Raw genomic sequence first — 114,217 nt, 5'->3', positions numbered from 1 at the left:
CGACACCGAGGGTCGCGTTTCGAGCTGGAATGCGGGCGCCCAACGCTTCAAGGGCTACACCGAATCGGAAATTCTTGGAGAACACTTCTCCCGTTTTTACACGCCGGAAGACCTTGCCGCCAGTATTCCAACCAAGGCTCTCTCGGCGGCCGGCGCGGAAGGGCGGTTTGAGGCCGAAGGTTGGCGTGTCCGTAAGGACGGTGAGCGGTTTTGGGCCCATGTGGTCATCGACGCGATCCGCGACCAGCACGGTCAACTCATAGGTTTCGCCAAGATCACGCGCGATCTCTCGGAGAGGAAAGTCGCCGAGGACGTCCTGAAAAAGAGCGAGGAGCAATTCAGTCTGCTGATACAAGGGGTCACCGACTATGCGATCTACATGCTGGACCCGGACGGTAACGTCTCGAGCTGGAATGCGGGAGCTCAGCGCATCAAGGGCTATGGGCCGGACGAGATCATCGGGCAGCACTTCTCCCGCTTCTATACCGACGAGGACCGGGCCAAAGAACTGCCACGGAAGGCTTTGGAGATCGCCGCAAACGAGGGACGCTTCGAGAAGGAGGGATGGAGACTTCGCAAGGACGGTACGTGTTTCTGGGCAAACGTCATCATCGACGCCATATACCTTGCAGACGGCACGCTCATCGGCTTCGCGAAGGTTACGCGCGACATCACGGAGAAGCGGCAGGCCCAGCAAGCTTTGGAGCAAGCCCAGCAAGAGCTCTTCCAGGCGCAGAAGATGGAAGCCGTCGGGCAGCTGACCGGTGGTGTCGCGCACGACTTCAACAATCTCCTGATGGCAATCTTGGGCAGCCTCGAAATCGCGCGGAAGCGGGCGCTCGAGGGGCAGAATGTTGTCGAGCTCATCGACAACGCGATTATCGGCGCGAAACGGGGCGCTTCCTTGACTCAGCGGCTGCTCGCCTTCTCCCGCAAGCAGGACCTCAAGCTTGAGGTGGTGGATGCGCCGGCCCTCGTTAGAGAGATGGCTGAGCTGCTCCAGCGGTCCATCGGTCCGTCCATCGAAATCAGCACGACGTTTCCGCTTTCTCTGCCCCCGGTCTGGTCGGATCCGAACCAGCTCGAAAGCGCAATCCTCAATCTTGTGGTCAACGCGCGCGACGCCATGCCGGACGGCGGAATGATCGCGATCTCAGCTCGCAAGTATGTATTGGAAGAAAAACAAGTTCCGGACCTTCGTGCCGGCGAATACGTCTGCCTTTCCGTAAAGGACGAGGGTCAAGGCATGGACGCCGAAACTCTGGACAAGGCAACGACGCCGTTCTTCACGACGAAGGGCGTCGGCAAGGGGACCGGTCTCGGGTTGCCGATGGTGCAGGGGGTGATGGCCCAGTCTGGGGGGCGCCTGATCATGCAATCGACGCCAGGGCAAGGCACCACTGCCGAGCTATGGCTTCCCGTAGCGGAAATCACTGCTAAGCCTGAGCCCGCCGCAGAGACGCCATCGCGTGCCCCGATACCGCCCCTGACCGTCATGGCAGTTGACGACGATGGCCTCGTCCTCATGAACACTGTTCTGATGCTGGAGGACCTCGGGCACACAGTGATTGAGGCCAACTCGGGAGAAGAGGCGCTCCGGCTCCTCGAACATGGGCCGCTGCCCGACATCCTGATTACCGATCATGCCATGCCTCACATGACCGGCGCGGAACTGGTCAGGCAGGCGCTCGAACGGCACCCCGCGCTTCACGTGGTTCTTGCCACCGGATATGCTGAACTGCCGGGCGGCGAGGGGGCCGGGCTGGCGCGGTTATCCAAACCCTTCAGCCAGAAGCAACTGAACGAGGTTTTGGCTGCGGTGTCCGGGCTGTTGACTAGCCGGTGAACCCCTGCGCAAGGCGTTTGATCGGCGATAAGGTCCCCGGCGCTCCAGAAAGACCGCGCCGTTGTCATGATGATCGGCCCTTCCACACCAAAAGGGGGCCCGTTCCGATCGAGATGGCCGGTGATATCCGCCGGCAGGGCATGATCACATGCTCTCCATATCAATTTCGTTCCAGTGAATTATGGCAGCGGCCGGCAGGGAATGAGCGAGCGCCGATCCCGAGATTATCGATGCCTATAAGAAGACGGGCTTTGTTCGAGCGCAGATAGCTGAGGCAATCATCAGGATTATAGCAGGCACGACCATTACGGCGGCCGCAAACATTGCCCCTTTGAGCCCAACGACCTCGACGGCCCCACCGCCGACAATCACACCAAGGCCGATCGCACTGTTGAGCACCGCTGTGTGGAGCGCTGTTGCAGGCACCATTAGTGAGCCGGAAATTCGTAAAACCCAAGTTTGCAAGCCGGTAAACAGCGCAGAAATGGCGATCCCCCAGATCACCAACAGACCAGAGATTGGAACGATACCGAGTAAGGGGCCATAGATTCCAAGTGTCATCAAGGCAAATCCCATTGCAATTAACGCGATAAGAATGAAGGGTTTTAGAAAGCGGTCTACAAATGCCGCACTTAGAAGGTTGCCCAGAAAACCCGAAGCACCGAAGGCAAACAAAAGGCCGGCTATCATGTATGGAGTGACGACCGGTATTTGACTGATGAAAGGTTCGACGAAGGTGTAAGCGCCAAAATGTGCGGCGGCAGTTAGTCCGGTGATGACATATGTGATCAACAAATCACTGCGTCGGAACACCGCCGAAAATCCTTCACCTTTGGAAGACAAACCAATGGTGATGCGAGGAAGCACAACGGCTATCAAGACGGAGCAGGCGATACACATCAGCGCAAGGCAAGCAAATGCCGTACGCCAGCCGTCATATTGGCCGATAAGATTGACGAGAGGAACGCCCATGACGCTTGCGATCGTGATTCCTCCCAAAACGATCGAGGTGGCCAGTCCCATGCGCTGTACAGGCGCGATATGTGCCGCAGTGGCTGCCACTATTGCCCAGAACACACCATGGCCCAACGCCCCGAAGGCACGAGCCCAGAGGAGAGTTGAATACTCGGAGGATAGCGCCGCCAAGCCGTTTGATGCAGCCAATATCGGCATCAAAGAGACCAACAGCGGTTTGCGAGGGACCCGCTGGATCAGCCAGCCGGACATCAATCCGCTGCCGGCTCCAATCCAGGCGTACAAAGTCACGGTCAGCGCTATTGCCGAGGGTTCCTGACCCAAGTCGGCCGATATCTGCGACAGCAGACCGATAGGCGCGAACTCGGAAGTCACCATCGCGAAGGACGCTATGCAAAGGACACCTACCGAGCACCATATCCGTAAAGTCGAGTCAGCCATTTTTACATCCGTCCTTATTCACAGTCCCGGCAGCTTGGTCCTGAAACGGCTCTGTTGCAAATTTCCATTTTGATCATAATGGCCGTTGGTTGGTACGTCGATTACCTGGCAGCCTCGCGGTTTTCGAGGCTCTGAGCGAGCAGTGCTACCGCTTCCGTCAGCGCGCTTGGTCCGATGCCGAAAGCACGTTCAACAATGCGTGCTTCTCCACGGATGTCGCCCGTTAGGTTGAAAATCGCGGCCTGTCCTTTGCGCAAAGCGCGCATGACCTCGAAACCTTTGATCGTCGCATAGGCCGTTTTCAGCGTCTTGAACCCTCTCACCGGTTTGATCAGTTGCTTCAGCTTGCCGTGATCGGCCTCAACTACGTTGTTCAGATATTTGACCTGTCGGTGCACGAGTTCTACGGGACATTTGCTTTCGGCCTTCAATTGCGCAATGGCAATGCCATAAGTCGGGGCCTTGTCGGTGTTGATGACAGTTGGCTTTTCCCAGTCCTTCAGGCCATTCAAGGCCTTCCCGAGAAAGCGTTTGGCCGCTTTGGCATTGCGGGTCGGGGACAGATAAAAATCGATCGTGTTGCCAAATTTGTCGACGGCCCGGTAAAGATACGTCCATTGTCCGCGAACTTTCACATAGGTTTCATCAACGCGCCAACTCGTTGACTGCGGCCGGCGCCAGTGCCATCGCAACCGCTTTTCAATCTCCGGAGCATATCTCTGAACCCAACGATAAATCGTGGAATGATCGACTGGCACACCCCGTTCGCCCATCATTTGCTCAAGGTCGCGGTAGCTGACCCCATAGCGGCAATACCATCACACCGCCCACAAAATCACTTCACCCTGAAAATGACGCCACTTGAAATCGCTCATCAATAGTCTCGCCGAAAATCTTCGGCCCTCTTTCGGACATAAACGGGATTTTTGCAACAGAGCCAGCGAAGCTATAGGACGCGTTGGTAGCGTCGCCTTAACTTGGGTGGGGCACAGGATGGCCACGATGGTGGCTCGTTTATTCCGCGGTCGACAGGGTGATTTCGCGCCACGTGTTCATGGCGGCGTTTCGCAGTTTGCGATGTTCAGCAGTGCTCGCCCGGTTGCGGTGAAGATGGAAGAGGTTGGCGATCGGGCCGTGGATGGAGACGAAGCGCTGGCATTGTCGTGCCGACTTGAATCGGATCATACCTCGCTCTCGCCGTCGAACAGCCAGATGCGAATTCTCCGCCCGGTTATTGAGACCCTTATGCGAACGATGCTCGACACCGGGCATGATTTCCCTTTTGGCTGCGTCGTAGGATCTGAGCTTATCGGTGATCATGACACGCGGCGTGGCGCATTGGCCCTTCAGGAGCTTTCGCATCAGCTTCAAGGCCGCCTGCTTGTTCCGGCGGATCTGGATTAGAGCATCAAGAACATAGCCATCGGCATCAACGGCCCGCCACAACCAGTATTTTCTGCCCTTGATAGCAACGCCCATTTCGTCGAGATGCCACTTGTCGGCAAAACTTCCCCTGGTCCGCCGCCGGATGGAACGGGCATATTCTCGGCCGAATTTGGCAGCCCATTCCGCGACAGTCTGGAACGAGACTTCAATGCCGCGCTCGGCCAGCAGATCTTCCACATGACGCAGGCTCAGCGGAAAACGGAAGTAGAGCCAAACCGCATGCGCTATGATCTCAGCGGGAAAACGATGACGCCTGTAGCGGTGCGTCGTAACATCGGTCAGCGGGTTCGGGCTCATGCCCGTAAATACCGCCGCAAATGTTAAGGCGACGCTACCGCTTCAGAGGTGATTTGCACCCTTATCGACGTCGATCCAGGTCTTCTGATCAAACGACTGTGCCATAGCGTGGACGGTCTGCTCGATGCGTAGGCCCTGCTTGAAATCGATCGCTGAAAATGGCTCCCCCGCGATGGCGCGGATCAATTCGTGGCACTCAATGATTTTCAGGTCATTGAAGCCCAAGCCATGACCGGGCGCCGGAATGAACTGACCGTAAGGCGCATGAGCGGGGGCTGTCAGGACCCGGCGAAAGCCTTGTTCGGTGGTGTTGCCGTCAGCCTGATAGAGTTCGAACTCGTTCATGCGTTCCTGATCGTAGAGGATCGAGCCTTTGGATCCGTAAATCTGCAGCGCGATGCGGCCTTTGCGGCCCCACGCGGCGCGGTTTGCCATGAGCACGGCGGAGATACCATTGTCGAGCCGCATCAGGATGTTGGCGCCATCGTGGTTTTCGACCGCCCTACGGCCACCATCCTTCAAGGGACGGTCGGCATAGGGCTTTGCCATGTCGGCAATGACCGAATGCACATGGCCGAAGAGATACCAGAGCAGCGACAAGGGGTGCACCGCAAAATCATCCAGTGCACCATAGCCTGCCGACCGTTCGCTCTTCCAGTAGAAGGGCGCTTCGGGATCGGCCATGAAATCCTCGTCCATCTCGGCACGGACGTGGTTGACGGCACCGATCGCGCCATCATCAATCAGCGTCTTCATGTGCCGCAGGATCGGGTTCTGAATGTAGTTGTAGCCCATGATGGCAACCCTGCCGGACGCCTCGACGGCTTTCAGCATACGTTGCGCGTCGGGAAGTGCCGGCGACATCGGCTTTTCGCACCAGACATGTTTACCGGCTTCGAGCGCTGCAATGGCCATCTCGGCATGGAACTGGTTGGGGGTGGTGACAGAGACGACATCGACATCCGGATCAGCGATGAGCCGGCGCCAATCGGCCGTTGCCTTTTCAAAGCCGAACGCGTCGGCGCGCACGGTGGCAAGCTCCGCATTGGCTTCCGCCAGATGCACCAGCCTTGGGCGGGCGACGTCGCCGAAGACTGTTTTGACTGCATTCCAGGCCAGTGCATGGCACTTGCCCATATATCCCGTACCGATCAAGCCGACGCCCAATGGTTTCATATCGATTATCCTCGCCAGCTATCCTGCAGTCCGTCAGACCGTCTTGCGCTTTTTCTGTCTGTAAACATCGACCACGACAGCGGCGACGATGATCATACCTTTGACGATCTCCTGATAGTAGGCGTCCACCCGCAGGAAGGTGAAGCCGGAGGTCATGACGCCGAGGATGACCGTGCCGATCACCGTACCGGTGATCCGCCCGACGCCGCCGGCAAGCGACGTGCCGCCGATGACGGTGGCTGCGATCGCATCGAGCTCATACATGACGCCCATGCCGGCCTGTGCCGTCTGGGCGCGGGCAGCGGTGACCACGCCGGCGAGGCCAGCCAGCATGCCGGCGATGGCATAGACCTTTATCAGATGTGCCTCGACATTGATGCCGGAGACGCGGGCAGCCTGCACGTTAGCGCCGATCGCATAGGTGAACTTGCCATAACGGGTGTAGCGCAGGGCGATATGGAAGATGAGAGCGACGACGAGGAAGACGATGACCGGCCAGATGCCCGTGCCGATGAAGTTGAACTGGTCGGTCAGGCCGGAAACCGGCTGTCCCTTGGTGTACCATTTCGACAGCCCACGCGCCGACACCATCATGCCCAAAGTGGCGATGAACGGCGGTATCTTCGTCTTTGCGATCAGCCAGCCATTAATCAGGCCGGCGAGCAAGCCGACACAGAGCCCAAGGGTGATAGGGACGATGGCCGGAAGATCGGTCAGCGCCGGGTAGAGAGCCCGCGGCCAGGTCGAAGCCTGTGCCACGCTGGCGGCAATCATCGCGGTGACGCCGACAACCGAGCCGGAGGACAGATCGATGCCGCCGGTGATGATCACCTGCGTGACGCCGACCGCAATAATGCCGATAACGGCAACCTGCAGGATCATGATCGTCAGGCGTTGGGTGTTCATCAGGAAGCTCTGGCCGATAAAGATCCAGCCAAGCACTTCATAGACTAGGGCGATGCCGATCAGCACCAGGAAGATGTTGAATTCCGGCGGGATGCGCCGCTTGCTGGCCGACGACGATGCCGCTGCGGCCGAGGCCTCGATCTTGGTGCTCATTGTTGTGTCCTCCCTGATGGTATTTCTAAAAGCGCGCCATCACTGCGCTGCAAGTTCCATGACCTTGACCTGGGTTGCTTCCGCCCGGTCGAGGAAGCCCGTGACCCGGCCTTCATGCATCACCATGACGCGGTCGCTCATTCCGAGAACCTCGGGCATTTCCGACGAGATCATGATGACGGCAACACCGTCGCGGGCGAGTTCGGTTACCAGCCGGTGGATTTCCGCCTTGGCGCCGACGTCGATGCCGCGCGTCGGCTCGTCGAGGATGAGAATGCGCGGATTGGTCAAAAGCCAGCGGCCAATCAGCGCCTTCTGCTGGTTGCCGCCCGAGAGATTCTCGATGCGCTCCTGCAGGTTCGGGGTTTTGACCCGCAGCTTGCGGGCCATCTCCTCGCATTGCGCCGAGACGGCCTTCTGATCGACGAAACCCATCTTGACGAACTTGTCCTGCAGCACCGCGATCTGCATGTTTTCAAGCACGTCTAGAATCAGCAGGCAGCCGGTATCCTTGCGGTCTTCTGTGAGGAAGGCCATGCGGTTGCGGATCGCTTCCGTCGGCGAGCCGATCTTTACGGTCTTGCCGTTGATCTCGATCGAGCCGGAACTTGCCGGCGTTACGCCGAACAGCGTTTCCGCCACATTCGAGCGGCCGGAGCCGACCAAGCCGGCAACGCCGAGGATTTCACCGGCGCGCACCTCGAAGGATACATCGTGGAAGACGTCTTTCAGACAGAGGTCTTTCACTGACAACACGACATCGCCGATCGGCACCTCTTCCTTGGGGAACATCTGGGTAATCTCGCGGCCAACCATCATCTTGATGATGTCATCACGGGTTACGTCCGTGGACGCATGCGTGCCGATATATTTGCCGTCGCGGAACACCGAGAACTCATCGGCGATCTCGAACAACTCGTTCATCTTGTGGGTGATGTAGACGATACCGATACCCTGGCTGCGCAGGTCGCGGATGATGGTGAAGAGATGAGCGACTTCGCGCTCGGTCAGTGCCGATGTCGGCTCGTCCATGATCAGCACATCGGATTCGTAGGATACCGCCTTGGCGATCTCGACCATCTGGCGATTGGCGATCGACAGGTCCCGCACTTCGGCCTCAGGATCGAGTGCAATGTTCAGTCGCTTGAAGAGGTCAGCGGTTTTCCGGTTCATTTCACCATGATCGACGAACCCGAACCGGGTGAGGGGCTCGCGACGGATCCAGATATTTTCAGCGACGGTCATGAACGGCATCAGGTTGAGCTCCTGATGGATCATCGCAATGCCGTTTTCGAGCGCATCCAGCGGCGATTTCAGTTGAATATCGACACCCTTGAATTTCACTTCGCCTTTGTCGGGCGTGTAGATGCCGGCAAGGATCTTCATCAGCGTCGATTTACCGGCGCCGTTTTCGCCCATCAGCGCATGGACGGTTCCGCGCTTCAGGCGGAATGACACATCATCGAGCGCGACGACGCCCGGGAATTCCTTGCGAACGCCTTCGACGGCGAGAAGATATTCGGCCTTGGGTACGGCGCCACTGGCACGTACGGCTGCCATCGTTGTCGGACTAACCATTGTGGTGATGCCTCCCTGTCGCCTGTCTGGCTGGGACCTGCGCCGTAAGGCAGCAAGGTTTCCTCATAGTCTTCGTTGCGGGCGCAATGCGCCAGTCATCAACGAAACGGGGCAATCCGGGGCGCGGCTGAGCACGCCCCGGTGTTCAGGCTCAGTTCTTCGCCTGATAGTCCTTGAGGTTGTCCGGAGTGACCAGTTCGAAAGGAATATAGACCTTCTTTTCGACTGTTTCGCCGCGGGCAAACTTCAGGGCAGCGTCAAGCGCACCCTTGCCTTGACCAGCAGCGTTCTGGAACACGGTCACGTCGAGATCACCCGCTGCCATGGCAGCGAGCGCGTCCTGCGTCGCGTCGACGCCGCCGATCACGACCTTGTCCATAGGACGGCCAGCGGCTTTGAGCGCCTGAATGGCGCCGATCGCCATTTCGTCGTTGTTGGCGATAACGGCGTCAAACTCCAGGCCGGCCGAAAGCCAGTTGGTCATCAGGTCGGCGCCCTGGGTACGTGACCAGTTTGCTGTCTGCTCTTCAACGATGGTGATGCCCTTGCAGGCGTCCGTTGCCAAAACGTCGTGGATGTCCTTGGTGCGCATGCGCGCCGCCTGGTTGGAAAGCTCACCCATCATGACGACGGCCTTGCCCTTGCCGCCGAGCAGCCTGCAAACTTCCTGGGTTTCGAGTGTGCCGGACTCAATTTCGTTGGATGCAACGAAAGCCTGCTTTTCCGGGAGCGTGTCGATGTTGATCGGTTCGCGGTTGACGTAAACCAGCGGAATGCCGGCATCGGCGGCAATCTTCGACATAGCGGCAGTCGCATCGGTATCGACGGGGTTGACGACGATGGCATCGACGCCGGCAGCAATGAAGTTCTGGATCTGGCTCTGCTGCTTGGCCACGTCGTTCTGCGCGTCTTCAACCTGCAGCGTGACGCCGTCGAGCGTCTTGGAATAATCCTGCATGCCGTTGCGCAGAACGGTCAGGAAGTTGTCGTCGAACAGCGCCATTGAAACGCCGACGGTTTCGGCATGCGCCGCTGTCGACATCATCACAGCCAGGGCTGCACTCATGATCATTTTCTTCATGTGTAGTTCCTCCACAAAACGGTGACCGGCGACCACCCTCCACAAGCCGGAGGCACCCCGTTCCCGGCGGCGCCCAATTCCCGTAACCCGCCTCTCCCAGGCGGGTCTTGCATCAAAACAGAATAAAAAAACCGATATACTGTTAATACGGAATATGTATTCCATTTTATGAAAACATCGTCAAGGGCGTTCCAGCTGATAATCGCGCAAAAGCATCCGATGGAACGCCCTTGAGATCATACCGTGGCCGAGAGGTAGCTCATGCTCTTGCCGACGGCGGCCTTGATGTCGGCTGACTGATGCACTTCCGGCGAGAAGGGTTCGAAGGAGAAAAGCCCGCTATAGCCGCTGTCCTGGAGTTTCCGAACCTGGCCGGCATTGTCCAGCCGGTCGGTAGCGTCGACGAGGATGCGGTGCGGATCGCGCATGTCGTCTACCGCAACACCCGGATCTGCAACGCCGGATATGTGGACCAGGCCCGTCATTTCAGGATGGATTTTTTCTTCTCCTGCGAGATGGTGATGGAACGTGTCGTGCACGACCTTGAACGTTCCTTCGCCGCCGATTGCCCGAATGCCTTCGACGGCTTCGGTTTTGGAACGCAAGGAGCACATTTCGAAACCGAGCGGTTCGACGAGGCCTGTGATCCCGGCCTTCTCGAGCATCGGCTTTAACGCAGTCAGCGCTTGCTGCAGATTGGCCTGCCGCTCGCCATCCTTTTGGCCGCTGCCGTCGTTGACCGGAACGAGAACCAGTGCGTGGGCGCCACACTCCAGTGCATAGGTGATCAGGTCCTGTGCTTCGCTCGCACGCTCGTTGGTCCATTCGTTGAACCGTTGCAGTGCATTGATCGAGATGATCGTCTGTCCGTGCTTCTCGGCCAGCGCCTTGACTGCCGCAGCAGGCGTTCCGTCGATAATGGCGTTACCGGCAAGGTCGTTGCGGATTTCGACGGCGGAAATGCCGAGCGATGTGGCGAGCGCAAAGAATTCGTCCAGTGGTAATGCCGGCGCGGTCATGTGGTTGAGGGCAAATGAAAGGGTCGTCACGGATGTTCCTCCTGCAAATGAATTCGAAAGGAAAGATGCCCAGCACGCGGAATTCATGCATCGGACACGTGGTCTTTCGGGAGGAGAGGATCATCAGCTTACGAGGGTCTAGTCAAAGTGGAAGGTGCACGCTTCTCTTGCATCCTTGAGAGAATTCATCATCGGGATGATGTAATTTTATCATTCCGGTGCGCACGCTAGATGTTTTCAGGCGTGAATATATCAAATGGAAGGAATGTCTGACCCGGAACGCCGGCAACGCCCCGGTCGATTGCGCCAACCATCAGGGCGACGAGCTCGCGCGCGAGATCGGCGACGGGTGTCGATATCGCCATGGTCACGATATCGTCGGCGAGGGCCGCACGCGATTCAGGGGTCAGTTCATTGACGACGACAAGAAGCTTTCCCGCCAGGTTTTCTTCGGCGACGGCTGAAATCGCGCCCTCCATGCCCCCGCCACAGACGTAGAATCCAACGAGGTCGGGATGGCGCTGCAGCAGGTTCAGCGTCGCCTCGTGGGTAATCTCGGCTGTTTCCAGATTGACCAGCGTATCCAGAACTTCGAACTCAGGCACGTTTTCGCGAAAATAGGACCGAAACCCGATTTCCCGCAGTTCGTGCCCGTGGAACCGATGGCTGCCGACGAAAACGGCCACCTTTCCCGGCTTTCGCGCAGCCTTGGAGATCATCCAAGCTGCAGTGCGCCCCGCTTTCCGGTTGTTGAGCCCGACATACCCTTCGCGTACACCCGTGGCGAAATCAGACAGAAGCGAGAAGACGGGAATGCCGCGTTCCTTCAGTTCCTCGACGGCCGTCGTCACGGCGGGATAATCCGGCCCTACAAGCGCGATTGCCTGATTGCGCGCCGCCATGCTTTTCAGCTTTTCCGTGATGGCCGCCGGTGTCGAACTTGCGGCGAAATCAATCTGCGGCGTCACGCGGATACCTGGGGCGGAGAGGGCTGCGTTTTCAATCTCCTTCGCCAAGGTTTGATAAAAGAACTGGTTCGGCTTCTGCAAGATGAAGCCCAGCCGGTATTGCGGCAGGTCCTCAAACACCCGCTGACGCAGCAGGCCAACGGCATGGTAGCCGATCGATTTTGCCGCCTCGTAAACCCTGCGCGCGGTCTCTTCGCGCACACGGTGGCGACCGTTCAGGACACGGTCCACCGTCGCCACGCTAACGTTGGCTGCCTTGGCGAGATCGGTAATGGTCGGTCGTCCGGTCATGTCCACTCCTGATGTATTCTTTCATTCTATCATCGCATGATTGATGTCTTTTGATAGAATATATCAAGGCTGCATTGAGCCCCGGGCAAAGTCAACCTATCCTGCTGATCAGAGAAAAGCACAACGGCATCCTGTGCCGGAATGAGGCCAGGGAGGATCAGATGGACAGGGTTGTCACAAAACGCGATTACAGTCTGCTTGGGCGCGATAGCCGGGCTGCCGTCGAAAGCGGCCTAGCTGCGGCTGAATGGTATCATACCGACATTCCCCGCAAGCAGATGAAGGAATTGATGAAGCGCGAGGATGGTCCTGCCATCCGCGATACGGCGCTCTGGCTCGGCAGCATGGTGGTCACCGGTGCGCTTGGCATCTATTTCTGGGGCTACTGGTGGTGCGTGCCGTTTTTCCTGATCTATGGCGTGATGTACGGCTCGGCATCGGATTCGCGCTGGCATGAATGCGGTCATGGCACAGCATTCAAAACGCGCTGGATGAACGACGCCGTCTACCAGATCGCCTGCTTCATGATCATGCGCAATCCCGTCACCTGGCGCTGGAGCCATACGCGGCACCACACGGATACCGTCATCGTCGGGCGCGATCCCGAAATCGCCGTCATGCGCCCGCCGGATCTGTTTCGCCTTGTGCTCAATTTCTTCGGTATTCTCGATGCCGGCTACGGCATGATGGACATGGTCCGCAATGCATTCGGCGTGATCAGCGATGCAGAAAAGACATTTATTCCCGAGCAAGAGCAACCGCGTGTGGTGACTGTCGCGCGGATCTGGTTGGCGATCTACGCCGCGACCATCGCACTCGCCATCTACATGGGATCGATCCTTCCCTTGATGCTGATCGGCCTGCCGCGCCTGTACGGCGCCTGGCATCACGTCTTGACTGGCCTTCTGCAGCATGGCGGGCTGGCGGATAATGTCACCGATCACCGGCTGAATAGCCGAAGCGTCTACATGAACCCCTTTAGCCGGTTTGTGTACTGGAACATGAATTACCACGTCGAACATCACATGTTCCCGATGATCCCGTACCACGCGCTGCCGCAGCTGCATGAGATGATCAAGCACGACCTGCCGGCGCCGAACACATCGATGCTCGAAGGGTATCGCGAGATGATCCCGGCCTTTCTTCGCCAGCTCAAGAACGAGGATTATTTTCTCAAGCGCGAACTGCCGGCAACAGCCAAGCCTTACCGCGAAGAGTTTCATGCAGACCAGATCGCCGCCGAATAGAGCGGTGCGGATATAAAATCGAAATGGAGGAGACGATGAGCAATTGGGTGGAAGTCTGCGCGACGGACGAGATCGACGAAGAGGACGTCATGCGTTTCGATCACGAGGGCAAAACATTTGCGGTCTATCGCAGCCCTGACGACAAGTTCTTTGCCACTGATGGTCTTTGCACGCATGAAAAGATCCATCTGGCCGACGGATTGGTGATGGACGACATCATCGAATGTCCCAAGCACAACGGCCGTTTCAACTACAAGACCGGCGAAGCAAAGGGTGCTCCCGTTTGCGTCAACCTGAAGATCTATCCGGTCAAGGTCGAGGCAGGCACCGTCTTCATTTCCCTTTCGTGAGAGAGCTTTCCATGTCGCACATCGTCATCATCGGTGCGGGAGAATGTGGCGCGCGCGCCGCTTTCGCCCTCCGCGAAAAGAGTTTCGACGGACAGATCACGCTGGTGGGCGCGGAAGAGCACCTGCCGTATGAACGGCCGCCTCTGTCGAAAGATGCGTTATTGCATGGCCACGAGCCAAAATTTGTGTCGGAGGCCGCCCACTATACGGAGGCGGGCATTCAGGTGCTGACCGGCGTCAGCGTCGAAAGCATAGACACGGCCGGAAAATCAGTCGGGCTTTCCAATGGCGACAAGCTGACCTACGACCGGCTGTTGCTTGCGACTGGTGCGCGGCCGCGGCCCTTTCCCGGCCTCGCCGGGGCGAGCGACCGGATCAAGACATTGCGAACCCATCACGACGCTGTCAGTATTCGTGCGGCGCTGCAGCCCGGCAAGCACCTTGCTGTCATTGGGGGTGGGTTCATCGGCCTGGAGCTCGCCGCAACCGCGCGCAAGCTTGGTGCGCAGGTAACGCTGGTCGAGGGACTTGCCCGTATTTTGACGCGCGGCGTACCGGAGCCCGTGGCGGCAATCATTGCCGAACGCCATCGGGCGGAAGGCGTTGAAATCCTCTGCGGCACCAGGATTGAAGGTCTGACGGAGGGACGCGATAATGCCAGCATTCTTCTGGAGGATGGGCGAATAATCACCGCTGACATGATTGTGGTTGGCATTGGTGCCGTTCCGAATGTCGAGCTTGCCCGCGATGCCGGACTTGCGATCGACAATGGTATTGCGGTTGACCAGCACTTGAGGACATCCGCCCCGGATATCTATGCGGCGGGAGACTGCTGCTCCTTTCCCTTGGCCTATTATGACGGCCGGCGTCTGCGACTGGAAGCGTGGCGCAACGCGCACGACCAGGGCAATCTTGCCGCAGTCAACCTGATGGGCGGCGAAGAGGCGATATCGGCGGTGCCGTGGTTCTGGTCCGATCAATACGATCTCACTCTACAGATCGCCGGGATGGCCGATGGCGCTACGCAGACGGTGCGCCGGGATATGGCAGACGGCGCCTTCATTCTGTTTCATCTGGCCGCCGATGGCCGACTGCTTGCCGCAAGCGGCATAGGGACCGGCAATGCTGTCGCCCGCGATATTCGTCTTGCCGAGATGATGATCGCGGCTGGGGTTCGTCCGGATCCGGTGGCGCTTTCAACCCCCGGAACAAAACTCAAGTCCTTGCTGGCTGCCTGAAAAGGCTGGCCAAAATAGTCTTGAAACGCTGCTGCCACGCACGGGCGTTTCCCTCAAATAACAGCAAAGCACACATCGCGGCGACAATGGCACGCCGGCTGCACCAATGGAGAGAGATCGATGAAGAACCGCCGTCCGACCGTGGCCGACCTGTTGTCGATGAAGGGCAAGCGCCAGCTGAGCATGCTGCGCGTTGAAACGCTGGATGAGGCCGAAGCTGCGGAGAGAGCAGGTGTCGATCTCGTCTCCGTGCCTCCTGAACTGCTCGGGCCCGTATTTCGCGAAGCAGCACCTTCGGTGTTTGCTTTCCCGGGCCTTGAATATGGTGACCTGATCACCGCAGACGATTACATCAGGGCAGCGTTCAAGGCGCTGCGCGCCGGCGGCGATGCCGTCTATTGCGCCGCAAGCCTGCAAACCGTCCGGCGTATGCGCGACGAGGGCATTCCCGTCTGCGGCCATGTTGGCCTGATCCCTTCCAAGGCGACCTGGACCGGCGGGTTCCGCGCTGTCGGGAAAACATCGGCGAGCGCATTGGAAATCTGGCGCCAGACAACGGCGCTCGAGGAAGCCGGCGCCTTTTGCGCCGAGATCGAGGTCGTGCCGGGGGAGGTCGCGGCGGCGATCAGTGAGCGGACTTCGATGCTGATGCTTTCCATGGGCGCCGGTACAGGGTGTGATGCACAATATCTCTTTGCCGACGATGTGCTGGGCGCCAACAAGGGCCACGTTCCCCGCCATGCAAAAACCTATCGAAATTTTGCCGCCGAATACGATCGCCTGCAACAGGAGCGGACCGCAGCCTTTTCCGAGTTCGTCACAGACGTGAAATCTGGCGCCTATCCTGCAAAGGCCCATCTGGTCGGCATCGATCCCACCGAACTGGAAGAATTCCTGAAATCGATGGCCTGAATTCCGGGCGATGACGAAATTGCAAGTTCCAACACGCGGACCTCGCTAAGAGGTGCGCCAAGAAAGCCAAACCACCGATGAAGAGCTACGTTCTGACCGTATCGTGCAAATCCACCCGTGGCATCGTCGCGGCGATCACCGGCTATCTGGCCGACGAGGGTTGTTACATCACCGACAGCTCGCAGTTTGACGACATGGAAACCGGCCTGTTCTTCATGCGCCTGACCTTCATCAGCCAGGAGGGCGCGACGCTCGACAAACTGACGACCGGTTTCGAACCGGTGAAGAACCGGTTCGGCATGGTCGCCGATATCCTTGATTCAGAGCACCGGATGAAGGTGCTGCTGATGGTGTCGCGCTTCGGTCATTGCTTGAACGACCTGCTCTACCGCTGGAAGATCGGTGCCTTGCCGATCGAGATCGTCGGTGTGGTCTCCAACCATTTCGAATACCAGAAGGTCGTGGTCAATCACGACATTCCGTTCCATCATATTCCGGTGACCAAGGCCAACAAGCCGCAGGCGGAAGCCCGGATCATGGACGTGGTCGAGCAGACCGGCACCGAGCTGATCGTACTCGCCCGCTACATGCAGATCCTGTCAGACCAGATGTGCAGCAAGATGTCTGGCAAGATCATCAACATCCACCATTCGTTCCTGCCGTCGTTCAAGGGTGCGAACCCCTACAAGCAAGCCTATGAGCGCGGCGTCAAGCTGATCGGCGCGACGGCGCATTACGTCACGGCCGATCTCGATGAAGGTCCGATCATCGAGCAGGATATTGCCCGCATCACCCATGCACAGTCGGCCGAGGATTACGTCTCGATCGGCCGTGATGTGGAAAGCCAGGTTCTGGCCCGCGCCGTGCACGCCCATATTCACCACCGCACCTTCATCAACGGTAACCGCACCGTGGTGTTTCCGGCAAGCCCGGGATCCTATGCGTCGGAGCGCATGGGCTGATGCTGGACAGGTACCGATGAAGGACGCGGGCATTTCCAAGCTTTGAATTGCGATATTCAATGAAGCCGCGACGCAGCAAGCCGCCGTTCAAGCCAGAGGCTGTAACGGGATCCGCCAAAGCCGATGGCGAAGTAGATCAAGGCGACGAAGATATAGGATTCGGTGTAAAAGCCGAGCCATACAACGCCAGAATTTTGGTGTCGAAGTAGGATTTCTTTACAGCAGTTGTCATGGTTTCATCCCCCGATGAGAGCTTGTCCGGCAATCGAGAAAAGCCGGATAGTGTAGTCTGGTTTGTCGTCGGATCAGCGGATCTGCCGCTTGTCGACGATCAGTTCTTCCCAGCCGGATTGCGGGCAAAGCTCGCGCCGGAAATCCAGGTCTGGAAATTCTGCCAAGGTGATTTCTGCGGTGGTGTAGACCGCAGATCCGACCCCAAAATGCGCGCCGATTGTTTTACTCGTCCGGTCGGACAAGGAGATGTGCAGATGTTCGCCCTTTACGTCGATCGTTCCGACGAGCGAGACGATCTCGAAATGTCCTGTGACCTCAGACCATACGCCGGTATTGGCGAAACGCAGCAGAGCCCTGGTGAGGCTGCCGACGACCGAGACGATCGAGACAGCCTTCAGCTTGTTTGCATCGACAAATTTCCGAAGCTCTTCGACAACGTCCTGACCGGGTTTGAGGCGCAGGGCATAGAAACGCGCTTGGCTGGCTGTTGCATTTTCATAGTCACTCATGGTCTGTCCTTGGTTCTGAAGACACGAATGAGTGCCTCGGAGCAGGATTGAATATTCCATATAAAAATTATAGAAATAATATACTATTTGTGCGAGACGATGCGGAAAACCCATCTGATGTCGGGACTTGGCCGAGTTGGGAGTGTGGATTTGATAGTGCCTTAAATTCTCGGACATGCCGGCTGGCGACGTCCTTATCGGCAAAGCCAAACGGCGCTGAGACCGCCGCGCCGGCAATTTTCCCGCCTTGTGCAGCCACAAAGGCACTTCGCATGGCCCTGAATTCCGTTCCTCGAACCCATGAGACAGCCCGATGACTCTTCCTCTTCACCCCGCCCAGACGCAGCTTCCAACCCTCGATTTTTCGCGTTTCCATGGGACGCCTTCGTCGGAGACCTGCGCCAGACACTGCACGACCATGGATTTTTCTATTTGACCGGGCATGGCGTCGATCCCAAGCTGATCGCCGATGTCGTCGCTGTCGCCAAGCGCTTCTTTGCCTTGCCGCTGGAGCAGAAGATCGAGATCGAAATGGTGAAGTCGCCGCATTTCCGCGGCTACAACCGGGCGGGGCTTGAGCGGACACGCGGTGAACAGGATTGGCGCGAGCAGCTCGACGTCAATACCGAGGGTAAGGCCGTTGTCATCGGCCCGGAAACGCCGGCCTGGCATCGCCTTTTCGGCCCAAACCAGTGGCCCTCGGCACTGCCGGAATTGAAGCCATTGCTGCTTGCCTATCAAACGGAGGTAACGCGCATCGGCATTGATGTTCTGAAGGCGATAGCAATTGCGCTTGGCCAGCCGGCGGACGTGTTCGCACCGATCTACGAGCCACAGCCGTCGCAGCTGTTGAAGATCATCCGCTATCCCGGTCGCGACGTGGCCGAGACCGATCAGGGCGTGGGTGCGCACAAGGACGGCGGCTTCGTCACCGTGCTGCTTCAGGATGTGACCCCGGGCCTGCGGGTTCGCACCGAGGATGGTGTGTGGATCGAGGCGCCGCCGGTTCCCGGCACCTTCATTATCAACACTGGCGAATTGCTCGAACTGGCGACAAACGGCTTCGTGCGCGCTGATGTGCACGACGTAGTCGCCCCGCCGGCGGGCGTCGAGCGTTTCTCGGTCGCCTTCTTTCTGGGCGCCCGTTACGACGCCTCGATCCCGGTCATCGATTTGCCGCAAGAATTGCGCGGATCCGAGCGCGGCATCACAGTCGATCCCCTCAACCCGATCTTCCGCGAAGTCGGCCAGAACCACCTGAAAAGCCGGCTCCGCTCACACCCCGACGTCGCCCGCGCCCATCATGCGGATCTGCTCACCCCCGAACAGCGCGAAGGCTAGGCGGGTGGTTTAAAGGTGGGCGGGCAGGGGATGTGTGGCTGCATTGCTTCTGTTCACCCCCGATCCTCTGGGAATGGCAATGCAGCAGCGTGATGGATATCGGCACCCCCACAAGCTTCGCCGCTCTGAAGGAGGGTGCGCCACAAAACCGTCGCTGCCCTGAGGGCGACATTGTGGGCGCCCGCATAAGGTGTTTGCCTGAAGGGCCCGGTTCCGTGCGCTGCAGGTGGGTCGAGTTGCCCGTTACGACCGGCTTGGCGAAAGCGGCGCGATCGCAATCCGGCCTTGCCACCACTTTGGCAACTGGACTGGGGCTCGACCCGTCAATGGCTGGCGAAATGGGCTGGCATCATAGAACTCGATGGGACCAACGCTCTGAAGCGGAGTTTAAAATACCGCTCCGGCTTGGACCGAAGAGTGTCAGATTAAAAGCCGACGGCTGGATGCCGCCTTAAACGGCTCTTACTCGGCAGCAGCCAGAAACAATTTGCTCTGTGACGATGATGCCAATGCGTGAACGCGGGCATCCGCCTTGGCGATCAACTGGTAGAATTCGTCCTGCGCCTCAACATCCAGCTGGATCACGGCATTCACTTCATCCGGCGTATCGCAGACGCAGGCAACTGCCGAGATAGGGCAGAGACCACCGGGATATCGCTTGCCGTTGCCGCTATAGGCGCGGCGCCCCCAGCGTTTGGAATATACAGTTTCCTCGCGCTCGAGGTGCAGGATTGTGCCCTTGCAAGCGGTCACGATCGCGGCTTTGCCGTAAGCGAACCAATGATAGTTCAGCCTGCGCAGAATATACTTCCCCGTAATATCTTCGCCGGAAAGTTCAGCCGGGTCTTGTATCATTCTAATCATGATCGCTTCCTTGAGTAGGAGCAATATCTGTCATGTGCGTGCGCACGGCAAGTCAAAAACGGCTGGTTTCCGAAGCACTTAGTCACAAAGTGTTTCCGTTTCTTACACTCGCGTCAGAAGAATTTACTATCCGGCGGTGCGCCAGAGAGCGCCGAAATGGGGTTGCCTCATGTGTTCAGGTGAGAAAATCGCTGAAGGATCTTGAGGTCGTGATTGCAGATCGGCCTTGGTGCCGGAAGCGCACCACTGGTTAGGCGCCAGCGAACAGTGAAAATATTTCAACATCTGGTAAGGAAGTGGACACGCGGACTGCGTCGCAGATTCGCCTGAGTGTCATTCACCGCAGAGGGTCGGTGTGGCACAGTTGCTCAAAATAAGGATAGTGAGAGGCTTATGGCCCCGTCTGACAAGAAGCTGCATTTCGGTCGCATCATCTCCGAATTACCGTCGTTGATAAAACTCTCTGTCCCGCTGGTTTTGGGACTTTCGGCAAGCTCGTTGATCGGCATCACCGATACGATCATGCTGGCGCCGCTGGGAACCGAGGTTTTGGCCATCGTCTCGCTGGTCATGGCGGTTCATATGCTGCTGACGGCGATGCTTTACGGGGTGATTTCGGTTGTCGGTGTGTCGATGGCCAGCAGCTTCGGGGCAAGGGATGCCCGCATGGTCAGTTCGGCTGTCCGGCATGGCATGATGACGGCGCTGATATGTGGCGCTCTGGCCGCGATAATCATGCTGGCGCTGATGCCGATCGTGCGGCTGATGGGTTTGCCGGAGGCGCAGGCGCGGCTTTACTGGGTGCCGATGGCGTTGTTCATGCTGCCTTTTTCGGTCTTTCTGGTGCTGAAATCGCTTCTTGACGCCACAGACAGACCTTGGCTAGCCGTCGGCTTCGCATTCCTGGGTGTGGTGATCAACATACCGCTGAACTACCTGCTGATTTACGGGCTTGGCCCGATACCGGCTCTTGGCATTCTTGGCTCGGGCATTGCCAGCGTTCTGGCCGAGACAATCGCTCTTGCCGCCGCCTATCTCTACTGGCGCCGCGCTTTGGCCATGCGTCGCTTCCGGCTCCGTTCGGTGGTGACAGGCAAAGGCGTCTGGCAGCAGTTCTTGCAGGGGCTGCCGCTCGGGATCAGCTATCTCGCCGAAGCGGGGGCTGTGGCGATGGCGACTTTCATTCTCGGCTGGTTTGGTGCCGGCGCACTCGCCGCCAACCAGATTGTCAACTCGATTGGAGCGACGCTGTATATGCTACCGCTGGGAATGGCGACCGCGGTTGCCATCCGTATCGCGCAGGCCGACGGCTCTGGACAGCCCGAACGGCTTCGGCCCATCGGAATGGCAACCTTCGGCTTTGTGGCGCTGTGGATGCTGGCGACCACGGTTGCGCTGATCTTTGCCGGCCGTTCCATTGCCGAATTGCTGAGCACGGACGCGCCCGTTGTCGCGCTGGCGTCCAGCATGTTCGTCGTGGTCGCTCTGATGCAGGTAGCAGATGGTTTGCAGTCGACCGGGCTTGGGGCTCTGCGCGGACTGAACGACACCAAGTGGCCGTCGGCCGTGTCGATTGTTTCATACTGGCTGCTGGCGCTCCCCTTAGGCTACTTTCTGGCCTTCCATACTTCCGTCGGTCCCCTGGGCGTCTGGATCGGCTTCGCCACCGGCCTTTCCATCAGCGCCATCGTGCTGCCTGCGCGATTTTTCAAGCTGGTTCGGATGCGGGAGGAGAACGCTTAGACGGCACGCCGCGAAAGGAGGTCTGTTCCCGGCACGTCCCGGCTTGGTTAAACCCCCTTCGGCTCCATCGCCCCGTCGAGGCTGCCGATCAGGGCCGAACTTGCCTGATTGAGGCCGATGACGTCCACGGGGATGTCATGCAGCTTGAACCGCTGGACCACCTTGTCGAGCGCTGCGACAGCGGTGATGTCCCAGAAGTGGGCTTCCGTCACATCGATCAGAACCGTCATGCCCACAGAATCCTGAATGTCAAACGCCTCGATGAAGATGTCTGCGGATGCAAAGAAGACCTGACCGGATACGCGATAGGACACGCGGCCTGCCTGCACATCGGTCGTTGTCTCCACCCGCAGCAGGCGGGCGACCTTGAACGTGAAGAACACCCCGCTCAGCAGCACGCCCACCGTTACGCCCAGTGCCAAATTGGAACTGAACACGGTCACTAAAACGGTCGCTACCATGACGGCACTCGACATCTTGGGATGAACGACGACCGAGCGCAGGGACGACCAGTCGAATGTATCGATCGACACCATCACCATGATGGCGACCAATGCCGCTACCGGCACCTGGGAAACCCACGGCTTGAGCAAAACCATCAACACCAGCAGGAAGGCACCGGCAAACAGGGTGGAGAGACGGCCGCGTCCGCCGTATTTCACATTGCTAACGGTCTGGCCGATCATCCCGCATCCGGCAATCCCGCCAAACAGACTGGCCGTCGCATTGGCGATACCGAGGCCTGTACACTCCCTGTTCTTTGAACTTACAGTGCCGGTGAGATCGTCGACGACGCTGGCCGTCATCATCGATTCGAGCAGGCCGACCATGGCGATGGCGATTGCTGGTCCGGCGATAATTGCCAGTGTTTCCATGGACAGAGGAACGCCCGGCCACCCAAAGATAGGAAGAGTATCCGGCAGCTTTCCTAGGTCGGCAACGGTCATCACCGGAAGCTGCAACGTGATCGAGGCAATGGTCAGCACAAGGATGCAGATCAATGGCGACGGGATCGCCGTGGTGATCCTCGGAACACCGTAGATGACTGCCAGCCCTGCAGCCAGCATGGCATAGGCAATTAAGTCTCCTCCGATAATGTGTGGAAGCTGAGCAGCAAAGATCAGGATGGCCAGCGCATTGACGAAGCCGGTGCGGACCGAATTTGAGACGAACCGCATGAGAACGCCAAGGCGCAATATCCCAAACAGGATCTGGAAAATGCCGGCCAGCAAACCTGCGGCGAACAAGTAAGGCAGCCCATGTGCGTGAACCAGCGGTGCAGCAACCAGCGCAACCGAGCCAGCGGCGGCGGAAATCATCGCGGGGCGCCCGCCGGTAAACGCAATGACGATGCCGATGACAAACGAAGCAAACAGGCCGACCTGCGGATCGACGCCTGCCACGGCGGAAAAGGCGATGACCTCGGGGATCAGCGCGAATGTCGCGACGGCTCCCGCGAGCATGTCGCGCATGGGATTGACGGACCAATCCCGGCGGATGGATGAAAATTGCATGGGGTGAGTTCTCGCAAAGCATGACCAACGCGCTTCTCAAAGCGGTTATCGAGTTGGCATGCGGTTTTTGCGTTGTCTGGCGGATCGGCGGCCAGAAGAGCCACCCGGAGTTTCACCGGGTCCGTGGTGATTGCTGGATTTATAGCTCGCATTTTTTCGGCGATGCAACACGAAATTTCCCCATCGTCGGCGTGTTGCCCGGCCAAACGTTTTTCGCAGCGCGTGGGACGATGTGGGCGAAGAATGCATTTCTTCCGCGCGCGTGGATAAACCAGGAATGAAAAGTTGATCCGATTGCGGTCCGTAGAGGAACGGAGCGCAATCGGGCTTTGGGATTGGAGCTCGCGGGCCTTTTACTCGGCCGGCTGAAGGTTTCCTATGGATGTGGCCTGGGCCGGATTTCCTTGCAACGCTCTTGCGAGCTGCTCGGTATCCAGTTCATTTTCCCAGCGGGCAACCACGATGGTTGCAACGGCATTGCCGACGAGATTGGTCAACGCCCGGCATTCGGACATGAAGCGGTCGATGCCGAGGATGAGCGCCATGCCGGCAACGGGAACGGCGGGTACGACCGAGAGTGTCGCGGCAAGCGTGATGAAGCCTGCACCGGTGATCCCGGCTGCACCCTTCGAGCTCAGCATGGCAACGAGCAACAGCAAGATCTGATCGGCGAAGGACAGCTGGATGTCGGTCGCCTGCGCGATGAACAAAGCTGCCAGCGTCATGTAGATATTCGTTCCGTCGAGATTGAAGGAATATCCCGTCGGGATGACAAGGCCGACGACCGAACGCTTGCAGCCGGCCTTTTCCATCTTGTCCATCAGGCCCGGCAGTGCTGCTTCAGAAGATGAGGTGCCGAGAACCAGTAGCAGTTCCTCCTTGATGTAGCGCAACAGGGCGACGATCGAAAATCCGTTGTAACGCGCAACCGCGCCAAGCACCACGAAAACGAAGATCAGCGCTGTGACATAGAATGTGCCAATCAGCATGGCGAGGTTGGCGATCGAGCCGACGCCGTATTTGCCGATGGTGAAGGCCATGGCGCCGAATGCACCGATCGGGGCAGCCTTCATCAGGATGGCAACAAGCTTGAACACGGGAGCCGTCAGCGCATTGAGGAAATTGACGACCGGCTCGCCTTTTTCGGCGACCATGGCAAGGGCGATGCCGAACAGTACCGAGAAGAACAGGACTTGCAGGATGTCGCCATCGGCAAAGGCGCCGACGATCGTCGTCGGAATGATGTTGCTGAGGAACCCTGTGATCGTCTGCTCATGCGCCTTTGCGGCATAAGTGGCGACGGCGGTTGGATCCAGCGACGCCGGATTGATATGCATGCCGGCACCCGGCTGCACGACATTGGCGACGATGAGGCCGATGACGAGGGCGAGCGTCGAAAACGTCAGGAAATACAGCATCGCCTTTCCGGCGACCCGGCCGACCTTCTGTAGGTCGCTCATCCCGGCAATACCCGTGGCCACCGTCAGGAAAATGACGGGCGCGATGATCATCTTCACGAGCTTGATGAAGGCATCGCCGAGCGGCTTCAACTGTGTACCGAGCTCAGGATAGAAGTGGCCAAGAAGAATGCCGGCCGCGATGGCGGCCAGCACCTGGACGTACAAATGCCGGTAGAACGGTGTTTTGACGGCTGGCTTGGGCGTAGCGTCGAATGGCACTGAAATCATGATATCCTCCTCTTCGACCCGTCCGGAACGAATTCCGGCCTCCCGGGCCTATGATTGATGGTTAAACGGGCTCGCCGTTATCCGGATACCTTCGCAAACTCCGTGCCAGTTTTGTTCGTACTGACTAAGTCTCTGATTATGTTTGCGTAATAATCTTGCATCACCACTTTGGCAGGGCGCTTCGTGCGATTATCCGCACATCTACAATTGCTTTTCGTGCGGAATTATGCACAATTCCGTCATGGACGTGTTTCCTGTCTTGGATATCAATCACCCGGTGAAGTTGGCGCGACATATGCGACGCGCCTGGCTGTTCTATGCTGTGGTTTCGGCTGTATTGGCGATCATGGCCTTGTGGTTCAGCGGCGAGGTGGCGCGCAGGTTTGCGGCAACATCGCTCGAAGTGCAGGCACGCACCGATGCCGATCTCAGCGCCGCACTGCTGCGCGCGGTTCTCGAGAAACAAAGGGCGCTTCCGCTGGTTCTCGCGCAAGATACGGCGCTTGGCGAAGCCTTGGTAACCGGCAATGGCGCAGCGCTTGATCCATTGAACCGCAAGCTCGAAGGCCTGGCCGTCGGTACCCAGGCCGCCGTCATCTACGTCATCGGCAAGGACGGGCTGGCGGTTTCTGCCAGCAACTGGCGCGAGCCGACCAGCTTCGTCGGCAATGACTACCGCTTTCGCGAATATTTTCAAAAAGCCATGAGCGAGGGCAAGGCAGAGCACTTTGCTCTCGGCAGCGTCAGCAAAAAGCCGGGTCTTTATATCTCACAACGGGTCGATAGCCCCGGCGGGCCGCTGGGTGTCGTCGTCGTCAAACTGGAGTTCGATCAGGTGGAGGCGGCTTGGGCTGCGTCGCTGAAGCCGACCTACGTCACGGATAGCCGCGGTATCGTGTTGATTACCAGCATTCCGTCCTGGCGTTTCATGACCATCGGGGAAATTCCAGCCGGTGCGCTCGTGGCGATCCGCGAGAGCCTGCAGTTCGGCGAGGCGCCGCTGCGCCCTCTTCCGTTCCAAAAGACCGGCGAGCAGGATGGAGCAAGTGTTGTCGAGGTGGTGATGCCGGGAAGCACCGGCGTCACCGAATTCCTCGATCTTCAGACGGCGGTGCCGACGACGGGCTGGATCCTGCAGCATCTGGTGCCGACGGCACCTTCCTTCGATGCGGCGATCCGCGAGGGGCGCATGCTGGCTTTGCTTGGCCTGCTTCCGGTTCTGGCTGGCGGAGCCCTGCTGCTGCGCCGCCGTCATGCCGCCTCCTTGCGCATTTCCGAAGCCCTCCAAGCCCGCGAGGAACTGGAACGGCGGGTATCGGAAAGAACGGCAGACCTAAGCCTGGCGCGGGACCGGCTGCAGGCGGAGATCACCGGCCATCATAATACCGAGCAGACATTGCAGGCGGTACAGCAGGATCTGGTTCAGGCAAACAGACTGGCAATCCTTGGCCAGGTGGCGGCGGGCGTCGCCCACGAAATCAACCAGCCGGTTGCCACCATTCGCGCCTATGCAGACAATGCGCGAGTTTTCCTCGAGCGCGGACAGGGGGCATCTGCGGCGGACAACATGGCGAACATCGCTGTACTGACAGAGCGGATCGGCGCGATTACCGACGAGTTGCGGGCACTTTCGCGCAAAGGCCGCCGTGACGCCGAACCGACGCCGCTTCGGGATGTCATCGAAGGCGCTGTACAATTGCTTCGCAGCCGTTTTGCCGGACGCATGGAGACCCTCGATATCGCTTTGCCGCCACCGGGCCTCATGGTGATGGGCATGCGCATCCGCCTGGAACAGGTGCTGATTAACCTCCTGCAAAACGCGTTCGAAGCCATTGGCGACAGGCAAGCCGATGGCCGTGTGGAGGTCCGGTTCGAGGCTTCAGGCGAGACCGTCACTGTTACCGTTTCCGACAATGGCCCGGGTATATCGCCTGAGGTTTTGCAAAGCCTGTTCATTCCTTTCAATACCAGCAAGGAAAGCGGGCTGGGGCTCGGACTGGTCATTTCAAAAGACATCGTCGCCGACTATGGCGGCCGGATCGAGGTTTCCAGCAGCGATACGGGAAGCCGTTTCACGGTCCATCTGAAGAAGGGGTGACGGTATGGCGGATGGCGGCACGATTGTTCTGATCGACGACGACAGGGATTTGCGGACGGCGACGACCCAGACGCTCCAGCTCGCTGGATTTTCCGTCTCAGCCTTCAGCAGCGCACGCGCCGCCCTTGCCGAACTCTCTGCGGATTTCACCGGTGCCGTCATCAGCGACATTCGCATGCCTGATATCGATGGGCTCGAACTGTTTGCCCGGCTGACACGCATGGATGCCGATCTCCCCGTGATCCTCGTGACGGGCCATGGCGATATTCCCATGGCCGTACAGGCCATCCAGGATGGCGCATACGATTTTATCGCCAAGCCCTTTGCCGCCGAAAGGCTGGTGCAAAGCGCCCGCCGGGCCGTGGAAAAGCGCCGGCTCGTTATGGAAAATCGCGCTCTGCGGCGGTCTGCGGAAACGGCCAGCGACAGCTTGCCGCTGATTGGCCAGACGCCGGCGATGGAAAATCTCAGGCAGACGCTGCGCTATATCGCCGACACGGATGTCGATGTGCTTGTTGCCGGAGAAACCGGCAGCGGCAAGGAGGTCGTCGCACAGCTCCTGCACAACTGGAGCCGGCGGCGGTCGGGGAATTTTGTGGCGCTGAACTGCGGGGCTCTGCCTGAAAGTGTGATCGAAAGCGAACTGTTCGGCCATGAGGCCGGTGCCTTTACAGGCGCCCAGAAGCGGCGGGTCGGGCGCATCGAACATGCGGGCGGCGGCACTCTGTTTCTCGACGAGATCGAGAGCATGCTGCCGGCGACGCAGGTCAAGATGCTCAGGGTACTCGAGACACGCCAGGTCAATCCGCTCGGCACCAACGAGGTGAGGCCGGTTGATCTGCGGGTGGTTGCCGCCGCCAAGGTCGATCTTGGCGATCCGGCTATGCGTGGTGAGTTCCGGGAAGACCTGTACTACCGGCTGAATGTCGTGACCCTCTCCATTCCGCCGCTTCGCGAGCGCCGGGAGGATATCCCTCTGCTATTTTCCCATTTCGCCGCCCGTGCCGCCGAACGTTTCAAGCGGGACATTCCCGTCCTGTCGGGACGCGTCCAGCAATATCTCGCCACCCACACTTGGCCGGGCAATGTCCGCGAGCTGTCACATTTTGCCGAGCGCGTCGTTCTTGGTGTCGAATCGGCCGGATGGTCAGCCACGCCGTCCGGCCCGGCTACAAACAGCCTGCCAGAAAAGCTTGAACTGTATGAGGGGGATATCATCCGGCAAGCTCTGGTGGCCAGCGACGGTGATGTCCGGTTGACGATCGAGGCGCTGGGTATTCCGAGGAAGACTTTTTACGACAAACTGCAACGCCACGGCATCAACCGTGCCGACTATGGCCGAAAACGCTGATGAGTGCGAGAAAGCGCCGAGCTAACGAACATGCAGAGACGAGGCGCATCACAAAAAACAAACGCTCGCGGCTTGATGCAAGCTGCGAGCGCTCTTTAGACTGCCCTGCAGGGCCGGGACTTACTCGACCCGGGCGAGTGCTGATCCGGCATTCACATAGGCGCCTTCTGCGGCCTTGATCCGCAACACGCCGGAGCGGGTCGACAGGATCTGCGTTTCCATCTTCATCGCTTCCATCACGGCGATCAGGTCGCCTTCTTTAACGGTATCGCCATCGGCACATTTCCAAGCTTGTAGTGTACCGGAAATGGGTGCCGCAACGGTGGAGGCGTCTTCCACATTTGCCGTTTTCGCCTGATCGGAATCCTGTGCTTTCAGGCCGCCGAGCCCAGCAAGCAGCGAGGCCGGAATGCCGAGCGCGTGACGTTTTCCGTCGATCTCGACATGGGTGCGGATGAGCGATGTATCAGTGCCCGGATCGGGCCGGGCTTCGGCCGTCAGGGTGTCGGCGAAATCGGTCTCGATCCAGCGCGTATGTACCTTGAACCCGTCTTTGCCGATAAAATCAGCGGCTTCCATCGCGGCGCGGTGAAACGGCAGGACCGTTGCGATGCCTTCGATCTTGAACTCCTTGAGTGCACGGCGGGCGCGCGACAGTGCCTGCTCGCGGGTGGCGCCGGTGACGATCAGCTTGGCCATCAGCGAATCGAACGTACCGGGGATGGTCGAGCCGGAGACAACGCCGCTGTCGAGCCGTACGCCGGGACCGGACGGGGCTTCGAACGTGGTAATGGTGCCGGGCGTCGGCAGGAAGCCGCGACCGGGATCTTCGGCATTGATGCGGAATTCGATCGAGTGGCCGCGCGGTACCGGTGTCTCAGTGACCAGCAGCGGCAGACCGTCGGCGATGCGGAACTGCTCGATGACGAGGTCGATGCCGGTCGTCTCTTCGGTGACCGGATGCTCGACCTGCAGGCGGGTATTGACTTCGAGGAAGGAGATCGTGCCGTCGACGCCGAGCAGGAACTCGACGGTGCCGGCGCCGGAATAGCCAGCGGCGGCGCAGATCTTTTTGGCGGCGTCATGGATCGACTGGCGCTGCGCGTCGCTGAGGAAGGGGGCGGGGGCCTCTTCGACGAGCTTCTGGTTGCGCCGCTGTAGCGAGCAATCGCGGGTACCGAGCACGACGACATTGCCGTGTTTGTCCGCGATGACCTGCGCCTCGATATGGCGCGGACGGTCGAGGAACCGTTCCAGGAAACACTCGCCGCGGCCAAAGGCCGCCTTTGCTTCACGCACGGCCGACTCATAGAATTCGGCAATGTCCTCCATATGCCAGGCGACCTTGATCCCGCGGCCACCGCCGCCGTGGGCAGCCTTGATTGCCACCGGCAGGCCATGCTGCTCGGCAAAGGCCACGACTTCCGCCGCAGTCTCGACCGGGCCGTCGCTGCCGGCAACCAGAGGGGCGCCGACGCTGGTGGCGATCCGCCGTGCCTGCACCTTGTCGCCAAGGGCTTCGATGACATGGGGATCGGGGCCGATCCAGATCAGGCCGGCATCAATGACGGCACGGGCGAATTCCGCCCGCTCGGACAAGAAGCCATATCCTGGATGCACGGCATCGGCGCCGGAGCGCTTGGCGATGCCGATCAGCTTTTCGATATCGAGATAGGTTTCCGCCGGACGGTTGCCGGAGAGCCCATAGGCTTCGTCGGCCAACTGGACGAACAGCGCATCCATGTCCGGATCGGCATAGACTGCAACAGAGGCGATGCCGTAATCGCGGCAGGCGCGGATGATGCGGACGGCGATTTCGCCACGATTGGCAATCAGCACTTTTTTCATGGGATCTATCCTCATTGTCTTTGGTCGGCCGGGCATCGCGATATCAAGCCTTTGTTGGCTTGATATCGGCGAAGGCCGTCACGGGCCGGAAGCGGATCTTTGCATTGACCGGAATCTGTCCGGCGAGATCGAGATGATATTCAGCGACGGTGCCGATCACCGGATAACCGCCGGTCAGCGGATGGTCGGCAAGGAACAGCACCGGCTGGCCGCTATGCGGCACCTGGATGGCGCCGGTCGCGGTGCCTTCGCTTGGCAGTTCCGCCTTGTCCTTGCGCTCCAGCGGCACGTCGCCGGAAAGGCGGATGCCGACGCGATTCGATTGCGGCGTCATCGTCCAGAGTTGCCCGGAAAGCGTCGCGATACCGGCTTCTGTAAACCAGTCGCTGCGCGGACCCATGATGACGTCGAGCGTCACCGTCTCGCCGGACGCTGGATGCTCGAACGCCGGTGCTTCGGTGAGAGAGACAGGTGCGACGCTCTTCGTTTCGGCTTCGATGGTCAGCACGGTACCGGCGATCACAGCATCCGGGCCGACAAAGGCGAGCGTATCGCTAGAGGCGCTGCCAAGCACCGGCTTGACGGCAAAGCCGCCCCGGATCGCCAGATAGCTGCGCATGCCCTTCGGCGCGTGACCAAGCGTGACGATATCGCCGGGCTCCAGCGAGATCGGCTGGTAGGTTTCTGCCGTCTGCTCGCGGCCAGATGCGTCACGAATGAGAATGGGACAGGGAGCGCCGGTGATTCCGAGAACAGCGCGGCCGGTGATCTCGAAGGAGAAGCCACCGAGCGTGATTTCGAGACAAGCGAAATCGATCGGGTTGCCGACGAGGCGGTTGGCGGCCTTGAGCGCGCGGAGGTCGAGCGCACCGGACGATGAGACGCCCTGACCGGTCTGGCCGAACCGGCCGAGATCCTGAAACAGCGCTGGCATGGGAGCTGCGAGAACCTTAAGCGTCAGGGCATCCGCTGCCGGAGCCGACGCCGGCTCTACGGACGTTTTGGCGGCAGCTGCGGAGATCGTGGTCTTGCTTTTCGAGATATCGGTGAAGCGCACCCGGTAACCCGGCTGGAACAATGCTGGTGGATCGCGCGACAGATCCCACATCTTTTCCGGCGTCGTGCCGATGATCTGCCAGCCTCCGGGGCTGGCCTGCGGGTAGACGCCGGAAAATGCGCCAGCCAAGGCGACGGAGCCGGCCGGTATCTTTGTGCGCGGGCTCTGGCGGCGCGGCACCTGCAGGGCGGGATCGCCACCGACGAGATAGCCGAAACCGGGCGCAAAGCCGCAGAAGGCGACGGTGAATTCGCTGTCGGTATGGCGGCGGATGACCTCCTCGACCGAGAGACCGGTCAGGCCTGCGACGTCGGCGAGATCTTCGCCGTCATAGTGCACAGTGATTTCCACACACTTGTCGGATGGTGCGATGCGGGCGGAGAGATCGCGGGTCGCGATTGCGCCTGCAAGCTTTTCAGCCGTCAGCTTTTCCGGCCGGAACCGGATCATTAGGGTGCGGGCAGCGGGCACCATGTCTTCGATGCCCTCGACTGGATCGGCTTCAAGCGAGGCAAACAGCGCCAGCGTCTCGTCGAGATCGGCGAGTTCAACAAGCAATACTGTCAGGCTGACGGGCAGAAAACGCATCGGAACCTCAGGCGTGGTAAGCGGAATCGGGGATATCTGTGATGAACATATGCCCCGGCGCATGGGTGATGGCAAACGGGACACCGGATGCCATGACGGCTGCTTGCGGAGTAACGCCGCAGGCCCAGAAAACGGGGACTTCGCCGGGCTCGATGCGTACCGGATCGCCAAATTCGGGCTTAGCGAGATCCTTGATGCCGATCTCTTCCGGTGCGCCAATATGCACAGGCGCACCGTGCACGGCCGGAAAGCGACCGGAAATCGTTGCCGCATCGGCAACGCGCGACGCCGGGATCGGCCGCATCGACACGACCATGTTGCCGTGCAGGCGTCCGGCCGGGCGGCATGGTTTGTTGGTCAGATACATCGGCACGTTGGACTTGTCGGTGATATGGCGGATCTCGATACCGGCTTCCGCCATAGGCGTCTCAAACGTGAAGCTACAGCCGATCAGAAAGCTGACGAGATCGGGATGCTCGGCCCAGGCGGTGCGCGCGTCGGCGGTTTCTTCGGCCAGCTTGCCGTCGCGCCAGATGCGGTAGAGCGGGATATCGGTGCGCAGGTCGGCGCCGGGAGCGAGCAGAGTGGAATGCGAGCCGGGATCGGAGACATCGAGAACCGGGCAGGCCTTCGGATTGCGCTGCGCATACAGCAGGAAATCAAAGGCCCAGTCGCGTGGCAGAACGATCATGTTGGCCTGGGTGAAGCCGGGGGCGACGCCGGATGTCGGCTCGATCTGGCCGGACCGGTAGCGTTCGCGGGCGAGGCGGGCCGGTTCGGCATTGACATGGCGGAGATGGTCTATCGCGATCATTGAGTTCCTCCCAGAACGCCGATTAAGCCGGCAGAAATGACTGGACGGTGATGCCGTCGGCCTCGAAGGCGCGGCGAATTTCCTGTGCGATGGCGACGGCACCTGGGCTGTCGCCATGGACGCATATCGATTGCGCATCGATCTTGATGGTGGAGCCGTCGATCGCCTCAAGCGTACCCTGGCGGGCAAGCTGCAGCATGCGGGCGGCGATCAATTGCGTGTCGTGGAGCACAGCACCCTGTTCGCGGCGGGAAACCAGCTGTCCGTCCGGCGTATAGGCACGGTCGGCGAAGGCTTCGGCGACGGTCTTGAGACCCGACGCCTGTGCAAGCGCAAGGATCGGGGCATTGGCAAGGCCCATCAGCACCAGCGAGGGATCGATCGCCTTGATGGCGTCGATCACGGCCTGTCCCTGTTTGGGGTCATGGGCGATGCGGTTGTAGAGGGCGCCATGCGGTTTGACATAGCCGACGGTTGTTCCGGCGGCAGCTGCCATGCCCTTCAAGGCGCCGATCTGGTAGATGACGTCGGCGATGAGTTCGCCGCTTGTTACGTCCATGTCGCGCCGGCCGAAGCCGACGCGATCGGGATAGGACACATGCGCCCCGATCGAAACACCCTTATCGGCGGCCGCCTTGACGGTCTTCCAGATACCGGCGGGATCGCCGGCATGGAAGCCGCAGGCGACATTGGCGCTGGAAACGATGGCAAGCATCGTTTCGTCGTCGCCCATACGCCACGCGCCGTAGCTTTCACCGAGATCGCTGTTCAGATCGATGGCAGTCATGTTCAATCTCCTCAGGTGGCTGGCGACAGCAGGGCGAAAATCGGACCGATCGACTTGTAGCCCATGTACCAGGTGAGCGCGCAAGCCAGAACGCCGAGAACCAGCAGCCAGCGCGGATAGCGGTAACCGGCCATTAGGTCGGAACGTGCCCAGGCAGCATAGATGAAGATCGACAGGCCGATCGGCAGGATGAGGCCGTTCAGTCCACCAACGAAGATCAGCATCTGCGCCGGTGGCGTTGTGATGATCACGTAGAAGAACAACGAGACGGCGATGAAGATCACGGTTGCGATGTTGCGGGCGCGCTCACTGATATCCTTCTTGAAGACAGTGATGAACGATACCGAGGTGTAGGCCGCGCCGATCACCGAAGTAATGGCGGCAAACCACAGAACCGCGCCGAAGATGCGGTAGCCGGTTTCGCCTGCAGCCGCCTGGAAGGCCTGTGCGGCCGGATTGGCACCCTTGCCGGACACGTCGATGACGACGCCGCTGGCGACCACGCCGAGAATGGCAAGGAAGAGCACATAGCGCATCAGGCCGGTGACGGCGATGCCGGTCAACGCGGCACGGTTGACGGCGCCGAGGTTCTCGATGCCGACGGTGCCCTTGTCGAGCAGACGATGTGCGCCGGAATAGGTGATGTAGCCACCGACTGTACCGCCGACGATTGTGGTGATCGTGGCAAAATTGATGGTGGAGGGAAGGAAGGTCTGGAACAGCGCATCGCCGACCGGCGGGGCGGAGACAATCGCGACATACAGCGTCAGAAGGATCATCAGGACACCGGCCACGACGATCAGGCGGTCAATGGCAACGCCTGCGCGCTTTGAGCTGAAGATGCCGATGGCGATTAGTGCGCTGATTGCGCCCCCCCATTTCGGATCGAGGCCGAGCATGGCGTTGAGTCCGAGGCCGGAGCCGCCGATATTGCCGATATTGAAGAACAGGCCGCCGACGATGACGAGAACTGCCAGCAGGTAACCGGTGCCCGGAATGGCCGCATTGGCAATGTCGGATGCACGCATTTTGGTGAGCGTCACGATCCGCCAGATGTTCAGCTGCACAACGAAATCGATGAGAATCGAGGCAAGAATCGCGAAAGCGAAGGCGGCTCCGAGCTGGCTCGTGAACGTGGCCGTCTGGGTGATGAAGCCCGGGCCGATGGCAGAGGTCGCCATCAGAAAGATTGCGGCGACGAGTGCGGCACGCCGCGATTTGGCCGACATCGGCAAAGCGCTGGCTGGTGCCTCGCGGCTGGGTGAAATAGCTGACTGTTCCATGAACCCTCTCTTTATTGTAGGCGCCCGCAAACTCCTCGGGGTTGGCCCGCATCAATTTTATTGACAGCCGCAACCTTGCCGCATTTCACAATTCTGTCAATATTGTTCAACGATTATTATTTCATCGTTCCATCATATTGTTGAAATGTTGGGCTTTTCATATTTTAACCGAAACCAAATACGTCTTCCTGATGTGCTTCTTGGGTTCTTTTCGATGTGCGGTGGGGCTGTTTTGGTAATGAGCAGAGCAAAGCCGGATTGCGGAAACCGAGGGTGGCTGTCGCCTGAAAGCCGCAAAGCATACTCCTATCCATGTGTTCGACCCAGACCCCATTTCCAAGTGAAGAAAACCACGATATCGGTCAACCATGAGGTGCTTATCGCTTCGAATGAAGGACGTGTATGACTGACCAGGACATGACATCCGCACTTGCGCCCCGCTTGGCGGAAGCGATCCGCAACAAGCTGATCGCTGGCGAACTCAAGCCCGGCCATCGCCTGTCGGAAGTAAAATTGAGCACCGATCTGCAGGTGTCCCGCAATTCGCTGCGTGAAGCATTCCGGCTTTTGACCAAGGAAGGCCTGCTGCGTCACGAGCCGAACCGCGGCGTCTTCGTTGCTATCCCCAGCATGGCTTCGATCATCGATATCTACCGCGTGCGCCGCGTCATCGAGTGCCGGGCTGTGGCGCAGGCCTATCCCAAGCATCCCGCAGTCGGCCGCATGCGCGCCGCTGTCGAAGAAGCGCGTGCAGCTTGCGCCAGGAGCGATTGGGGCACAGTCGGCAGCGCCAACATGGTCTTCCATGCGGCAATCGTCGATCTCGCCGACAGCGAACGCCTCAACGCTTTCTATCTCCAGATTGCCGCGGAACTGCGCCTGAGTTTCGGACTTCTGGACAGTCCCGAACTTCTGCACGAGCCCTATATCGAACTGAATGCCGCCATCGTCGAAAAGCTGGATGCCGGCGAGATGCAGGAAGCCGCAGCGGCGCTGGAGAGCTACCTTCTTCAGTCGGAGCGCACCGTCCTTGCCGCCTTCTCGCGCATTCCCGACAAAGGCAAAGCTTGAACCACGGCTGCCCCGAAATCGGTCACACTTGATCCAGAACGGGATTGTTTGTCTGCGTATTAACGCAGCTTGATGGTTTCGTGCGCGTCATCCCGATCCATCATGGGTGGATCCGGTAGCCTGCTGTAGCTTGGGTGCGCTGCGGCATGGATCTCTTTTTTTTGGTGCCGCCGGCGATTGCCAGCAGGACCAACAGGAGATGATCATGCGCAAAACCGTTTTGAATGCCCTCGGGCAACCCCTGTTTTACAGCGACAGTTCGACCGGGTTTTTCTCCGCAACCGGCTCCGGTCCGACGCTGCAGGGAACGGCGGGCAATGACTCCATGTGGGGCGATAGTGCCGTCAACGTCACGATGGCGGGCGGTACGGGTGATGATATCTATTACCTCTATTCGGCGATCAACCGGGCCTACGAGGCGGCGGGCCAGGGTATCGATACGATCAGCACCTGGATGAGCTACACTCTGCCGGACAATTTCGAGAACCTGACCGTCACCGGCAATCTGCGCTACGCCTTTGGAAATGCCGCCGACAATATCATCAAGGGGGCCTCCGGCCGGCAGACACTGGACGGCGGCGGCGGCAATGACGTGCTCACCGGTGGCGCTGGTGCGGACACCTTTATTTTCACCAAGGGCAATGGCAGCGACCTGATCACCGATTTTGAAGCGGCCGACATCGTCCGGCTGAATGACTATTCGCTGACATCCTTTGATCAGGTTCTCATCAATGCGACCCAGGAAGGCGCGCATCTGAGGCTCGATCTTGGGGATGGCGAAAGCCTGGTGTTTGCCAATACGAGTAAAGCCGATCTGAATGCTGGTCAGTTCGAATTGAGCCTCGACCGTTCCGCCCTGACCCAGACATTCGGTGATAATTTCAACACGCTTCAGCTGATGAACGGCACGGAAGGCGTCTGGGAGCCAAAATACTGGTGGGCGCCCGAGAAGGGGGCCACGTTATCGGGCAACGGCGAGCTTCAATGGTATGTCAATCCGCGCTATGCGCCGACATCCGGCAGCAATCCGTTTTCCATCAGCGACGGCGTCTTGACGATTACGGCGGAGAAAACGCCGGACGCAATCAGCGCGGAGGTCGAGGGATACGATTACACGTCCGGCATGCTGACGACGCATGCATCCTTTTCGCAGACCTATGGCTATTTCGAAATCCGCGCCGACATGCCGGAGAATAAAGGCGTGTGGCCGGCCTTCTGGCTGCTTCCGGAAGATGGCTCCTGGCCACCGGAACTGGATGTCGTGGAAATGCGCGGCCAGGATCCCAACACCGTGCATGTGACGGTCCACTCAAACGAAACCGGGCGGCAAACGTCGGTTTCCACCGCCGTCAGCGTCTCCGACACGCAAGGTTTTCACACCTACGGCGTCCTGTGGCAGCAAGATGAGATCGTCTGGTATATCGACAATGTCGCCGTCGCGCGCGCTGACACACCGTCAGACATGCACAAGCCGATGTATATGATCGTCAATCTTGCCGTCGGCGGCATGGCCGGGGCGCCGGCGGACGGGATTCCCGACGGTTCGGAAATGAAGATCGACTATATCCGCGCCTATACGCTGGACGACCTCGCCTGACATCAGCCTCGAAAACGCTGCAACGCAGCTGGCTTATATCATTCTTCGGGCTCGGTGCCTGCCGCTTTGAAGCGCTCTTCGAATTCACGTCTCAGGCTGCGCCTCACCTGTGCCGCGCGTTCGCGGCGCTTGGCGACGCCGGTCTTGGGGCTGTAGGTGGGGACATTGGTCGGACGCCCGTCGGCGTCGACCGCAACCATGGTGAAATAGCAGGAATTGGTGTGCCGCCGCTCGCCGGTGCGGATGGTTTCCGCCTCGACCCGGATACCGACTTCCATCGATGTGCGGCCGGCAGTATTGATCGAAGCGCGAAACGTCACGAGTTCACCGACATGGATCGGCTCGCGGAAGACCACCTGATCGACCGACAGTGTCACGGCATATTCCTGCGAAAAGCGCGAGGCACAGGAAAAGGCGACACGATCGAGGAGATTGAGCAGCGCGCCGCCATGGACCTTGCCGCTGAAATTGGCCATGTCGGGCGTCATCAGGACGACCATCTCGAGTTGGCTCGTGTCGTGACCAGTTTCCAAGATGCGCCTCCGTCGTATTTCCCGAAATTCATGCCGATTATCTACAACGAACCGGCGCTGATCAACCCAGCCGCCTTCAGACACGCGATCATGCCCGCGTCTATTTCGGCGTGTCGGCCGGTTGACGGATATGCAGGGCGATAAGCCGTTTCAGTTGCTCCGCGTCACGGGCTTCGAGCGCATCGATCATCATGTGATGCTCGCGGCCGGATTTCTCGATTCGCGCGCGGGTTCGCCATTGTGAAACGGGGGCTGACGATGTGCGCTGGCGAATTTCGGAGACCAGATCGACCAACTCTTGATTGCCCCCCAGAAGCAGCAATTCACGATGAAAGGCCAGATTGGCCTCGTAATGCTCCAGGATCGTACCCGTCAGGGTCATCTCGTCGAAGTATCTCGCAAGGCCACGCAATGTGGCGATGCTGTCGGCGGTGGCGTTGGCCACCATCATATCGGCGACGGCTGTTTCGAGAATGACGCGGATATCGCCGACTTCCTTGGCGCGCCGGTCGTCCGGCTGGTAAACGTGGTAACCCCGATTGGGCACGTGGGCGACCAATCGCTTCTGCGACAGACGGTCCAGCGCGCGGCGCACTTCCGGTCTTGTGCAGTCATACCGGCGTTCAAGGTCGATCTGCTTCAGCCAGGTGCCGGCGGGCAGCATGCCGGTCAGGATGTCTTGAAGAACAAGTTCGGTGACGTCCCGTTCTTCGGATCCGGCAGCCGTTTCACTTTGAACTTCGCTCATGAATTTTTCCTGTTGTCACGGACCGGCGCCACTTACCGGCCTGACTTTTTCTTGTAGCCGAGTTTCGGCAATTGCAACGCAGATGGCCCAATTAAAATTATTCCTTGGCGCCAGTTGCGCAATTTATTTTTGTATCCTAAATTGGTGCCAATATTGGTAACTATAAGGCAAGCAGGTCCCATACGCCATGAAAAACTCCGATTCCGTCTGGGATTTCGTCGAAGCGAAACGTGAAGCTTTCTTCACGCTGAGCGATCGTGTCTGGGATGCGCCTGAAACAAACTACGAGGAATTCCGCGCCTGCGAAGAGCATGAGCGCCTGCTGACGGAGGAGGGGTTTCGGGTCGAGCGCAATGTTGCGGGGCTTCCGACGGCGGTCATGGGCGAAGCCGGCGAGGGCGGTCCGGTGATTGCCATTCTTGGCGAGTTCGATGCTTTGCCCGGCCTCAGCCAGGAAGCCGGCGTCGCCGAGGAGCGGCCGCTGGTCTCCGGCGGCAATGGCCACGGTTGTGGCCACAACCTATTGGGTTCCGGCTCGATGATGGCGGCCGCCGCGGTCAAGGATTTTCTGGCAGCCAACGGTCTGAAAGGACGGGTGCGTTACTACGGTTGCCCCGCCGAGGAGGGCGGCTCGTCCAAGGGGTTCATGGTCCGGGCTGGGGTTTTCGATGATGTCGATATCGCCATATCCTGGCATCCGGCAGCATTCGCCGGCGTCAACAATCCGATATCGCTGGCCTGCAACGAGCTTAATTTCCACTTCAGCGGCCGCGCCTCGCATGCGTCTGCAACGCCGCATCTTGGCCGCAGCGCGCTTGATGCCGTCGAGCTGATGAATGTCGGCGTCAACTACATGCGCGAACACATGCCGTCATCGGCGCGGGTCCATTATGCCGTCACCGATGCCGGCGGCGCGGCGCCGAATGTCGTCCAGGCCCGCGCGACGGTACGCTACCTGATCCGCGCGCGGACGCTGCAGGAGTTGCTCGGCCTCGTCGAGCGCGTCAAGAAAATCGCCGACGGTGCAGCCCTGATGACCGAAACGACGGTGCGCAGCGAAATTATTAGCGGCGACGCCAATCTTGTTGGCAATACGCCGCTGGAGGAATGCATGTTCGCCAATCTCCAGCGCCTCGGTCCGCCCGCCTTCGATGCCGCAGACAACGATACCGCGTTGAAATTCCAGCAGACATTCTCGCGGGAAGACATTGCGGCGTCCTATGCGCGCTTTGGTATTAAGCCGAAAAAAGGGCAGGCGCTCTGCGATTTGATCTATCCGTTGGGTGGTGGTGATGGTTCGATCGTCGGCTCAACCGATGTCGGCACCGTCAGTTGGGTCGTCCCGACCGTCCAGATGCGTGGCGCGACCTATGCTATCGGCACGCCCGGACATTCCTGGCAACTGGTGGCGCAAGGCAAGCTGCCGGCAGCGCACAAGGGCATGGAATATGCGGCCAAAGTCATGGCAAGCACAGCACTGGACCTCATCGCGGATCCGGCTCTGATCGAAGCCGCCAAGGCGGATCACAGGGAACGCCTCGATGGGAATCCCTTTGTCAATCCCATCCCGGATGACGTTTTTCCGCCGCTGCCGGAGAGCCCCAATGGCCGGTAAGCCGACCCTTAAAGGCAAGGTGGCTTGCCGCCTATCCAGACCGGATCCATCATGACCCAGCCGGGATTTTTCGATCTGTTGAGTTTCGGTCCCGACGGCTGGGCAAAGGCGTTGATCGCCGGTGCGTGGATGACAATCCTCATTGCACTGTCCGGCTATACGATCGGCGCCGTCATCGGCACATTCGGTGCCTGGGCGAAGATTTCCGGTGGCCGGGGGCTGCGTGTCGCAGCCGACGCCTATACGACCGTCCTGCGCGGTATACCGGATCTTCTCGTCATCTATCTTCTCTACTTCGGTGGAAGCGCTGCAATCACCTCGATCGGCAGGCTGTTCGGCGCCGATGGTTTCATCAGCTTTCCCGGTTTTCTGGCAGGCGCGCTTGCGGTCGGGATCACCTCGGGGGCGCAGCACACCGAAGTCTTCCGCGGCGCCTTCAAAGCAGTCCATCGCGGTGAGATCGAGGCGGCGATTGCCTGCGGCATGTCGCGCTCGCTGCGCTTTCGCCGCATCATCGCACCGTTGACCTTGCGCCATGCCCTGCCGGGCCTCGGCAATGTCTGGCAGGTCGTGCTGAAAGAGTCAGCCCTGGTCTCCATCACCGGCGTCGTCGAGCTTTTGCGCCAGTCGCAGATCGGCGCCGGCTCGACCGGCCTGCCCTTCGATTTCTACCTGATCGCCGGCCTGATTTATCTCGCCATTTCGACCGTCTCCAGCATCGCCATGCGCCAGGCTGAGCGTCATTTCAGCCGTGGCGTGAGGAGAGGCTGATGGATTGGGAATTTACACAGGAAACGTTCATCAGTCTCGTTTCGGCCTTACCGCTGACCCTGTCGCTTGCCGCCACGGCAATCGCCATTGGTGCCATATTGGCGTTAGCCCTGGCTCTGGCGCGCACCTCCGGCGTCATCGTTCTCGAGTGGTTTGCGCGGGTCTATGTCTTCATCTTTCGCGGCACACCTCTGCTCGTCCAGATCTTCCTGATCTATTATGGCCTCAGCCAGTTTCCGGCCGTCCGCCACAGCATCTTCTGGCCGGTGCTTCGCGATGCCTACTGGTGTGCTGTGATCGCGCTTAGTCTGAACACGGCGGCCTATGCCAGCGAGATCATCCGCGGCGGATTGCTGTCGGTTCCGCATGGACAGGTCGAGGCGGCGCGCGCCTGCGGCATGCCGCGATTGATGGTCTTCCGCCGCATCGTCCTCCCGTTGGCTATCCGCCAGGCACTTCCTGGTTACGGTAACGAGATGATCTCGATGATCAAGGCGACGTCGCTGGCTTCGATCATCACGATCATGGAGGTCACCGGCGTTGCCGCCCGGATCATCTCCGAGACCTACCGCGCCATCGAAGTGTTTCTCGTGGCGGGCTTCATTTATCTGGCGATCAATTTTCTTCTGACGCGCCTCGTCCAGCTGGTCGAGTTCAAGCTCAGCCCGCATTTGCGGCAACCGGAAAACGCCGCAGACGCGGTTATTGCAGGAGATGCGCGATGAACCTTCCCATGTCTGCGGCAGATCTGCCGGCGCTGAGCGTCAAGGGTCTCCACAAGAGTTTTGGGTCAATTGAGGTCCTCAAGGGGATTTCGCTGGATGCGCGGGAGGGTGAGGTCGTTTCGATCCTCGGCTCCTCCGGCTCCGGCAAGTCGACCTTTCTGCGTTGCATCAACATGCTGGAAACGCCCGATTCCGGTAGCGTGACCGTCGGGCAAGAAACGATCCGAATGGTCCCCGCCCGCAACGGAAAGAGCAAACCTGCCGATATCGCGCAGGTGGATCGTGTCCGCTCAAAGCTCGGCATGGTGTTCCAGAGCTTCAATCTATGGACCCACAAAACCATTCTCGAAAACATCATCGAAGCCCCGGTGCACGTGCAGAAACGGCCGCGCAAGGAGTGCATTGAAGAGGCCGAAGCGCTGCTTGCAAAGGTCGGCATTGCCGACAAGCGCAATCAGTATCCGTCGCATCTCTCCGGCGGCCAGCAGCAGCGTGCGGCGATTGCCCGTGCGCTGGCCATGCGGCCGGACGTCATGCTGTTCGATGAACCGACATCGGCGCTTGATCCCGAATTGGTGGGCGAGGTGCTGCGTGTCATGCGGTCGCTCGCCGAAGAGGGGCGCACCATGCTGATCGTTACGCATGAGATGGGTTTTGCCCGCGATGTCTCCAGCCGCGTGATCTTCCTGCACAAGGGGCTGGTCGAAGAAGACGGCAGCCCGAAGGACGTTTTCGAAAATTCCAGATCCGACCGTTTCCGGCAGTTCATCAAAGGATGAGTGCTGCGACTGCTCCAACAACTGAACAAAAAAAGGGGAATGCAACAATGAAAACCATCGGATCAATCTTCAAGGCGGCCTGCTTTTCGGCACTGATGCTGGCTTCGGCTGGCGCGCATGCAGAAGAGAAGAAATGGACGCATGTAACGATTGCGACCGAAGGCGCCTTCAAGCCCTACAACTTCACCAAGCCGGACGGCACGCTTGATGGTTATGAGATCGAGCTGACAAAATATCTCTGCGCCCATATGAAGGTAGAGTGCGAGGTCGTCGTCCAGAATTTCGACGGCATGATCCCGGCGCTGAACGCCGGAAAATTCGATGCGATCATCTCCGGCATGTCGGCGACCGAAAAGCGCGAGAAAATCATCGATTTCAGCAATTCCTACGGCTCAACCGGCCAGGCCTTTGCAACCCTGAAATCAAGTCCACTGGCGGCCATGCCGTCGAAGGGCGAAGTCTTCTCGCTCGCCTCCAACGAAGCCGGTGCGCTCAGCATCCTTGAGACAATCAAGCCGCAGCTTCAGGGCAAGATCATCGGCGTGCAGATCGCTTCGACCGGCGCTTCCTTCGTCGACAAGTATCTCAAGGGCGTGGTCGAGGTTCGCGAATACAAGACCACGGAAGAGCATGATCTGGATCTGGGCGCCGGCCGCGTCGATCTCGTCATGGCGTCGATGGCGTATCTGACCACGGCATCCGAAAAGCCCGGCAACGAGGATATGACGACCGCAGGTCCACGTTTCCAGGGCGGCTTCCTCGGACGTGGCAGCTCGGTCGGCCTGCGCAAGACAGACCCGGAACTCAAGGCCATGTTCAATGCCGCGATCGATGCCGCCAAGGCCGACGGCACCATCAAGACGTTGTCGGAGAAATGGTTCGGGTTCGACGTCACGCCGCTTTAAGGCGCAGACACTCCAGCCTGGAGAACCGGGCGACATCGGTACAGGACCGGCGGGCAGCGATGCTCGCCGGTCCTGTGTCTGCTACTCGGCCATCAAGCCGTCAAAGACTTCGAGCATCGCATCCGCGATGGCCTTGCCAAGTGCTGCGCCATTCTCCTGAAGGGCGTCTTCGTTCATATCGCGGGCCGCGAGAGCAAGAGCCGCGCCTTCGGCCATGACGATTTCCTGCGCCCGCTGGATTGCCCAAAGAGCAAAATCGCTTCGGCCATTGATTTCCACGGTATCCATATCGATTTCCATTGTTGTCATCGTGTCAAGAGCCTAGCGTTTCAGCGATTGGCGATCCTCCCATAGCAGGGGAAGGCCGCATTGGAAAACACGCTTGTAATCTTTAGCGCCTGCTCCAGATTCGAGTGACTGAAATTGATGGAGGCGTCATGAAGGTTGAAGCCAAAGCGGCCCTGGTTCGCATAACCGGGCGTGTCCAGGGCGTCGGCTTCCGGTTCTGGATGCGCGGCCAGGCGCAAAGGCTTGGTCTCTCCGGCTGGGTTCGCAATGACGCCGATGGGTCGGTAGCGGCCTTGATCTGTGGGCCTACTGCGGCCGTAAACACCATGTTGGAGCGCTGTCGGATCGGTCCTCTTGGGGCATCCGTCGCCGATGTTAAGACGGAAACAGCCCTCACCGAGGGCGTACCGCCGGGATTTTGCGTCACGAAATAACTATTCGATGAATTGATGAGAAAATGATCCCATGACATTGTTTTTATTGCGATTTTCAGGATCACGCCAACGTGAAAAAAGGCCTCTTGTCCGGGTTGTCTAGCAGGTGCAGCAATATTTACTTGTCGATGACGCGCTGCAGCAATAGAAGGGGTCGTATTTTTGCGATCAGTCATAAACGGGGAACGATAAACGCAGACGTTCGATTCATGCACAACAGGAGACTTCCATGTCCATTGCAGTCAATAACTTCGACAATCTTGGCCTCGGCGCTATTTCCAGCGGCACCGTTGCATCCAGGGTCAAGGCCTATCGCGAATCTGCCGGTTACAGCATCGAAGACCTTGCCGTGACATGCGGTCTGGCGAATTCTGAGATTTCCGCCATTGAAGATGGCGGCGATGCCGATCCGGCCAAGTTGAGAAGGATTGCCGCAGCACTCCAGGTTCCCGTATCGGCTCTCCTGGAAACTGAAGTTTAAGCCAATTGCTGCTCCCCGCCGGTTGACGACGGGCCTGCGGCCAGCTTTTGACGCCGATCCCGGTGCGTTGCCTTTCAGTAACCGCCCGCACCGACGATCCCCGGCAGAAGCCGGAAAACGCTTCACCAACAGAAAACATAGCATCGATCGGCTGCCTGCCGCCAAGCGCGTAGTTCAGCCTGCGTTCATTTCTGGCAAGACAGCCACCTGATTGTCTTTTCCGCGAAATATCCTGATAAACGGGCTCAGAAGATGAGTCGGGCCTGCCGCCTGCGGGAGCAGGTGATCGGCTGCATAAAAGAGGAACAGGACAGGATTTTGACGCCGCACGCTAAGGATCGGACGCTTGAACTCCACAATGTGAGCCGCCGTTTCGGCGCAACCGTCGCGCTCGACGACGTGTCGCTGACGATTGCGTCCGGTGAAATCATCTGCCTCGTCGGTCAGTCCGGCTGCGGAAAATCGACCTTGCTACGGATGATTGCCGGGGTGGATGTTGTCGATGGCGGCCGTATCCTGCTGAATGGTCACGAGGTCTCCGGCCCCTCGCGCTTCGTCGAGCCGGAGAACCGCAAGATCGGCTTCGTGTTCCAGGACTACGCTCTGTTTCCGCATCTGACCGTCGAGCAGAACATCCTGTTCGGCCTGAAGCGCCGCCCGAAACAGGAAGCGACGGCCAGAGCGGCCGATGTCATTGCCCATATCGGCATCGCGCATCTCAAGGAGCGATACCCGCATATGCTGTCGGGTGGCGAGCAGCAGCGTGTGGCTCTTGCCCGCGCGCTGGCTCCGCAACCGGATATCCTGTTGATGGATGAGCCGTTTTCCAATCTTGACCGGGGGTTGAGGGAAAAGGTTCGTGATGAAACGCTGTCGCTGCTGAAAGGCCTCGGCACGACGGTGATCATGGTCACTCATGATCCGGAAGAGGCGCTTTCGGCTGGCGACCGGGTTGTCCTGATGAAGGCTGGCCGGATCGTTCAGTCCGGTTCGGGTTATGATCTGCATGATCGCCCGGTGTCCCCCTATGCAGCAGAGTTCTTCTGCGCCTTCAACAGGATTTCGGGCGTCTATCGCAACGGGCATGTCGACACTGCGATCGGCCGGTTTGCGCACGTGCTGGACGCCGGGGAGGGAACGCCGGCAGCGCTCTATATCCGTCCGCAGGGAATTTCGGTCTCCCCCGGTCCAGGCGATATTTCCGGGCAATTGAAAAGCCGCATGTTCCTCGGCGAGGTCGAGCAGCTTGCCATCAGCGTCGATGGGCTGGAGCAGCTGCTGCAGGTGCGCACCATGCACCGCTTGCCATCCGGGACAGCAACGGTCAGCCTGACCATTTCGCCGGATAGCTGGCTGGCCTTCCCGGCAGCGTAAGTGGCAGAGCCTATCGGAAAGGCTGTTTACGGTAAAATCACCGGCGTAAACTTGACTGCTTTCATCAATTAATGCTCGACAGCTTGGCATCGTCCATCTGGAGAGACTTATGAACACGTCAAGCGTCGCAAAATCCACCCTGTTTATGGCGTCACTGCTCCTCAGCACGAGCGCTGTCTCGGCTGCCGAACTCAATATCTACACGACCCGCGAGCCGGGCCTCATCCAGCCGTTGCTCGATTCGTTCACCGCAGCGACAGGCACCAAGGTCAACACGGTGTTCATGAAGGACGGTTTGGCTGAGCGCGTCGCCACCGAAGGCGCAAGCTCGCCGGCCGACATCCTGATGACCGTCGATGCCGGAAACCTGATCGATCTCGTCGAAAAGGGCATCACCCAGCCAGTCGAATCCACCGTTCTGACCGAGTCGATCCCCGCGCAGCTGCGTGATGCCAACAATCACTGGTTTGCGCTGTCGATGCGCGCCCGCGTCATCTATGCCGCCAAGGATCTCGACGTGACGGCCTTCAACTATGAAGACCTGGCCGATCCGAAATGGAAGGGCAAGATCTGCATTCGCTCCGGCCAGCATCCCTACAACACCGCGCTGTTTGCCGATTACATCGCCCATTACGGTGCTGAAACAACCGAAAAGTGGCTGACGGGTCTCAAGGACAATCTTGCCCGCAAGGCCGCTGGCGGCGACCGTGACGGCGCCAAGGACATTCTCGGTGGCATTTGCGATATCGCTGTCGCCAATTCCTACTATGTCGGCCTGATGCGCTCGGGCAAGGGCGGTGAAGAGCAGGTCACCTGGGGCAACTCCATGAAAGTCATCCTGCCGACGTTCAAGGACGGTGGCACCCAGGTTAATATCAGCGGCGCTGCCGTTGCCAAGAATGCACCGAACAAGGCCGAAGCCGTCAAGCTTCTGGAATATCTCGTCTCAGACGAAGCCCAGAAGATCTTTGCGGAGGCCAACTTCGAATATCCGGTTAAGGCCGGTGCTGCGGTTGATCCGATCATCGCTTCGTTCGGCGAACTGAAGATCGATTCCAAGCCGTTGACGGAAATCGTCAGCCATCGCAAGCAGGCAAGCGAACTGGTCGACAAAGTCGGCTTCGACAACTAAAAGCGCAAAAAAGCGCCCGCGTTATCGCGGGCGCTTTTTCTTGCCGCCACAGAGATGGATTTCCGCCGATGATCAGCGCCGTGCGAAGCTGGCCCAAAGGCCGCGCCGGAGCCCGCTGGTTGCTTGGCGCCGGCATCATCACCTGTCTGGTGATGCTGCCGGTCATTGCGTTGTTCCTGCAGGCGATCCAGGGTTCGTCCGGGCTCTGGTCGCATCTTGTCTCGACTGTATTGCCAACAGCCCTGGTGGATACTGCCATTCTCCTCGTTGGCGTCGGTGTGATCACTGCCATTCTCGGAACATCCACGGCCTGGCTGGTCACGGCCTATGCCTTTCCCGGCCGCCGTATCCTCGAATGGGCACTGCTACTGCCGCTCGCGGTTCCTACCTACATCATAGCCTACGCCTATCTCGACATCTTGCACCCGATCGGATCCGTGCAGGGAGCAATGCGCTGGCTGCTCGGTTATTCCAGCCCGCGGGAATTCCGCCTGCCGGATGTGCGCTCGATGACAGGCTGCATCCTGCTTCTGGGCTTCGTGCTCTATCCGTATGTCTATATCCCGACGCGGGCGATGTTCCTGACGCAGTCGGCCAATCTGATTGATGCATCGCGCACGCTCGGCATTTCGCGCCGCGCCGTCTTCTGGCATGTCGCGCTGCCGCTGGCCCGCCCGGCGGTCGCTGTTGGTGTCAGCCTCGCTCTGATGGAAACTCTCAACGACATCGGTGCGTCCGAATTCCTCGGCGTGCGGACACTGACCGTCTCCATCTACACCACCTGGATTACCCGCACCGACCTGCCGGGGGCCTCGCAGATCGCGCTGTCGTTGCTGATGGTCGTAGTGGCGCTGGTGGCTTTCGAGAAATGGGCAAGGGGCAAGCAGCGCTACTCGACTGGCGCGCAGCGCAGCCGCGCCTTCGAACCGCGCCGGGTATCGACTGCAAAAGGACTGGTACTGTTTAGCGCCGGGCTCCTGCCGATCCTCATCGGCTTTGGTGCACCCGCAATCTATCTTGTCAACGAAGCGTGGAAGCGGATCGAATTTGCCGGCATTTCGCCGCGCTTCCTCGGCGAAGCCTTCAACACCATCGTTCTTGCCTCAGCTGCGACGATCATCACGGTTCTGTTTGGCCTGCTCATCGCCTATGCCAGCCGGTTGCGGCCGGGGGCAACGACCGCGTGGCTGCAGCGGCTTTCGACGCTCGGCTATGCAGCGCCGGGCACCGTCGTTGCCATTGGCGTTCTGATCGTGCTCGCCACATTCGATGGTTTCATCGATCGCACGGCGATCGCCTGGCTTGGCGTATCGACGGGGCTGTTGTTCATCGGCTCGGGTGCTGCACTGCTTTATGCCTATACCGTCAGGTTCCTCGCCATCTCCGCCGGCGGTATCGATGCGGGGCTGGCGCGTATCCCCGTGTCCTTCGATCACGCCTCCCGCGTCCTTGGTCAATCGGCGGCTGGCACCTTTCGCCATGTCCACCTGCCGCTGTCGAAGGCGGCGATCACGGCTGCCGGTCTGCTGGTCTTCGTGGATTGCGTCAAGGAGCTGCCCGCCACGTTGTTATTGCGGCCGCTCAATGTCGAGACATTCGCGACGCATCTCTATGGCGAAGCCGCGAGGGGCACCTATGAGGAGGCGTCCATCGCGGCTTTGGCCATCGTCGTCATCGGAATACTGCCGGTCATTCTGCTATCGCGGATGGGGCAGTCCCGCCAGTAACGGCCCGCAGGCTTACATGACGTGGCCGACGCTTGTTCCGGTCAAGATCATCACCAGCATCCAGATCGCCATGGCAACCATCATGACGTTTTCCGTCAGCGAGACAAAGCCGAGCGGCACATTGCTGTCGCCGCCGACGCAGGCGCATTTCAGCTCGCGCTTGTCGATATAGACGGCCTTGAACACCGAAACCGCACCGATCGTACCGATGAACAGCGCAACGGGGATGGAGATCCAGTTGAGCGCGCCGGCGATCATCAGGATACCGGCGCCGGCTTCCGCGAAGGGATAGATATAGCTGTAGGGCACCCAACGCTTGGCGAGCAGGTCATAATTGAGAAACATCGTCGAAAACCCTTCGATGTTCTGCAGCTTGAGGATCGCCAGCACGGCCATGCTGAAGGCAATGAACCATTCAACGGAGCGGGCCGTGAAGACGGTTCCATAGACGGCATAGCTGGTCGCCAGCGCCATCAGGGCGGTGACGGCGAAAACGGCGATAACCGGCCGGTACGTCACGGCCTTCGGGTCGCGCACGGTCTTGCCCAGATGCCCGCGCAATTCGTCATAGCCGCCGATCCGGGCTCCGTTGATAAAGGTCTGCGGCGTCGTCTGGACGCCATGTTCGGTCTTGAATGCGTCCGTCTGTTCGCGCGTCGTCAGCCAGCGGTCGTCTACTACAAAGCCCTGCCGCTCCAGAAGATCCTTGGCCTTCAGGCCGTAGGGGCAGGTGTGCTTGTCCATTACCATCCGGTAGAGGGTGGCGGTTTTTGCTGTCTTGCCGGTCATAGTGCAATCTTTCATTTCGCTTGGTTTCATCGATTGCAGAAACTATAACATCCGTACCATGGTACGGAGTCAAGCGATGAAAGAGACAACGATTGCAGGGTTGGCGCGCGAGGGCGGGGTCGGCGTCGAAACGGTGCGTTATTATCAGCGGCGCGGTCTGCTCGGCACGCCGCAACGCACCGGAGGCGTGGGGCTGGCCGGTGGCATCCGGCGCTACGGCGAAGACGATATTCGCCGGCTGCGGTTTATCCGGACAGCCCAGACGGCAGGTTTCACGCTCGATCAGATCAGCGAATTGCTGGCACTGGACGCCAGCGAGGACCGGCATCGCGCCAATGTTCTGGCGCGTGAGCGCATTGTTGCGCTCGATGCCAAGATTGCCGAACTGAGCGCCGCTCGTGCGTCGCTGCTCCGGCTCGCCGATGCCTGCGGCTCCACGTCAAACGGCCCGTGCCCGATCATCACGGCATTCGACCTGGAATAACGGGATCGTCAACCGGCCAGTGAACGTTTGCAGGCGTCGAGGACCGAGGTGGCGATGGCGATATCCTGAACCGCGATGCCGGTGAGATCGGCAATGGTGATATCGCCGGGATGCACCCGCCCTGCGGCCTTGCCACCCAGAACGGCTCCGAGTTCGACGCAGTTTTCGGCCGAGATATTCCCAGTGCGGGACGCTGCGGAAAACTCTCCATGATCCAGAGCCTGTTCCAGACTGTCGCAAATCCGGTGATTGGCACGAACAACGAGTGCAGTGTCCAACTCCTGCTTGCCGGGCGCATCGGCGCCGATTGCGGTAATGTGGGTGCCGGGCTGGATCCAGGTATCGCGGATCAAAGGCTCACGTGATGGGGTGGTCGTAATGATGATTTCGGCGTCACGGCAGAGCCGTTCCAGATCGGTAGACACGCTTACATCGACGCCTTCGTCGTGAAGCACACTTGCCGTCTCCCGCGCCCTGTCTTCCGAACGCGCCCAGATGCTGAACGAGAACTGTGTTTCCGGCATCGCCTGCCGCAGGCAACGGACCTGCCAGCGGGCCTGAATACCGGCTCCGACGATTGCCACTCGCCGGGCATCTGGACGGCACAGCGCCCGCGTGGCGATGGCGCCGCCAAGGCCGGTGCGCAGATCAGTGAGAAACCCTTCATCGAGCAGGATCGCTTCGAGAACGCCGGTCTGCGCGGAAAATGCCATCATTACGCCGTTCGATGTGGGCAGCCCGATCGCCGGATTGCCGTAGAATCCGGCGGCGACCTTGACGACGAAAGTGGGATCGCCAGCTATATGGCCATATTTGATATGGCAATCGCCATCCCTGTCCGGAAACGCAAGATAGCCGACCGGCGGCATCGTCGCCCGGCCATCGGATGCGGCGATATAGGCCGCTCCGATGGCGGCAAGCGCGCTGTCGAGATCGACCAAAGCTTCGATCTGTGGACGCGACAGGATGATCATTCGTCCCGGTCCTGATTGAGGTATTTGTAGACGGTCGCACGGCCCATGCCGAGGATGCGCGAGATATAGGCGGCGGAGTTCTTGCCGCCGAATGCACCGTCAGCCGAGAGATCCCTGACCACCTGCTGTTTCTGCTCGCGGCTTAGGTCCGCGATGATCAGCCCGCGCGAACCCGTCCAGTTCTGGATGTATTCGTTGATGCGCTCGTGCCAGTCCTCCTTGAACAGGCTCGCCGGCTTGGCATGATCGACGGGGATCGAGGCGAAGGCGCTCAATGTCTGCATCACCGCATGAAAATGCGAAACGTCGGCATTGATGCACATCACGGCCATCGGCCGCTCATTGCTGTCGCGCAGGATGATGCTGATCGACTTGATCCGGCGGCCGTCCCAGTTGACCTTTTCATAGGGGCCGAGAAGCCGCTCGGCCGGACGGAAATCGATCTCGTGCAACAGCGATGGCTCGCCGATCTCGCGCTTGGAAAAATTTCCGGCAATATGCACCGCCGTCTCCGTTTCGAGATCGTGCAGCACGACCTCGACGAACGGCTGGAACAACTGGGCGACACCATCGCAAACGGCCGCATAGGAGGTGAGTTCGGGCTTCATCCGGTGGTTCTCAGCCCCTCATGAAATCTGCAAGGCGGTCCAGCCCGGCTTCCAGATGATGCTTCTGCGCCCCGATGCCGATGCGGACATAACCGTCGAGGCCATAGACATCACCGGGCACCAGCATGACGCTCTTTTGCTCCCGCACCCGATCGACAAGGACAGAGGAGTTGATGTCACGGTTGTAGCGGACAAAGGCCATGCCGCCGGCGCGTGGCGGCAGGTAGGAAAACAGGTTGTTGTGCGCCGCGATCCAGGCTGACAGCAAAGTCCGGTTTTCCCGTAGCAGATGGCGGCTGCGCGACAGGATTTCGGCGCGCTTGGCCGGCTGCAGCACGATATTGGCGATGTGCTCGCTGAGCGCCCCGGTGGTGATCGAGGTATAGTCCTTGCGCTGCCAGGTGCCGTAGATTTCCTTTGCGGGGCCGACCAGCCAGCCGAGCCGCAGGCCCGGAAGCGCCATTGCCTTGGAAAGCCCTGCGGTTACCACGGCCTTTTCGTAGAGATCGGCAAAGCTGATGGACTCTTCAATATCCAGTTCGGAGCCCTTGTAGATTTCGTCGGCATGCAGATAGACGCCGTGTTCGCGGGCGATGGTGACAAGCGCGTCCATCGTTTCGCGTGGCAATAGGCTGCCGGTCGGGTTGTTGGGATTGCACAGGCTGATCATCTTGGTTTTCGGGGTCACGGCGGCGCGCACCTCGTCGAGATCCGGCAACCAGCCCAGCTCCTCGCGCAGCACGATCTCCTTGACGGTGACGCCAAGCGCCTTTGCCCAGCCGCGGATTTGCAGATAGTTCGGAACGAACAGCACCAGCTCGTCGCCGGGCTCCAAAAGGGTCATGACCAGGATGAAGTTCGCTTCCGCCGAACCATTGGTGACCATGACATTGTCGCGGTCGCGGCCGTTGTAGAGCCGGGCGATGGTGTCGCGTAGCTCGACGCCGCCATTGGTCCAGCCGTAGCCGAGTTCAACCTCATGCAGGCCGAGCAGCTGGTCGGGCGTCAGCAGTTCCTTTAGCGAATAGGGATGAACGCCGCTGTCGGAGAGATTAAACTCCACGAGGTTTTCATAAAGCGACTGAACCCGTTCGAGCGTGAATTCCTCGATCTGCATGACTGGCTTCTCCCTGATGGCTTCGCAGCTTGTCTATCACGAGGAAAATAGACAATAAAGTACGGAATGGAAAAATAGTCTAAGTTGACCTTTGGACCGGTTTGATCGCTCGTATCGCATAGCGATGCTGTGTCGCGCGGGCCATCCCTTTCAGGATATTCCAGTGCTTGGCCTGCGTGCGGTGGATGTCGCCAAGATCGGTATCGATGACGATGTTTTCGAACCCGGCCGCAGCCAACAGACCGGCAACAGCTTCGGCACGGGCGCCTTGCGAAAAATACACCCTCGAAATGATGCTGCGGTGGGTCTCCATCATCCCTGGCGGAGCATGCAGCGGATCGCTCTTCAGAAGCCCGCAACGCTGACCCCAGCCGGCGATTTTCATCAGCACGCGTTCGAACACGGTCGTGTTGACGAAATCGCCGTCGATCACCAGCAATGTTCCGCCGGGTTTCAGCACCCGCAGCCATTCGGCAAAGGCGTTCACCGGATCAACCAGCGTCCAGACCAGATGCCGGTTGATGATCGCGTCATAATGATCGTCCGGTTCCATGGTGTTTTCGGCGTCGCCGATGCGGAAGGTGATGTTGCGGGTACGGATTTTCGCCTTGTCGCGGGCCCGCTCCAGCATCGGCTCGGCCCAGTCGAGCCCAGTCACCTTGAAGCCGAGATCGTCCATCAGATGCGAGACGACGCCGGTGCCGCTGGCCAAATCCAGTGCCGAGCGGCCGTCACCCTTGCCAAGATGCTTGACGATCAACCGATGCCAGGCGGCGCGTTCCTCCTCGGAGAAAATCTCGTGCCCCGGCGATTGATCGAAGGTTGCCGCACGCACCGACCAATAGGTTTTGATCTCGTCGCGCAGGTCATAATTCGAGAGACGGGGCGTGTCGGTCATTAAAAGCTGCCTTGCATCGAAGTGTTGGCTATCGGTTTCTGGAAAGCTTCTAAAAGATAAAACTTGACTGTCAATATCATGATATCTACGAAACCCGCAGTTCCCCGATGGAGTTGAAAACGATGGGTATGTTCGGCAAGGCGGCCTTGGTCGCCGTGGGTTTCTGCGCGTTTTTTTCCAGCACGGTGCTGGCCGGTGAAAAGGTTGTTATCAAGGATATAACCGGCCGCGACGTCGAGGTCAGCGTCCCGGTCGAAAATGTCATTCTCGGCGAAGGCCGGCAGATCTATTTTGTCGCCGCGCTGGACCGGGATGCACCTTTCAAGCGTATCGTCGGCTGGCGGGATGACCTGCCGAAGGCCGACCCGGAAACATATGCCGCCTATCTCGCCAAATACCCGGAGATGGCAAAGCTGCCGACCTTCGGCGGCATGAAGGATGGCACGTTCGATATCGAGCAGGCCATTTCGCTGAAGCCCGACGTCGTCATCATGAACCTCGATGCGAAGACCTCGACCGAAGAGGCTGGCTATATCGAAAAGCTCGGCAAGGTCGGCATTCCGCTCGTCTATATCGACTTCCGCGAAAAGCCGATGGAAAATACCGAAGCCAGCATGCGCATCATGGGCAAGCTGCTTGGCCAGGAAACCAAGGCGGATGACTTCATCAAGTTCCGCGCCGACAGCATCGCCAAGGTGACCGACGTGCTGGCCAAGACCGACATGGTCCGACCCGTCGTCTTCGTCGAGCGGGCCGGCGGTTATTCCGACGATTGCTGCATGTCGTTCGGCAACGAGAATTTCGGCAAGATGGTCGAAATCGCCGGCGGTACGAATATGGCCAAGGACATCATTCCGGGCACGTTCGGTGCAGTCAATCCGGAACAGATCATCGCCTCCAATCCCGATCAGATCATCATCACCGGTGGCAACTGGCAGGGTTATGTTCCCGGCGGCAACTGGGTCGGCGTCGGCTATGGAGCCGATCGCACCGAAGCGCATCGCAAGCTCGAAAACCTGACCAAGCGCCCGGCATTCACCGGCGTCAAGGCGGTCAAGGATGGCAATGTCCACGCCATCTGGCACCAGTTCTACAACAACCCGTATCAGTTCGTGGCGATCCAGCAGATTGCCAAATGGCTGCATCCGGAACTGTTCAAGGACCTCGATCCTGAAGCGACGTTCAAGGAACTGCATGCGCGCTTCCTGCCGCTGGACTACAAGCCCGGCTATTTCGTCTCCCTGAAGGGCGAATAAGCAATGGCCATTGCCGCCGAACAGCGCGAAACGACAACAGGGCGCGCCCAATACCGCGCCCTGGCATTTCGCCGGATCGTGCTGATCTGCGGCATGGTCGCGGCCCTGCTTCTCAGCGTTTCCATCGACATGGCGCTGGGGCCGGCCAATTATACCTTGAAGGAGGTGCTGACCTCCCTGTTCTATGCCGGTTCGGTCAGTGATCAGCTGCGCGTCGTCATCTGGGATATCCGCATGCCGATCGCGGTGATGGCGGTGACCGTCGGTGCGTCGCTGTCGGTCGCCGGGGCGCAGATGCAGACCATTCTCGCCAATCCACTGGCGAGCCCCTTTACGCTGGGGATTTCCGCCGCCGCCGGATTTGGCGCAGCGCTTGGCCTTGTCGGCGGCGTGGCGCTGTTTCCGGCCGCCGTTCAGTTCATGATCCCAATCAATGCCTTTCTGATGGCGATGGCAGCGGCCTTGTTCATCCACTTCGCCTCGACCATGCGCGGCGTCACGGTCGAAACCATCGTGCTGCTCGGCATCGCGCTGGTCTTCACCTTCAATGCGCTGCTCTCCCTTTTGGAATATCTGGCCTCGGAGCAGGCGCTGGCCGCAGTCGTCTTCTGGACGATGGGCAGCCTTACCAAGGCCACCTGGCCAAAGGTCTGGATCACCGGTGCGGTGCTGGTGTTTGCCCTGCCGCTTTTTGCAAGGCAGGCCTGGGCGCTGACGGCGTTGCGTTTGGGTGAAGACAAGGCGGCAAGTCTTGGCATCAACGTGCGCGGGCTGCGGCTGCAGACGATGATGACCGTCAGTCTGCTTGCAGCCATCCCGGTCTCCTTCGTCGGCACAATCGGTTTCGTCGGCCTGGTCGGCCCGCATATCGCCCGCATGCTGGTGGGCGAGGATCAGCGGTTCTTCCTGCCCGCGTCGGTGCTGTGCGGCGCATTGCTTCTGTCGGCCACGTCCGTCGTGTCGAAGACACTCATTCCGGGTGCCATCCTGCCGATCGGGGTGATTACCGCGCTGGTCGGGGTACCGTTCTTCTTCATCCTGATCTTCACCAATCGGAGGCGGGCATGGTAGGTCTGGCACTCAAAGGCGTCGGCGCCAAATACGGAAAGCATGTCGTGCTGTCGGACGTCGACACTGATGTCCTCAACGGCGGCGTCATGACCGCCGTCATCGGTCCGAATGCTGCCGGCAAATCCACCCTGTTCAAGCGTATCGCCGGGCTCGCCTCGGGTCCGGGGACGGTCGTCCTCTCCGATACACTCAAAGGTCCGGAAACCATCTGCTATATGCCGCAGGATACTGGCGCCAATGCCGTTCTGACGGTCTACGAATCGGTGCTGCTCGCCAGCAAGCAGGGTTCAAGCTGGAAGGTGCGCGATAGCGAGCTTCTGGAGATCGATCGCATCCTGCAGGCCCTGCGGATCGACGATCTTGCCTTTCGCGGCCTCGGCGAGCTATCCGGCGGCCAGCGGCAACTGGTGTCGATTGCGCAGGCACTGATCCGCAAGCCTGAGGTCCTTTTGATGGACGAGCCAACCTCGGCGCTCGACCTGTTTCGCCAGATCGAAGTGCTGAGCTTCATGCGGTCTCTGGCGGCAAAGTCCGGCATGTCGGTGCTCATTGCCTTGCATGACCTCAATCACGCGCTGCGCTATTGCGACAATACCATCGTCATCGCCAAAGGCGCGATGGTGGCGAGCGGCCCGACCGGCGAGGTCATCACCGGTTCGATGCTGCGCGATATCTACCGGGTAGAGGCGCGGGTCGAGATGTGTTCGCACGGTAAGCCCGTCGTCATCGTCGATCACTCCATTCTCTGACAAATTCAATTTTCGACGCCCGCATTCCGGGGCGATTGCGAATTCGGGAATCGGATGGTATGAGGGACCATTATCGAGAAAGGAGGGCTGCGCAATGAACACATTTTTCCGGCATCATCGCCAGCGTGGCCCCGTCAACGCCCTGCAAATGCGTTTGCAGGGCTGACCAAAGTCCGTTTCTCTTAAAAACCGTCTTCTGGTCTGCCCTTCGTGGCACTGCAGTGCTGATCCTGTTGGTTCGAGCTGTTGTATTTTTCTATCCGCCGCGCGCATCGCATCGATGATGGCTTGAGAGCCCTCGATGGATGTTTGTGCGGCAAGACCAGAGACCGATCATGACCCTTATCAACATCCGCAATCTCGGCATCGTGCTGGGCAGCCCGCTGTTTTCCAAACTCAACCTCGTCGTCAATGCCGGCGATCGTATTGGCCTCGTTGCCGCCAACGGCCGCGGAAAATCGACGCTGTTTCGCTGCATTGCAGGTATGCTCGAGGCCAACGAGGGCGAAATCACCAAGGCACGTGGCCTGACGGTCGGTTATGTCGAACAGAATGTTCCCGCGCGTCTCTTCGATCTCCCCTTTTACGCCGCCGTGCTGGACGCGCTGTCCGCTGATCAGCAGGAGAGTGAAAGCTGGCGTGTCGACGTCGTGCTGGAGGACCTCGATGTGCCGGAGGCCCTGCGGCAGCGACCATTAAAACAGCTGAGCGGCGGCTGGCAGCGCATTGCCATGCTTGCCCGCGTCTGGGTGACCGAGCCGGATGTGCTGATGCTCGACGAGCCGACCAATCATCTCGATCTTGGCAAGATCGCCATGCTCGAGGCGTGGCTGAATGCGCTGCCGCGCGACGTGCCGGTCATCATCGCCAGCCACGACCGCGCCTTCCTCGACACGGTCACCAACCGCACGCTGTTTCTGCGCGCGGAGCAATCGCAGATCTTTCCGCTGCCCTACACGCGGGCACGGGTGGCGCTGGACGAGGACGACGCTGCCGATGAGCGCCGCTATCAGCGCGATATCAAGGTCGCCGATCAGTTGCGCAAGCAGGCGGCCAAGCTCAACAATATCGGCATCAATTCCGGCAGCGATCTGCTGGTCGTCAAGACCAAGCAGCTGAAGCAACGGGCCGACAAGCTCGAGGATGCGGCAAAGCCTGCCCATCTGGAGCGCTCGGCCGGGGCGATCAGGCTCGCCAATCGCGGCACCCATGCCAAGGTGTTGATCACGCTGGAGGATGCCACTGTGCAGACGCCGGATGGGATCCTGCTGTTCAAGACGGGCAAGCAGTTCGTCTGCCAGGGAGACCGGATCGTGTTGCTCGGTGCTAACGGTACTGGAAAGACCCGCCTTGTCTCGATGCTGCGCAGGGCGATTGAACAGCCGGAGGTGACGCAGGATGGCATCAAGGCGACGCCTTCGCTGGTTCTCGGCTATGGCGATCAGGCGCTCGCCGATCTTCGCAACGATGACACCCCGATGGGAACGATCATTCACCGGTTCGATATCGGCGACCAGCGGGCGCGGGCGCTGCTGGCGGGCGCCGGAATGTCCATCGAGCTTCAAGCCCGGCCGGTTGGCCAGCTGTCGGGTGGTCAGAAAGCACGGCTCGGCATGCTGATCTTGCGGCTGACCAACCCCAACTTCTACCTGCTCGACGAGCCGACCAACCATCTGGATATCGATGGGCAGGAAGCGCTGGAGGGCGAATTGATGGCGCATCAGGCCAGTTGCCTGTTCGTCTCGCATGACCGCAGTTTCGTCCGCTCGGTCGGCAATCGCTTCTGGCTTATCGAGAAGAAGAAGCTGATCGAGGTTGATAGCCCGGAAGGCTTCTTTGCCGAAGCCGCCAAACAGAGCTAGGGGATCTTGGACGGCCGGGAAACCGGCCGTCCAACCCCTGCCGCCAGGGCCGTTGCCGTTTGGCCGTTGCGCTTTGCGCCTGATTTTCCTATAGCCGGGACACGGGATGACGCGCGCGCCGGTGTCCCGATCCCGTCTAGGCGTGTCCGGTTTCGCGATGTCCCATTCCCCAAAGCCCAAACCGGACGGCCGTTTTCGAATGTTCGCACCTATTTTGGCCGGCGCCACATTGCGCGAGCGGCTGATTGCCTGTGTCGGCGCGCTGATCGGCATCGGCTTGACCGGCCTGATCAGCAGTTATCTGCTCGGGCAGGGGCCACATCTGCCCTTGATCGTGGCACCGATGGGCGCGTCCGCTGTGCTATTGTTTGCTGTCCCGGCCAGCCCCTTGGCGCAGCCATGGTCGATCATTGGCGGCAATACCATCTCGGCGCTGGTGGGCATCATCACCGCCTCTCTGATCCATGATCCGATCATTGCCTCCGGTGTCGGCGTAGCGCTCGCCATCGCGGCAATGTCGCTGGCGCGCTGCCTGCATCCGCCCGGGGGGGCGGCGGCGTTGACCGCCGTACTCGGAGGGCCGGTGGTTGCCAGCTGGGGGCTGTTGTTTCCGTTTGTCCCGGTCGGCCTCAATTCGTGCATTCTGGTTGCGCTCGGCCTGCTGTTTCACAAACTTGCCCGGCGCAACTATCCGCATGTTGCCGCCATAGCGGCGGTCAACACGCACCAGACGGCAGACCTGCCCGCATCGCTGCGCGTCGGCTTCCGCGAGGAAGATCTCGATGCAGCGTTAGCTGCGTTCGATGAAACCTTTGACATCGATCGGGGTGATCTCAGTCGTTTGCTACAGCAGGTGGAGCTTCAGGCAACTATCCGCGCCCATGGCGATATCCGTTGCGCCGATATCATGTCCCGCGATGTCATTTCGATTGGCGCCGATGCCGATCCTTCCGATGCACGCGCGCTTCTCTTGAAGCACAATATACGGACGCTACCGGTCATGGATGAGAATGGCCAGCTGGCCGGGACGGTCGGTTTGCGGGAGTTGTCCCAGCATGCCGGACGTGTCGGTGACATCCTGTCGAAGGCCGCCACCGCTTCGGACGCCGATCCAGCATTCTCGCTGTTGCCGGTCCTGACCGACGGGCACGCCCATGCCGTTATCGTCATCGATAGCGAGCATCGGATTCTTGGGCTGATATCTCAGACGGACCTTTTGAGCGCGGCGGCACGTGCATTGCCAACGGGTAGCGCCGAACGGTAAGGCGTTGCTCGGGCCTCGATAGGGCAGCACCCGTTGGTGTCTGCCCTATCGAGCGGTTTTCAGAGACCGGCGATTTTCATCAGGTCTTCGCGTGCGCCGGGAGCCGTCGCCAGTACCGGCGACCCCTTGGTCAACTGCTCTCCTTCGACGGGGAAGGGGTGATACCAGCCGCCCGCTTCCTTGACGAGGCAATAGCCGGCGAGGCAATCCCAGGCGTGCATATAGGGCTCATAATAGCCTACCAGACGGCCGGCGGCGACATAGGCAAGCATCAGCGCTCCGGAACCGTTGCGGATGAAATTGCCGCCAGCTGCCAAAAGCTCCACGACCATCTTGCCGACAAACGCCGGCGTCACATAGTTGTTGGCACCGATGCCGGTCACGGCGTTGCGGATCGTGCGGGACGGATCAAGCGTCAGCACCCGGCCGTTGAGCGTGGCGCCCTTGCCGCTCGCGCTGGCATAGAGTTCGTCATGGCAGGGGGCACAGATGACGCCGATCACCGGCTCGTTGTTGTGCAGCACAGCGATCGAGACGCACCAGTTCGGCATGCCGTTGACGAAAGGGCTGGTGCCATCGATCGGATCGACCACCCAAGTGTAGCCGGAATCGCCGGGAGCAAGACCATATTCCTCGCCCAGGAACCCGTCGCCCGGGTTAACCTCGGCGACGCGGGCACGAATGAGGTTCTCGACCTCGCGGTCGGCAATGGAGACGACGTCCTGCAGGTCGCGCTTGGTTTCGATCACCAGCGTCTCGCGCCTGTTGTAATAGTCGAGTGCAACAGCGCCGGCTTCCTTGGCGATAGTCTGTGCCAGGGCGAAACGCGCGTCGAGCCCGGAGATCTGCAATGTCATGAAATAGTCCTTCTGTAATATTGTATGGCTCAGCCGTTGATGATGGCGATGCCGCGTCCCTTGAAGCCGATAGCGACTTCGGTCGCCGGTGCCAAGGCCCGCTCGACAGCCGGATCGACGACGAAAAGCCTGCCGGTGCTGGTCTCTACCTCGTATTCGACATGGTCGCCAAGATAGGCCGCATGGGTGATCTGGCCTGGAAAGGCAGCACCCGATGCTGGCTCCAGCGTGATCGAGTTTGGCCGCACCGCAAGCTTTGCCGGTCCGGGCTTGGCATTGCGGCTGGGTACGCGATGTTCGAGCCCGCCGATGCGGATGGTGGCGTCGGCGCCATCGACGCTGATGACGTCGCAGGCAACCACATTGGCCTCACCCATGAAGTCGGCAATGAAGGCCGAGGCTGGCGCCTCGTAGAGGTCACGGGGTGAGCCTTCCTGCGCGATCACACCGTCCTTCATGATGACGATCCGGTCGGAGACGGCCAGCGCCTCGTCCTGGTCATGGGTCACATAAACGGCGGTAAAGCCGAGGCGCTGCTGCAGGTCGCGGATTTCGGTGCGCACCTGGCGCCGCAGGCGGGCGTCGAGGTTGGACAGCGGCTCATCGAGCAACAGCACTTGCGGTTCCAGAACGAGGGCGCGGGCAACGGCGACGCGCTGCTGCTGGCCACCGGACAGTTCTGCCGGAAGCCGCCCACCCATGCCGGCTAGACCGACCAGCTTCAGCCCTTCTTCTGCCTTTTCGCGCGCTTCCTTCTTCTTGAGGCCGGAGGATTCCAGGCCGTAGGCGACATTGTCGAGCGAGCTCATATGCGGAAACAGCGCATAAGACTGGAACACCATCGAAACGTCGCGCTCATTGGCCGGCAGCATGGTCACGTCCTTGCCGCCGATCAGGATCTTGCCGGAGCTTGGATGTTCAAGGCCAGCCAGCATGCGTAGCGTCGTGGTCTTGCCGCAACCCGACGGGCCGAGCAACGTGACCAGCTGGCCGGGCTCGATGGTCAGCGACAGGTCGTGAATGGCGGTGAAGGCACCGAACTGTTTCTTGATATTTTGAAAGACGACCGAGCCAGAGCGAGAGGTGATCATACGGTTTTCTCCTGACCGAGGGAAAGGGAAGGGGCTGTGGTGACGCCGGCGACGCGATTTTCGCGCCGCAGCCGGCGTTCTCCGACGAGAAGCTGGAAGCCGGCGATAACGACAATCATCACCACGATCAGCATCGAGGAATAGGCGATCGCCACGCCGTATTCGCCGTTTTCGACGAGACCGACAATATAGGAGGTCGCCATGTTGTATTCGGCGCTGACGAGGAAGATGACTGCGCTGATCGAGGTGATGGCCCGCACGAAGGAGTAGACCAGGGCTGCGGTGATCGCCGGGCGCAACAGCGGCAGGATGACCTTGCGGATTGTCCTGAAGCTGTTGGCGCGCAGGGTCAGCGATGCCTCGTCGAGGCTCTTGTCGAGCTGGCTCATCGCCGCCACGCCGCCGCGCACGCCGACCGGCATGTTGCGGAAGACGAAGCAGGCAATCAGGATCAGTGCCGTGCCGGTCATTTCCAGCGGCGGCAGGTTGAAGGCCATGATGTAGCTGATGCCGATGACGGTGCCCGGGATCGCAAAGCTCATCATCAGGGCGAATTCGAACACATTCCGGCCGGCGAATTTCTGCCGGACGATCACGTAGGCTGTCAGCAAGCCGACGGCAGCCGTGAGCGGCGCCGAGATCAACGCGATCTCGATCGTCGTCCAGAAGGAATTCCAGGCAACGCCGGTCCAGGCCAGCGCCCCATCGCGCATTTCGACGGAGAAGGCGCGGGCGTAGTGATCGAGCGTCAGTGAATTGTCCAATCCCCAGGTCTTCACGAAGCCGCCGACCAGGATCATGCCATAGATGACGATCGTGAAGATCATCCACGGGATGACCATGGCATGGACGGCGATGGAGATCGAGCGGGGCAGCGCGATATGCGAGCCGCTGTCGCCCTTGCCGGTCACGGTTGCGAAATTCTTGCCCGACAGCCAGTAGCGCTGGGCAAGGAACGCCGTCAGCGTGAAGCAGAGCAGGATGATGGCAAGCACGGCGGCGCGGGACGGATCGTTCTGAGAACCGACGACGGCAAAGAAGATTTCCGTCGAAAGCACGCCATGGCTGCCGCCGAGCACCAGCGGATTGCCGAAGTCGGCCATGCTTTCGATGAAGCCGATCAGGAAGGCGTTGGCGATGCCCGGTTTCATCAAGGGCAGCGATACGCGCCAGAAGGTGCGCCAGCGGTCGGCTCTGAGGGTCTGGGACGCTTCTTCCATCGAGGGGCTGACGCCTTCGACGACACCGATGAGCACGAGGAAGGAAATCGGCGTGAACGACAGGACCTGGGCGATCCAGATGCCGGTCAGGCCATAGAGCCAGCGGCCGGGCTCGATGCCGAACAGGCTGGACAGGCTTTCGGTAATGACACCGGAACGGCCAAACAGCAGGGTGAGCGCAAGGCCGATGACGAAGGGCGGGGTGATGATCGGCAGAACCGTCAAAAGCCGCAGGCCCTTCTTGAACGGGAAGCGCGTGCGGGTGGCGACCAGCGCAAAGGCAAGACCCATGATGGTCGAGCCGCCGGCCGTCATCAAGGCGAGCCAGAGCGTGCGCCAGGCAACGCCGCAACGCTCGCCGCCGACAACGCAGCCAAGGCTCCAGATCGAATTGTCCTGGATGTTGCGGGTAAAGCCGTCGGGATTGAACGAACCGTCGAAATCCTGAAAAGCGCCGACCAGCATGCTACCGACCGGGTAGAATACGAAGATCGCGACGAGAAAGACCAGGATGGCGATCGAGGAGACGACAAAGGCATCGCCCTTCATGACGCCGCGTTCGGCAAGGCCGAAGGAGAAGATCAGAACGAAGGCAAATGCTGAAAGCACCGCGCCTGCACCCATGGACGGTTGACCATCGGCCAGCGCGCCAAACAGCGTTTCGCTGATCGTCCAGGACCAGCCGGAAAAGCCGATGGCCAATCCCTGAAGTGTTAGAAACAGCACGCCGGCGGCGCCTGCCGTGGCAAGCAGTGTTCCGCGCCGCATCGGATCGCGAATGAAGCGCGCGGCGACTGCGACGGCCATGATCAGGCCGGCAAAGGCCAGCCACCAGCGGCCGTAGCTGAGGATTTGCAGAATGCCCGGAGCGACGGAGGCCTCGGTCGGAAAGCCGGAAAACCAGCCAAATCCGAGAAATCCGCCCTCGATCCGGTACCACGGAACCAGAAGGAAGGCAGCGATGCCTATTCCGAGGACAATATCCAGCCTACGGTTGCGATGGTCCATAACGATCCCCGCGCCTTTTCATGATGCAAAATATGGAGTTCAGAGTGGCCGGAGACCGCGCCGCAATCTGTGGAGGGTTGCGCGATCCCCGGCCGGGGAGAAACTTTGGGCAGGCCGTGGCAACGATAGCCCCGGCCCGGCCGGTTTCTCTTAGTTGGCGTTGGCGCTGATTTCGCGATCCCAGCGCTCGAGCAGTTCCTTGCGCTTGGCCGGATCGCCATAGGTCTTGAAGTCGTAGTCGATCAGCTTGATGTCCTCGAAGCGCGGTGCTTCCTTGGGGATTTCAGCCGTCTTGTTGGACGGCAGCTGGAAGGATTTCGCATCCTTCATGCGCGACTGCACGTCTGGCTTCAGCGCCCAGTCGTACCAGGTCTTGGCGTTGTCGAGGTTCTTCGCGCCCTTGATGATCGACATTGAGCCGATCTCGTAACCGGTGCCTTCGCACGGTGCGACCGATTTGACCGGGAAACCTTCAGCCGTCTGGGCAACGGCATCATGCATGAAGACGATACCGATCGCCGTTTCGCCGCGTGCAGCCGCCTTCACCGGGGCAGAGCCGGATTTGGTGTACTGCGAGATGTTGGCGTTGAGCTTCTTCAGGTAGTCGTAGGCCTGGTCTTCACCCATGATCTGGACCAGTGAGGCAAGCGCCGTATAGGCGGTGCCGGACGAATTCGGATTGGCGATCTGGATTTCGCCTTTGAACGCCGGGTCGAGAAGGTCTGCCCAGCATTTCGGCTCCTTGAAGCCCTTGGCCTTGAAAATCTCGGTATTGTAGCCCCAGCCAAGAGCGCCAGCGTAGACGCCGACCGTCTTGTAGCCAGAACTTTCCGCCTGCTTCTTGGCCCAATCCTGCAACTGGTCGAGCATTGGCGACTTGTATTCCAGGGTCAGGTTTTCAGATGCCGCCTGCAGATGCGGATCGCCGGTTCCTGCCCACCAGATGTCGGTCTTCGGGTTGCGCGCTTCGGCCCGGATCTTGGCATAGGTCTCGCCTGACGACAGGCGCACCATGTTGACCTTGATGTCGCCGTGCGCCTTTTCGAAGTCGCCCTTCATCTGCTCGCAGATGACCACATCGGCCGAGCAGATCAGGTTGAGGTCGCCGGCGGCCTGGGCCGAGAAAGCTGAAAGTGTCGTTCCGGCGGCCAATGCCGCGATGGCCATATATCGTGAACCCATGAAATTTCCTCCTGTTGAAGCAGCGCCTCCACGCCGATCGCTTTTTGCAAGCGTGTGCAAATGCTGCATGAGATGAAAACCGCTGTCAAACTAAATCTTCACAAAACTGTCACATTTCGACCGATCGAACGCTTGCACGCAATTGCAAAATTGTGCAGATTGCACGCAAGAGGATGGACTGCGCCGTGTCACAAAAACTATTCGTCAGTGCCCAGGAAGTGGCGGAAAAAGCAGGCGTTTCGCGCTCTGCGGTTTCCCGTACGTTTACATCCGGTGCCAGCGTCTCGCCGAAAACGCGGCAGAAGGTACTCGATGCCGCAGAGGCTCTCGGCTACCACGTCAATCACCTGGCCCGTGGCCTCATGCGCAACGAAAGCGGCATTGTCTGCCTGATCGTCTCAGAAATCGGCACGCCTTATCGTTCGGCGCTGTTGCGCGCCCTGACGCAGCAATTGCAGAGTTCCGGCAAGGTTGCGATGCTGATCAACACCGACCGGTCGGACGGTAGCGTCGATCTGGCGCTGCGGCAGGCGCTCCGCTACCGGGCCGATGCTTCGGTCATCTTATCCGGCTTGCCGGACAAATCGATCACCGATCTCTGTCTGAAGAATGGCCAGCGGCTGGTGCTGATCAACCGCGATGACGACAGGGAAGGGCCACTCAAGATTAACCTGGATGATGCGGATGCGGCAGCGCGGATTGCCACGGCGTTCGTACGGGCGGGCTGCCGCAAACTTGCCTTTGCCAATTCCCAGGCCGGTACCCCAAGCTTGATGGCACGCGAGCACGGCTTCGTTGCCGCTGCCAAGGCGCTGGGTCTGGATGTGATCGTCGAACGGTTCGGCCATACGGGGTATGAAAGCGGCCGCGTTGTCGCCCAGCAACTCCTGACCCGCAAGGAGCGCCCGGACGCGGTCTTCTGCGCCACCGATCTACTGGCTTGCGGCTTCATGGATGCTGCCCGGCACCAGTTTTCGATGTCTGTCCCGGATCAGATCTGCGTCGCCGGTTTCGATGATATCGAACAGGCATCATGGTCATCCTACGGGCTGACCACATTCGCGCAACCCGTGGACACAATTGCCCGTGAGGCCGTGTCCTGGCTGGTATCGGAAGATGCCGAGCCTGAGAACCATACCGTGCGCCTGCATGCCGACCTGGTATGGCGAACCTCGATCAGGGGCGGGTGAGCCCTATGGGCGGTGCGCTGAAAAAATCGTCGAAGAAACCGGCGACCTTTCTGTCGGAACTGGCACCTTTTACCGGCTCGCTGTTCAAGGAGAGAATGCGCGAGCAGTTTGCAGCCCTTTGCTACCGTATCGGCGGAGATGGCGGCATGTTCGAAGTGCTGCTCGTCACCAGCCGTGAAAGCGGCCGCTGGATTATTCCCAAGGGCTGGCCGATGGCCGGCAAGAAGCCGCATGAGGTCGCCGCGATCGAAGCCTTCGAAGAGGCCGGCGTGCGCGGAAAGGCGAAGAAAAAGCCGTTCGGGTATTTTACCTACCTGAAGATGTTCGACAATGGCCAGCGTGCGCCTTGCTGCGTTCAGGTTCACCTGCTTGACGTCAGGGAAAGCTGTGATGTCTTTCGGGAAAAAGGCCAGAGGCTTAGCGAGTGGGTGTCCTGTGTCGAGGCAGCCCGGCGTGTGCGCGAGCCAGAGCTAAAAGGGCTTTTTCTGTCTATGCAGCGGGCAATGCTATCGTGACAGGCGGCCGGCGGTTGAGCGCAGCCATAAGTCCTGCCTTCAACCGCCGGCGCGACCCAGTGCGAAATTGTGTGCCGGGCGTTTAGCCAAACCGTTCCATTTCAAAATTCGCAGGCGCAAATGTGCCGTTCAGGCGGCTCGTTTTTGCAAGCGTGGAATGATCTGCCATTGTCAGGGCCATCAGCAGGCCGGCACCAACAACAAAGCCGAATGCGAGATAGGAAAACTTTGCGAGCATATTAGTCACTCCTGTTCACCCCATCGCACGAACGCAGGCGGGATGGATAAAGTTCCATTGAGACAGAAAGAATCATTTCAGGCGTTCGGCGCGGTGGCACCGGATAATTAACGGCGTTGCTCAGCAGTAAGAAAACCGCAGTCTGCCAGCGGGATTGCTTGTTTGGAAGCTGACCATGCAGCTAGTGCATGGGTGTCCTGAAGTATTGGCGCTGTTACTCCATAATCGGGAGGTTTATATACAGGTCATAAAACGACAACGGCGCCACTGAATGGCTGCCGGGCCCGGAAAGCCCTAGAAAGGGGATTATCATGAACGTAGCACGCTCTTTCAACAATTGGCGCAAATACCGTCAGACGGTCACCGAACTTGGCCGCATGACCTCCCGCGAACTGCGCGACCTCGGCATTGATCGTGCCGACATCCAGAGCATCGCCCGCGCATCTGTCGCTCGCTAATCGCTTAAAAACACCGCCTCCAGCGAAGTTTTCCGAAACGCCCGTTGCCTTGCAGCGGGCGTTTCTGCGTTCAACAGCATGGACAAATGATGGTGCGACAGCGCGCGCCCGACTTTCGGGACAGCATGCTGCAATTTGTCATTCTTGTTCCCATAGTGTTGTGCCAATCTGCAGCCGACTGATTCCGGGGGGCAGAGATTGGAACATGCTTTTTTGCGGCGGGCGGCATTGTCGCGGCCTGATGTGAGCGCCGAAGATGCCGCGCGTCTTTTTTCCGATCACTACGGCCTATCTGGCCCGATTGCCGAACTTGGCAGCCAGCAGGACCGCAATTATCGCATCGACGCGGCAAGCGGCCGTTTCGTCCTGAAAATTTGCCGTGCCGACTATGCGACGGTCGAGCTTGAAGCGCAAAACGCCGCACTGCGCCATATTGCGGGCAAGGCCAATACGCCCCGCGTGCCGAAAGTGATTGCTTCGAACAATGGTGCGGACATCCTGTCCGTGACGGTGCGCGATGCGGATTATCAGATCCGCCTGCTCGACTATATCGAGGGTCAACCGCTGACGCAGCGCAAACATCTTCCGGCCATAACGGTCGCGGCGCTCGGCACGCTGGGTGGTAGGCTGGCGCTGGCGCTCGCGGATTTTACGCATCCCGGCCTGTCGCGGGACCTGCAATGGGATCTGCGAAACGCCGAACCGGTCGTCAGCCATCTGCTGTCGGCAGTAAAGGATGCGGATCGCAAGCAGCGCATCGGCCATGCGATGGATGCAGCCATGCGCCGGCTCGAAGGGTTGAAGCCGGAACTCCGTCAACAGGCTATCCATCATGATATTACCGACGACAATGTCGTCAGCCTGCCGAATGACAGTGGCCAGCTGATACCGGATGGCGTGATCGATTTCGGCGATGTCATCAACGGCTGGCTGGTCGCCGATCTCGCCGTCACCTGCGCCTCGCTGCTACATCACGCCGATGGCGATCCCAACGTTATCCTGCCTGCGATCAAGGCGTTCCATGATGTTTTCCCGCTCAACCAGGCGGAACTGCGCGCCCTCTGGCCGCTAATCGTGGCGCGCGCTGCCGTGCTGGTGGCCAGCAGCGAACAGCAACTCGCGCTCGATCCGGACAACAGCTATGTCAGCGGCAATATCGACCACGAGCGGTTGATTTTTGATGTCGCGGTTTCGGTGCCGTCAGCCGTGATGGAAATAGCCATCCTGCAGGCGGTTGGCCAACTGGGCGATCAGGGTGCTGCAATCACCGGTGAGCGTCTGCTGCCGGAGATCGAAGCATCCGGGATCGGGGTGATCGCCCTGGATGCGCAAAGTGAGCTTTTCGACGGCGTTGCATGGCCGCAACCCGGCCTCGAAGACCAGCTGCTACGGGCCGCATCACGCGAAACCGATGCTGTATCGACCCGCTACGGCGAATACCGGCTGACCCGAACTGTGCTGCGTTCACCTCAGCCGGCGCAAACATGCGCTCTTCATGTCGATCTGTTCTTGCCGGCGGGCACCGGCGTATCCGCGCCTTTCGGCGGCATTCTGAAACTCACCGATGGCGGCCTGATATTGCTGGGTCGGGATGCCGCGCTGCATCTATCCGGTCTTGATGCCTTGCCCGGCCCGGATGATTTCATCCATCCCGGTCAGCCGCTTGGCCTCGTCACTGGCTCGGCCGGCGACCATGGCGTACTGCGCATCCAGCTCTGCCGTGACAAGGACATCGTGCCTCCGCCGTTTGTCTCACCCGCTCACGCCGCTGCGTGGACGGTTCTATGCCCGTCACCGGCAAAGCTGCTCGGCTTTGATTGCGATGCGCCGGTGCCGCAAAGCGCGTCGCTTCTCTCGCGCCGCCAGAGCCATTTCGCCAAGCCGCAAAAGAACTATTACGAGACGCCGCCACAGATCGAGCGGGGTTTGCGCGAGCACATGGTCGATGTTGAAGGCCGCGCCTATCTCGACATGGTCAATAACGTCACCATCCTTGGCCACGGCCACCCGCGTCTCGCCGATGCGGTGCACCGGCAGTGGCAACGGTTGAACACCAATTCCCGGTTCCACTATGCCTGCGTCGCGGAATTTTCCGAGCGGCTGGCCGATCTTGCGCCGGAAGGCCTTGATACGGTGTTTCTGGTCAATAGCGGCTCGGAAGCCAACGATCTGGCGCTCCGGCTCGCTTGGGCAGCGAGCGGCGAGCGCAACATGCTGTGTTTGCTGGAAGGCTATCACGGCTGGTCGGTTGCCAGTGACGCGGTGTCCACCTCGATTGCCGACAACCCGCAGGCACTGACCACCCGGCCGGACTGGGTGCACCCGGTGATGTCGCCCAACACTTATCGTGGCCCATTTCGCGGGCCGGGCTCGACTGCCGCCTATCTCGAAGCCGTCACGCCGGCGCTGAAAAAGCTGGATCGCGACGACAAGGGACTGGCCGGTTTCATCTGCGAGTGCGTCTACGGCAATGCCGGTGGCATTCCGCTACCGCCGGGTTATCTCAAGGACATCTACGCGCGGGTCCGGGCACGCGGCGGCGTCTGCATCGCCGATGAAGTGCAGGTCGGCTATGGCCGTCTCGGGCATCATTTCTGGGGTTTTGAGGAGCAGGGCGTAACCCCCGATATCATCACCGTCGCCAAGGGCATGGGCAACGGCCATCCGCTTGGTGCCGTCATCACCACCAAGGCGATCGCCGATGCACTGGAGAAGGAAGGCTATTTCTTCTCGTCTGCCGGCGGCAGTCCGGTCAGTTCCGTCGTCGGCATGACAGTGCTCGATATCATGCGCGACGAGGGCCTGCAGGAGAACGCCCGTACTGTCGGCGATCACCTGAAACGCCGTCTGCAGGCGCTGGAGCAGCGGTTTACTCTTGTCGGCGCCGTGCACGGCATGGGGCTCTATCTTGGATTGGAGTTCGTCCGGGATCGCGAGACACTGGCGCCGGCAACCACTGAGACGGCAGCGATCTGTGACCGTCTGCTGCAGCTCGGCGTCATCATGCAGCCGACCGGCGATTATCTGAACGTGCTGAAGATCAAGCCGCCGCTTTGCCTGTCGCAGGAGAGCGCCGATTTCTTCGCCGACATGCTGGAGCGTGTGCTTTCAGAGGGCTGGTGAGGAAACGTTCCGTCCCCGGTTGAATTGCGCGGCCGGATCGGCTTAGCTCATCGCAGATTCTTCATGGCAAGCAGTGAGTAGCATCATGACGCAGACCGCCGATATCATCATTCTCAATGCCCGTGTTCTGACGCTGGACGAGGATCGGCCCCGGGCCGAGGCGGTGGCACTGGCTGCCGGTCATATCCTGGCCGTCGGCACGGCAGCGCAGATGGAGACATTTCGAGGCGCGGGCACGCAGGTGATTGATGCTGCCGGAGGCACGGTGCTTCCCGGTTTTTCCGAAAACCACATGCACTTGTTTTCGGGCGCTGCCGAACTCGACCATCTCCAGCTTGCAGGCGTGAGCGGACTGGCAGCACTGACCGATGCCGTGCGCTCCTACGCTGAAGGCCGGGCCTCTGAGAAGGTTCTGTTTGCGCAGGGCGCCGATTACACGATCCTCGGCGATACCGAACGGCTGACCCGCCATCATCTCGATGCGATCCTCTCCCATCAGCCGCTGGTTCTCTTTGCGCCGGATCATCACACCGCCTGGGCCAACACCAAGGCACTGGAACTGGTCAGCATGTTGCATGGCGCCACGCTTGGATCCGGCAATGAAGTGGTCGTGGGCGCGGATGGCCTGGCGACCGGGGAACTGCGCGAAATGGAGGCGTTCAGCCCGTTGCAGGCGGCCGGTGGTTTCGACCGGTATCGTCTCGGTCTATCGACTGGTGGTGAGCCCGATCCGTATCCGAACGAAGCCGAATGGGCGCAGGATATAGCCGTCATGCGGCGCGGCCTCGACTATTGCTCCCGCCACGGGATCACCACCATTCAGAACATGGACGGCAATCTCTACCAGCTGGAGCTGCTTTCGGCGATCGAGAAGCAGGATGGCAGCCTGCCGTGCCGGGTGATCATTCCCTTCCACTTCAAGAATTTCATGTCGATCGACATGCTGGAAAAGGCCTCCGAACTGGCCCGCCGGTTCGATAGCGACTGGCTATCGTCCGGCGTCGTCAAGATGTTCTACGATGGCGTGCTCGACAGCTGGACCGCTGTTATGGTGGAGCCTTACGCCGACAAATCAGGCGATTGCGGCGAGGGTCTTTTCACGCCTGAAACATTTCGCGATGTTGCAGTCGAGGCCGACCGGCGCGGCCTGCAGATAGCGGTTCATGCGATCGGCGACGGCGCGGTGCGGGCGGTGCTCGACGGATATGAGGCTGCGCGCGCGCAAAACGGCATCCGCGATAGCCGCCATCGCATCGAGCATATCGAGGTTGTGCATCCAGATGACATTGCCCGGTTTGCCGAACTTGGCGTCATCGCCTCGATGCAGCCGCCGCATCCGCCGGGTTGCGCGGGCGTGCCGCTGGAACCGACCGTATCGCGCATCGGCCGGGATCGCTGGCCGGTCAGCTATGCCTGGCGCACGCTCAAGGACGCGGGCGCACATATCTGCTTTGCCTCCGATTGGCCGGTGTCGCCAATCGATCCGATCATCGGCATCGAGGCAGCTGTGACGCGTAAGCCGTGGGCGGATGGCGATCCGGATCAGTCCTTTTCCCTGATGGAGGCTCTTTCTGCCTATTGTGTCGAAGGCGCCTACGCGGAATTCAAGGAAGACCGCAAGGGAATGATCCGGGCAGGTTACCTGGCAGATATCGTCATTTTGAGCGGTGACATCGAGGCAACGGCTCCAAACGAGTTGCAGAGTATCCAACCCACCACCACAATTTGCGGCGGGCGCATAAGTTTCTCCACCCGGTAATATTTTGATCAAAATATTGAGAAACCTGTTGTCAACGTCAAGCCGCTGTGGTCACCTAGCGCAAAGCCGAAAAGGCGGGAACAGTAGCTTCATGCAACGGGTAGTGTGCCGTATATGGCGGAATTGAACGCGGTCGAAATCCGCCAGGTTTCTAAGATATTCGGTTTTGGCGAGTTTGCGTTCGCCGCCGTCGACAACACATCGGTATCGATCCGGCAGAACGAATTCTTCACGCTTCTCGGCCCGTCCGGGTGCGGCAAGACCACTCTGTTGCGGCTGATCGCCGGTTTCGAATATCCGACATCCGGCGAGATCATGCTGAACGGCGAGAACATCGCCGCCATGCCCCCCTTCAAGCGGCCAATCAATACGGTTTTCCAGAGCTACGCCCTGTTTCCGCATATGACGGTGGCGGAAAATATCGGCTTTGGTCTCACGATGCTTGGCAAGCCGAAGCAGGAGATCAAGGACCGCGTCGATGCCATGCTCAAGCTGGTGCGCATGGAAGCGCTAGCCGGCCGGCGCACAAGCCAGATTTCTGGTGGCCAGCAACAGCGCGTCGCGCTCGCCCGTGCCCTTGCGCCACAACCAAAAGTTCTGCTGCTCGACGAGCCGCTATCAGCGCTCGACTACAAGCTGCGCAAGGACATGCAGATCGAACTGAAGCGCCTGCAGGCGGAAACCGGCATTACCTTCATCTTCGTCACCCATGACCAGGAAGAAGCGCTGACCATGTCGGACCGCATCGCCGTGATGTCGTCGGGCAAGATCCTGCAGGTCGGCAATCCGAGAGAGATTTACGATGCGCCGGCGGATCGTTTCGTCGCCGATTTCATTGGTGAGACCAATTTCCTGAAAGGCCGGATCAGTTCGGTGACGGACGGCATCGCCGATGTCGATACGCCGGTCGCTGGCCGCATTTCGGCAACGATGCCGCAGGATTTCCACGCCGATGGCGAGGTGACGGTGGTTCTGCGGCCGGAGCATGCAACGCTCTGCCCGCCGGACCGTGCCGTCGCCAACCAGATGACCGGCACGCTCGAAAACGTCGTCTATTTCGGTACGGACACGCACTATCACGTCCGGCTTTCAGACGGCGAGACGCTGTTTACATTGCGAGAGCAGAACAAACCGCTGCAGAGCGCACGGTTCAACCAGGGCGACACGGTTGGCATCGCGCTCGAAGCCAATGCCGCCCGGGTGTTGAGGAACTGAGATGACGGACATGCCGGGGACGATCGAAGCGGAAAAGAGCAGGGATATCCGGAAACGGTGGCTCCTTTCACTTCCCGCCCTCCTGATCATCCTTCTTGCATCGACCGGCCCGCTGCTGATCGTTCTGGTCTATTCCTTCCTGACGCCCGGTCCCTATGGCGACGTGCAATGGCTGCCTTCGCTTGAGGGCTGGATCGGCGTCGTCATGGAAAAGGATATTTTCGACGGTACCTTCTCGCTTGCCGATGCGCATGTGTCGATCTTCATGCGTTCCGTCATGCTGTCGCTGGGAACGACGGTTCTAACGTTGCTGGTCGGCTTCCCTACAGCCTATTTCATTGCCACAAGGCCGGAAAAAACCCGGGAACTCTGGCTGTTCCTGATTACCATTCCCTTCTGGACCAATCTTCTCATCCGCACCTTCGCCATCCTCGAGATCATCCGCAACGAAGGTCTGATCAACGGCTTGATGTTGAAGTTCGGGCTGATTTCAAAGCCTGTCCAGATGCTCTTCACCGATGGTGCGATCCTGACAGGCATGGTCTATGTCTATCTGCCGCTGATGGTGCTGCCGCTTTATGCCAGCATGGAAAAGCTGGATTTCCGGCTGGTGGAAGCGGCCTATGATCTCTATGCCACGCCCTTCAGGGTGCTGCGTAAGATCATCTTTCCGTTGGTCAAGCCCGGTGTCATCGCCGGCTCGATCCTCGTCTTCATTCCGGCGCTTGGCGCCTATGTCACGCCGAGTATCCTCGGCGGCGGCAAGAACATGATGCTCGGCAACCTGATCGAGCTGCAGTTCGGCCAGGGCCGGAACTGGCCGCTCGGGTCGGCTCTGTCGATCACGCTGATGCTGATCGTTATGGCGGCGCTGCTTGTCTATGTTCGCAATGCAGGATCTCAAGGGAGCCGGCATGGCTAAGACATTCTCAATCCGCCGCCAGCGCGGCTTTACCACCATTGCGATGGCCTGCTTCTTTGCACTTTATCTGCCGATTGCGGTTCTGGTGTTCTACTCGTTCAATGCTGGCGAATCTCTTGCTTCCTTTGATGGGATTTCGCTGCGCTGGTTCACCAAGGCCTTTCAAAACCAGCAGGTGATCGACGCGTCCATCCGCTCGCTGCAGATCGCCTCGTTTGCCGCTGTCGTCGCCACCATTGCAGCCACCATGGCGGCGCTGGCGACGACCCGGACAGAGCCCTATCGCGGCCTGACGCTGAAATATGCCTTCATCAACCAGCCCCTGATGATCCCCGAAATCGTCACCGCCGTTGCACTTCTGATCTTCTTTGCCCGCGTCAAGATCTGGACCGGTTATTCCGGCCTTGGTTACCTGATCGCCGCCCATACGGCGTTCTGCATCCCGTTTGCTTATCTGCCGATCCGGGCACGGCTGGAGAATATGGACCTGACGCTGGAGAAGGCGGCTGCCGATCTCTACGCAACACCGTGGAACGCCTTCCGCTACGTCACCCTGCCGCTGCTGTGGCCGGGCATTCTCGCCGGTTTCATGCTGGCCTTCGTGATTTCGCTGGACGATGTGGTCATCACCGAATTCGTCAAATCGGCCGGCCAGGATACCTTGCCGACCTACATGCTCGGCCAGATCCGTCGCTCGATTACACCGGAAATGAACGCGATCTCGACGCTGTTCCTGCTCCTGTCGGTCTGTGTCGTCACCGTCTTCTTCATCGTCAACAGAAAACGTGTCTAACGAAAGAAAAGGGAACAGCATCATGAAACGGATGATCATGGCGGTCACGGCCGCACTTCTCGCCTCGACCGGCCTTGCCCGGGCTGAAGGCGAACTCAACATTTACAACTGGGGCAATTATACCAGCCCCGAGATGATCAAGAAATTCGAGGACCAGTACAAGGTCAAGGTGACGATCACCGACTACGATTCCAACGATACGGCACTCGCCAAGGTTCGCCAGGGCGGTTCGGGCTTCGACATGGTCGTGCCGTCGCAGAACTATATCCCGATCTGGATCTCGGAAGGCCTCTTCCTCGAGACCGATCCGGGCAAGATGGAGAATTTTAGCCACGTCGCCAAGGAATGGCAGAATCCCGAGTTCGACCCGGGCCGCAAATATACCGTTCCGTGGGCAATGGGCATCGTTGGTGTCGTCGTCAACACCGATGTCTACAAGGGCGATCTCAACACCTGGGGCATCATCTTTGATACGCCGGATGAGCTGAAAGGCAAGGTCAACGTCGTTCCGGAGATGACTGACGTCATCGACGCTGCCGTGCTTTACAATGGCGGCAAGAAATGCACCGGCGACCTCACCATCCTCAAGAAGGTGCGTGATACTCTGGTCAAGGCCAAGCCGAACTGGGTGGCCATGGAATACGGCACCATCCAGAAGATGGGGTCGGGCGATTTTGCCGCCTCCAGCGACTGGAACGGCTCCGCCTTCCGTCAGCGCCTGGCAAACCCCGCTATCAAATTCGGCTATCCGAAAGAAGGTTACGTCAACTGGAGCGATAATCTTGCCGTCCTGAAGGATGCCAAGAATGTCGAGAATGCCAAGCTCTTCCAGAACTTCATGATGGATCCGGCCAATGCCGGCATGAATTCCGGCTTCCACCGCTATGCCAATGGTATCGCCGGTTCGAGCGAATTCATGCCTGCCGACATGAAGGACGCGCCTGAAATCAACATCCCGGCCGAATTCGCCTCCGTGGGCGTCCCCTCGCAGACGTGCCCGCCAGAGGTTCAGGAGCTCTACACCAAGATCTGGACCGAGCTTCAGAAGTAAGCCTGCTTCAATCGCACCCCGTCCGTCACGGCGGGGTGCGTTTTTTGTTTCCCGCCGCTGGATATTCCCATGAAAACCGTCTTCTCGCCTCGTCATCTCGGTCATGCCAACCAGCTTGAATTGGTCGCTGGTGCCATCGTACCCGGTTTCGAACTGACCTCGCGCGCCGAATATGTCTCGGGGCGGATCAAGACGGTCGGGCTGGGGGCCATCCTTGCCCCCGAACAGCACGACCTGACGACGGCAGCGCGCATCCATCGCAAGGACTATCTCGATTTCCTGCCGACGATCTGGGATCGCTGGACGGCGGAAGGGCGCACCGGCACGGCGCTGCCGTTCACTTGGCCAACCCGCGGCCTGCGCGGCGATGTGCCTCCGGAATTCATCGACGGGTTGTTGGGGTATTATTCCTTCGATGCCGGCTGCGGCATTGTTGAAGGTTCCTGGGACGCAATCAAATCCTCGCATGACGTGGCGCTGACGGCGGCTGGCCTCGTTCAGGATGGTGAACGCTCCGCCTTTGCCCTTTGCCGACCACCCGGTCATCATGCCGGTGCAGGATTCATGGGCGGCTATTGCTATATCAACAACGCCGCAGTGGCGGCGCAATGGTTCCGCGACAACGGCGCCAAGCGCGTTTCGATCCTGGATGTCGACTATCACCACGGCAACGGCACGCAGGAAATCTTCTATTCTCGCGCCGATGTGCAGGTGATCAACCTGCATGCCGATCCGATGCAGGAATATCCGTATTTCCTCGGCCATGCCGATGAGCGTGGTACCGGCGAGGGCGAAGGCTATAATCTCAATTACCCCATGCGCTTCGGCACGGATTGGGAGCGCTGGAGCCAGGCGCTGGAAGACGCCTGTGGCAAGCTGGTTGCCTATAATCCGGATGTGGTGGTGATCTCGCTTGGTGTCGATACGTTCGAGAAGGACCCGATCAGCAAATTCAAGCTGAAGACCGAGGATTTCCCGAAGATCGGCGAGCGGATCGCCCGGCTGAACCTGCCGACTTTGTTCGTCATGGAAGGCGGCTATGCGGTCGCCGAAATCGGCGTCAATGCCGTCAGCGTGCTGACCGGCTTCGACGGTAACTGATCGTGGCTTCCGGCTCCGTCGTCAACTTGGGTGTCGTCCAGTTCGCCTGCACGGACGATCTTGCGGAAAATCTCGCCACCGCCTCCCGGCTGATCCGGCAGGCTGCAGGCGAAGGCGCCAATATCGTGCTGGTGCAGGAACTGTTCGAAAGCCTGTACTTCTGCCAGACGCAGGACCCCGTCCATTTCGCCAGAGCGCATGCGCTTGCCGATCATCCGGTCATTGCACCGATGCAGGCGCTGGCCCGCGAACTCGGCATCGTCCTGCCGGTTTCCTTCTTCGAGAGAAAGAACCAGGCCTTCTACAATAGCTTGGCGATGATCGACGCAACCGGCGAAATCCTCGGCGTCTACCGCAAATCCCATATTCCAGACGGCCCAGGCTACAGCGAAAAATTCTATTTCCGGCCGGGCGATACCGGCTTCAAGGTCTGGCCGACCCGTTTCGGCACGATCGGTGTCGGCATCTGCTGGGACCAGTGGTTTCCCGAAGCTGCCCGCGCCATGGCGCTGATGGGCGCCTAACTGATTCTCTACCCGACGGCTATCGGCTCGGAACCGGCGCGTCCCGACCTCGATACGATGGAACACTGGCGCATGATCATGCGTGGCCATGCGGCCGCCAACATGATGCCGGTCGCCGCTGCCAACCGTATCGGCTCGGAAACCATCGGCGGCCACACGCAATCCTATTACGGCTCATCCTTTATCTCTGGGGCTGCCGGAGAACTTGTCGCGAGTGCGACCCGCGATGTCGAGGCCGTTCTCATCGCAAGTTTCGACCGGCAAGACCTTGCCGATAACCGCGCCGCCTGGGGCATGTTCCGCGATCGCCGCCCGGAATTGTACGGTGCGCTGGCGACGGCGGATGGAGGAGACAGGACATGACGGATTTCAAGCGCTCGGACGTTACACTCGCCAATTGGCGGACAGCCCCCTTTTCGCAATGGGCCTTCCAGAATGTCAGCGAGGTCGTGCCCTCCGCCGTCATCAAGGCCAAAGGCCAGGGCGAAGCACCGTCCCGCAGTCTCGCTGGTCTCGAAAACCTGCAGGTGCCGGGCATCGATGGCACGGGCCAATCGCTGAAAGAATTTCTGACGGCAAGCGAGACAGACGAACTCGTGGTGGTGCGCGATGGGCGCATCGTTGCCGAATGGTCGGCGGATCATTCCAACCCCGACCGGCCGCATATCATTTTTTCCGTGTCGAAATCCCTGACGGCACTGCTTGCCGGAATTCTGGCGGGCAAGGGCTTACTCTCCTTCGACAAGCTGGTGATCGATTATGTGCCGGAGGCCGCCGGTTCGGCTTACGCGGATGCGACAGTGCAGCAGCTGTTCGACATGGAAATCAGCGTCGATTTTGTCGAGGACTATCTCGATACATCCGGCGGTTTCGATCGCTATCGCCGAGCAACGGGGTGGAATCCCGACAGGCCGGACAGCCCCGCACCGGATTTGAAGAGCTTCATCTGCAGCATCGGAAAAGGCGGCTGGCAGCACGGCGAGAAACACGCCTACCGCTCCCCGAATACCGATCTCGCCGGCATCGTTGTGGAGCGTGCCGCAGGGGGGCGATTGCCAAGTTTGCTGAGCGAGCACCTCTGGCAGCCGATGGGCGCCCGTTCAGATGCGATGATCACCGTCGATCGTATCGGCACGGCGCGCGCTGCAGGCGGCATGTCGGCGACGGCGCGCGATCTTGTCCTGACCGGCGAACTCGTGCGTACGAAAGGCGCCGGCCTGATCGCGGAAGCGTTCATCGACGATCTGTGGACCGGCGGTAGCCGCGATGCGTGGAAGAATGGCGATCAGACGAGCCTGTTTCCATCGGGCAGCTACCGGAATTACTGGTACGAGACCGGCGAGGGTGAGCTTGCCGCCATCGGCATTCATGGCCAATGGATCTGGGTCGATCCGGCAACATCCACCGTCATCGTCAAGCTGTCGTCGCAGACCTTGCCTGTCGATGCTGCGCTGGATCAGGCAATCGTCTCCATGCTGCGCGCAGTTTCCGGCGCCGCAGTCTGAAATTATAGCGCTGCGGCAACCGCCGCTTCATCAACCGCGGCCGCGACGGGCCACCGGATCAGGGCTTCGGCCCCGGTGGCCGTCAGCCCGTAGATGCCGCGGTCGATGCGCTCGAACCAGCCGTAGACATTGCCGCGCAGAATGGTGGCAGCCGACGGCGTGACCGGCTTCAGATCCCTTGGCCGCAGCGGTCCGGCCTGAAGTGCCGCAGCGCAGGCCAGCGCCTGCTGCCGGTAGGCGGTCATGATCGGTGAACGCGTGCTGCCGCCGAGAGCCGGATCGCCCTTGCGCTTCTTGTGTTCATTGACGAGACGCGACCGCTTGCGCGGGTTCTTGCGCGGCATCAGCGCCACCGGGCTGACGACGACATCGACGGTACCGTTGTCGGCAACGCTCAACATGCCGAACCCAAGCCGCCGGCAGAGATCGCGGTAGCGGCGATCGCTTTCGCGGCCCTTTCCCTTGGCCGAGACGCGGGCCGCAATCCAGACTTCATCGCTCGCCGCCGCCCTGTCGACGGCCTGAAGGATGAGTTCGAGATTGAAGCTGAGCTTGAGTTCGCAGATGACCACGACCGGTGGTTCGTCGGGGCTTAAGCCCACCAGATCGCAACCGGCTATCTCACCTTTGACGCTGTAGCCGGCGGCTTCGAGAAAGCCCTTGATCGGCGGATAAAGCGTGGTCTCCAAATCATGTCCTCATATCATCGTCTGCACGGTCTTGCCGTGATTTGCTGATGAGATCAATGAAAGGATGGTTTTTGCAGGCTGGCCGAGCCGGACTTACACCGTTCCGTCGATGGACAGCACGACGATGTCCTCTTCACGGCCCGCCACTTCGAACTCGACCGTATCGCCGGGAGCCGCACCGTCGAGTGCGCGGGCAAGCGGCGATGTCCAGGCAATTGCTCCGGCCGACGGATCAGCTTCGTCCTCGCCGACAATGCGGATATCCTTGACTGTGCGACTGCGCCTGATGGAGACGTGCGTTCCAAATCGAACCGTTTCCGGCTCTGCGACGGGTTCCATGATCTCCATACTGGCGCGGCGCGCTTGCCAATAGCGCAGATCGCGCTTCAGAGCGGCAAGCACCTCGCCGTCACTGGTCGCTGCAGTCTGCTGGGTGAGTGCCGCAATCATTTGCTCGATCTGTCTGGCACCGTTGGGCGTGACCAGATTTCGGGCGGCGCTGATCGGCCGCTCGGGGACGGGCGGAGGCGGGGCGTCGTCGATTTCCTTGGTGAATGCGCGGCTCATCGGTCTCTCCTTCCATACCAACGCATAGCACGCTTTCGGGTTCATTTGCGCTCGGACTGTTGGGTAGGGGTTTGAAGAGACCGACGGCTCACGCCTTCTTCTTCAGCTTTGTATGCCGATCGCGGATGATGTGATCGACCTTTCCGGCGAGCGCATGATCCGGCTCGCTTTCCGCAGCTTCCCGCAGAAGCTCGGTCAACCGTCTCAATTCTTTCTCATCGAGATGTTCGATGCCCATGAAGCGGTTCTCCGCCTCGCTGGTCAGGATCAGTTCGTCGAGCTTTGCCTGAACGGCCTTTCCGTCACGGTTCTGGGAGTTCTGCAGGACGAAGACCATGAGGAAGGTGATGATCGTCGTGCCGGTATTGACGACGAGTTGCCAGGTTTCGGAGAAGCCGAAGAGCGGGCCGGTGGCGGCCCAGACGACGATGCCGGCGACGGCAATCACGAATGTCGCCGGCTTGCCGGCGAGCTGCGCAACCTCGCCGGAAAAACGGGAGAAAAGGCTCTGTTTATCGGACATGGCATTCCTCCATCGGATATCGCCACGTCCTAAATTCGCAGCAACAGCGGAAGTTCCGGCCAGGGCCGGTGCGTTTACGAATATAGACGCGTTGGCTCCTAAAAGCGCCATTCCCAAGTGTCAGGCCTTCGAGGCGTTCAACCGGCTTTCCGCCTCATCCCAGCAGCCGGTCATGCGCAGGCTCGGAGATTGGCCTTCGTCATGGGAGGCCCAGCGCAACGGCAGGGCATCCGGCCGCCGGATAATGCGGCGCGGTGTGAAGCGCCAGAGGCGTTCGGCGCCCTCGAATGCCGCGACTTCGGGCGTATCAACAACTACATGGGCATCGCCGGAAAGCTGCAGCAGGTCGCCGGTGTCGAAATCGGCAAAGACAAGGCCAGCCTTGCCATTGGCGAGAATATTGCCGAGCGTGTTGAAAAACAGGTTGCCGGCGAAATCGGGAATGGTCAGCACGCCATCATCGCCGATCCGGACAAAGCCGGGCTTTCCACCCCGGTGCGAGACATCCGCCTGCCGCTGTCCATTTTCGAACTCCGCATAGGTCGCGACAAAGAATGTGTCGGCTGAAGCGATCATCTGCCGAGCCCCTGCATCGAGCGCCGCCAATGTCGTGGGCTCAGTGACCGGGCCTGTCGAAGGATCGCGGACGAAATGGAAATCGCGCAACTGAATATATTTCGGACAATTGCCGTAGGACTGGCCGACGTCGACGTCAAAGCCCAAAGGCCCAGACCTATGTACGGTTCCGTTCAGGCGATTGCGCCTTCGTGTGTGCAGTTCGATACCGAGCATACCGATCGCCGCACCATCGCCCATCCCCGCATCCGCCGGGTCGCCGCGTTCCCGGTCTAGGCGAACATTCAGGGTGTGCGGATCCGGGCTTTGCAGAAAACCCGGATTGGCCGCCCGTATCGTCGCCCATGCGTCTCCCTCGTCATCTACCGTGCCCAGCACAATGAACGGGAGTTGCGGATAGAAGGCGCGATGCTGGTCGATCAGGTGATCGCGCAACACCCGGCGGCCGAGTTCTTGCATACGCTCGGCAACACCGGCCTGGTCCTGCAGCACCCGCTCACCCGCATGCCACGGCGACGCCTGATCTATCGTGTCGAGAGCCAACATTTGTCGATCCTTTGGTGGTGGGTTGGCAAGGTGCTGCGTAGCGCCGAGATTTGCTCAGGCAGCCTCTTGAATGCCGATTGCCGTCTTCTGGAAGGCGACGAAACCGGGAAGGGCTTCCATGCGCTTCAGCCATGCATTGATGTTGGCATAGGCGGCACGGTCGACATTGCCCTCCGGCGCGCGGGCGATGTAGCTGTAAAGCGCGACATCGGCGATGGTCGGCTGGTCCACTGCAATCCACTGGCGGCCGGCAAGTTCTGCCTCGATGTGGCGAAGGATGAGATGGGCACGGGCGATGACTTCGTCCGCATTGAAGCCCGCACCAAAGACGGTGACAAGCCGCGCAGCACAGGGGCCATAGGCGATTTCGCCGGCAGCGACAGAGAGCCAGCGCTGTACGGACGCGGCGCCCCTCGGGTTTTCGGGCAGCCAGCCCGTGGCTCCGGTTTTTTTGGCGAGGTACACAAGAATGGCGTTGGAATCGGCAATGATCGTGCCGTCATCGTCCAGCACCGGAACCTGCCCGAACGGATTGAGCTTGAGAAAATCCGGAGCCTTATGGGCGCGGGCAGCAAGATCGACTTCGATCAACTCAACGTCGATCCCCAGCAACGAGAGGAACAACCGGGCCCGGTGCGCGTGGCCGGACAAAGGGTGATAGTAAAGTTTCATCTGCCATCTCCAGGGGCGTTGATCGCCTTGTGGAGAAGATGTTTCTTTCTTCCTGAAAACAGAAGTGCGATAAAAGGCAAGATATAATTCCATTTAGCGGAATAGTGAGGCGAGGGCGACGGTGGACAGGCTTCAATCCATGCGGATTCTGGTAAAGGCCGCCGATACCGGCAGCTTCGCGCAGACGGCGCGCGCGCTTAACATGAGCCCTCCGGCCGTCACGCGGGCCATTGCCTATCTCGAAGATCTGACGGGTGCCCGGCTGTTCTTGCGGTCGACGCGATCTGTGAAATTGACGGCGCCCGGCAGCCGCTACGTCGAGGATTGCCGCCGCATCCTTGCCGATATCGATGAGGCCGAAGCCTCGGCTGGCGGCTCGCATGCCACGCCCTCAGGCCTGCTGACGGTGACGGCGCCGGTCCTGTTCGGCCAGATCTATGTCATGCCGGTCCTGACATCGTTTCTGACGTTGCATCCGGCCGTCAATGGACGCGCCCTTCTGCTCGACCGCGTCGTCAACCTGCTGGAGGAAGGCATCGATGTCGCGCTGCGCATCGGGCAATTACCGGATTCCGGATACCACGCCAGCAAGGTCGGCAGCGTGCGGCGGGTGATCTGCGGTGCGCCATCCTATTTCAAGGAGCATGCGCTGCCGCAGGTTCCGGCTGATCTCGCCAGGCATACCATCATCGCCAATACCGGTTCATCCGCGCCACAGGATTGGCGCTTCGTGGGCGGTGAAAAGAGCCATGTCACGCTGCGCCCGCGCTTGTTCTGCAACACCGTCGATGCCTCGATCTCCGCAGCGCTCAGCGGTTGGGGCCTGACCAGCGCGCTATCCTATCAGGTGGCATCGGCGGTAAGCGACGGAAGGCTCGATATCGTGCTTTCCGACTATGAGGAGCCGGCCATTCCTATCCATGTGATGCATGCCGAGGGCCGCCATATCTCCGCCAAGACCCGGGCGTTTGTTGATTTCCTAGCGGCCGAATTGCGCGCCGACCGCAACCTGCAGGCGGCAACGTCACTGGCTGCCGGTTAAAGCGTCGCAGTTGACAGAGAAGACATTTCGAATTACGACTGACGAAAATTGAAATTCGTCAGTCATAATTCGAAAGTTTATCAATATGGACGGCAGCACGGATATTCCTGATATCGCGCGGCAGGAAAACATCACGCGGATTCTGGAGGCAGCGGAACGGCTGTTCCGGCACTATGGCTATGCCAAGACAAATGTTGCCGATATTGCGCGCGATCTTGGCATGTCGCCGGCCAATATCTACCGGTTCTTTGCCTCCAAGACAGAAATCCATCAGGCGATCTGCGGCCGCATGCTCGGCGGCAGTTACCAGCAGGCCTATGAAATCTCGCGCCTGCCGATCAGCGCTGCCGATCGCCTGCGCCGCTATCTGGAGGCGGAGCATCAGCTGATCGTGACCGCCATGCTCGACCATGAAAAGGTCCACGAGATGGTCATCGTCGCCATCGAGCGCGACTGGCATGTGATCGAAAAGCACATCGACCGGATGCACGAGCTTTTGGAGGAAATCATCCGCCAGGGTATCGCCGCCGGGGAGTTTGCGGAGCAGGACCCTGCGGTTGCGGCCCGATCTTTTGGGGCAGCAACCGTGGTCATGTGCCACCCGCAGCTTGTGTCTCAATGTCTTTCCAAGCCGAACCGGGCGACGCCTGATGAAATTACCGAATTTGCAATCAATGCTTTGAGATGAGCGCGGCCGTTAGCGGCCTGCCTTCCCGACTTCATTTTTTATCAGGAGTGCGAACATGCCTTCGCCAAGCCATAACTGTATTCGCTTGTCTGCCGTTTCCATCCTATCTGCCGCTGTTTTGGCTCTCGCCGGCTGCTCTGAAGAGAAGGCCGAGACCAAGGAAATCGTGCGGCCGGTGAAAGTGGTCGAGATTGCCGCCATCGATACTTCGCGCACGCTCAGCTATTCCGGCACGGTCCGCGCCCGCACCGAGATGAACCTCGGCTTCCGCGTCAACGGCAAGATTACCGAACGCCTCGTCGATATCGGGCAACGGGTCAAATCCGGCGATCTGCTCGCCCGCATTGATCCGTCCGACTATGAACTCGCACTGGCCAGCGCCAAGGCGAACCTTGATGCCACGGAGCGGCAGGTCGAGACGACCGAGCTGGCCCGTGTCCGTGCCGAACAACTGTTTGCCAAGAACGTCTCGCCGAAATCGCAGCTCGAGCAGGCGACGCTGAGCTACAATCAGGCGGTTGCCACGCGTGACTCTGCCCGGTCGACGCTCGATCAGGCGAAGAACCAGGTCAGCTATACCGATCTGAAATCCGAGCAAAATGGCATCGTCACCGCCGTCAGTGCCGATATCGGCCAGGTCGTCGGCTCGGGAACGCCTGTTGTCAGCGTTGCCGTCGATGGCGAAAAGGAAGTTCTGGTTGCCATACCCGAAACGGATATTGCGCAGTTCAAGCCCGGCAAGGTGGTCACCGTCGGGTTCTGGTCGGATGCCGCGCTGATGCTGCAGGGCAAGGTGCGTGAAGTGGCCGGTAGCGCCGAGCCACAATCGCGAACCTTTGCCGTCCGTATCAGCCTGCCGAATGATCCAAACGTGCTTCTCGGCATGACCTCCGGCATCGTTGCCGCTGCTGCCGATGCCCAGCAACTGGTCTCCATCCCCTTGAGCGCCCTTGCCAAAAAGGATGACCAGGCGATCGTCTGGACCGTCGATCGCACTGCCGAGACCGTGCATTCCCGTCCCGTCAAGGTCGCCGATTTCACCAGTGACGGCGTGCGGATTTCCGAAGGATTGAAGCCCGGCGATGTCGTGGTTGCTGCAGGCACCCAGTTCATGACGGAAGGACTGAAGGTGAAGCTCGGCAGCGAAACTGTGCAGCAATCCGCTGCCACCGAAAACACCCAGCTCGTGCGCTAAATCCAGATCCATCGAAAGCGGAACAACGCCGATGACCTCCTCCACCGACCAAAAGCAGTCCTTCAACCTGTCGCGCTGGGCCATCGGACATCCGAGCATCGCCCGCTTCCTGTTTGGCCTGATCCTGATCACCGGCGTGCTCGGCTTGATGCGCATGGGCCAGAAGGAAGATCCGGACTTTACCTTCCGCGTCATGGTCATCCAGGCCGTCTGGCCGGGCGCTTCGATCCAGGACATGGAGGATCAGGTCGTCAACAAGATCGAGCGCAAGCTGCAGGAAACCCCGCATCTCGATTTCGTCCGCTCCTATACCCGCGCCGGCAGCGCCATCATCACGCTGCAAGTCAAGGGCGATACCAATGCAACCCAGGTGGCCGACGCCTTCTATCAAGTGCGCAAGAAGGTCGGCGATATCGCCAGTGAGTTGCCGCAGGGTCTGCTCGGTCCGTATTTCAACGACGAGTTCGGCGATACGTTCGTCACCCTGCATTCGCTGAGCGGCGAGGGTTACAGCTATCCGGAGCTGAAAAAATTTGCCATCCAGGCGCGCGACATGCTGTTGACGACGCCGGGGGTCGAAAAGGCCGTGATCATCGGCGACCAGCCGGAAAAGATCTATATCGATATTTCATCCGCAGTGCTTGCTTCGCGGGGTCTGACCCTTGTCGATGTGCAAAATGCCATCAAGGGGCAGAACACTGTCGATCCGGCCGGTTCTGTCGATACCGGCACCCGTTCCGTACGCGTGTCCGTCGAAGGCGGCCTGACCAGCGCTGCCGATATCCGCGAGCTGCGGCTGCGCTCCGGCAACGAGGTGACGCGGCTTGGCGATATCGCCACTGTCTCGTCCGGCCTTGAGGATCCCTATCAGCGCAAATACCGTTTCAATGGCGAGGACAGCGTCCAGATCGGCGTGGTCATGGCCAAAGGCTACAAGGTCACGGATGTCGGCACTGCGGTCGAGGAAACCTACAAGCGTTTCGAATCCGCGCTTCCCTATGGCGTAAAGGTCGATCAGATTGCCGATCAGCCGGAAGTCGTCACCGAGGCCGTCGGCGAATTCATGAAGGCGCTCGGCGAAGCGCTGGTGATCGTACTGATCGTCTCCTTCGTGTCGATCGGCTGGCGCTCCGGCCTGGTCATCGCCATTGCCATCCCGCTGGTGCTGGCTGCCACCTTCGCCATCATGTACGAACTCGGCATCGACCTACAGCGCATTTCGCTAGGCGCGCTGATCATCGCGCTGGGTCTGCTGGTCGATGATGCCATGATCGTCGTCGAATTGATGGAGCGGAAACTGGAGGAGGGGCTGGACAAGCTCGATGCCGCCAGTTTCGCCTATTCCTCGACAGCATTTCCGATGCTGACCGGCACGCTGATCACCACGGCCGGCTTCATCCCGGTCGGTTTTGCAGCCTCGACTGCCGGTGAGTATGTGCGCTCGCTGTTCTACGTCGTCGGCATCGCGCTGGTCGTTTCCTGGTTCGTGGCGGTCTATTTCACGCCCTGGCTCGGCTACATGATCCTCAAGCAGCGCGCCCATGCTGGGAGCCATCACGACGTCTTCGATACGCGTTTCTATCGCCGCCTGCGCGCCACTGTCGGCTGGGCAGTGCGCCACCGCGTCATCGTCCTTTCCCTGACACTCATCACCTTTGTTGCCAGCCTCTGGGCGTTCCAGTTCATCCCGAAGAACTTCTTCCCGCAGTCGTCGCGGCCTGAAATCCTTGTCGACCTCTGGCTGCCGGAAGGCACCAGCATCAAGGAAGTGGAAACCCAGGCCAAGGCACTTGAGGCTAAGATACTCGACGACACCGACAAGAAGTTCATCGCCACCTATATCGGCGAGGGCGCGCCGCGCTTCTTCCTGCCGCTCGATCAGCAGCTGCGCAATCCGAATTTCGCCCAGCTTCTCGTCATGGCCAATGACGAACCGGCCCGCGAACGGCTGATCGTCAAGCTGCGCACCATTCTTGCAGAGGACTTTCCGTCCATTCGCGGCAAGGTCGACCGCCTGTTCCTCGGCCCTCCCACTGGCTGGCCCGTACAGATGCGCGTCACCGGGCAGGATCGTGCCGAGGTTCGCCGGATCGCCGATCAGGTGAAGGCAAAGTTTGCCGAGAATCCGGAACTTGGTGCCATCCACGACGATTGGCTTGAGCCGGTGCCGGCGATGAAGCTGGTGATCGATCAGGATCGCGCTCGCGCGCTGGGCGTCTCGTCACAACGCATCCGCCAGATGCTGCAGGCAACGATGAGCGGTGCGCCGCTCGACGATTTCCGCGATGGCGAGGAAACGGTCTCCATCGTTGCCCGCGAGCCGGATGCGAACCGCCGCCTGCTGTCGGCCGTGCATTCGGTCTATGTTCCAACCGATTTCGGCAGCTATGTGCCGCTGTCGCAGGTTGCCAAGGTCGTGCCTGTTCTCGAACAGGGCGTCGAATGGCGCCGCAACCGCCTGCCGACCATCACGGTGCGCGGCACGCTTCCCGATAACGTGCAGCCCAATGACGTGGCGATGAAGATGTATGCCGACATGAAGCCGCTGCGCGATAGTCTTGCGCCCGGTTACGCAGTCGAGATCCAGGGCGGTGCGGAAGATGCGGCCGAAAGCCAGCAGTCGATCGCCGACAAGGCACCCATCATGCTCGCCGTCATCGTCGTACTGCTGATGATCCAGCTGCAGCATTTCGGCAAGGCGATGCTGGTTCTGGCAACCGGCCCGCTCGGCATCATCGGTGCGGCCGCCGCACTCCTCATCAGCGGCGCGCCGTTCGGCTTCGTCGCGATCCTCGGCGTTATCGCGCTGCTCGGCATCATCATGCGCAACTCGATCATCCTCGTCGATCAGATCGACCAGGATATCGCGGCGGGCATGGAGCGGACGGAAGCGATCGTCGGCTCGGCTGTGCGCCGTTTCCGGCCGATCGTGCTGACAGCGATGACGGCGGTTCTGGCGTTGATCCCGATCTCGCGCGGTGTTTTCTGGGGGCCACTCGCCTATGCGATGATGGGCGGTATCCTGGTTGCCACGGTGCTGACCATCCTCGTCCTTCCGGCCGGTTATGCGCTGTTCTTCGGCAAGCAGCCGAAGAACAAGGTTTCCGAACCGGAGCCAGCAAGCGATGAGCCTGAGCAGACTGCCCTGTATCCGGCGGCTATCGCAGCGGAATAGTCTGTCCCAGGTTGAAGGGCGCTCGCAGCCGGCGTTGCGGGTGCGGCGTCCTGCAATGCAAGCCGGGCGTGGAGGAGGCGTATTGAAACGATTTAGGGCGGGCCAAGCCATTTGCTACGCGCATAGCGCATGGCTGCTCTGCAAAATTCTGCCTACGTTTTAAGCGGAAACAATGTATATTGAATTTATCGAAGTGATGCACCTCCTCCCGCAGAGCTTCGATATGTAAGTGACCTCGCTCCTCCTCCCAGAGGGCACTTGCGGAATGGCAACGCTCCTCCTCCCAGTTGCCATTCGGTTCTATTCGAAAGCCTGCCGCACCTCCTCCCGCGGCAGGCTTTTTCGATTCTGGGCCTCTTTATTTCAGTCTCCCACGCCGAATACAAAAAAACCGCCGCGAAATTTGACCTCGCGACGGCTCAGGCAGTTTATGCGCTTTTATCAGCGAAGCGGTGGTGCGTAGACCAAACCGCCATTGTTCCAGAGGTTGTTCAGGCCGCGCTCGATCTTCAACGGGCTGTCCTTGCCGAGATGGCGCTCAAACACTTCGCCATAGTTGCCGACGGCCGAGATGGCCTGGAAAGCCCATTTCGGATCGAGGCCAAAGTTCTTCGAAATCGCGCCGTCTGCACCGAGGAAGCGCTTCTGCGCCACAGTGCCGTCTTCAGCCGTCTTGGCTGCATTTTCCTTGGTGATGCCGAGTTCTTCCGCCTCGATCATCGCGAACAGGGTCCACCGAACGATCTTGAACCACTGCTCGTCGCCCTGGCGAACGGCCGGCCCGAGCGGCTCCTTGGAGATGACCTCGGGCAGAACCATGTAGTTGTCGGGATCGGTCAGCGTCAGGCGCTGGGAATAGAGAGCGGAAGAGTCCGTCGAATAGACATCGCAACGGCCGGTGCCGAAGGCCTGAATGGTCTGGTCCGGCTTTTCAAAAGCAATGACGTTGTACTGGATGCCGTTGGCGCTGAAATAGTCGGCCATGTTCTGTTCGGTGGTTGTACCGGTTTCGGTGCAGACCGAGGCGCCGGACAGTTCCTTGGCGCTCTTTACGCCGAGATCCTTGCGGATCATGAAGGCCTGGCCATCATAATAGTTGGCGCCGACGAAGCTCATGCCGAGATCGGTATCGCGCGACAATGTCCAGGTGGTCTGGCGCGACAGAAGATCGACTTCGCCCGATTGCAGGGCAGCGAAACGCTCCTTGGTGGAGAGCGGTACATACTGCACCTTGCTGGAATCGCCGAGCACCGCTGCAGCGACCGCCCGGCAGAAATCGACGTCGAAGCCTGCCCATTCGCCTTTGTCGTTCGGGCTCGAAAAGCCGAGCACGCCCTGGCTGACACCGCAGCGAAGCGCACCGCGTTCGCGGGCGATATCAAGTGTGCCTGCCTGTGCCGCCGTACCAGCCAGCGTTGCCGCGGCCATTATTGCAAAAATTGCTGATTTCATGGTTTCGTTCTCCTCCGGTTTATTAAGTCGCACGTATCCCGTCCGGGCAACGCCAAGCGCTGCCAAGCTCTTTCCTGTTCGTTCCCTAGTATTTACCGGGGCTATCAGCCCCGGGCAGTGACCGCCTCGAATGTTTCCTCGAGCACTGCAAGCAGATGGTCCGCGTCTCGCTTCGAGAAGATCATTGGCGGGCGCATCTTCAACACATTGTCATGCGGCCCTTCGGTGCCCATCAGCACGCCGCGCTGACGCGCCCCGTTCGATACGGCCCGGGCGAAATCCGTCGCCGGTGCTTTGGTCTTGCGGTCGGTGACCAGCTCGATGCCGAGGAACAGCCCCATGCCGCGCACGTCGCCTATCACCTCGTAACGCTCCTGGATTGCCCGGAAGCCGGCCATCAGGTAGTTGCCGATCTCCAGCGCATTGCCGCGCAGGTTCTGACCTTCGATGACGTCGAGCACGGCAAGACCGACTGCGCAGGAAACCGGGTTGCCGCCGAACGTGTTGAAATATTCCATGCCGTTGTTGAAGCTGTCGGCGATCTCGCGGGTCGTGACGACAGCGGCGAGCGGATGGCCGTCGCCGATCGGCTTGCCCATGGTGACGATATCGGGAACGACGCCCTGTTCTTCAAATGCCCACCAGTGGCTGCCTACCCGGCCGAAGCCGACCTGAACCTCATCGGCAATGCAGATACCGCCCGCAGCGCGCACCATCCGGTAGACCTCTTTGAGGTAACCTTCCGGCAGAAAGACCTGACCGGCGACGCTCGGGATCGATTCGGCGATAAAGAAGCCCGGACCTTCGCCCTTTGCCTGCATCTGAGCGATCAGTTCGGCGACGCTTTCGGCATAACGCTTGCCATGCTCTTCGGCCGCCCAATCGGCAGGAGCGCGATAGCTGTCGGGAACGAGGGCCACATGGACATGCGGCTTCTTTTCCTTGCCGCCCTTGCGGCGGAACTTGTAGGGGCTGATCTCGATCAGCTCCTGCGTCGTGCCGTGATAGGCCCAGTCGAGCACGATGGCGTTTTCACGGCCGGTATGGGCGCGCATCATCCTGAGCGCCAGACTGTTGGCCTCCGAGCCGCTGTTGACGAAACCGGCAACCGTCAGCTCCTTTGGCAGCGTCGCCGTCAGCCGCTCGGCATAGGCGACGATATTGTCGTGCAGATAGCGGGTATTGGTGTTGAGCGTTGCCGCCTGCCGCGCCATCGCTTCGACCACGGCCGGATGCGCATGTCCGATATGGCAGACATTGTTGAAGCAATCGAGATAGGCCCGGCCGCTGTCGTCGATCAGCCAGACGCCATCGCCGCGCACGAACTTGATCGGCTTGTCGTAGGAAATCGACAGGTTGGGGACCAGCAGTTCCTTGCGCAGCTTGACGATCTCCTCATGCGACCGTCCGATTTTCTCGTAGAATTCCGGCGCGGTACCGGCAAAGGCGTTGGCGTTGGGGAAAAGCTCGGCCCAGACATCGAGATAGCGCTCCTCGCCGACGCCGAGGATTTCCGTGGCGGAAAGCCGGATGTCGACGGAGAGCTGCAGGTGCAGGTGAGGCGCCCAGCCTCCGTTTTCCTTTGGAGCCCCCATCTCGCCGAGCAGCGCACCGGCATCCAGACGGTCGCCCGCCTTCAGCCTGCCGAGCGCTTCATGGGCAAGATGGCCCCAGAGGCTTATGAAGGCCGGGCAGCCCTCTGGTTCATGGCGCAGCGCAATCAGGCAGCCGTAACCGAGCGGATCGGGCTCGATCTCGACACTGACGACCGTGGCAGCGATCGGCGTGTAGAGTTTTGTGCCTGCAGCCATGAACAGGTCGAGGCCGAGATGACGGATGCGGCGGGTGTTTTCGATCAGCCGCGATACGAACATGTCGCCGGAATAAACCGTTCGCTTCTCGCCCCAGGGGCCGATGCCGAGATCGACGCCATGGTCTGCGCAATAGGCCTCCCAGATCGCCTGCGCCTCATCCGGCTGTTCGCCGGCGGACTTGACCGTCATCGGATGTTGCGGATCGGCGTAGGGGACGAGGGCTGCGGGATAGGTTGCTGCCGGGCGGTCGAGCAACGGACGCAGCGTCTTCCGGTTGGCCTCGATCCAGGCCGTGACCGCGCGCGTGCCGGGCGTTGCTTCGAAACCGCAGGCATGGCGCAGGATCGCGGTGGAAAAGCGCGGGTTCATCGCGTCCATCTTGCGCAACAGCGTCCACGCCGGCTTTTCGCTGATGGCAAGGTACGGATTACCGCCGGTATGGGCGTGGCGCGACGCCGAGATCGTCACAGATGTAACGAGCCGCATGGCGATCAGATCGAACAGAAGATCGACTTCCTCGTCGAGCAGCGGATATTCGGCATGGAACCCGCGCGCGATATCAGCGGCAGCGCCGATCGGATCCGCATGGTCGAGCCCGGCATAGGCCGCCGCGATGGCGACTTCGGCAATCACTGGCGCATAGAGCGCGTCACCGAGATCGATCAGGCCGGCGATGCGATCATGATCGTCATTGGCAACCAGCACGTTCCAGTCATTGGCATCGTTGTGGATCACGGCCGAGCGCAGCTTCGCTAGCTTCGGCTCCACCGCCGTTTCGAACCGGGTGAGGAAGCGCTGGAGAAGCGCGCGGTCATCTGCACCGGCAATATGGTGCAACCGGTCAGCGGAGCGGCCGGCATTGCGGATGTTCCAGTCCAGATCGCGCAGGGCGCCGGGATGCATGAAGCCTTTCAATGCAGTGTCGAACCGGCCAAGCAGGCCGCCCAGCGACGTCAGTGCTTCCGGGCTGCGGGCAGACTGCGCCAGCGGCGTGCCAGGCACCCAGCCGACAAGACGCAGCAGATGACGGACGCCGTGCGGGCTGGTGGTTTCGCCAAGACTTGCGCCCGAAATCGTCGGACGGATATGCGGAACGGGCAGGTCCGGCGCGTGTTCGCCGACATGGCTGAGAAGCGCCGTCTGGAAATCGCTCTCGACCAGCGGTTCGCCGGCATTGACGATCTTGAGGATATACACCCCGCCAGTATTGGCCGTGACCTTGAAGTTCTGGTCGCGTTCGCTATCGAGCGGCGACAGTGAACCGTCGAGGCCATAATGCTCGGCAAGCAGGCGCTTTGCATCGTCGATGGTAAAAATCGGGGTGGTCTTCAGCATATCGTTCATGGCGGTTCCTCGTCTGAGCATAGATTTGCATGGGCGGCCAAACCATGCACCCGGCAATATGCCGGTTGCACCGGCATTATGTTTATAATAACCGTCATCTTGTCGGTTCCCGGAAAGGCGCAAAATCATGCAGGACACAGACGCGATCGACCGCACGATCCTGAGCATCCTGTCGCGCGAAGCCCGCATCCCGATGAAGTCGCTTGCGGGCCGCATCGGCCTGTCCAGAAGTGCCACGACAGAGCGCGTCACCCGCCTTGAAAAGGCCGGGATCATTCGCGGATATCGGGCCGATATCGGTCAGCTGGATGAGGGGCAGGTGCACGCCTTCCTGCTTTTGACGCTGAAGAAGACGCCCTCCATCGGCGTGCTCGACCGGCTGGCGGGTTTTTCGTCCGTTCGCAAAGTGTCGTCGGTCAGCGGCCAGCTCGATCTTGTTGTCGAGGTCGAGGTCGGATCGATCAATGCGCTCAACGAACTGAGAAACGAGGTGGCGACGATGGAGAATGTCGACGACCTGACGACATCGATCGTGCTGCGCCGCGACATCGAACGCAGCTGAGCCGTTCTTGACTTTGCTGAAAATGCTCACAAAATGTTTTGCAGGCGAATTGCAGGGTTTGCACCAGTTGCACTGCGAATTTGACGAGAAGGAAGTGGCGCTTCCTGCCGGGCGAGGCCCGTTCCGCCCAACACTGTTCCCCCAAAAATTTGAAAGTCTTTCGCTCGCCGCGTCGAAATGGACGGCTAGCGATCCGCCGTGCGAAAACGCACAATCATAAAACCGTGAATGAGACATCCGGCCTGCTGAAATAGCAGACGGATACTGATCGGGCAGGGGCCCTGACAAGCCGTGATGGCTTGAAGATCGGTACAGTTATGGTTGGTTCGCCGGAGGAGAAGGCGGTCCAGCCAGTGGCATGCGCCGGGAATGGATTTTTCCGGCCAAGGGAGGAAATATGTTTGAACGGCTCTTCAAGCTGAGTGAGCACAATACGACGATCCGCACCGAACTGGTTGCGGGCGTCACGACATTTCTCACGATGTCGTACATCATCTTCGTCAATCCGGATATTTTGTCGACCACCGGAATGGATCGAGACGCCATCTTCGTGGCCACCTGTCTGGCCGCCGCACTTGGCTCGATCGTCATGGCGCTCGTCGCCAACTGGCCGATCGGCATGGCGCCGGGCATGGGGCTGAATGCGTTCTTCGCCTTCACAGTCGTTGCCGCCCTCGGCTTCACCTGGCAGCAGGCGCTCGGCGCCGTCTTCATCTCGGGGCTGATCTTCCTCTTCCTGACGGTGACCGGGATTCGCAGTTGGCTGATTCAGGGCATTCCGCATTCGCTGCGGAGTGCGATTGCCACCGGTATCGGCCTTTTCCTCGGCATTATCGCCCTGAAGAATGCCGGTATCGTTGTCGCCAATCCGGATACGCTGGTGGGACTAGGCAGCCTGAAGGCAACCGGACCGCTACTGGCGATCTTCGGCTTCTTCGTCATCGCGGTGCTTGATGCGCTCAGGGTCAAGGGGGCGATCCTGATCGGCATTCTGGCGGTCACCGTGTTGTCCTGGGTCACCGGCGTCAGCCAGTTCCAGGGCGTCGTTTCGATGCCGCCGAGCATGGCGCCGACCTTCCTGCAACTCGATATCGTCGGTGCGCTGCATGGTGGCTTGGTCCACGTCATTCTCGTCTTCGTTCTGGTTGAAGTGTTCGACGCCACCGGCACCCTGATCGGTGTCGCCAAACGTGCCAACCTCATCCAGGAAGGCAAGCCCAGCCGCCTCGGCCGCGCGCTTCTGGCTGATAGCACGGCCATCGTCGCCGGCTCGTTGATGGGCACCAGCAGCACCACCGCCTATGTCGAAAGCGCCTCCGGCGTTCAGGCCGGCGGCCGCACGGGCCTGACGGCCCTGGTCATCGCCGTGCTGTTCCTGGCAGCACTGTTCATCTCGCCGCTGGCGGCCTCCGTGCCGACCTATGCGACGGCTCCGGCTCTGCTCTACGTCGCCGGCCTGATGATGCGTGAACTGACCGAGGTCGATTGGGAGGACCTGACCGAAGCCGCACCGGCAGCGCTGACGGCCCTTGCCATGCCCTTCACCTACTCGATCGCCAATGGCCTTGCCTTCGGCTTCATCAGCTATGTCGTCTTGAAGGCGTTCACCGGCAAATGGCGCGCCATCCACCCGGCCACCCTGATCGTCGCCGTCCTGTTCGTCATCCGCTTCGCGTTCTTCGCGGAGTAAGATGTGAGGGGCGAGGCGGTAACAACCATCGCTTGGCTTCTGATGATTGATCTACCAACCCGGGCCGCATTCATTGCGGCCCGTTTTTTATGGCAAGTTTAGTCTTCCGCTATCGGCCCGATGCGGACCTTCCCAGCCGTCAATTCGACGCGGCTAATGCTGTGTGGCAACGAGTTGTGCGACATGGCCGGTAAAATCAACACCCGCGCCAGCTGCATTGACGGTATCAGAATAATCATGCCATCCCGAAGCGCTTATGCCATCCAGAAGAGCATTAAGGGCTGCCTCATCGGGAAAGCGCCAGATTGCAAAGAACTGCTGTGATGCAGCGTGGATTTTGCTCGCGTCCGTCTGGCCAAACGCAATCGCTTCAACGCCGAGGGCCGAAAGCTGCGCCATGCCTGCACCGATGTCCTCGAAGAAGGCGACCCGCCCGTGGTGATCAAGTGCAAGCCAGGCGGGCCTTGGGGTGTAGAGCTCAACCAGGTATTGGGTCATGAATTATCCTTTTTACAAATTACAGAGCATTGCCAATGGATCGGAGCGCCCGTTTGACGATCTTGCTCGTCTCCGGGCGAGTGTTTTGATCGAGCCAGCGGGCGCAGGTTCCACGCACCCAATCGGGTCGCGTTTTTGAGGCATCGTTCAACCAGTTGCCGACAGAGTCCTGCACGTAGCGCGCTGGATCATCCCGAAGCGGCTCAAGGACAGGCAGCGCCCGTTCGGGCTCACTTTTGAGCTCAGCGATATGGGAACACCAGACACCGCGTGGCCGCGTTGCCTCGCAGGCAAAACGCCGCAGCCGTTCCGATGGCTCACTCGTAAGTTCGACCAGAAGCGTAATGGCATGGGATAGATCGCCGGCCAGGTGCGGCCGGATTGCCATCCACGCCCATTCCCGCACGCCGAAATGGGGATCGTCCGCCAGGGGGCGGATCAAGGCCAAACGATCGGGAAGGGGCATATTCTCAGCGCTGCCGATCGCGAAACAGGCCCAGCCCCTCACCGTATCAGATCGGTGAACGAGGAGGTGGTCCAATGCGCCAAGGCCGTGACACTCCACGATAATGCGGCCCGCCAAGGCCATGCGGCGGGAAATTCCGGTCCCTGCAGCCGCTTCCATCAGTGCCACCGCATTGTCTTCGATGCCGGGCATGTTTGCCCGCATCAACGTTCCGAAATCCACGGCCAGGCACTCGGTCAAATTTGATGCTGCGACCAGGCCGGCGTTCAGCAAAGAGAGCCGCGCAGGCTCCACGTCCGCAACCCGTCTGGTCGCTGTCTTTACAGTCACGGTCAGGTTTCTCCTGCAATCGCGGGGCTTGCCATTTTGCCGGCATCGGTATTCCGCCATACCCGCTGCAAAAGCGCGCTGAACTGGATGCGTTCCTCAGAACTGAAACCTCCGAAGAGCGTGCCGATCCATTGCGTATGATCGGCAAAAAGGGTCCGGGCCGTTGCGTCTCCCTTTTCGCTAAGGCGGATGGACACCTTGCGGCGATCTTGCAGATTGCTGTGCCGTGCAAGAAATCCATCGCGTTCCAACCCGTCGAGGAGGCCCGTAATCGTTGGCCTTGTGACACCGGCTCGATCAGCGAGCTCGTGCGGTGAAAGACCGTGTGGCTGTCCGTGGAGCAAAAAAAGCACGACGAACTTTCCTTCAGACAGATTGTGCGGGGCAAGGCGTACTGCACAATCACGATCAATCGCGGCGGTAAGGGCGAGAAGCTCGAAACATAACCTCAGATTGGCAATATCGGGCTGCGTGCGGCGCTTAGCTTCTTGCAGGAGGGAATGGTGCTTTTGTTCAAGAGATATCATGTGGCGGTACATAGTATGGCGCCTAATCAAATGTCAACGCGCGATGCGACCGATTTGCCGGCACGGTGCAGGCCTCTATGACTAACCTGGATTTCGGTCATGAAACGCAAGCGGCGAAAGATCCATTCCCATCGGCCGGATTGTGGACAATGCCCTACAAGGCCCGGACAGGCGTGATTCATGGTGGATGCGATGATAGAGGACGTTGCAAGGGTAAGACGATCAGGAGAACTCGGATGGACCAGCTTGCTTATTCAATCGTAGCCCAAACCCCCTCTACAGAAGAATATCTGCATCTTCGTTCGGTGGCGGGACTGAGCCCGTTCTCAAAAGAAGCGGCAAGTAAGGGTCTGGTGGGAACCATTTTTTCGGCGATGGTTTTGTACGAAGGCTCCGCAGTTGGGATGGGACGGCTGATCGGTGACGGAGGTTGTTTCTTTCAGGTCGTGGACATTGCCGTTCATCCCGAACACCAGGGACGTGGACTGGGAAAGATGATCATGAAAGCCATCATGGGGTACATAGACAGCGAGTTTCCTGTTTCCGCCTATGTCAGTCTGATCGCGGATGTGCCCGCGAACACGCTCTATGAAAAGTTCGGTTTCAAGGAAACTGCCCCGCGGTCTCTCGGCATGGCGTATCGTGTCGTGCGTTAGCATGACCGGAAATGGCGCGTTCTTTGCCAACTTCAGTCTTCTGCAATACCCGCCAAGCCACAGGCGAACTCCAGAGACCGGCGACGGTTCTCAGCCGCCGCCACGCTTCGCGCCCGCTCGCGTCAGTGCCTCATTGCCAGTCGGCCATCTCATACAACGGCCGGATTTCGATCTCGCTTGGTCCAGGCATCGGATTGGGGCAGCGCTTTACCCAGGCGACGGCTTCGTCCATGTCCTTGACCTCCCAGAGCCAGAAACCGGCGACCAATTCGCGGGCCTCGGCAAAGGGGCCGTCGATAACCGTGCGGCGGGGGCCATCGAAGGCAACGCGCTTGCCTGCCGAGGAGGGTTTGAGGCCGTCAGCGTCGCGCAGGATGCCGGCGTTGCGAAGTTCGTCGTTGAACTTGCCCATCGCTTCCATCATCGCGTTGGTCTCGGCCGTCGGGACAAAGCCCTTTTCGCTGTCTTCTGTCGCTTTCACGAGCACCATCACACGCATCGTCTGTCTCCTTGTTAGAGCCTGCCTCATAGGCTGGCATCCTAACGACGAACGGGCTTTTCGGAAATCGACATCCTTCCGCAAAACTTTTTGCCGGACGAAAATGGTGGCGATGCCCCCTACCAGCGCCGGGAAGGCTTAGCGGATCAGAAACGGCGTCTCGTAAAAATGCTCTTCCAGATTGACGCCTTCGCCGGCCCGGTCGACCACTGCGAAATCGGAGAGGCCGTCGAGCGGCGTCAGGATGCCGTGCCAGACATTGCGGCCGATATTGACGCCCTGTCCAGGCGTCGTCTTGAAGGCGATCGGCTCGCCTGGTCCTTCCGGGGTTTCCTCGGCGACGACGACGAGGAATGGATGTTCGCTCAAGGGAATGAATGCCTGGCTGCCGAACGGGTGACGTTCGACCATGCCGAGTTCCAGCGGCAGCGGATAGGGCTCGCCGCGCAACAGGCTGATCATCGGCCGGGCTTTCTCGCCGGTCGTCTCGATCTTGGCAAGATCGTGATACCGCACGCATTTGCCGGCGTTGATAGGAAAATGATGAGCGCCTTCGGTTTCCAGCACCTCGCCGAAGGGGGCAAAGGCTTCGCGGGTCAATGGCCGAATATTGATCGTCTTCATTATCTCCCCCCTCAGTTCGGCAGCATGTCGGTCAGGCGGAGCTGAGCGATCCGCTCGACCTGGCGGCAGGCCGTTTGAAATTCCGTCGGCCAGTCATTGCCGATGCGGCGCTGGAAGGCCGCCAGAATATCGGCCTTGCCGAGACCGCGCACGGCGATGATGAAGGGAAAGCCGAACGTTTTGACGTAGCGGCCATTGAGAATGTTGAACTGTTCACGCTCCGCATCCGTCAACGCGTCGAGCCCGGCGGACGCCTGCTCGCTGGTCGAGCTTTCGGTCAGGCGCTTGGCCTGCGCCAGTTTGCCGGCAAGATCCGGGTGGGCGTTGAGAACGGCTAGCCGCTCCGTTTCACTTGCCCCGCGAAACACTGCCGCTAGCGCCGCATGCAGGCCGATGGCGGTATCGTTGGCCGCGCCCAGCTCGCCTGCGAAGGCGCGACGGGCAATCCAGTCCGAATGTTCGAAAACGCCGCCGAAGCGGGCAACAAATACCTCTTCCGAGAGGCGCGACGGGCGGCTGTCGTTCGCCTTGAAAGGAAACGCCTTGGCCCAATGATCGGCAATATCGATGCGGCGGGCGATCCAGACCTTGTCATGGCTCTTCACGTAATCGATAAAGCGGGCAAGCGCCGCCGCGCGTCCCGGCCGTCCGGCGATGCGGCAATGCAGGCCGATGTTCATCATTTTCGGCGCACCGGCGGCTCCTTCGGCGTAGAGCACGTCGAACGTATCCTTCAGATAGCTGAAGAACTGGTCGCCGCTGTTGAACCCTTGCGGGGTCGCAAAGCGCATGTCGTTGGTGTCGAGCGTGTAGGGAATGACCAGCTGGTGCTTGCCGTCGTGCTCGTGCCAGTAGGGCAGGTCGTCGGCATAGCTGTCGGAGACATAGGCAAAGCCGCCTTCTTCGGTGACGAGATCGACGGTGTTTTCCGAACACCGGCCGGTGTACCAGCCGCGCGGCCGCTCGCCGGTGACGAGCGTGTGCAGCCGGATCGCCTCTGCGATCTGCTTGCGTTCCTCTGCTGCGTCCATGTCCTTGTGCTCGACCCATTTCAACCCGTGCGAGGCGATTTCCCAGCCTGCACTCTGCATCGCCGCCACCTGTTCGGGGGAACGTTTCAAGGCGGTGGCGACACCATAGACCGTCACCGGAACGTTGCGTTCGGTCAAAAGCCGCTGCAGCCGCCAGAAGCCAGCGCGGGCACCATATTCATAGATCGATTCCATGTTCCAGTGGCGCTGGCCCGCCCATGCGCTGGCGCCGACGATCTCCGACAGGAAAGCTTCCGATGCAATGTCGCCATGCAGCACGCAGTTTTCGCCGCCCTCCTCGTAGTTGACGACGAATTGTACAGCGATGAGGGCTTCGCCCGGCCAGGCGGCGTTTGGTGCGGTTGCGCCATAGCCCTGGAGATCGCGTGGATATCTCATGAAATCATTCCTCCCAAAATGTTCGATTGGCCGATTTCTAACCGCAAATCGCGCGCGCCATTCCCCTTCAAAATTTTGAAAGTCTCGAACGATCAGCCCGCTACCGAAGGGAAGTGAGGTGACGGATAGTGGCCGAATAAATGCAGTCTTCGGGAGGTGAAACGCATGCAATCTGGAACAGCCGGCAGGCTGACGACCCACGTGCTCGACACGGCGCTCGGCAAACCCGCCGGAAACCTGCGTATCGACCTCTTCCGCATCGATGGCGAGCGCACTGAGCGGATCGGCTCGACCCGCACCAATGACGACGGGCGCTGTGATGCGCCGCTGTTGAGCGGCGATGCCATGAGGTCCGGCGCCTACGAGCTGCGCTTCCACGCGGGCGATTATCTTGGCCAAAACGCCGGTGACATACCGTTCCTCGATATCATCCCCATCCGCTTCGGCATCGCAGATGTGTCAGCGCATTACCATGTGCCGCTGCTGCTTTCGCCCTATAGCTATTCGACCTATCGCGGGAGCTGAGCCATGACCGTCAAGATCCGTAGCTCCATCCGCTTCCTGCTCAATCACCGCCTGATCGAGCTTTCGGCCGTTTCGGCTGTCCAGACATTACTGGATTTCCTGCGGCTCGACCGTAATCTGCGCGGCACCAAGGAAGGCTGCGCCGAGGGCGATTGCGGTGCCTGCACAGTGCTGGTCGGGCGCCTGCTGGATGGCCAGCTGAAATATGAGAGCGTCAACGCCTGCATCCGTTTCGTCGGCTCGCTCGACGGCTGCCACATCGTCACGGTGGATTCGCTCGCCGTGCCCGGCGGCCCGCTGCATCCGGTGCAGCAGGCGATGGTCGATACGCACGCTTCGCAATGCGGCTTCTGCACGCCTGGCTTCGTCATGTCGCTCTACGGCCTCTGGATGGAAAATCCCAAACCTTCGGTGACGGAGATCGAAAAGGCACTGCAGGGCAATCTCTGTCGCTGCACCGGCTACGCCGCCATCATCCGGGCAGCCGAGGCCGTGTCGGTTATCGGCGATCTCGACCGGGATCCGCTGGTCGCAGAGCGTGCAACGATCATTGAAAAGCTGGACGCTCTAAAGGATGGCAAGCGCGTCGAAATCGGCGAAGGTGCCGAGCGCTTCATGTTGCCAGCCTCCGTCGACGATCTTGCCGAAATTTACGAAGCGGAGCCCAAGGCCCGCATCGTCGCCGGTTCCACCGATGTCGGCCTGTGGGTGACGAAGTTCATGCGGGACATCGCCCCCGTCGTGCACCTCAGTCACCTCGACGAGCTGCGCCGCATCACTGTCGATGAAATCGGCATCACCTTCGGCGCCGGTGTCAGTTACACCGAGTCCTTTCCGTTGATCTCAAAACATTTCCCGCAGCTCATCGAACTCTGGAACCGCATTGGCGGCCAGCAGGTGCGCAACATGGGCACGATCGGCGGCAACATCGCCAACGGTTCGCCAATCGGCGACACGCCGCCGCCCCTGATCGCGCTTGGCGCTTCCGTCGTCCTGCGCAAGGGCAAGGTGAGCCGCACCGTGCCACTCGAAAGCTTCTTCATCGAATACGGCAAGCAGGACCGCCAGCCCGGCGAATTCGTCGAGGCCGTGCGTATCCCGTTCCTTGACGAGAATGCGCACTATGCGGTCTACAAGATCACCAAGCGGTTGGACGAGGACATCTCTGCCGTCTGCGGTGCCTTTCGCCTGACTGTCGATGGCAACGGCAAAGTCTCCGACGCTGTGATCGCCTACGGCGGCATGGCCGGAACACCGAAACGGGCTGACAACGCCGAAGCCGCGTTGGTCGGTGCTGACTGGACCGAGGCCGCTGTCGAGGTCGCCATGGATGCGCTCGGCAAGGATTACACACCGCTCACCGACTGGCGGGCATCCGCCGACTACCGGCTGTTGGTGGCCAAGAACCTTCTGCGCCGCTTCTATCTGGAAACGCAGGGCGATGAGCCGGTGCGGCTCGACCGCAAGCAGGCTGTGTGAGGAGAAAATCATGAACGTCATGCAGCCCATCGACCGCATCCGCGGCGGCGTCCACGAAAACGAGCGCCACGAATCCGGCCACAAGCATGTGACCGGGACCGCCGAATATATCGACGACATTCCGGAACCCGCCGGCACGCTGCACGCCTATCTCGGCCTGTCGCAGCGTGCCCATGCGCAGATCCTGTCGATCGATTTCGAAGCGGTGAAATCCTCAGCGGGCGTCATCGGCGTCCTCACGGCTGACGATATCACCGGCGAGAACGATGTCAGCCCGGCGCACAAGCATGACGATCCGGTCTTTGCGACCGACAAGGTCGAGTTTCACGGCCAGCCGATCTTCGCCGTCATTGCCGAAACCCGCGATGCGGCCCGTCGCGCCGCCGCCAGGGTCAAGATCGAGTACCGCGACCTGCCGCACGTCACCGACGTTCTGGAAGCGGCCGCCGCCAACTATCCGCTGGTCATCGATCCGCTGAAGCTGGAGCGCGGCGATATTGCTGCCGGATTTGCCAAAGCGAAGAACATCCTCGAAGGCGAGATGCGCATCGGCGGGCAGGATCATTTCTATTTGGAAGGCCATATCTCCTTTGCCATTCCCGGCGAAGACGACGAGATCATGCTCTATTCCTCGACCCAGCATCCAAGCGAAACCCAGCACATGGTCGGCCAGGTGCTCGGCGTCGCCTCCAATGCCGTGACGATCAATGTGCGCCGCATGGGTGGCGCCTTCGGCGGCAAGGAAACGCAGGCAAACCTGTTTGCCGCTGTCGCAGCGCTCGCCGCCAAGAAATACCGGTGCGCCGTCAAAATCCGTCCGGACCGCGACGACGACATGACCGCGACCGGCAAGCGCCATGATTTCCATGTCGGCTACAAGGTCGGCTTTGACGATGACGGCCGGATCGAGGCTGTGGATGCGACCTTCTCGGCCCGCTGTGGCTTCTCGGCAGACCTTTCCGGCCCGGTCACCGACCGCGCGCTGTTCCATGCCGACAATTGCTATTTCTATCCGCATGTCCGGCTGCGCTCGCGGCCGCTGAAGACCAATACCGTTTCCAACACCGCCTTCCGCGGTTTCGGCGGTCCCCAGGGCATGGTCGGCGGCGAGCGGATGATCGAGGACGTCGCCTATGCGCTCGGCAAGGATCCGCTCGAAATCCGCAAGCTGAATTTTTATGGCGGCGAGGAGCGCAACCTGACGCCCTATCACCAGACAGTCGAAGACAACATCATCGGGCGGATCATCGAGGAGCTCGAAACCTCCTGCGATTACGCAGCGCGGCGCGAGGCGGTTCTGGCCTTCAATCGCAAGAGCCAAATCATCAAGCGCGGCATCGCGCTGACGCCGGTCAAGTTCGGCATCTCCTTCACCAAGACGGAATACAATCAGGCCGGCGCGCTTGTGCATGTCTATGCCGACGGGTCGATCCATCTCAACCATGGCGGCACGGAGATGGGGCAGGGGCTCTACACCAAGATCGCCCAGGTGGTTGCTGATGAATTCCAGGTCGATCTCGACCGGATCAAGGTGACGGCAACGACAACCGGCAAGGTGCCGAATACATCAGCGACGGCCGCGTCTTCCGGCACTGACCTTAACGGCATGGCCGCTGCCAATGCGGCCCAGCAGATCAAGGCAAGGCTGGTGACCTTTGCTGCCGAGCGCTGGGGCATCAGCGAAAGCGATATCGCCTTCGAGCCGAACACGATCCGCATCGGCACTGAGCGCATCGCCTTTCCAGACTTTATCAAGATTGCCTACGGCTCGCGCATCCAGCTGTCGGCCGCCGGTTTCTACAAGACACCGAAAATCCACTGGAACCGTTCCCAGGGCCGGGGCCGCCCGTTCTTCTACTATGCCTATGGCGCCTCCTGCTCCGAGGTCAGCGTTGATACGCTGACCGGCGAGTATCAGGTGGATCGCAGCGATGTGCTGCATGATGTCGGCAAGTCACTCAACCCGGCGCTGGATATCGGCCAGGTCGAAGGTGCCTTCGTTCAGGGCATGGGCTGGCTGACAACCGAGGAATTGTGGTGGGATGCCAAGGGGCGGCTGCGCACCCATGCGCCATCGACCTACAAGATCCCGCTGGCCTCCGACCGGCCACGCATCTTCAACGTCAAGCTGGCCGAATGGTCCGTCAACCGCGAGGAAACGATCCGCCGTTCCAAGGCTGTCGGCGAGCCGCCCTTCATGCTGCCGATCTCGGTTTTGGAAGCAATCTCGATGGCGGCGGCGAGCGTTGCGGAGTATCGTATCGCACCGCGCCTCGATGCGCCGGCAACGCCGGAACGGGTATTGCTCGCCATCGAGCGGCTGCGCCGCGCGGCACAGAACGGGTGAATGGCATGGCTGCTAAGCGCGAAGACATCAGGGAATTCCTGCGCCGCGAGCCGGACTGCGTGTTCGTCGAGGTGACGGGTGCAGCTGGTTCGACGCCGCGCGATACCGATGCCTGGATGCTGGTGGCTGCCGGTTGCATCCTCGGTACGGTTGGCGGCGGCCAGCTGGAATATATGGCGATCGATCACGCCCGGCGGGCTCTGCGCCAAGGGCGTCCGGCCGAAGCCATGAATGTTCCCCTTGGCCCGGAAATCGGCCAGTGCTGCGGCGGCCGCGTCGGGCTTTCCTTCACGGATGTGAATACGGAACTGGCCATGTTTCTGATTGCCCGCAGCGACCGCGAAATGGCGTCGCGTCCACATGTCTACGTGTTTGGCGCCGGTCATGTCGGGGATGCGCTTGCCATGGCGCTGTCGCTGGTGCCATTGCGCATCATCCTTGTCGATACCCGCGAGCAAGAACTGTCCGCGTCCAATGTGCCCGGTATCGAAACCTGCCTGACGGCGATGCCGGAAGCCTTGGTGCGCGATGCTCCTGCTGGCAGTTCCTTCGTCATCCTGACCCATGATCATGCACTCGATTTCCTCATCGCAGCGGAAGCGCTGCGCCGCGACGACGCGGCCTATGTCGGCATGATCGGCTCGAAGACCAAGCGCGCCACCTTCAAGAATTGGCTCTCCCGCGAAATTGGCCGCCCCGAAATTTTCGACCGCCTGATCTGCCCGATCGGCGGCACGGCGGTGAAGGACAAGCGACCGGCGGTGATTGCTACTCTGGCCGCAGCGGAAATCATGACGGCGGCGCTCAATCATGATGCGGCCAAAGTCGCTATTGTCCGCAGCAACCGCGCCACGGCGAGCGCCCGTTAGCCGCTACTCCAGCATCTTGCCGATCATCCGCTGGCAGCGTTCGGCCATGAAATCGATCATCAGGCGGACTTTCGGGTCCTGAAAACGCTTGTGCGGATAGATCGCGGCGAGCTGGACGCTGGCGGGCGGGGTGTCTTTCAGGATTTCGACCAGCGTGCCGTCATTGAGGTGTGCTTTCACCTCGAACAGCGGCTTGTTGATGATGCCCCGGCCTTCGAGCGCCCATTGGGTCAGGACGTCGCCGTCGTCGGAATCATAAGGGCCGCCGATTTCCAGTTTGCGGATGCCGTCCGGCGTCTGCAGCGTCCAGTAATATTCCTTCGAACCCGGATAGCGCAAAAGCAGACAGTCGTGCTTGTCGTCGATCAGGGCGTCCGGCGTTTCCGGTGTGCCGCGCTTAGCCAGATAGCCGGGGGCGGCGCAGACGACGCGCTGACAGTTGAGGATGCCGCGCATGCGCAGGTTGGAATCCTCCAGCACCCCGAGCTTGAAGGCGACATCGACGCCTTCGCTCAGGATGTCGACATTGTGGTCGGAAAGGCGCACGCGCACCTCGATATCCGGATATTTATCGTGAAATTCGGGAATGCCGGAAGCAATCAGACGCCGGCCGATGCCAAGCGGGGCTGTGATCCTCAGCGACCCCTTCGGGTTGTGCGAAAGGTCGGCGATGGCGCTTTCAGCTTCGTTGACCGCCTCGATGATCTTGACTGCACCGAGGTAGAAGACCCGGCCATGTTCGGTCGGCGACAGTTTTCGCGTCGTGCGGTTGAACAGGCGCACGCCGAGGTGTTTTTCCAGCTCCTTGATGCGGTTGCTGGCGACGGCAGGGGTCACCCGCTGGTCGCGGCCGGCGGAGGAAAGAGTGCCGAGTTCAACGACGCGGACGAAGACACGGATATTATCGAGATAGGACATGACACCCTTCTACCACAGGCAGGAACCGACCACAGCGGGGGTGATCTTATAGATTTTTTTGAAAGTGTTGGGGATTAACCGGCATTTCGGTTGGAATCGTCCAGTGGCAGAAGTCTCCCAAAGAGGGAGGCCTTTATGTATGAATACGCCATTGCCTGGGATTGGCTGACCTTCGCCGTCCGCTGGCTGCACGTCATCACCGCCATCGCCTGGATCGGCTCGTCGTTCTATTTCGTCGCGCTTGACCTTGGCCTGCGCAAGCGCCCGGATCTTCCCGCCGGTGCTTACGGCGAGGAATGGCAGGTGCATGGCGGCGGCTTCTACCACATCCAGAAATACCTGGTGGCGCCGTCCAATATGCCGGAACACCTGATCTGGTTCAAATGGGAGAGCTACGTCACCTGGCTTTCGGGCTTCGGCATGCTGGCGCTCGTGTATTATGCCGGTGCCGATCTCTATCTGATCGATCCGAACGTGCTGGATGTCTCCAAGCCGGTCGCCATCGGCATCTCGCTGGCCTCGCTTGCCTTCGGCTGGATCATCTACGACCTGCTCTGCAAGTCGCCCTTCGGCAATGACAATACGCGGCTGATGGTGGCGCTCTACTTCATCCTGGTCGCGGTGGCCTGGGGCTATACGCAGCTGTTCACCGGCCGTGCCGCCTTCCTGCATCTCGGGGCCTTCACCGCGACGATCATGTCGGCCAACGTCTTCTTCATCATCATGCCGAACCAGCGCATCGTCGTTGCCGACCTCATCGCCGGCCGTACGCCGGATGCGAAATACGGCCGGATCGCCAAGCAGCGCTCGACGCACAACAATTACCTGACGCTGCCAGTGCTGTTCCTGATGCTGTCGAACCACTATCCGCTGGCCTTCGGCACACAGTTCAACTGGATCATCGCCTCGCTGGTGTTCCTGATGGGCGTCACCATCCGGCACTATTTCAACACCCGCCACGCCAATACCGGAAACCCGACCTGGACCTGGCTCGCCACAGTGCTTTTGTTCATCGTCATCATGTGGCTTTCGACCGTGCCGAAAATCCTCACCGGTGAGCCGGAACAGGTTTCGGCGGCGCAGCAGCCCTTCGTCACCGCTGAAGCCTTCCCGAAGGTGCGCGATACCATCCTCGGGCGCTGTGCCATGTGCCATGCGCAGGAGCCGGGCTGGGAAGGCATGATCAAGCCGCCGAAGGGCGTGGTGCTGGAGAGCGATGCCCAGATCGCCAACCATGCGCGCGAAATCTACCTGCAGGCCGGACGCTCGCATGCGATGCCGCCTGCCAATGTGACGGCCGTGACCGACGACGAGCGCAAGCTTCTGGTTGCCTGGTACGAGACAGTTGTGAACGGAGGAAAAACCCAATGAGCGAACTCCTGATCCGTGGACGTGTGCTGACCTTTATCGATGAGCCCGAGGGTATCGATGATACCGCATCTTATCTGACCGTGGACGATGGCGCGGTTCTGGTGCGCGATGGAAAAATCGCAGCCGTCGGCGACTATGCCGAAATCAGCAAGACTGCCGGTCCTGGCGTCGCGGTGGCCGATCACCGGCCGCATCTGATTCTGCCCGGGCTGATCGACACGCACCTGCATTTCCCGCAGACACAGGCGATCGCATCCTATGGCGCACAGTTGCTGGAATGGCTGAACACCTATATTTTCGTCGAGGAACAGAAATTCACCGAGCCGGAACATGCGGCCTTCATCGCTGGGCGGTTCATGGACGAGCTTCTGTCCAACGGCACGACGACGGCGGTTGCCTATTGTTCGGTGCATCCGCAGAGCGTCGACGCCTATTTCACGGCGGCCGAACAGCGCGGCATGCTGATGGTTGGCGGCAAGGTGATGATGGACCGCAATGCACCGGATGCGCTGCGCGACACGCCGCAAAAGGGCTATGACGAGACCAAGCGGCTGATCGGCAAGTGGCATGGCCGGGGCCGGGCGCATTATGCCATCAGCCCGCGCTTTGCCATCACCTCGACGCCGGAGCAGATGGAGATGGCCCAAGCGCTGGTCGCCGAACACCGCGATTGCTACGTGCAGACGCATTTGTCGGAAAACAAGGACGAGATCGCCTTTGCAACCTCGCTCTATCCGGATGCCAAGGACTATACCGACATTTATGCCCGCTATGACCTTCTGACCGACAAGACATTGCTCGGGCATTGCATCTATCTGAGTGACCGTGAGATTTCGGTGCTGGCCGAGACCGGCGCTGTCGGCGTGTTCTGCCCGACCTCCAATCTCTTCCTCGGCTCCGGCCTGTTCGACCGCGACAGGTTTGACAGGCTCGGCGCCCGCTGGTCGGTGGCAACCGATGTCGGCGCGGGTACCAGCTTCTCGATGCTGGAGACGATGGACGAGGCCTACAAGGTGCTGCACCTGCAAGGCCAGCGCCTGTCGCCGCTCAATTCCTTCTACCGCATGACGCTCGGCAATGCCCGGGCGCTGGGGCTTCAGGATCGCATCGGCTCGCTGCATGTCGGTGCTGATGCCGATATCGTCGTGCTCGATAGCAGCGGCAAATCGGCGATGGAGTTGCGGATGCGGACGGCGAAATCGCTGGTCGAGGAACTGTTCATCCTGCAGACGATGGGTGATGACCGGTGTGTCGCCGAAGTCTATGTGGCGGGCAAGGCGATGAAGAAGCGCAAGGCCGGAAAGGCGGCACGGACGCTGGAGACGGCGTGAGGATGTTACCCTCCCCTTGAGCGGGAGGGTCGGCACACTGTGCCGGGGTGGGGTGAGTTGCGGCATACTCCAATCAACTATGGCGTTCGGGGTGATCACCTCCACCCGCGACTGCGTCGCGACCTCCCCCCTCAAGGCGGAGGTAACGCTCCCTCTTCTCCCCGATGGGGAGAAGGTGCCCGAAGGGCGGATGAGGGGGGGCGGTTCGGGATAGAGGGGCGGGGCCTTCATCGCTGTGTGTTCCCAACTTTCTCAATCTCAGTTTGCCCGGATTCCTGTTGTAACTTGGCTTCGCCCCCCTCATCCGGCCCTGCGGGCCACCTTCTCCCCGCGGGGGAGAAGAGGCAGTACGCGGTCCTTCAACTGCCTCAAGCCACGCCCGGAAAATCCGCCGTGGTTTTTCTGATGCTGACTTGGCCGGGGCGCTGGAAAGTGCCGCAGGATAGTAAGTTTATATGACGCCTTCCGGCGCCCCGTTCAGTGTCTTTTGCCGCGCTTCTCAGGTTCTTCGGCGCTTTCCTCTCTGACAGGAAAGCCTCCAATGCCCCGGCCTGGCCGCTTATCCGCCAAGCCTTTCAATCCGGCGGGGTTTGGCCCTGGGCCGTCCAAGGACGGCGTGACCACCCGGCACGCCCGGGTCATTTGCGAACCGGAGGAGAACCACCTTTCACGCAGCCCCGGGGATTTTGCGCGCGTTTCGCCAAACCGTCCAGGCACCGGCCCCACCTCGCCGGCAACGCTTTCCGGTGTATCCGTGGTGGGACGAAGTAAGTATGGCACGGGTTTTGAGGGCGGGGATTTGCGGGGATGATTTTTTGAGTGGGAGAATCGATTTGGGCTGCCGGCTGTATCAGCAACCTCAGTCATCCCCGGGCTTGACGCACTGCTGTCCGGTTTAAAATCCCAACCCGCTCAAGGTCATCTGTCCTGTGTCGTTTGATGGGCTGGGTGGTGGCTTTGTGAGGCTGTCGGTTCGGCGGCGATGCATGAGATTGGCGCGCACGAGGCGGGCGAAGGCGAGCGGACTCTGGACGTTTGTCTGATCGGCCTGGGCCATGCGCAACAGCAGATAGGCGATGAGGGCGGCGGCAATCTGGATACGGACCGCGTTCTCGCTATTGCCGAGAAAATGCCGGATCTTTAGCGTCTGCTTGACCCAGCGGAAGAACAGTTCGATCGCCCAACGGCGCTTGTAGAGATCGGCGATCTCGTCCGCTGGCGCATCGAGATCGTTGGTGAGCAACCGCAAAACCTTGCCTGTTTGTGTCCTGACACTGATCTCGCGCACGGGATCGCCAAACGGGTTCTTGCGGTTTTTCGCCTGGCGGGCTGGCAACAGGCCGATGCGGTCGGACAGGATGGTGCCGTTGCTGTTGAGCGGTTGTTCGCGCGTTACGGCCAGCGGCGTATGCGACTTGAACCGCGTGACGATCCGGCATCCGGCCTTGTCCATTCTGGCCCACCAGCCGAAATCATAATAGCCGAGATCGAAGACATAGGTGGCGCCCGCTTCGATCGGCATGACCTTGGCTGCGGTGATGTCATTGACATTGGCAGGCGTCACCGCCGCGTAGATCGGCCGTTCGGCCAGCGCATCATAGACGATATGGACCTTGGCACCGCAGGCCTGATGGGAAAACCGCGCCCAGTCGCTTCCCGCTCCACTCAGGCGGACCCCAGTCGCGTCGATCAGATAGGTGGCCTCACCGGCCGCCCGGCGCAGGCCGCGTCCTGCCCTTGCCACCAGTTCAGCAAACAGGCCGGCAAACACCGCGCTTGAACGCTTCGCATTGGCGTCGGCAAGCGTCGAGCGCGAGGCCGGACGCGCACCGAGATGGTAAAGACGCGCCGCATGACTTTCCAAACCGCCGGCGATCTCGCGCAAACTCACCGCACCGGCCAATTGGCCGTACAAAAGGGCGATCAACTGTGTCCGCGTCGAGAGCCGCCGAACATGTTTGTCGGCCCCATGTTCCTCCACAAGCCTGTCAAAAGCCGACCATGGAACGCGCTTCAAAAGATCATGAAAGACGCTATTGTGATGCCGCACGGGGTTGCTCCTCCTTCGTGTTCGAGATCGTCGCCAAACGCTCGAATACGAGTAGAATCAACACCGTGCACTATGTCTACAAAATTTAAACCGGACAGCAGTGGCTCAAGGCCGAGGATGACGCGTTACCGGGCAGCCGTTTCGCTTGCCTCAAGCGCCAGCCGTTCAAAGACGGATGGTCCCCGGCGCGATGTCCACGCCGAGATCAGGTGTGTGGCGTTGTTTGAAACTGGCTGACCGGCATCAAGCTGCAGATCGTAGCGTTGCCCCTTGTGGATACGATGGAAATCGTCTGCGGCGCTGCCGGGCTTGCGATCTCCCCGGGCCGCTTCCCGCCTGACGAGTTCATCGAGGCCACAGTGAAGACCGACGAAGAAAACATCGAACGGTTGGAACCGCAATGCCAGGTCTGACACCCATTCCGGCTCTTCCAGAATGTGTTCCAACAGCAGATTATTGCCCGATGATGCATAGGCAACCAGAGAGCGGTGAAACCCTTCGAAGAACGCCGCGCGCTGGTCTTTCCACCGAAAATCGCCACGCCGGAACCTCTCCATCGGCAGCATGCCCGAGTCACGGATATGATCAATGGAGACGTGCCAGAAGAGCGGGTCGATTTCCGCCTGAACGGCTCGCGCCAGTGTGGATTTGCCGCTGCTCGATGCGCCGTGAATGAAGATAATCTTGGTGCGTTCGGTCATATCTGACGTCCGTCCTGAAAAACTTAAAGGGGCATGCCATCTCACTTGCAGCACAGTGAACATCAGGTTTTTGAGCGATATCTACCCCTGTCGTTCGCCTTTGGCCAGACACCGCCCGCTAGCGGCATTTGCGGCTCTTTTCCCACCCCTCGTATGTAAGAAAGATCGGATTCAATCTTTGTTGGTAATTATCCGTTAGGAATTGAAGGCAGTGGGGGCGGGTGCCGCCTGTTTCTTTGTTTTGCGTACGGGGTCTCATGCGTTTATCGGCTGTTCCAGCGATCCTTCTTGCCGGCCTTCTTGTGGCGGGCTGCTCATCGAGCTCCGGGCCGGAAAGCCTGATGACCGGGTTGCCGTCGAAGGAGACGACCAGTTCCGTCGTGCCGGGGCGGGTGCCCGCCGCCGATGTTGGCGCGGTGATCGCGCAGGCCGAAAGTCATCCCGAGCAACTGGCCTGGGCGGGTCAGGTTCCGCAGTCGCAGGCATTCGAATCCGTGACAACCGAAGGCATGGCTGTTCCGGCGGAACGTCCGGTCGCAATGATCATGCCGGAAAACCCGACAAGTGGCGCTTTGCGCACCCGGCGTGGGCAAATCTACGGCCACCAGTTCCGCGATGCGCATCCGATCAATTTCGGCAAGGCTTCACCGCGCAAGCTCGCCGTGCACGGTGTCGACGTGTCGCGCTGGCAGGGCGAAATGGACTGGGCAAAACTGCGCACGCAAGGCGCCAACTTCGCCTATATCAAGGCAACCGACGGCGGCGACCATCTCGATCCGATGTTCAAAACGAACTGGAAGCGGGCGAAAGATGCCGGGATGAAGCGCGGCGCCTATCACTTCTTCTACTGGTGCCGCACGGCCGGCGAACAGGCCGACTGGTTCATCCGCAACGTGCCGCGCGATCCCGATGCGCTGCCGCCGGTGATCGACGTCGAATATAACGGCGAATCCAGCTGCAAGTACCGCCTGTCGCGGGCCAAGGCGATCGAGAAGATGCAGGTGTTCATGGACAAGCTGGAGCGTCACTATGGCAAGCGTCCGGTGATCTATACCGCCCCAGATTTCTATCGTGACAACCTGACCGGCGAATTCAAGGACTATCCGTTCTGGCTGCGCTCGGTGGCAGCACATCCGTCGCAGGTCTATCCGGGCCGCAAGTGGCTGTTCTGGCAGTATTCCGGCTCCGGCCTGTCGCATGGTGTCGAAGGCAGGATCGATCTCAACGTGTTCCGTGGCAGCGAAGCCGACTGGCACGAGTGGGTGGCGCGGAACTGATACGGGGCCGGGCTGCCGATGGCCGGGGATGTTGCGATATTCAGCTTGGCCAGCGCTGTGACCCGCTTCTATCGCGACTGGACACCGTAGCTTTAGATTGTTAGAAACGACCCACATGCTTCAACAGAAGCCCGGCGCGGACGACCGCGCCGCGATTGAAATAATCGGGGACGGC

The 114,217-nt window shown here is 60.1% G+C and carries 100 protein-coding genes, 4 pseudogenes and 1 other annotated feature (1 of these 105 only partly in view); of the genes and pseudogenes, 55 read left to right on the top strand and 49 right to left on the bottom strand.

Annotation, left to right across the window (positions count from 1 at the left end):
• On the top strand, nt 1–1,846 hold the 3' portion of the coding sequence (locus ACQY8Q_RS01540; protein ID WP_428423947.1) for a PAS domain S-box protein. Its footprint begins 95 nt before the window's first position; 1,846 of the gene's 1,941 nt are visible here — the last part of the coding sequence; its start codon lies off the left edge, out of view; it ends in the stop codon at nt 1,844–1,846.
• A gap of 234 nt (nt 1,847–2,080) precedes the next feature.
• Here the strand turns inward: ACQY8Q_RS01540 and ACQY8Q_RS01535 are convergent, their stop codons facing one another.
• From ACQY8Q_RS01535 to ACQY8Q_RS01495, 9 genes and pseudogenes are all read right to left on the bottom strand, one after another.
• Nucleotides 2,081–3,262, bottom strand: coding sequence for an MFS transporter (locus ACQY8Q_RS01535; RefSeq protein ID WP_428423945.1), 1,182 nt, complete (start codon nt 3,260–3,262; stop codon nt 2,081–2,083).
• 101 nt (nt 3,263–3,363) lie between these two features.
• A pseudogene (locus ACQY8Q_RS01530) lies at nt 3,364–4,137 on the bottom strand (IS6 family transposase).
• A gap of 139 nt (nt 4,138–4,276) precedes the next feature.
• Nucleotides 4,277–5,005: an IS6 family transposase gene (locus ACQY8Q_RS01525; RefSeq protein WP_428423943.1), complete on the bottom strand. Its 729-nt coding sequence runs from the start codon at nt 5,003–5,005 to the stop codon at nt 4,277–4,279.
• 42 nt (nt 5,006–5,047) lie between these two features.
• Nucleotides 5,048–6,181, bottom strand: a complete 1,134-nt coding sequence (locus tag ACQY8Q_RS01520) for a Gfo/Idh/MocA family protein (RefSeq protein ID WP_428423941.1) — start codon at nt 6,179–6,181, stop codon at nt 5,048–5,050.
• Nucleotides 6,182–6,214: 33 nt separating this feature from the next.
• Entirely contained in the window at nt 6,215–7,240 is a 1,026-nt protein-coding gene (locus ACQY8Q_RS01515; protein WP_428423939.1) for an ABC transporter permease, read from the bottom strand.
• Nucleotides 7,241–7,279: 39 nt separating this feature from the next.
• On the bottom strand, nt 7,280–8,818 hold the full coding sequence (locus ACQY8Q_RS01510; RefSeq protein WP_428423937.1) for a sugar ABC transporter ATP-binding protein: 1,539 nt from the start codon (nt 8,816–8,818) through the stop codon (nt 7,280–7,282).
• A gap of 151 nt (nt 8,819–8,969) precedes the next feature.
• Nucleotides 8,970–9,899 (bottom strand): sugar ABC transporter substrate-binding protein, encoded by a 930-nt coding sequence (locus ACQY8Q_RS01505; RefSeq protein ID WP_428423935.1) that lies wholly within the window; start codon nt 9,897–9,899, stop codon nt 8,970–8,972.
• A gap of 236 nt (nt 9,900–10,135) precedes the next feature.
• A complete protein-coding gene (locus ACQY8Q_RS01500) occupies nt 10,136–10,948 on the bottom strand; it encodes a TIM barrel protein (RefSeq protein WP_428423933.1) in 813 nt (270 codons plus the stop codon).
• A 197-nt stretch (nt 10,949–11,145) separates the two neighbouring features.
• Complete coding sequence (locus ACQY8Q_RS01495) at nt 11,146–12,177, bottom strand: LacI family DNA-binding transcriptional regulator (protein ID WP_428423931.1); 1,032 nt, start codon at nt 12,175–12,177, stop codon at nt 11,146–11,148.
• A 161-nt stretch (nt 12,178–12,338) separates the two neighbouring features.
• Between ACQY8Q_RS01495 and ACQY8Q_RS01490 the strand changes: the two genes are divergently transcribed.
• The 5 genes from ACQY8Q_RS01490 to purU all read left to right on the top strand — a co-directional run bounded on the left by ACQY8Q_RS01490 (nt 12,339) and on the right by purU (nt 16,886).
• Nucleotides 12,339–13,424, top strand: coding sequence for a fatty acid desaturase family protein (locus ACQY8Q_RS01490; protein ID WP_428423929.1), 1,086 nt, complete (start codon nt 12,339–12,341; stop codon nt 13,422–13,424).
• 35 nt (nt 13,425–13,459) lie between these two features.
• Entirely contained in the window at nt 13,460–13,774 is a 315-nt protein-coding gene (locus ACQY8Q_RS01485; protein ID WP_428423927.1) for a MocE family 2Fe-2S type ferredoxin, read from the top strand.
• A gap of 11 nt (nt 13,775–13,785) precedes the next feature.
• Nucleotides 13,786–15,012: an NAD(P)/FAD-dependent oxidoreductase gene (locus ACQY8Q_RS01480; RefSeq protein WP_428423925.1), complete on the top strand. Its 1,227-nt coding sequence runs from the start codon at nt 13,786–13,788 to the stop codon at nt 15,010–15,012.
• 120 nt (nt 15,013–15,132) lie between these two features.
• On the top strand, nt 15,133–15,924 hold the full coding sequence (locus ACQY8Q_RS01475; RefSeq protein WP_428423923.1) for a 3-methyl-2-oxobutanoate hydroxymethyltransferase: 792 nt from the start codon (nt 15,133–15,135) through the stop codon (nt 15,922–15,924).
• A gap of 77 nt (nt 15,925–16,001) precedes the next feature.
• Nucleotides 16,002–16,886: a formyltetrahydrofolate deformylase gene (gene purU / locus ACQY8Q_RS01470; protein ID WP_428423921.1), complete on the top strand. Its 885-nt coding sequence runs from the start codon at nt 16,002–16,004 to the stop codon at nt 16,884–16,886.
• A gap of 56 nt (nt 16,887–16,942) precedes the next feature.
• Here the strand turns inward: purU and ACQY8Q_RS01465 are convergent.
• Nucleotides 16,943–17,065, bottom strand: a pseudogene (locus tag ACQY8Q_RS01465) (amino acid ABC transporter permease); the annotation flags it as partial.
• A gap of 126 nt (nt 17,066–17,191) precedes the next feature.
• Nucleotides 17,192–17,629: a PPC domain-containing DNA-binding protein gene (locus ACQY8Q_RS01460; RefSeq protein WP_428423919.1), complete on the bottom strand. Its 438-nt coding sequence runs from the start codon at nt 17,627–17,629 to the stop codon at nt 17,192–17,194.
• Nucleotides 17,630–17,942: 313 nt separating this feature from the next.
• Here ACQY8Q_RS01460 and ACQY8Q_RS01455 point away from each other — a divergent pair.
• Nucleotides 17,943–18,970, top strand: a pseudogene (locus tag ACQY8Q_RS01455) (isopenicillin N synthase family dioxygenase).
• Between the two features lie 462 nt (nt 18,971–19,432).
• On the opposite strand, the gene ACQY8Q_RS01450 reads toward ACQY8Q_RS01455, so the two are convergent.
• Nucleotides 19,433–19,834, bottom strand: a complete 402-nt coding sequence (locus ACQY8Q_RS01450; protein WP_428423917.1) for a hypothetical protein — start codon at nt 19,832–19,834, stop codon at nt 19,433–19,435.
• A gap of 393 nt (nt 19,835–20,227) precedes the next feature.
• Here ACQY8Q_RS01450 and ACQY8Q_RS01445 point away from each other — a divergent pair, with 393 nt between their 5' ends.
• Complete coding sequence (locus ACQY8Q_RS01445) at nt 20,228–21,577, top strand: MATE family efflux transporter (RefSeq protein ID WP_428423915.1); 1,350 nt, start codon at nt 20,228–20,230, stop codon at nt 21,575–21,577.
• A 47-nt stretch (nt 21,578–21,624) separates the two neighbouring features.
• On the opposite strand, the gene ACQY8Q_RS01440 is transcribed toward ACQY8Q_RS01445, so the two are convergent.
• Nucleotides 21,625–23,091 carry a SulP family inorganic anion transporter gene (locus ACQY8Q_RS01440; RefSeq protein ID WP_428423913.1) on the bottom strand — a complete coding sequence of 489 codons (1,467 nt, stop codon included), beginning with the start codon at nt 23,089–23,091 and terminating at the stop codon, nt 21,625–21,627.
• On the opposite strand from ACQY8Q_RS01440, the gene ACQY8Q_RS01435 reads away from it, so the two are divergent.
• A complete protein-coding gene (locus ACQY8Q_RS01435) occupies nt 23,079–23,372 on the top strand; it encodes a hypothetical protein (protein ID WP_428423911.1) in 294 nt (97 codons plus the stop codon). The genes ACQY8Q_RS01440 and ACQY8Q_RS01435 overlap by 13 nt on opposite strands.
• Nucleotides 23,162–23,217: a sequence feature (sul1 is cis-regulatory element that is thought to sense ions involved in sulfur or methionine metabolism; They are found in Alphaproteobacteria), on the bottom strand. It overlaps the preceding gene by 56 nt.
• Before the next feature lie 72 nt (nt 23,373–23,444).
• Here the strand turns inward: ACQY8Q_RS01435 and ACQY8Q_RS01430 are convergent.
• Complete coding sequence (locus ACQY8Q_RS01430) at nt 23,445–24,779, bottom strand: dicarboxylate/amino acid:cation symporter (protein ID WP_428423909.1); 1,335 nt, start codon at nt 24,777–24,779, stop codon at nt 23,445–23,447.
• A 226-nt stretch (nt 24,780–25,005) separates the two neighbouring features.
• Between ACQY8Q_RS01430 and ACQY8Q_RS01425 the strand changes: the two genes are divergently transcribed.
• Together ACQY8Q_RS01425 and ACQY8Q_RS01420 are read left to right on the top strand one after the other, a co-directional pair.
• Nucleotides 25,006–26,877: a sensor histidine kinase gene (locus ACQY8Q_RS01425; RefSeq protein WP_428423907.1), complete on the top strand. Its 1,872-nt coding sequence runs from the start codon at nt 25,006–25,008 to the stop codon at nt 26,875–26,877.
• A gap of 4 nt (nt 26,878–26,881) precedes the next feature.
• Nucleotides 26,882–28,228, top strand: coding sequence for a sigma-54-dependent transcriptional regulator (locus ACQY8Q_RS01420; RefSeq protein ID WP_428423905.1), 1,347 nt, complete (start codon nt 26,882–26,884; stop codon nt 28,226–28,228).
• Nucleotides 28,229–28,348: 120 nt separating this feature from the next.
• On the opposite strand, the gene ACQY8Q_RS01415 is transcribed toward ACQY8Q_RS01420, so the two are convergent.
• Genes ACQY8Q_RS01415 through ACQY8Q_RS01395 form a run of 5 tightly spaced genes read right to left on the bottom strand, consistent with a single transcriptional unit; the run spans nt 28,349 to nt 34,605 of the window.
• The gene (locus ACQY8Q_RS01415) at nt 28,349–30,076 is read right to left on the bottom strand and encodes an acetyl/propionyl/methylcrotonyl-CoA carboxylase subunit alpha (RefSeq protein WP_428423903.1); all 1,728 of its coding nucleotides are present in this window, start codon (nt 30,074–30,076) and stop codon (nt 28,349–28,351) included.
• Nucleotides 30,077–30,119: 43 nt separating this feature from the next.
• Complete coding sequence (locus tag ACQY8Q_RS01410) at nt 30,120–31,721, bottom strand: 5-oxoprolinase/urea amidolyase family protein (protein WP_428423901.1); 1,602 nt, start codon at nt 31,719–31,721, stop codon at nt 30,120–30,122.
• 7 nt (nt 31,722–31,728) lie between these two features.
• Nucleotides 31,729–32,535, bottom strand: coding sequence for a putative hydro-lyase (locus ACQY8Q_RS01405; RefSeq protein ID WP_428423899.1), 807 nt, complete (start codon nt 32,533–32,535; stop codon nt 31,729–31,731).
• Between the two features lie 22 nt (nt 32,536–32,557).
• Complete coding sequence (locus ACQY8Q_RS01400; RefSeq protein WP_428423897.1) at nt 32,558–33,322, bottom strand: LamB/YcsF family protein; 765 nt, start codon at nt 33,320–33,322, stop codon at nt 32,558–32,560.
• Nucleotides 33,323–33,333: 11 nt separating this feature from the next.
• Nucleotides 33,334–34,605, bottom strand: coding sequence for an NRAMP family divalent metal transporter (locus ACQY8Q_RS01395; protein ID WP_428423895.1), 1,272 nt, complete (start codon nt 34,603–34,605; stop codon nt 33,334–33,336).
• A gap of 402 nt (nt 34,606–35,007) precedes the next feature.
• Between ACQY8Q_RS01395 and ACQY8Q_RS01390 the strand changes: the two genes are divergently transcribed.
• Nucleotides 35,008–35,676, top strand: a complete 669-nt coding sequence (locus ACQY8Q_RS01390; protein WP_428423893.1) for a GntR family transcriptional regulator — start codon at nt 35,008–35,010, stop codon at nt 35,674–35,676.
• 205 nt (nt 35,677–35,881) lie between these two features.
• Nucleotides 35,882–37,273, top strand: coding sequence for a family 16 glycosylhydrolase (locus ACQY8Q_RS01385; protein WP_428423891.1), 1,392 nt, complete (start codon nt 35,882–35,884; stop codon nt 37,271–37,273).
• Nucleotides 37,274–37,311: 38 nt separating this feature from the next.
• On the opposite strand, the gene ACQY8Q_RS01380 is transcribed toward ACQY8Q_RS01385, so the two are convergent.
• Entirely contained in the window at nt 37,312–37,773 is a 462-nt protein-coding gene (locus tag ACQY8Q_RS01380; protein WP_428423992.1) for an acyl-CoA thioesterase, read from the bottom strand.
• 133 nt (nt 37,774–37,906) lie between these two features.
• Nucleotides 37,907–38,554 carry a GntR family transcriptional regulator gene (locus tag ACQY8Q_RS01375; RefSeq protein WP_428423889.1) on the bottom strand — a complete coding sequence of 216 codons (648 nt, stop codon included), beginning with the start codon at nt 38,552–38,554 and terminating at the stop codon, nt 37,907–37,909.
• A 187-nt stretch (nt 38,555–38,741) separates the two neighbouring features.
• Between ACQY8Q_RS01375 and ACQY8Q_RS01370 the strand changes: the two genes are divergently transcribed.
• Genes ACQY8Q_RS01370 through ACQY8Q_RS01350 form a run of 5 tightly spaced genes read left to right on the top strand, consistent with a single transcriptional unit; the run spans nt 38,742 to nt 43,349 of the window.
• Entirely contained in the window at nt 38,742–40,169 is a 1,428-nt protein-coding gene (locus ACQY8Q_RS01370; RefSeq protein ID WP_428423887.1) for a M20 family metallopeptidase, read from the top strand.
• A gap of 51 nt (nt 40,170–40,220) precedes the next feature.
• Nucleotides 40,221–40,940 carry an ABC transporter permease gene (locus tag ACQY8Q_RS01365; protein ID WP_428423885.1) on the top strand — a complete coding sequence of 240 codons (720 nt, stop codon included), beginning with the start codon at nt 40,221–40,223 and terminating at the stop codon, nt 40,938–40,940.
• Entirely contained in the window at nt 40,940–41,665 is a 726-nt protein-coding gene (locus ACQY8Q_RS01360) for an ABC transporter permease (protein ID WP_428423882.1), read from the top strand. The genes ACQY8Q_RS01365 and ACQY8Q_RS01360 overlap by 1 nt, the downstream gene beginning before the upstream one ends.
• Complete coding sequence (locus ACQY8Q_RS01355) at nt 41,662–42,444, top strand: ABC transporter ATP-binding protein (protein WP_428423880.1); 783 nt, start codon at nt 41,662–41,664, stop codon at nt 42,442–42,444. Before ACQY8Q_RS01360 ends, ACQY8Q_RS01355 begins: the two co-directional genes overlap by 4 nt.
• Before the next feature lie 47 nt (nt 42,445–42,491).
• The gene (locus ACQY8Q_RS01350) at nt 42,492–43,349 is read left to right on the top strand and encodes a transporter substrate-binding domain-containing protein (RefSeq protein WP_428423878.1); all 858 of its coding nucleotides are present in this window, start codon (nt 42,492–42,494) and stop codon (nt 43,347–43,349) included.
• A gap of 81 nt (nt 43,350–43,430) precedes the next feature.
• On the opposite strand, the gene ACQY8Q_RS01345 is transcribed toward ACQY8Q_RS01350, so the two are convergent.
• The gene (locus ACQY8Q_RS01345) at nt 43,431–43,637 is read right to left on the bottom strand and encodes a hypothetical protein (RefSeq protein ID WP_428423990.1); all 207 of its coding nucleotides are present in this window, start codon (nt 43,635–43,637) and stop codon (nt 43,431–43,433) included.
• 41 nt (nt 43,638–43,678) lie between these two features.
• Nucleotides 43,679–43,876, bottom strand: a complete 198-nt coding sequence (locus tag ACQY8Q_RS01340) for a hypothetical protein (protein ID WP_428423997.1) — start codon at nt 43,874–43,876, stop codon at nt 43,679–43,681.
• Between ACQY8Q_RS01340 and ACQY8Q_RS01335 the strand changes: the two genes are divergently transcribed.
• From ACQY8Q_RS01335 to ACQY8Q_RS01315, 5 genes are all read left to right on the top strand, one after another.
• Nucleotides 43,787–44,071, top strand: coding sequence for an acylphosphatase (locus tag ACQY8Q_RS01335; protein WP_428423876.1), 285 nt, complete (start codon nt 43,787–43,789; stop codon nt 44,069–44,071). The two genes, ACQY8Q_RS01340 and ACQY8Q_RS01335, sit on opposite strands and share 90 nt — an antisense overlap.
• 229 nt (nt 44,072–44,300) lie before the next feature.
• Complete coding sequence (locus tag ACQY8Q_RS01330) at nt 44,301–44,552, top strand: helix-turn-helix domain-containing protein (RefSeq protein ID WP_428423874.1); 252 nt, start codon at nt 44,301–44,303, stop codon at nt 44,550–44,552.
• A gap of 318 nt (nt 44,553–44,870) precedes the next feature.
• Entirely contained in the window at nt 44,871–45,926 is a 1,056-nt protein-coding gene (locus tag ACQY8Q_RS01325) for an ABC transporter ATP-binding protein (RefSeq protein ID WP_428423872.1), read from the top strand.
• 145 nt (nt 45,927–46,071) lie between these two features.
• Entirely contained in the window at nt 46,072–47,058 is a 987-nt protein-coding gene (locus ACQY8Q_RS01320; protein ID WP_428423988.1) for a Fe(3+) ABC transporter substrate-binding protein, read from the top strand.
• Nucleotides 47,059–47,210: 152 nt separating this feature from the next.
• Nucleotides 47,211–48,785 carry an ABC transporter permease gene (locus ACQY8Q_RS01315; RefSeq protein ID WP_428423986.1) on the top strand — a complete coding sequence of 525 codons (1,575 nt, stop codon included), beginning with the start codon at nt 47,211–47,213 and terminating at the stop codon, nt 48,783–48,785.
• A 12-nt stretch (nt 48,786–48,797) separates the two neighbouring features.
• On the opposite strand, the gene ACQY8Q_RS01310 is transcribed toward ACQY8Q_RS01315, so the two are convergent.
• Nucleotides 48,798–49,589 carry a MauE/DoxX family redox-associated membrane protein gene (locus tag ACQY8Q_RS01310; protein WP_428423870.1) on the bottom strand — a complete coding sequence of 264 codons (792 nt, stop codon included), beginning with the start codon at nt 49,587–49,589 and terminating at the stop codon, nt 48,798–48,800.
• A gap of 43 nt (nt 49,590–49,632) precedes the next feature.
• Between ACQY8Q_RS01310 and ACQY8Q_RS01305 the strand changes: the two genes are divergently transcribed.
• Nucleotides 49,633–50,058 (top strand): MerR family transcriptional regulator, encoded by a 426-nt coding sequence (locus tag ACQY8Q_RS01305; RefSeq protein ID WP_428423868.1) that lies wholly within the window; start codon nt 49,633–49,635, stop codon nt 50,056–50,058.
• 8 nt (nt 50,059–50,066) lie between these two features.
• Here ACQY8Q_RS01305 and ACQY8Q_RS01300 read toward each other — a convergent pair whose 3' ends face one another.
• From ACQY8Q_RS01300 to ACQY8Q_RS01285, 4 genes are all read right to left on the bottom strand, one after another.
• A complete protein-coding gene (locus ACQY8Q_RS01300) occupies nt 50,067–51,032 on the bottom strand; it encodes an ornithine cyclodeaminase family protein (protein WP_428423866.1) in 966 nt (321 codons plus the stop codon).
• Nucleotides 51,029–51,640 carry a helix-turn-helix transcriptional regulator gene (locus tag ACQY8Q_RS01295; RefSeq protein WP_428423864.1) on the bottom strand — a complete coding sequence of 204 codons (612 nt, stop codon included), beginning with the start codon at nt 51,638–51,640 and terminating at the stop codon, nt 51,029–51,031. Before ACQY8Q_RS01295 ends, ACQY8Q_RS01300 begins: the two co-directional genes overlap by 4 nt.
• Before the next feature lie 10 nt (nt 51,641–51,650).
• Nucleotides 51,651–52,757, bottom strand: a complete 1,107-nt coding sequence (locus tag ACQY8Q_RS01290; protein ID WP_428423861.1) for an aminotransferase class I/II-fold pyridoxal phosphate-dependent enzyme — start codon at nt 52,755–52,757, stop codon at nt 51,651–51,653.
• Nucleotides 52,758–52,836: 79 nt separating this feature from the next.
• The gene (locus tag ACQY8Q_RS01285; protein WP_428423859.1) at nt 52,837–53,655 is read right to left on the bottom strand and encodes a class I SAM-dependent methyltransferase; all 819 of its coding nucleotides are present in this window, start codon (nt 53,653–53,655) and stop codon (nt 52,837–52,839) included.
• A 122-nt stretch (nt 53,656–53,777) separates the two neighbouring features.
• On the opposite strand from ACQY8Q_RS01285, the gene ACQY8Q_RS01280 reads away from it, so the two are divergent.
• The 5 genes from ACQY8Q_RS01280 (at nt 53,778) to ACQY8Q_RS01260 (ending at nt 59,857) form a co-directional block, all read left to right on the top strand.
• Entirely contained in the window at nt 53,778–54,911 is a 1,134-nt protein-coding gene (locus ACQY8Q_RS01280; protein ID WP_428423857.1) for an ABC transporter substrate-binding protein, read from the top strand.
• A 3-nt stretch (nt 54,912–54,914) separates the two neighbouring features.
• Complete coding sequence (locus ACQY8Q_RS01275) at nt 54,915–55,982, top strand: FecCD family ABC transporter permease (protein ID WP_428423855.1); 1,068 nt, start codon at nt 54,915–54,917, stop codon at nt 55,980–55,982.
• Nucleotides 55,976–56,731, top strand: coding sequence for an ABC transporter ATP-binding protein (locus ACQY8Q_RS01270; RefSeq protein ID WP_428423852.1), 756 nt, complete (start codon nt 55,976–55,978; stop codon nt 56,729–56,731). Before ACQY8Q_RS01275 ends, ACQY8Q_RS01270 begins: the two co-directional genes overlap by 7 nt.
• A gap of 335 nt (nt 56,732–57,066) precedes the next feature.
• The gene (locus ACQY8Q_RS01265) at nt 57,067–58,593 is read left to right on the top strand and encodes an ABC-F family ATP-binding cassette domain-containing protein (RefSeq protein ID WP_428423850.1); all 1,527 of its coding nucleotides are present in this window, start codon (nt 57,067–57,069) and stop codon (nt 58,591–58,593) included.
• 157 nt (nt 58,594–58,750) lie between these two features.
• Nucleotides 58,751–59,857 carry an HPP family protein gene (locus tag ACQY8Q_RS01260; protein WP_428423848.1) on the top strand — a complete coding sequence of 369 codons (1,107 nt, stop codon included), beginning with the start codon at nt 58,751–58,753 and terminating at the stop codon, nt 59,855–59,857.
• Between the two features lie 59 nt (nt 59,858–59,916).
• Here ACQY8Q_RS01260 and ACQY8Q_RS01255 read toward each other — a convergent pair whose 3' ends face one another.
• From ACQY8Q_RS01255 to ACQY8Q_RS01240, 4 genes are all read right to left on the bottom strand, one after another.
• Nucleotides 59,917–60,714, bottom strand: a complete 798-nt coding sequence (locus ACQY8Q_RS01255; protein ID WP_428423846.1) for an inositol monophosphatase family protein — start codon at nt 60,712–60,714, stop codon at nt 59,917–59,919.
• Between the two features lie 29 nt (nt 60,715–60,743).
• Entirely contained in the window at nt 60,744–61,805 is a 1,062-nt protein-coding gene (locus ACQY8Q_RS01250; protein WP_428423844.1) for an ABC transporter ATP-binding protein, read from the bottom strand.
• Nucleotides 61,802–64,033: an ABC transporter permease gene (locus ACQY8Q_RS01245; protein WP_428423841.1), complete on the bottom strand. Its 2,232-nt coding sequence runs from the start codon at nt 64,031–64,033 to the stop codon at nt 61,802–61,804. The genes ACQY8Q_RS01250 and ACQY8Q_RS01245 overlap by 4 nt, the downstream gene beginning before the upstream one ends.
• Nucleotides 64,034–64,183: 150 nt before the next feature.
• Nucleotides 64,184–65,215, bottom strand: coding sequence for an ABC transporter substrate-binding protein (locus ACQY8Q_RS01240; protein WP_428423839.1), 1,032 nt, complete (start codon nt 65,213–65,215; stop codon nt 64,184–64,186).
• Between the two features lie 185 nt (nt 65,216–65,400).
• On the opposite strand from ACQY8Q_RS01240, the gene ACQY8Q_RS01235 reads away from it, so the two are divergent.
• The gene (locus ACQY8Q_RS01235) at nt 65,401–66,405 is read left to right on the top strand and encodes a substrate-binding domain-containing protein (protein WP_428423837.1); all 1,005 of its coding nucleotides are present in this window, start codon (nt 65,401–65,403) and stop codon (nt 66,403–66,405) included.
• The gene (locus ACQY8Q_RS01230) at nt 66,378–66,920 is read left to right on the top strand and encodes an NUDIX hydrolase (RefSeq protein ID WP_428423835.1); all 543 of its coding nucleotides are present in this window, start codon (nt 66,378–66,380) and stop codon (nt 66,918–66,920) included. Before ACQY8Q_RS01235 ends, ACQY8Q_RS01230 begins: the two co-directional genes overlap by 28 nt.
• An 82-nt stretch (nt 66,921–67,002) precedes the next feature.
• Here the strand turns inward: ACQY8Q_RS01230 and ACQY8Q_RS01225 are convergent, their stop codons facing one another.
• On the bottom strand, nt 67,003–67,158 hold the full coding sequence (locus ACQY8Q_RS01225) for a hypothetical protein (protein WP_428423833.1): 156 nt from the start codon (nt 67,156–67,158) through the stop codon (nt 67,003–67,005).
• A gap of 311 nt (nt 67,159–67,469) precedes the next feature.
• On the opposite strand from ACQY8Q_RS01225, the gene ACQY8Q_RS01220 reads away from it, so the two are divergent.
• From ACQY8Q_RS01220 to ACQY8Q_RS01175, 10 genes and pseudogenes are all read left to right on the top strand, one after another.
• Nucleotides 67,470–67,616, top strand: a complete 147-nt coding sequence (locus ACQY8Q_RS01220; RefSeq protein WP_113243755.1) for a DUF1127 domain-containing protein — start codon at nt 67,470–67,472, stop codon at nt 67,614–67,616.
• A 198-nt stretch (nt 67,617–67,814) separates the two neighbouring features.
• Complete coding sequence (locus ACQY8Q_RS01215; protein WP_428423830.1) at nt 67,815–70,739, top strand: aminotransferase; 2,925 nt, start codon at nt 67,815–67,817, stop codon at nt 70,737–70,739.
• Between the two features lie 85 nt (nt 70,740–70,824).
• A complete protein-coding gene (locus ACQY8Q_RS01210) occupies nt 70,825–72,498 on the top strand; it encodes an amidohydrolase (protein WP_428423828.1) in 1,674 nt (557 codons plus the stop codon).
• Nucleotides 72,499–72,612: 114 nt separating this feature from the next.
• A complete protein-coding gene (locus tag ACQY8Q_RS01205) occupies nt 72,613–73,713 on the top strand; it encodes an ABC transporter ATP-binding protein (protein WP_428423826.1) in 1,101 nt (366 codons plus the stop codon).
• Between the two features lies 1 nt (nt 73,714).
• On the top strand, nt 73,715–74,635 hold the full coding sequence (locus tag ACQY8Q_RS01200) for an ABC transporter permease (RefSeq protein ID WP_428423824.1): 921 nt from the start codon (nt 73,715–73,717) through the stop codon (nt 74,633–74,635).
• On the top strand, nt 74,628–75,428 hold the full coding sequence (locus ACQY8Q_RS01195; protein ID WP_428423821.1) for an ABC transporter permease: 801 nt from the start codon (nt 74,628–74,630) through the stop codon (nt 75,426–75,428). Before ACQY8Q_RS01200 ends, ACQY8Q_RS01195 begins: the two co-directional genes overlap by 8 nt.
• A gap of 31 nt (nt 75,429–75,459) precedes the next feature.
• Complete coding sequence (locus ACQY8Q_RS01190; protein ID WP_428423984.1) at nt 75,460–76,479, top strand: extracellular solute-binding protein; 1,020 nt, start codon at nt 75,460–75,462, stop codon at nt 76,477–76,479.
• A 69-nt stretch (nt 76,480–76,548) separates the two neighbouring features.
• Nucleotides 76,549–77,580, top strand: coding sequence for a histone deacetylase family protein (locus tag ACQY8Q_RS01185; RefSeq protein WP_428423819.1), 1,032 nt, complete (start codon nt 76,549–76,551; stop codon nt 77,578–77,580).
• 2 nt (nt 77,581–77,582) lie between these two features.
• Nucleotides 77,583–78,467 (top strand): annotated as a pseudogene (aguB, locus tag ACQY8Q_RS01180) (N-carbamoylputrescine amidase).
• The gene (locus tag ACQY8Q_RS01175; RefSeq protein ID WP_428423817.1) at nt 78,464–79,609 is read left to right on the top strand and encodes a serine hydrolase domain-containing protein; all 1,146 of its coding nucleotides are present in this window, start codon (nt 78,464–78,466) and stop codon (nt 79,607–79,609) included. Before aguB ends, ACQY8Q_RS01175 begins: the two are co-directional and overlap by 4 nt.
• A gap of 2 nt (nt 79,610–79,611) precedes the next feature.
• On the opposite strand, the gene ACQY8Q_RS01170 is transcribed toward ACQY8Q_RS01175, so the two are convergent.
• The 5 genes from ACQY8Q_RS01170 to ACQY8Q_RS01150 form a co-directional block, all read right to left on the bottom strand.
• Nucleotides 79,612–80,298: a DUF2161 domain-containing phosphodiesterase gene (locus ACQY8Q_RS01170; protein ID WP_428423815.1), complete on the bottom strand. Its 687-nt coding sequence runs from the start codon at nt 80,296–80,298 to the stop codon at nt 79,612–79,614.
• A 93-nt stretch (nt 80,299–80,391) separates the two neighbouring features.
• Nucleotides 80,392–80,865 carry a GreA/GreB family elongation factor gene (locus ACQY8Q_RS01165; protein WP_428423813.1) on the bottom strand — a complete coding sequence of 158 codons (474 nt, stop codon included), beginning with the start codon at nt 80,863–80,865 and terminating at the stop codon, nt 80,392–80,394.
• A gap of 88 nt (nt 80,866–80,953) precedes the next feature.
• Entirely contained in the window at nt 80,954–81,388 is a 435-nt protein-coding gene (locus ACQY8Q_RS01160) for a low affinity iron permease family protein (RefSeq protein ID WP_428423811.1), read from the bottom strand.
• Nucleotides 81,389–81,508: 120 nt separating this feature from the next.
• Nucleotides 81,509–82,510 carry a pyridoxamine 5'-phosphate oxidase family protein gene (locus ACQY8Q_RS01155; protein WP_428423809.1) on the bottom strand — a complete coding sequence of 334 codons (1,002 nt, stop codon included), beginning with the start codon at nt 82,508–82,510 and terminating at the stop codon, nt 81,509–81,511.
• 54 nt (nt 82,511–82,564) lie between these two features.
• A complete protein-coding gene (locus ACQY8Q_RS01150) occupies nt 82,565–83,182 on the bottom strand; it encodes a glutathione S-transferase family protein (protein WP_428423807.1) in 618 nt (205 codons plus the stop codon).
• 139 nt (nt 83,183–83,321) lie between these two features.
• Between ACQY8Q_RS01150 and ACQY8Q_RS01145 the strand changes: the two genes are divergently transcribed.
• The 4 genes from ACQY8Q_RS01145 to ACQY8Q_RS01130 all read left to right on the top strand — a co-directional run bounded on the left by ACQY8Q_RS01145 (nt 83,322) and on the right by ACQY8Q_RS01130 (nt 89,282).
• Nucleotides 83,322–84,224, top strand: coding sequence for a LysR family transcriptional regulator (locus tag ACQY8Q_RS01145; protein WP_428423805.1), 903 nt, complete (start codon nt 83,322–83,324; stop codon nt 84,222–84,224).
• A gap of 85 nt (nt 84,225–84,309) precedes the next feature.
• On the top strand, nt 84,310–84,912 hold the full coding sequence (locus ACQY8Q_RS01140) for a TetR family transcriptional regulator (RefSeq protein ID WP_428423803.1): 603 nt from the start codon (nt 84,310–84,312) through the stop codon (nt 84,910–84,912).
• A gap of 55 nt (nt 84,913–84,967) precedes the next feature.
• The gene (locus tag ACQY8Q_RS01135) at nt 84,968–86,107 is read left to right on the top strand and encodes an efflux RND transporter periplasmic adaptor subunit (protein ID WP_428423801.1); all 1,140 of its coding nucleotides are present in this window, start codon (nt 84,968–84,970) and stop codon (nt 86,105–86,107) included.
• Between the two features lie 31 nt (nt 86,108–86,138).
• Nucleotides 86,139–89,282, top strand: a complete 3,144-nt coding sequence (locus ACQY8Q_RS01130; protein ID WP_428423799.1) for an efflux RND transporter permease subunit — start codon at nt 86,139–86,141, stop codon at nt 89,280–89,282.
• Nucleotides 89,283–89,723: 441 nt separating this feature from the next.
• Here ACQY8Q_RS01130 and ACQY8Q_RS01125 read toward each other — a convergent pair whose 3' ends face one another.
• Both ACQY8Q_RS01125 and ACQY8Q_RS01120 read right to left on the bottom strand, forming a co-directional pair.
• Nucleotides 89,724–90,734 (bottom strand): amino acid ABC transporter substrate-binding protein, encoded by a 1,011-nt coding sequence (locus tag ACQY8Q_RS01125; protein WP_428423797.1) that lies wholly within the window; start codon nt 90,732–90,734, stop codon nt 89,724–89,726.
• A 104-nt stretch (nt 90,735–90,838) separates the two neighbouring features.
• The gene (locus ACQY8Q_RS01120) at nt 90,839–93,892 is read right to left on the bottom strand and encodes an aminotransferase class III-fold pyridoxal phosphate-dependent enzyme (protein ID WP_428423795.1); all 3,054 of its coding nucleotides are present in this window, start codon (nt 93,890–93,892) and stop codon (nt 90,839–90,841) included.
• A gap of 127 nt (nt 93,893–94,019) precedes the next feature.
• Here ACQY8Q_RS01120 and ACQY8Q_RS01115 point away from each other — a divergent pair, with 127 nt between their 5' ends.
• Together ACQY8Q_RS01115 and ACQY8Q_RS01110 are read left to right on the top strand one after the other, a co-directional pair.
• Nucleotides 94,020–94,454, top strand: coding sequence for an Lrp/AsnC family transcriptional regulator (locus ACQY8Q_RS01115; protein WP_113243736.1), 435 nt, complete (start codon nt 94,020–94,022; stop codon nt 94,452–94,454).
• Between the two features lie 397 nt (nt 94,455–94,851).
• Nucleotides 94,852–96,144 (top strand): NCS2 family permease, encoded by a 1,293-nt coding sequence (locus tag ACQY8Q_RS01110; RefSeq protein ID WP_428423792.1) that lies wholly within the window; start codon nt 94,852–94,854, stop codon nt 96,142–96,144.
• Nucleotides 96,145–96,297: 153 nt separating this feature from the next.
• On the opposite strand, the gene ACQY8Q_RS01105 is transcribed toward ACQY8Q_RS01110, so the two are convergent.
• From ACQY8Q_RS01105 to ACQY8Q_RS01095, 3 genes are read right to left on the bottom strand one after another with little or no spacing between them, the layout of a single operon-like run.
• On the bottom strand, nt 96,298–96,642 hold the full coding sequence (locus ACQY8Q_RS01105) for a DUF6616 family protein (RefSeq protein ID WP_428423790.1): 345 nt from the start codon (nt 96,640–96,642) through the stop codon (nt 96,298–96,300).
• Between the two features lie 19 nt (nt 96,643–96,661).
• The gene (locus ACQY8Q_RS01100; protein ID WP_428423788.1) at nt 96,662–97,498 is read right to left on the bottom strand and encodes a HEAT repeat domain-containing protein; all 837 of its coding nucleotides are present in this window, start codon (nt 97,496–97,498) and stop codon (nt 96,662–96,664) included.
• Entirely contained in the window at nt 97,441–97,965 is a 525-nt protein-coding gene (locus ACQY8Q_RS01095; protein ID WP_428423982.1) for a MarR family winged helix-turn-helix transcriptional regulator, read from the bottom strand. The genes ACQY8Q_RS01100 and ACQY8Q_RS01095 overlap by 58 nt, the downstream gene beginning before the upstream one ends.
• 236 nt (nt 97,966–98,201) lie before the next feature.
• On the opposite strand from ACQY8Q_RS01095, the gene ACQY8Q_RS01090 reads away from it, so the two are divergent.
• Nucleotides 98,202–98,621: a GNAT family N-acetyltransferase gene (locus ACQY8Q_RS01090; RefSeq protein ID WP_428423786.1), complete on the top strand. Its 420-nt coding sequence runs from the start codon at nt 98,202–98,204 to the stop codon at nt 98,619–98,621.
• Between the two features lie 130 nt (nt 98,622–98,751).
• Here the strand turns inward: ACQY8Q_RS01090 and ACQY8Q_RS01085 are convergent, their stop codons facing one another.
• The 3 genes from ACQY8Q_RS01085 to puuE all read right to left on the bottom strand — a co-directional run bounded on the left by ACQY8Q_RS01085 (nt 98,752) and on the right by puuE (nt 101,174).
• Entirely contained in the window at nt 98,752–99,120 is a 369-nt protein-coding gene (locus tag ACQY8Q_RS01085) for a YciI family protein (RefSeq protein WP_428423784.1), read from the bottom strand.
• A 138-nt stretch (nt 99,121–99,258) separates the two neighbouring features.
• Entirely contained in the window at nt 99,259–99,744 is a 486-nt protein-coding gene (locus tag ACQY8Q_RS01080; RefSeq protein ID WP_428423782.1) for an ureidoglycolate lyase, read from the bottom strand.
• 11 nt (nt 99,745–99,755) lie between these two features.
• Nucleotides 99,756–101,174 carry an allantoinase PuuE gene (gene puuE / locus ACQY8Q_RS01075; protein ID WP_428423780.1) on the bottom strand — a complete coding sequence of 473 codons (1,419 nt, stop codon included), beginning with the start codon at nt 101,172–101,174 and terminating at the stop codon, nt 99,756–99,758.
• Between the two features lie 165 nt (nt 101,175–101,339).
• Here puuE and uraH point away from each other — a divergent pair, with 165 nt between their 5' ends.
• The 4 genes from uraH to xdhC are packed head-to-tail and all read left to right on the top strand — an operon-like array spanning nt 101,340 to nt 106,394.
• Complete coding sequence (uraH, locus tag ACQY8Q_RS01070) at nt 101,340–101,699, top strand: hydroxyisourate hydrolase (protein ID WP_428423778.1); 360 nt, start codon at nt 101,340–101,342, stop codon at nt 101,697–101,699.
• 3 nt (nt 101,700–101,702) lie between these two features.
• Nucleotides 101,703–103,178, top strand: coding sequence for a xanthine dehydrogenase small subunit (gene xdhA / locus ACQY8Q_RS01065; protein ID WP_428423776.1), 1,476 nt, complete (start codon nt 101,703–101,705; stop codon nt 103,176–103,178).
• Nucleotides 103,179–103,188: 10 nt separating this feature from the next.
• On the top strand, nt 103,189–105,525 hold the full coding sequence (gene xdhB / locus ACQY8Q_RS01060; RefSeq protein WP_428423774.1) for a xanthine dehydrogenase molybdopterin binding subunit: 2,337 nt from the start codon (nt 103,189–103,191) through the stop codon (nt 105,523–105,525).
• A gap of 5 nt (nt 105,526–105,530) precedes the next feature.
• Entirely contained in the window at nt 105,531–106,394 is an 864-nt protein-coding gene (gene xdhC / locus ACQY8Q_RS01055; RefSeq protein WP_428423772.1) for a xanthine dehydrogenase accessory protein XdhC, read from the top strand.
• 3 nt (nt 106,395–106,397) lie between these two features.
• On the opposite strand, the gene ACQY8Q_RS01050 is transcribed toward xdhC, so the two are convergent.
• A complete protein-coding gene (locus tag ACQY8Q_RS01050) occupies nt 106,398–107,312 on the bottom strand; it encodes a LysR substrate-binding domain-containing protein (RefSeq protein ID WP_428423770.1) in 915 nt (304 codons plus the stop codon).
• 135 nt (nt 107,313–107,447) lie between these two features.
• Between ACQY8Q_RS01050 and ACQY8Q_RS01045 the strand changes: the two genes are divergently transcribed.
• Both ACQY8Q_RS01045 and guaD read left to right on the top strand, forming a co-directional pair.
• Entirely contained in the window at nt 107,448–108,683 is a 1,236-nt protein-coding gene (locus tag ACQY8Q_RS01045) for a urate hydroxylase PuuD (protein WP_428423768.1), read from the top strand.
• Complete coding sequence (guaD, locus tag ACQY8Q_RS01040) at nt 108,680–110,014, top strand: guanine deaminase (RefSeq protein ID WP_428423766.1); 1,335 nt, start codon at nt 108,680–108,682, stop codon at nt 110,012–110,014. Before ACQY8Q_RS01045 ends, guaD begins: the two co-directional genes overlap by 4 nt.
• Nucleotides 110,015–110,909: 895 nt before the next feature.
• Here guaD and ACQY8Q_RS01035 read toward each other — a convergent pair.
• Together ACQY8Q_RS01035 and ACQY8Q_RS01030 are read right to left on the bottom strand one after the other, a co-directional pair.
• Complete coding sequence (locus ACQY8Q_RS01035) at nt 110,910–112,064, bottom strand: IS4 family transposase (RefSeq protein ID WP_428423764.1); 1,155 nt, start codon at nt 112,062–112,064, stop codon at nt 110,910–110,912.
• A 125-nt stretch (nt 112,065–112,189) separates the two neighbouring features.
• Complete coding sequence (locus tag ACQY8Q_RS01030) at nt 112,190–112,765, bottom strand: chloramphenicol phosphotransferase CPT family protein (protein ID WP_428423762.1); 576 nt, start codon at nt 112,763–112,765, stop codon at nt 112,190–112,192.
• A 257-nt stretch (nt 112,766–113,022) separates the two neighbouring features.
• Between ACQY8Q_RS01030 and ACQY8Q_RS01025 the strand changes: the two genes are divergently transcribed.
• Complete coding sequence (locus tag ACQY8Q_RS01025; protein ID WP_428423760.1) at nt 113,023–114,042, top strand: glycoside hydrolase family 25 protein; 1,020 nt, start codon at nt 113,023–113,025, stop codon at nt 114,040–114,042.
• Nucleotides 114,043–114,217: the final 175 nt, after the last annotated feature.

Source organism: Pararhizobium sp., from assembly GCF_965279435.1.
Classification (GTDB): domain Bacteria; phylum Pseudomonadota; class Alphaproteobacteria; order Rhizobiales; family Rhizobiaceae; genus Pararhizobium.
Note: the sequence above shows the minus strand (reverse complement) of the source record. Positions and strands in the feature narration are given on the sequence as shown.

Coding starts and splice junctions, on each gene's coding strand:
- ACQY8Q_RS01045 (WP_428423768.1), top strand. CDS start 107,448: ATGTATGAATACGCCATTGCCTGGGATTGGCTGACCTTCGCCGTCCGC.
- ACQY8Q_RS01205 (WP_428423826.1), top strand. CDS start 72,613: ATGGCGGAATTGAACGCGGTCGAAATCCGCCAGGTTTCTAAGATATTC.
- ACQY8Q_RS01315 (WP_428423986.1), top strand. CDS start 47,211: ATGCTGCCGGTCATTGCGTTGTTCCTGCAGGCGATCCAGGGTTCGTCC.
- ACQY8Q_RS01140 (WP_428423803.1), top strand. CDS start 84,310: ATGGACGGCAGCACGGATATTCCTGATATCGCGCGGCAGGAAAACATC.
- guaD (WP_428423766.1), top strand. CDS start 108,680: ATGAGCGAACTCCTGATCCGTGGACGTGTGCTGACCTTTATCGATGAG.
- ACQY8Q_RS01390 (WP_428423893.1), top strand. CDS start 35,008: ATGACTGACCAGGACATGACATCCGCACTTGCGCCCCGCTTGGCGGAA.
- ACQY8Q_RS01195 (WP_428423821.1), top strand. CDS start 74,628: ATGGCTAAGACATTCTCAATCCGCCGCCAGCGCGGCTTTACCACCATT.
- ACQY8Q_RS01320 (WP_428423988.1), top strand. CDS start 46,072: ATGGCGTCACTGCTCCTCAGCACGAGCGCTGTCTCGGCTGCCGAACTC.
- ACQY8Q_RS01295 (WP_428423864.1), bottom strand. CDS start 51,640: ATGAAGCCCGAACTCACCTCCTATGCGGCCGTTTGCGATGGTGTCGCC.
- ACQY8Q_RS01255 (WP_428423846.1), bottom strand. CDS start 60,714: ATGACATTGCAGATCTCCGGGCTCGACGCGCGTTTCGCCCTGGCACAG.
- ACQY8Q_RS01210 (WP_428423828.1), top strand. CDS start 70,825: ATGACGCAGACCGCCGATATCATCATTCTCAATGCCCGTGTTCTGACG.
- xdhC (WP_428423772.1), top strand. CDS start 105,531: ATGGCTGCTAAGCGCGAAGACATCAGGGAATTCCTGCGCCGCGAGCCG.
- ACQY8Q_RS01130 (WP_428423799.1), top strand. CDS start 86,139: ATGACCTCCTCCACCGACCAAAAGCAGTCCTTCAACCTGTCGCGCTGG.
- ACQY8Q_RS01410 (WP_428423901.1), bottom strand. CDS start 31,721: ATGCGTTTTCTGCCCGTCAGCCTGACAGTATTGCTTGTTGAACTCGCC.
- ACQY8Q_RS01190 (WP_428423984.1), top strand. CDS start 75,460: ATGATCATGGCGGTCACGGCCGCACTTCTCGCCTCGACCGGCCTTGCC.
- ACQY8Q_RS01445 (WP_428423915.1), top strand. CDS start 20,228: ATGGCCCCGTCTGACAAGAAGCTGCATTTCGGTCGCATCATCTCCGAA.
- ACQY8Q_RS01115 (WP_113243736.1), top strand. CDS start 94,020: ATGCAGGACACAGACGCGATCGACCGCACGATCCTGAGCATCCTGTCG.
- ACQY8Q_RS01265 (WP_428423850.1), top strand. CDS start 57,067: ATGACCCTTATCAACATCCGCAATCTCGGCATCGTGCTGGGCAGCCCG.
- ACQY8Q_RS01135 (WP_428423801.1), top strand. CDS start 84,968: ATGCCTTCGCCAAGCCATAACTGTATTCGCTTGTCTGCCGTTTCCATC.
- ACQY8Q_RS01375 (WP_428423889.1), bottom strand. CDS start 38,554: ATGAGCGAAGTTCAAAGTGAAACGGCTGCCGGATCCGAAGAACGGGAC.
- ACQY8Q_RS01120 (WP_428423795.1), bottom strand. CDS start 93,892: ATGAACGATATGCTGAAGACCACCCCGATTTTTACCATCGACGATGCA.
- ACQY8Q_RS01515 (WP_428423939.1), bottom strand. CDS start 7,240: ATGAGCACCAAGATCGAGGCCTCGGCCGCAGCGGCATCGTCGTCGGCC.
- ACQY8Q_RS01110 (WP_428423792.1), top strand. CDS start 94,852: ATGTTTGAACGGCTCTTCAAGCTGAGTGAGCACAATACGACGATCCGC.
- ACQY8Q_RS01150 (WP_428423807.1), bottom strand. CDS start 83,182: ATGAAACTTTACTATCACCCTTTGTCCGGCCACGCGCACCGGGCCCGG.
- ACQY8Q_RS01230 (WP_428423835.1), top strand. CDS start 66,378: ATGGCGAACCTCGATCAGGGGCGGGTGAGCCCTATGGGCGGTGCGCTG.
- ACQY8Q_RS01175 (WP_428423817.1), top strand. CDS start 78,464: ATGACGGATTTCAAGCGCTCGGACGTTACACTCGCCAATTGGCGGACA.
- ACQY8Q_RS01155 (WP_428423809.1), bottom strand. CDS start 82,510: ATGTTGGCTCTCGACACGATAGATCAGGCGTCGCCGTGGCATGCGGGT.
- ACQY8Q_RS01405 (WP_428423899.1), bottom strand. CDS start 32,535: ATGATCGCGATAGACCATCTCCGCCATGTCAATGCCGAACCGGCCCGC.
- ACQY8Q_RS01480 (WP_428423925.1), top strand. CDS start 13,786: ATGTCGCACATCGTCATCATCGGTGCGGGAGAATGTGGCGCGCGCGCC.
- ACQY8Q_RS01475 (WP_428423923.1), top strand. CDS start 15,133: ATGAAGAACCGCCGTCCGACCGTGGCCGACCTGTTGTCGATGAAGGGC.
- ACQY8Q_RS01275 (WP_428423855.1), top strand. CDS start 54,915: ATGGCCATTGCCGCCGAACAGCGCGAAACGACAACAGGGCGCGCCCAA.
- ACQY8Q_RS01200 (WP_428423824.1), top strand. CDS start 73,715: ATGACGGACATGCCGGGGACGATCGAAGCGGAAAAGAGCAGGGATATC.
- ACQY8Q_RS01395 (WP_428423895.1), bottom strand. CDS start 34,605: ATGGAACAGTCAGCTATTTCACCCAGCCGCGAGGCACCAGCCAGCGCT.
- ACQY8Q_RS01225 (WP_428423833.1), bottom strand. CDS start 67,158: ATGCTCGCAAAGTTTTCCTATCTCGCATTCGGCTTTGTTGTTGGTGCC.
- ACQY8Q_RS01415 (WP_428423903.1), bottom strand. CDS start 30,076: ATGAAAAAAGTGCTGATTGCCAATCGTGGCGAAATCGCCGTCCGCATC.
- ACQY8Q_RS01350 (WP_428423878.1), top strand. CDS start 42,492: ATGAAAACCATCGGATCAATCTTCAAGGCGGCCTGCTTTTCGGCACTG.
- ACQY8Q_RS01290 (WP_428423861.1), bottom strand. CDS start 52,757: ATGCAGATCGAGGAATTCACGCTCGAACGGGTTCAGTCGCTTTATGAA.
- ACQY8Q_RS01360 (WP_428423882.1), top strand. CDS start 40,940: ATGGATTGGGAATTTACACAGGAAACGTTCATCAGTCTCGTTTCGGCC.
- ACQY8Q_RS01280 (WP_428423857.1), top strand. CDS start 53,778: ATGGGTATGTTCGGCAAGGCGGCCTTGGTCGCCGTGGGTTTCTGCGCG.
- ACQY8Q_RS01100 (WP_428423788.1), bottom strand. CDS start 97,498: ATGGCGGAATACCGATGCCGGCAAAATGGCAAGCCCCGCGATTGCAGG.
- ACQY8Q_RS01220 (WP_113243755.1), top strand. CDS start 67,470: ATGAACGTAGCACGCTCTTTCAACAATTGGCGCAAATACCGTCAGACG.
- ACQY8Q_RS01460 (WP_428423919.1), bottom strand. CDS start 17,629: ATGAGTGACTATGAAAATGCAACAGCCAGCCAAGCGCGTTTCTATGCC.
- ACQY8Q_RS01025 (WP_428423760.1), top strand. CDS start 113,023: ATGCGTTTATCGGCTGTTCCAGCGATCCTTCTTGCCGGCCTTCTTGTG.
- ACQY8Q_RS01245 (WP_428423841.1), bottom strand. CDS start 64,033: ATGGACCATCGCAACCGTAGGCTGGATATTGTCCTCGGAATAGGCATC.
- ACQY8Q_RS01440 (WP_428423913.1), bottom strand. CDS start 23,091: ATGCAATTTTCATCCATCCGCCGGGATTGGTCCGTCAATCCCATGCGC.
- ACQY8Q_RS01310 (WP_428423870.1), bottom strand. CDS start 49,589: ATGAAAGATTGCACTATGACCGGCAAGACAGCAAAAACCGCCACCCTC.
- ACQY8Q_RS01535 (WP_428423945.1), bottom strand. CDS start 3,262: ATGGCTGACTCGACTTTACGGATATGGTGCTCGGTAGGTGTCCTTTGC.
- uraH (WP_428423778.1), top strand. CDS start 101,340: ATGCAATCTGGAACAGCCGGCAGGCTGACGACCCACGTGCTCGACACG.
- ACQY8Q_RS01495 (WP_428423931.1), bottom strand. CDS start 12,177: ATGACCGGACGACCGACCATTACCGATCTCGCCAAGGCAGCCAACGTT.
- ACQY8Q_RS01305 (WP_428423868.1), top strand. CDS start 49,633: ATGGTACGGAGTCAAGCGATGAAAGAGACAACGATTGCAGGGTTGGCG.
- ACQY8Q_RS01380 (WP_428423992.1), bottom strand. CDS start 37,773: ATGGTCGTCCTGATGACGCCCGACATGGCCAATTTCAGCGGCAAGGTC.
- ACQY8Q_RS01185 (WP_428423819.1), top strand. CDS start 76,549: ATGAAAACCGTCTTCTCGCCTCGTCATCTCGGTCATGCCAACCAGCTT.
- ACQY8Q_RS01525 (WP_428423943.1), bottom strand. CDS start 5,005: ATGAGCCCGAACCCGCTGACCGATGTTACGACGCACCGCTACAGGCGT.
- puuE (WP_428423780.1), bottom strand. CDS start 101,174: ATGAGATATCCACGCGATCTCCAGGGCTATGGCGCAACCGCACCAAAC.
- ACQY8Q_RS01300 (WP_428423866.1), bottom strand. CDS start 51,032: ATGATCATCCTGTCGCGTCCACAGATCGAAGCTTTGGTCGATCTCGAC.
- purU (WP_428423921.1), top strand. CDS start 16,002: ATGAAGAGCTACGTTCTGACCGTATCGTGCAAATCCACCCGTGGCATC.
- ACQY8Q_RS01240 (WP_428423839.1), bottom strand. CDS start 65,215: ATGGGTTCACGATATATGGCCATCGCGGCATTGGCCGCCGGAACGACA.
- ACQY8Q_RS01345 (WP_428423990.1), bottom strand. CDS start 43,637: ATGGATACCGTGGAAATCAATGGCCGAAGCGATTTTGCTCTTTGGGCA.
- ACQY8Q_RS01335 (WP_428423876.1), top strand. CDS start 43,787: ATGAAGGTTGAAGCCAAAGCGGCCCTGGTTCGCATAACCGGGCGTGTC.
- ACQY8Q_RS01370 (WP_428423887.1), top strand. CDS start 38,742: ATGAAAAACTCCGATTCCGTCTGGGATTTCGTCGAAGCGAAACGTGAA.
- ACQY8Q_RS01425 (WP_428423907.1), top strand. CDS start 25,006: ATGCACAATTCCGTCATGGACGTGTTTCCTGTCTTGGATATCAATCAC.
- ACQY8Q_RS01520 (WP_428423941.1), bottom strand. CDS start 6,181: ATGAAACCATTGGGCGTCGGCTTGATCGGTACGGGATATATGGGCAAG.
- ACQY8Q_RS01105 (WP_428423790.1), bottom strand. CDS start 96,642: ATGACCCAATACCTGGTTGAGCTCTACACCCCAAGGCCCGCCTGGCTT.
- ACQY8Q_RS01505 (WP_428423935.1), bottom strand. CDS start 9,899: ATGAAGAAAATGATCATGAGTGCAGCCCTGGCTGTGATGATGTCGACA.
- ACQY8Q_RS01270 (WP_428423852.1), top strand. CDS start 55,976: ATGGTAGGTCTGGCACTCAAAGGCGTCGGCGCCAAATACGGAAAGCAT.
- ACQY8Q_RS01050 (WP_428423770.1), bottom strand. CDS start 107,312: ATGTCCTATCTCGATAATATCCGTGTCTTCGTCCGCGTCGTTGAACTC.
- ACQY8Q_RS01285 (WP_428423859.1), bottom strand. CDS start 53,655: ATGACCGACACGCCCCGTCTCTCGAATTATGACCTGCGCGACGAGATC.
- ACQY8Q_RS01330 (WP_428423874.1), top strand. CDS start 44,301: ATGTCCATTGCAGTCAATAACTTCGACAATCTTGGCCTCGGCGCTATT.
- ACQY8Q_RS01260 (WP_428423848.1), top strand. CDS start 58,751: ATGTCCCATTCCCCAAAGCCCAAACCGGACGGCCGTTTTCGAATGTTC.
- ACQY8Q_RS01355 (WP_428423880.1), top strand. CDS start 41,662: ATGAACCTTCCCATGTCTGCGGCAGATCTGCCGGCGCTGAGCGTCAAG.
- ACQY8Q_RS01510 (WP_428423937.1), bottom strand. CDS start 8,818: ATGGTTAGTCCGACAACGATGGCAGCCGTACGTGCCAGTGGCGCCGTA.
- ACQY8Q_RS01400 (WP_428423897.1), bottom strand. CDS start 33,322: ATGACTGCCATCGATCTGAACAGCGATCTCGGTGAAAGCTACGGCGCG.
- ACQY8Q_RS01385 (WP_428423891.1), top strand. CDS start 35,882: ATGCGCAAAACCGTTTTGAATGCCCTCGGGCAACCCCTGTTTTACAGC.
- ACQY8Q_RS01165 (WP_428423813.1), bottom strand. CDS start 80,865: ATGAGCCGCGCATTCACCAAGGAAATCGACGACGCCCCGCCTCCGCCC.
- ACQY8Q_RS01430 (WP_428423909.1), bottom strand. CDS start 24,779: ATGATTTCAGTGCCATTCGACGCTACGCCCAAGCCAGCCGTCAAAACA.
- ACQY8Q_RS01095 (WP_428423982.1), bottom strand. CDS start 97,965: ATGATATCTCTTGAACAAAAGCACCATTCCCTCCTGCAAGAAGCTAAG.
- ACQY8Q_RS01145 (WP_428423805.1), top strand. CDS start 83,322: ATGCGGATTCTGGTAAAGGCCGCCGATACCGGCAGCTTCGCGCAGACG.
- ACQY8Q_RS01085 (WP_428423784.1), bottom strand. CDS start 99,120: ATGCGTGTGATGGTGCTCGTGAAAGCGACAGAAGACAGCGAAAAGGGC.
- ACQY8Q_RS01250 (WP_428423844.1), bottom strand. CDS start 61,805: ATGATCACCTCTCGCTCTGGCTCGGTCGTCTTTCAAAATATCAAGAAA.
- ACQY8Q_RS01080 (WP_428423782.1), bottom strand. CDS start 99,744: ATGAAGACGATCAATATTCGGCCATTGACCCGCGAAGCCTTTGCCCCC.
- ACQY8Q_RS01030 (WP_428423762.1), bottom strand. CDS start 112,765: ATGACCGAACGCACCAAGATTATCTTCATTCACGGCGCATCGAGCAGC.
- ACQY8Q_RS01160 (WP_428423811.1), bottom strand. CDS start 81,388: ATGTCCGATAAACAGAGCCTTTTCTCCCGTTTTTCCGGCGAGGTTGCG.
- xdhA (WP_428423776.1), top strand. CDS start 101,703: ATGACCGTCAAGATCCGTAGCTCCATCCGCTTCCTGCTCAATCACCGC.
- ACQY8Q_RS01090 (WP_428423786.1), top strand. CDS start 98,202: ATGGACCAGCTTGCTTATTCAATCGTAGCCCAAACCCCCTCTACAGAA.
- ACQY8Q_RS01485 (WP_428423927.1), top strand. CDS start 13,460: ATGAGCAATTGGGTGGAAGTCTGCGCGACGGACGAGATCGACGAAGAG.
- ACQY8Q_RS01420 (WP_428423905.1), top strand. CDS start 26,882: ATGGCGGATGGCGGCACGATTGTTCTGATCGACGACGACAGGGATTTG.
- ACQY8Q_RS01450 (WP_428423917.1), bottom strand. CDS start 19,834: ATGATTAGAATGATACAAGACCCGGCTGAACTTTCCGGCGAAGATATT.
- ACQY8Q_RS01490 (WP_428423929.1), top strand. CDS start 12,339: ATGGACAGGGTTGTCACAAAACGCGATTACAGTCTGCTTGGGCGCGAT.
- ACQY8Q_RS01125 (WP_428423797.1), bottom strand. CDS start 90,734: ATGAAATCAGCAATTTTTGCAATAATGGCCGCGGCAACGCTGGCTGGT.
- xdhB (WP_428423774.1), top strand. CDS start 103,189: ATGAACGTCATGCAGCCCATCGACCGCATCCGCGGCGGCGTCCACGAA.
- ACQY8Q_RS01365 (WP_428423885.1), top strand. CDS start 40,221: ATGACCCAGCCGGGATTTTTCGATCTGTTGAGTTTCGGTCCCGACGGC.
- ACQY8Q_RS01435 (WP_428423911.1), top strand. CDS start 23,079: ATGAAAATTGCATGGGGTGAGTTCTCGCAAAGCATGACCAACGCGCTT.